We start from the raw sequence: 115343 nt of genomic DNA on the forward strand, positions 1-115343 counted from the left end.
ATGATATATTTGTCGATCACAGATGGAACAAAATCTATCAGACCTGCTGCCGGATAAACTGCTAAAGATGTGCCTATCAATACAAATATGTCGGCCTGTTTGCAGAGTTTAGCAGCCACTTCTATCATCGGAACAGCTTCGCCAAACCAAACTACATGCGGCCGCAATTGCGACCCCAGTTCGCACAATTCTCCCATTTTGATTTCGGAACCAACAATAGGATAGGTTAACTCGGCCTTTACATCTGATTGAGATCTGGTGATTACACCATGAAGATGCGTAACTTTGGTTGAACCTGCCCTTTCGTGCAGGTCGTCGATATTTTGGGTAATAATTTCGACATCGAAATCTTTTTCCAGTTCGGCCAATATTTGATGGGCTTTGTTGGGTTCTGCCGCTAAAACCTGACTTCTCCGCTCATTATAAAACTGCTGTACCAATTCTGGGTTGCTTTCCCAGGCTTCCGGGGTGGCAACATCATAAACATTATAGCCTTCCCATAGGCCATCAGCATCCCTAAAAGTTTTTAACCCACTTTCGGCACTGATCCCTGCTCCAGTTAAAACAACTACTTTCATATATGATTACACAGATTTAAATGATTACACTGATTTTAGTGATTTCACAGATTGGTAAAGGTTGATGAACTTTTTAGCTATGTTTTCATCCGCTTTAAATAGCTCAGGATAAAACATACAGGCTAAAGCTTCGATTCCTTCTACTAAAGTACCCACGCTTGGTTGGGTAAACATATCGAAATCGGCAATGTACACCTGATTGCTTTTTACGGCTTCCAGATTGTCCCAACCTGTTTTTGCGGTCAGCAATTGCATTTCTTCCAGACTTCTTTTTTGATCAAAGCCACATGGAGCGATGACTAAAACTTCAGGATTGTATCTCAGCACTTTGTCCCAAGGGGTAACAATGGAATCTCCTGCAGGATTAGAGAGCATATCTACCCCGCCAGCAGCTGCAATCTGGAATGGAATCCAATGGCCGCAGTTGTAAATCGGTTCGATCCATTCCATCACCATAATCCTTTTTAAGGGTGCACGGTTCGCCCTAAGCTGATCTAAAATATGATCTGTCCTCTTTTGTAAACCTGTCAGATATTTTAGTGCTACTTCTTCCTTCCCCAACGCCCTGGCAATGGTAATGGCACACTCAAAAACATCCTGCAGGTTATTTGGCGACAAAGCTACCAGTGTAGGTTGTTTACTTAGCTTCATCACGGCCGTTTCGGTGCAAACGGTATCAATATTACAAACCTCGCAGATGTCCTGGGTAAAAACCACATCGGGGGCGATACTTTCTAACAGTTCATCATCTACCCAGTACAAACTTTTTCCCTGTGCCTTAGAAGCGGAAAAAATCCGATCGATTTCGATACTCGAATAGTTTTTGCCTTCGAGTATACAACGGACAACCTTTGGCTGATCTGCAGCCTCTTTAGGGCATTCGAAGGTTACACCGTACAAGTATTCCTGCAGGCCCATATCGTAAATCATTTTGGTGGCGGCAGGTAAAAAGGAAACAACTTTCATGATGGAAAATGTAATAGGTAAAATGGAATTGATGTTCTAAGGTAAAAAAAATCCCCTTTTGAATTTAATCAAAAGAGGATTTCTGTAGTATTTTTGATATAAGTGGTGAGCTACTCACCATCAAAGGATCCTTATAACTCTTGCGTTTGCAGTTTTAAAACCGGGTATTTTGCTTTCAAAACTTCAAAAGCACCAAAAAGCAGAGCGCCATAAATAACTGTTCCTTCTAAGAATCTGATTTCGAAGGGAATTGCTTTTACTAAACATGCCCAAAAACCGGCCAAATCCTGTGTATATGCCGGATTTTGAAACCATACCCCAATATCGCTTACCACCCAATGGATGACAACAATAGTTAATGTTGATGCCAATAAGTTTACTACGTTTACTTTTTTAAGTAATAATCTGCCTGCCAAAACCATTAAAGCAAATGCGATATAAGTCCAGTACCAGCCTTCGTAAAGAAAACCACTGCTGTATTTACTAAAAATAGTGGCCGACAAAATGAAGTCACTTAAAAACAAACTCAATAATGGGAAAGCGAAGGCTTTAACATGATCTTTAAAATATGCACCTCCAAATAAAGCTACCGCTCCTATTGATGAGAAATTGGCAAACTTTAATTCATCTGAGTTAAATGTTACCAGCAAACGGAAAGCCGTTATGGCCAATATCATCAACAATAAAATTAATGTGCGTGGATTAAATTTTAAATGAGACATTTTATTTTGGTTAATATTTATACAGCAAAGTTAAATTTTATTAATGGATATTAAAACTTACACCTGCATTAAAGTTGAAACCAGGTGTATTATAACCAATTATTTCACTATATTTTTTGTTCAGGATATTTTTTGCATCAAAAAATACTTTCACACGTTTTTTAGCCAATGCATATTCGGCATATGCATTAAACAGGTAGTACGATGGCATCTCCTCGTTTAAATACGATATAAAATTGGTATCGAAACGCTTGCCAAAATAACGGAAGTTGGCGCTAACATATAAGTTGTTCGTTGCCTGGGCACCCGCATTAATACCAAACGTATGCTTTGGTCTGCGGATTAAATAATCCGTTGTTCCTGTATTTCCTTCAACATAGGCATAATAACCATTTACGTTAAAAACACTAAATTTTGCTGCTGGCTCAACTTCAAAACCCTTATATTTTTGATTTCCTTCATTAAAGTAACCTGTGGTATACACAATTGCATCAGTTAAATCACGTTTGTAACCCGCAAGGCGTAAACTAAACTGATCATCAGCAAAACTAAAGTTTACACCTGCTTCATAATTTTGAGATTTTTCCGGTTTCAGGTCCAGGTTTGCACCATACTGGCCAAATAACATGTTCAGAGTTGGAATTTTGAAAGCAGTAGATACCGTTCCAAAAAGTTTTACTTCTTTAATGATGTTAATACTCGGGGTAACAGAGTAAGTATAGTTTTCGCCATATTGATCATGTTTGTTATAACGTCCGCCTACCTCAAGGTTAAAAACACTTAAATTGTGTAAAAACAATGAGCCATAAGCGGCGAAGATATTGGTGGTAGGGTTTTTGGCATCAGTAATCAACTTCATTTTTCTATTGTCTATACCAACAAGTAAGTCTAGCTTACTGCCCAGTTTCTGATTGTAGAACAAATCAACCACATTAAGCTTTCCGAAGTTTAAGAATTTACTTTCAAAACCTCCATAACTCGAATTTACATCGTTCGAATTGCTTTCGTGACTATAATTTAGCGTTATTTTACCCGTATTGAATTTATATTCGGAGTTAAAACCCGCGCTAAATTGTTTCAAAATAGACTTGTTAGTGGGTAAACCATCAGTAAATGCATCTTCATCTATTTTATAATCGCCATAGAAATAACGCAAGAATGGATTAACGGAAAAATGTTTGTCCAGTCTGATCCCGAAATTGGCGTTTAAACCATCAGTTTTAAATCCGTCTTTATCAAAAATGGCAGTGCTTCCGAATGGTACCGCGGCTTCAGAAATTCCATCGGTTTTAAGATGGGTATAGTTAATGTTGTAAGAAAAACCTTCCACACCACCATTTAAACCAATCGTTCCTTTATAAGTTTCGAAACTTCCGGCACTGGCCACCCCATAAATGGTATTTCCTTTATTACCACCCTTTTTAGTTACAATATTGATTACACCCGCAACAGCATCAGATCCGTAAATGGTAGACTGACCGCCTTTCAAGATTTCGATATGATCGATTTGATCGATGGAGAATAAGCGTAAATCGAATGTTCCACTAACACTTGCAGGATCATTCTGTACAATACCATCAATAAGAACCAGGGTGTAGCCACCAAGCGCTCCCCTGGTAAATATACTTTTATCCTTGCCCTGATTGCTATTGCCGCCACTGATTACAATACCAGCCTGTTCGGTAAGTAAATCAGGTAATGATTTGCCATTACTGCGTTCCAATACCTCACGGCTGATAATGGTAACCACTTTACCCGTTTGCGATTGTTTCTGATCGTTTTTTGTTGCAGAAATAACAACATCTTTAAGCTGCAAACTGTCTGGAGTTTGCGCATCAGCCACCTGGCCAATCATTAACTGCGCAAGGCCTAAACCGGCTACAGTTAGCATTCTTTTTTTGTTCATTTGATTGTGAGTTTTGCCCACAGCCAACAGATGAGAAAAGGAAATGAAAATACGAACAACGTTAATATCTCAATCCTAGCTTCAATCCCCGAAAGCTATGAAATTAAATGCTAAAGGCAGGTCTTCTGACTTACTCCCGGTTTTCTGTCTTCCCGCCCCGTAGTGAATCGGACAGTGACTTATGGATTGAAAAACGTTATAGAGCTTACAGCTGCGGGACAGTTACAGATTTACACTGTATTCCCTTTTAATCCCGGTTGTAAAGCCGGAAACCAAAAGCAGTGCAAATGTAATAAAAAAAGGACTTTAATTTTGGCTGCATTCTTTGACATATACTAATCTGCTTTTTGACACCGTTAATCGATCAGACCCGCATTCTGTATTATTGCCTGTGCATTCCATTTTATCGCTTGTGCTTTTTATATAATTGCTTGATGAAAACCATGTAAAATGCATGATGGAAAATGATGGTTTTAATAGAAAAAGCTAAATTAGGAATCAAAATTTAAACCATGAGAAGGATTGCAACCCTTGCGTTTTCTATATTAAGCTTAGGCACTATGGCACAAAAAACGGATACTGTTTTTCTGAAGAGATTGATGGAAGCCAAACCAGAACTTTTTTCCGCGGTACTCAACCATCCGGATAAAAACCAGATCCAGATTCTTTACACGCAGGTTAACCGCGATGCGAAGAATAAGCCAACCTTTAAAACATTTAGTTACAATTTAGATCCCCATCAATATTTTTATCCGGCCAGTACAGTCAAACTCGCTGCAGTAATCTTTGCCTTAGAGAAAGTAAACCGATTGAAAAGTACTGGATTGACAGCTAAAAGTACGATGATTACGGATAGCGCTTATAAAGGCCAAACCAAGGTTTTAAAGGATAGCAGCGCTAAAAACGGCTTGCCATCTATTGAACATTATGTAAAAAAGATTTTGCTCACCAGCGATAACGACGCTTTTAACCGTTTGTTTGAATTTATAGGCCGTGCCGAGATTAACGAAAAACTAAAGACAAACGGATTAAACAATAGCAGGATTTTAAACCGCCTGGCCATTGGTGATGCCGGTGAACCGGCTAAACATAGCAATCCCATCAAATTTTATAATGGCGAACAATTGGTGTATAATCAGGTTGCTCAATACGATCCAAAAGACTACGAGCTCAAATTAAGCAATCTGGTAATGGGCACGGGATATATGGATAGTACCGATAAACTGGTTAATAAGCCTTTCAGCCTGGCAGGGAAAAATGCCTTCGCCATTAACGACCAACAACAACTGATGCGAAAACTGATTTTCCCTGAAGCTTTTCCAGCAAAAGAAAGGTTTAACCTTAGTCCGGAAGATTATAAGTTGATTTATACTTATATGAGTAAATACCCAACAGAAAGTGATTTCCCGAAATACGATCCTAAAGAATTTTGGGCTACCTATGCCAAAATGCTGTATTATGGAAGAGAACAGGTAATGCCCGATCCAAATATCAGGATCTTTAATAAATATGGCGACAGTTATGGCTACATTATCGACAATTCTTATTTCGTTGATTTTAAAAATAGAATCGAATATTTTCTCACAGCTGTGGTACAGAGCAATGAAGATGGCATCTTCAACGATAATAAATATGAGTACGATACGGTTTGTTTTCCCTTTATGAAAAACCTGGGCAGAACCATTCACGATCTTGAATTAAAAAGAGCCAAAAAAGCGAAACCAGACTTAAGTAAGTTTAAAATGGACTATAGAAATTAAAACCTTTTTCCCCTTTTAGGGTTTATAGCCAATAAATTGTATAAAAAACTATACATTAATTAAAAAATAATATATTCGCATCAGAAATAAAAGAATACATCTCTAATGGCTAAATTATTAATAATTGACGATGAACGTGCGATAAGGAGTACCTTACGTGAAATTCTGGAGTATGAGAATTACGATGTTGAAGATATCGATAATGGTATCGATGGCCTCGAAATGATCAAAAAAGGAAATTTCGATCTGGTGCTTTGCGATATCAAGATGAACAAGATGGACGGTATGGAAGTGCTCGAACAGGCACAGCTCATCAAGCCTGATCTTCCTTTTATTATGATATCTGGTCATGGAACAGTTGAAACGGCCATTGAAGCGAGTAAAAAAGGCGCTTTCGATTTTATTTCGAAACCACCTGATTTAAACCGTTTATTAATTACTGTTCGTAATGGTTTAGACCGTGGAAATCTGGTTACCGAAACCAAGGTTTTAAAGCGCAAAGCAAGTAAAACCCGTGAGATTTTAGGTGAATCGGAAAGCATTTCTAAAATTAAAGAAACGATAGAGCGTGTTGCCCCTACCGAAGCCCGTGTATTAATTACCGGGGCAAATGGTAGTGGTAAGGAGCTTGTAGCCCGTTGGTTACACGAAAAGTCAAATCGTGCTGATAGTCCTTTAATTGAGGTGAACTGTGCCGCTATTCCTTCTGAACTGATTGAGAGTGAACTGTTTGGTCACGAGAAAGGTTCATTTACCTCAGCTGTTAAGCAGCGTATCGGTAAATTTGAACTGGCCAACGGCGGAACTTTATTCCTGGATGAGATCGGTGATATGAGCCTTTCTGCCCAGGCAAAGGTTTTGCGTGCTTTACAGGAGCATAAAATTTCGCGTGTAGGCGGAGAAAAAGAAATTGAAGTGAATGTCCGTGTTTTAGCCGCAACCAATAAAGATTTATTGAAAGAAATCGAAGATGGCAATTTCCGTATGGATTTATACCACCGCTTAAACGTAATTAATATCCATGTTCCGCATTTAACAGAACGTACAGATGATATTCCGGTTATTGCACAGAACTTTTTGGAGAGCATCTGTAGTGATTATGGAATGCCCGTAAAAAAAATAAATGAAACGGGTATGGCGGCTTTAAAAGCTTTACCATGGACCGGTAACGTACGTGAACTGCACAACATGATTGAACGCCTGATCATATTAAGTGATAGGGTAATTACCGAAAATGATGTGCGTGCTTTTGCCAATCCGGGAGGAGGAACTAATATTGGTGCCGCAACCAGTGCGCAGATTGCCGGTGCCGGAGGTTCGGCCTTAGCCTCTTCTTTTGATTCGTTTAATAACTTCCAGGATTATAAAGATCACGCAGAGCGCGAGTTTATCAAATTCAAATTGGAGAAAAACAATTGGAACGTATCAAAAACAGCAGATGAAATTGATATTCAAAGGAGCCATTTATACAGTAAAATTGAAAAATTTGGCTTGAAAAGAGCGGAGTAACCCCAGCATCTGAAAGGGTGGTAGCCAAATGTACTTTTTTTATAAATTAAAGTTGAAATGAGCAGATTTATCTTAATCATTTCAGCTTTTTTTATAATATTTTGATGCAACTGATATCGGCACAGGAATTTAAAGTTCCTTTAGGAAATTTGGTTAGCCCATATAATCATTCTGCCTCATCAGCAATGCTCTGTATTTATTAAAAATCGCTGTTTTCGAAACAAAACCCAAATATTGGTTTTGTGCAGTTAATACTGGTAAAATCCAAACATTATCCCGTTCCATTTTCTCCAGAACCATTTTCAGGTCATCATTTTCAGTGATCACATTTGGTGCAGGCTGAACCAATTGGGCGGCAAGTAATGTACCCTTATCAGGATTGTTCATCATTTCGTTAAACAGCTCTTCCACATAAATGATTCCCTTAAAATCGCCCACTTCGTCGGTAACCGCACAGATGTTTTTGTGCGATTGCATGATTTCATTCATTTTTACCGAAATCACATCGTTCATATTTAACTGGGGATAAGATTTCTCAATCAGATATTTAAGTTTCATCTGGTTTAAAACGGTGGTATCCTTATCCTCATGCGATAATAATTCGCCCTTATCTGCCAGTGCTTTGGTATAAATAGAATGTTTTTGCGAACTGCGGTTTATGGCATAAGAAATCGCAGTTGTAATCATCAGCGGTACCATCAGAATGTAGCCACCGGTAATTTCGGCAATGAGGAAAATACCGGTTAACGGTGCGTGCATAATCGAGCCTAAGGCTGCGGCCATACCCGCAACAATAAAGTTCGAAACATTTAATTGTGCAATACCTGATAGGTTAACCATATAGGCAAAGATAAACCCGATTAAACCACCCATAATTAAACTGGGTGCAAAGGTTCCGCCATTACCACCTGCACCTAAAGTCACCAAAGTAGCAATCGATTTCATAAAAATGGTAACTGCAGTAAACAGTACAACCAAAGCGGGAATTGTATTGTAGTCGGCAAAAATACTATTGTTGATGACAGTTTGATAATCACCTTTTAACAAACCTTTTATGGTAATATATCCCTCGCCATAAAGGGTCGGAAATAGAAATACCAATGCGCCAAGCATTAAACCACCCACAATAACTTTGGTATAAGGATGTTTTATTTTATAGAACAATCCTTTTACGGCATAATTGGCTTTGGTAAAATAGATGGAGAACAGTCCGATAAAACAGGCCAAAATGACGTAGTAAAACAGAGCGTTGACCTTCCACCCTTCTGTAACCAAAAAGAAAAGCTGTTGGGTATAGAATAATCTGGCTACCACTGCGGCTGTTGCTGCAGAAAGTAATAGAGGAATAAATGCCGGAATGGTAAACTCTGGCAACAAAATTTCAATAGCGAATACAATACCAGCCACTGGACTATTAAATGCACCTGCTATACCTGCTGCTGCTCCACAGGCCACCAACATGGTAATTTCGCGATAAGACAAACCCAGCAAACGACCGAGATTAGAGCCTATTGCCGATCCACTGGTTACGATTGGTGCTTCCAATCCTGTAGATCCACCAAAACCAACCGTAACGGCGGCAGTGATAATCTGCGAATAAATATTATGTGCTTCAACTTTGCTCGATTTTTTTGAAATGGCATAAAGTAATGGCGTTAAGCCCGTTTCGAACTTTGTTTTGCGGATAAAGTATTTAATATACAATACCGTTAAAAAAATACCGATCATCGGAAAAATAAAATACAGGTAGTATTTATACTTCCAGTGCCAATCTGATTGAAGAAATTCTTCGATGTGGTGGGTTAAACTTTTTAAGGCGGCAGCCGCTAACCCGGCTAAAACACCAACCACCACGGCAAGGATAATTAAGAAATTACGGTTTGATATTTTAGATTTTCGGTACTGGTTAATCTGATCAAGGTAATTTACAAATCTGATGTACATTCTATTGTTTTTTAATAGAGGGCGAATGGCCCAAAAGTAACAAAAACAAAAGGAGAAGCCAATTTAAAGGCTTCTTTTATGCATCAAATTTGTCCAATAACTTAATTAAGGTAGCAAAATCTTTTGGATATGGTGCATCAATCACGATATCTTGATCATCCAGTCCTTTAAAAACAAGGTGTCTGGCATGTAAGGCAAAACGCTTCATGATGGGCTGCTCCTCTTCACCTTTGGTTAGTTTATAACCTCTCTTAATTGAAGAAAGAAAAACCGGCTTCCCTTTGTACATATCATCACCAACAATGGCTGCCCTTTGGGTAGCCAGGTGGATACGGATCTGGTGCATACGACCGGTTATTGGCTTGCACTCTACTAAAGTATAGTGTTTGTAATATTTTAACGAATCGAAAATGGTTTCGGCTCTTTTGCCATCGGTCCTATCAATGGTTACATTTTTATTGCCATCATTTAAGATCGGTAAATCAACTGTTAACTGATCGAAAATGACATGTCCGTCTACTACCGCGTGATAAGTTTTATTCACTTTTCTCCTTTCGAACTGCATAGAAGCATGACGGTACCCTTCCGGATTTTTAGCAATAATTAAAGCCCCTGAGGTTTCTTTATCTAAACGGTGACAAACCTGTGCATCATCGCTATATTGCTTCGCTAAGCGTAATACGTTGGTTTCTCCTGATCCGCCTCGTTCGTCGAGTGAGGCTAAAAATGGAGGTTTATTGATCACAATAAAATCGTTGTCTTCGAAAAGAATAAGGTCTTTAAAATTTGGAAACTTCAAGCTGTGCTGTAATTAATGAAGCGCAAAAATACGATTTTATTTTTTTAAGGCGGTCGTCGCCCTGAATTTATTTGAGAACCACATTCTGGAAAGATGCTGAAATGAATTCAGCATGACGAATTCTTTACGCATATCGTCCTTCTGAACCCGATCGCTGTCGGGTTGTTTAAGGATCTAATTGAAAATTTTAACTCCAAAAAAGCCGCTCTGTTATTGATCAGAGCGGCTTAATAACTTTAGCTTTTATAATTATCAATTTAAGATAACTCAAACTTATAACCCACACCTTTAACGGTAGATACATAAGTTTCGCCTAATTTTTCTCTTAATTTGCGGATGTGTACATCAATAGTCCTATTGGTTACCACAACAGAATCTTCCCAGATATTTTTAAGGATCGATTCCCGTGTATAAACTTTTCCAGGTTTTGAAGCCAATAAATATAAAAGTTCAAATTCCTTTTTAGCCAATACCACTTTGTTCCCACTCTGGAAAACCAAATACGCTTCACGATCGATTACTAAATCGCCGATTTCCAGTTTGTTTTCAGATACCTCTTCCGTTCCGGAATTTCTTCTTAAAATGGCATTGATCCGGCTAACCAAAGCACGTGGTTTAATCGGTTTTGCGATATAATCGTCGGCACCAACATTAAAACCTGCAATTTCAGAATATTCTTCACTTCTGGCGGTTAAGAAAACCATAAAAGTATTCTTGAATTCTGGGATTGCACGCATTAAACGGCAAGCTTCAATTCCATCCATTTTAGGCATCATAATATCCAGGATAATCAAATCTGGATGAACCTTTTTCGCAACAGTAATTCCTTCCTGGCCATTGGTCGCGGTGAAAACCTGATAACCCTCTTTTTTAAGGTTATATTCAATAAGCTCCAGAATATCTGGTTCATCATCAACAATTAATATTTTCTGACCTGCGTTATTCATAGTTAAATATTTGTTACGAAAGTAGTGTCTATGATGCAATATTTAGTTAAGCCTAAGTTAAGAAATTGTTAATTACTTAAATTAGTTTAACATGGAATTTGTTTTAACGTAACGTTTTAGCTAAAAAGGCTTCCAATTGATCCCCACGCAGGTTTTTAGCTACGATTTTTCCATTAGGATCAACCAGGTAAGAAGTTGGAATAGCTTGAACCTGATATTTTTTAACTGTTTCTCCGTTAAAATCTTTTAATTCCGAAACATGTGTCCATGTTAATCCGTCTGCTTTCACTGCGCCTAACCAGGCTGCTTTGTCTGTATCCAATGAAATACCAATGATATCGAAGTTTTTATCTTTATATGCATTGTACACTTTAACCACGTTTGGGTTCTCCTGACGGCAAGGCTGACACCATGATGCCCAGAAATCAATTAATACATATTTTCCTTTATAGTTTGATAAACTAACTGGTTTGTTATCTGCCGTATTGATCGTAAATGCAGGGGCAATCTGCCCTACCTGAACGGCTTTTAGCTGCGCCATCTGTTTTACAAAAGCATCTACCGTAGCATTGCCTTTAATTTCATCCTTAACTTCGTCGGCAAATTGCACCAGTTCGGCTTCAAATTCCTGTGGACTTAAAGTATTCATGGCATAGAAACTCGCAAGCGTACCTTTATTGTCTTTAGCAAATTTAATGATCTGCGTATTTAATTGGTTGATGTACGATTCATATTGAGGTTTCATCGATTCTAAAACAGCTGCCCTATTTTGGGGCTGGGTAGCTACCTTTGCTTCAAAATCGGCCTGTAATTTTTCAACCTGTTTTGCAAAATTGTTTCTGATGGTATTTAGTTCAGATAGTTTATCTACTTCGTTTGCGCCAGAAATTTTATAAGCCATTGTTTTATCGGCTAAATCAGCTTCTAATTTAATGTCGTCGCCATTTTTTGCAATCAGCATAAACTCGTGGTTGCCAACCGATACCCTGAAAAAATCAACTGATGGAGTTTTGCGGATGAATTTAAATTCGCCCTTTTCAGATAGGTTGGTCGAATCAACCGCTATCATGTTGCTGTTTTGCATGCCATATAAAAACACCTTCTTTTCCGTTCCTGGATTTTGGAAAGTTCCGTCGATTGTAAAGCTATCTTTGGGTTTACATGCAGTAAAGGCAATCGCGATCAGCATGATCAGGCTCAATTGTTTTAGTCTCATTATTTCAGTTTTTCAAGTATTAATTCATTTAATTTTTTAGCATCAGCTTTGCCTTTGGCCAGTTTCATCACATCACCAACAAACAACCCTAAAACGCCTTTTTTACCTTTTTTATACGCTTCCACCTGCTGAGGATATTTATTTAACACTTCATCAATAAAACTGCTCAGTTCATCTCCGTTTTCGGTAATGAGCAGGTTTAACGACTGTGCCAAATCAGTAACCTTCGCATTTTTCTGTAGTTCAACGGCAGGCAACAATTGTTGAACAGCGATTTGCTGTGTTATTTTTTTATCATCAACCAGGTTGATAGCTTCGGCCAGCTGTGTAGGATTAACTTTAAAATCGGCAATGGTAACACCCTTGTCATTTAAAACCGCTCTAATTGGGCCGATTAACCAATTGATCAAGCTTTTTTTATGATTAACACCTGGCAGTGCCGCGTTAAAGTAATTTAAGAGCTCTAAATCCTCTGCAAAAAGCGCGGCATCGGCTTTGCTAATCCCAAATTCCGAGATCATTTGTTGTGATATCTCATTTGGCAAGGCTGGCATTAAAGATTTGATCTCGGCTAACCAGGCGTCAGAAATACGGACTGGCTGAAGGTCGGGATCCGAAAAATAACGGTAATCATTTGCTTCTTCTTTTGTACGCATTGGTGAAGTAGTGCCTTTATCTGCATCAAAGTTTAAAGTACTCTGAATAATCCTTCCTCCATTGGTAATCACTTCCACCTGTCGGCCAAATTCGAAATCCATTGCTCTACGTACGTTACGCATAGAGTTTAGGTTTTTTACTTCACAGCGCGTTCCGAATTCAGTGGTACCAAACGGTCGGATGGAAATATTGGCATCGCAGCGCAAACTCCCCTCTTCCATATTGCCATCACTTACATTTAAGTGACGCACCAATTTTCTGATTTCACTAAGCAAAACAGAAGCCTCTTCCGAACTGCGGATATCAGGCTCAGTTACAATCTCGATTAAAGGTACTCCGGCACGGTTTAGGTCCACTAAAGAATAGTTTTCATCCTGATCGTGAATGCTTTTGCCTGCATCTTCTTCCAGGTGAATGCGGTTAATCCCGATTTTCTTCGTTGAGCCGTCAGCCAATTGAAGTTCTAAAAAACCATTTACACAGATCGGTTGATTGTCCTGTGTGATCTGATAGCCTTTTGGCAGATCGGCATAGAAATAGTTTTTTCTGTCGAAATGATTTACCTGATTAATAGTGCAGTTTAAGGCCAGTCCGATGCGGATTGCTTTTGCAACAACTTCTTTGTTCAATTTAGGCAGTGCACCAGGCAAGGCCAGCGAAACAGTAGATATATTTTGATTCGGCAAAGCCCCGAAAGATGCACTATCAGCAGAAAATATTTTTGTACTTGTATTTAACTGAACGTGGATTTCTAGTCCTGAAACGAGTTCGAAAGCAGTTTGGGGGCTTATTTCTTGTAAAGGCATTTAAAGCTTCGTGTTGTTATAAGTTTAATAACCACAGATTAAATCTGTGGTTAAATATTAATGTGTCAAATATAGTTATTATTTAGTCTTTCGTTAAAAAAGGCTTGATGGAGAAATTTTTAAAAATTCTTGCCAAGGCAATCCTCCGGTGCCAACTAAAAGTATTTTATCTGGTTTAAACATTTTGTTAAAAGCATCCATTCCAGAAGTGCCCGTTACGAAGCCAGTACTTTTGACTTCTATGCCGATTATTTTACCTCGTTTTTCTAAAATAAAATCTACCTCATCTTTTCTATGCCGCCAATAAAATACTTTGTAGCCTTCAACAAAAGAAGAATTTAACAGATGGGCGCCTATTGATGATTCGACCATCCTTCCCCATTCGGCGGGCTGTTTTTTTATTTCCCCAAAGAATTCATTTCTCTGGACACTTACCAGGGCATTATTATGCACCTGAAATTTTGGGCTCGATGAACGCTTCCGGATTACATCAGCTGCAAATTTCTCAATGCCCCCCAATAAACCGGCTGTATCCAGCAATTGTAAGTAATGAGACAAGGTGGTGGTATTACCAGCATCAGAAAGCTGTCCTAATATTTTAGTAAAAGATAAGATCTGGCCTGAATATACACAGCCGAGTTCGAATAAACGTTTCATTAAGGCTGGTTTATCAACACGGGTAAGCATTAAAATATCTTTCGAGATACTAGTTTCGATCAAGGCATTTGAAACATAATTTTTCCATCGTTCCTCATCGTTAATTAAACCTGCAGCCCCAGGATAACCTCCAAACCAAACGTATTGGTCTGCAGTGAAACCAAAAGCACTTTCCATTTCAGTAAAACTCCAGTGTCCTAAATAGGTTAACTCGAAACGGCCAGCCAAAGATTCAGTTAAACCCTGCTGAATTAACAATCTCGATGAACCTAGTAATATTACTTTAATGTTTACCCCGTTTCGCATATCTTCATCCCATAAACGCTTTATAACTTCACTCCAATTGTCAATTTTCTGAATCTCATCTATTACCAGAAGATATTCATTAATATTGGGTTCCTTTATGTTCTCTCTGGTATTATTCCATATCTGCTCAATCCAGGTCCGGTCTGATGCGGCAACGGCATCAGCAGATTCGAATATATAAGGTATAGCAATTTCCTGAACCAACTGACTAATCAGTGTGGTTTTACCAACCTGTCGTGGTCCAACAAGCACCTGAATAAACCTCTTTGGCTCATTCATCACCTTTGTAAGTTTCTCTAAATAAGACCTTTGAAACATATTTTACATTTTACTCAATAGACTGAGTAAAATTACTCATTGTATCTAGTAGTACAAAACTATTGTTATAAAATTTAATTAATCAATATAATAGAACAGGGATTTTGAACCCTTCATTTTAAAAAAATTATCAAACAAAATACTGTAAATCAGATAATTATAGTTATATATACAATTTACTCAATATAATGAGTAAAATTACTCAATAGGTTGGTAATCCGTTAAATAATGTTAAATGGTCAAACTGATATTAAACTAAATCGGAACTGCTTCGTCTATCTCAGTAAATACACACAAAAGAAACCTTTTAATTAAAAACGTTATGAAAAAGTTAGTTTTATTTGCTGCAGTTCTGATGGTTTCATTATTCAGCATCAACAGCGCCAAAGCACAGGTTAGCTTAAATATTAATATTGGATCTCAGCCCGTTTGGGGCCCTACTGGGTACGACCATGTAGATTATTATTATTTCCCTGATATTGATGCCTACTATTATGTGCCCTCTGGTCAGTACATTTATGCAAATGGCGGACGCTGGGTCTGGACAAATAGCTTGCCTTCCAAATACGGAAATTTTGATCTTTACCGCGCATATAAAGTGGTCATTAATGAGCCAAGACCATATCTGAGAAACAATGTTTATGTAACCAGATATAGTAAATACAAAAATTATAATGGTCATCAAACCGTGATTAGGGATAGCCGTGATAGTAAATACTATGTGGTAAAAGGACATCCAAACTACAATCAAAGACCTGTTAAAAACGTAACAGTAGTTCGTAATAATAACCGTCCAAGCCGTGTGATACCAAGAAGTGTGAACAGGCCTGTTCAAAATAATGGCCGCCCCCAATCTAATAATGGTCGTGATCATCGTCCGGAAAGAAATAATGGACAAAACCATGGTAACGATCGCCATTAAAGTTTAATATTTAGTTGTGATGGAAGGGAGTTTCGAAAGAAGCTCCTTTTTTTATATCTCTGTTACAATAGAAATTTTGGCACAGCGTTTGAATTACTGAAGTACACACAAATAAAATAGATTATTATGAAAAAGTTATTTATCATCTCCGCGATAGTAGGTATCGTGGCTTTAACATCTAATCAATCTAACGCTCAGGTAAGCATCAATGTAAATATCGGTGCTCAGCCTGCTTGGGTTCCTGCAGGTTATCAAAATGTTAATTATTACTATCTCCCAGAAGTTCAGTCTTATTATTATGTTCCACAAAGGCAGTTTGTTTATTTAAGTGGAAACAGGTGGACCAGATCAAGGTACTTGCCAGCAAGATACAGAGGCTATGACTTGCATAGGGGTAGAAAGATAGTAGTTTATGGAAACAGTCCTTACCGTAACTATAATTCGCACAGAGTAACTTATTCACACCATAATAATTATTACCGCTCATCTTATGGTGGTGGAGGCAACCGGGTGAGGTACAGTTCGCCAAGAAATAATTATAGATCTTACCATGTCGATAACAGGTATCACGACAGAAGAGTAAATTCGAGTTTATTCTCCAGAGGACACCGGGAAAAACATGGTAGACATTAAAATAAAAAAGAGGCTTTTGGCCTCTTTTTTATTGATAACTTTACCCTGATCCGATAATTATCGGGTTTATTTTCAGGGGCTATTACATCAAATTAATGATGCGGGATAAAACTTTCTGCTTTTTCCAGAACAACAGGTAAACCAGCAGGGTTTTTACCACCGGCTGTAGCGTAAAAAGGCTGTCCGCCACCGCCACCCTGGATTTCCTTACCCAATTCGCGCACAATGTTCGAGGCATTCAATCCCTTTTTAACCAGGTGATCAGAAAGCATTACGGTTATTCCCGGTTTACCGTAAATTTCTGTAGTGAACACTAAGAATAGGTTATCTATCATATCTTTCAAAGAGAAAGCCAGATTTTTGACGGCATCAGCGCTTTGCAGATCAATGTGTTTTGCAATGAGGTTAATACCGTGTACTCCCCTAACATGGTGTACAATTTCATGTTTTAAAGTATTAACGCGTTCTAAAGTGGATTTTTCGATTTCCTTTTTCAGTTTTGCATTTTCATCCAATAAAGCCTGAACAGATGCTGATAAATCCTTACTTCCATTCAATAAAGCTTTTAAATGCCCAAGCTCTTTTCTCTGATCTAAGAAATATTGCTCTGCTTTATCCGCGGTAATGGCCTCAATACGACGAACACCTGCGGCTACTGCGCTTTCAGAAATAATTTTGAATGAACCGATCTGTCCGGTAGCTTTTACATGTGTACCACCACAAAGTTCTTTAGAGAAATGATCGTCAAACGTGATCATCCGAACAAAATCACCATATTTTTCGCCAAATAATGCGGTTACACCACTTTCAATGGCATCCTGATAAGGGACGTTACGCTGCTCTTTTAATTTGATATTCTGGCGGATTTTTTGGTTCACGATCACTTCAATCTGCGCTAATTCTTCATCGGATACTTTAGCAAAGTGAGAAAAATCGAAACGTAAGTAATCTGCATTCACCAATGAACCTTTTTGGTTTACATGTTTACCTAAAACCTGTTTCAATGCTGCGTGCAGTAAGTGTGTTGCTGAGTGATTATCTTCTGTTAAAACACGTTTATCTTCATCTACAACAGCCCAAAATTTACCTTCTAAATTGTCTGGCAATATATCTGCAAAATGAACAGTTAAGCCATTTTCCTTTTTAGTATCGGTAATATCTACCCAAAACTGACGGCTATGGTCTTCTAAGCGTCCTGTATCTCCTACCTGACCACCACTTTCTGCGTAAAAAGGCGTTTGGCGTAAAACAATTTGATATTGCTCCTTACCTTTGGCTTTTACTTTACGGTATTTTAAAATTTCAGTTTCAATTTCTAATTCATCGTAACCTACAAATTCACTTTGATCTTCTGTATTTACTATAATCCAGTCTCCTGTATCAATGGCGGTGGCGGCGCGGCTATCATCTTTTTGTTTTTTCAAAGCCTGTTCATAGCCAGCTAAATCAACACTCCAGCCCTTTTCTCTCGCCATTAATTCGGTCAAATCGATAGGGAAACCAAAGGTGTCTGATAACTCAAAAGCAAAGTTACCTTCTACCACATCATTGGAAGTCTGGTATTTGTCGAAACGTTGTATACCTGTAGATAAAGTTCTTAAGAAAGAAACTTCTTCTTCCAAAACCACTTTCTGTACAAAATCCTGTTGTGAGATCAACTCATCAAAAACACCTTTAAACTGTTCAGCCAATAAAGGAACCAATTGATTTAAAAACGGTTCTTTAAAGTTCAGGAAAGTATAGGCATAACGTACCGCGCGACGTAAAATCCTTCGGATTACGTAACCAGCCTTATTATTTGATGGCAATTGTCCATCAGCAATCACAAATGAAATGGCACGGATGTGATCAGCCATTACACGCATTGCAATATCAGTTTTCTCCTCTGCACCATATTTAATCTCCGATTTGTCAGCAATAAACTGAATCATCGGCTGAAAAACGTCCGTATCATAGTTGGATGTTTTTTCTTGCAGAACACGCACCAAACGCTCAAAGCCCATTCCGGTATCCACATGTTTGGCAGGTAAGCTTTGCAGTGAACCATCTTTTAAACGGTTAAACTGCATAAATACATTATTCCAGATTTCGATTACCTGAGGATGGTCTGCGTTTACCAAGGTAGCACCATCAACCAATGCTTTTTCTTCATCGGTACGGCAATCAACATGGATTTCTGAGCATGGCCCACATGGACCGGTATCGCCCATTTCCCAAAAATTATCTTTTTTGTTCCCTGGTAAAATATGACTTTCGTCTACATACTGTTTCCAAAGGTCATAAGCTTCCTGATCTTTCTCTAAACCCTCTTTTTCGTCACCCTCGAAATAGGTAACATATAACTTTTCTTTTGGAATTTTATAAACTTCGGTCAATAACTCCCAACTCCAGGCAATGGCTTCTTTTTTGAAATAGTCGCCAAAACTCCAATTGCCCAGCATTTCGAACATAGTATGGTGATAGGTATCAATACCTACCTCTTCCAGATCGTTATGTTTGCCCGATACACGTAAACAACGTTGGGTATCAGCAACACGAGAATATTTTATGGCCGCCTCTCCTAAAAACAAATCTTTAAACTGGTTCATACCCGCATTGGTAAACATTAAAGTTGGGTCATTTTTAACCACAATCGGTGCGGATGGAACAACATGATGTTGTTTCGATTCAAAAAAACTAAGGAATGCCTGTCTAATCTCTTTTGCTGTCATTTCAATATTATTGGAGGGAACAAAATTAAAATTTTATTGCGTTATTAAGGAAAAATCGAGCTACATTTGAATACTTTAATTAATCGATATAAAACACTCATAATCAAGCACAAAATATGCCGTATAAAGAAAGAGACATTAATAAAATGTATTATACCATGGGCGAGGTGACTGAAATGTTTAATGTAAACGCATCACAGATCCGTTTTTACGAAAAAGAATTCGATATCCTTCAGCCTAAGAAAAACAAAAAAGGCAACCGTCTTTTCACTCCTGAAGACATTGAGAACTTAAAAATTATCTTTAATCTGGTAGATGAAAAAGGCTTTACCTTAAAAGGTGCAAAAGACTATCTCAAAAATAACAAAACCGGTGTACGTGAAAATCAGAAGATCATCGATTCGCTGGAAAAATTGAAAGGTTTTTTGGTAAATCTTGCAGACGAACTATAAACGATTTTTTAAGTACTACAATTCAGTATATTAACACCTACGCTATTTGTAGTTTTAATAATATTTTTCTATCTTTATAAGCGTAATACAATAATCACCCCCATTTTTCTTGAACTGGTTTAATTACTGCTTATGAAAATATGGTATTCGTTATTGCTTGTCTTTTTTTTCCTTGATTCATCTTCTCAAAGAACTTTATCATGGTATAATCTCAGGGTATTCTGGCCAGTAAGGTCTAGCTTTTACCGATCGATCTGTTTAAGATTACCCCGTTTAAACAGATCTTGCAAAATCTTAATGATTGCATTCGCAATGATTGGGTCTGTTGCAAATGCACAAACCAATGTGCAAGAAAATGACATTCGTGATATATTGGAAAGTATGGCGGAAAACCTGCCAGATGATTATGATATGAGCGAGCTGGTTGATGTATTCACAAGATATCGTAAACATCCGATCAATTTGAATCACACCTCGCCAGAAGAACTCAAAACATTTGTTTTCCTATCTCCACTACAGATTAGCAATTTCTTCTCTTATATAAAAGAAAACGGGCAGCTTGTTGATGTATTGGAGTTACAAAGTATAAATGGCTTTGATGTTAAGACCGTTCAGAGTTTACTCCCATTTGTAACATTAACCAATATAGGCGAATATGAACAACTTAATTTTAAAAATATTTTTAAGGACGGCGAAAATGATTTAATGATACGCTTTGCGCAAACCATACAAAAACAAAAGGGATTTACTGATTTACCGGGAAACCGGTATCTGGGGGATCGCCTGAGAAATTCCAAACCCGATACAGGTATAATTATAGCACGCTCCTATCTGCAGCCATCACTTTAGATAAAGATGCTGGTGAAAAATTTGGGGGCAAGCCTTTTGATTTTTACGCTGGCAATGTGGCATTATTCAAATTGGGTAAGTTAAAAAAACTGGTACTCGGTGATTATTCTTTGCAATTTGGACAGGGCTTAACACTGTGGTCAGGGTTTTCTTTTGGAAAAGGTCCTGATGTTACCAGTGTTGCTAAAAAAGATTTGGGATTAAGGCCTTATAACTCTACCAATGAATATTCTTTTTTCAGGGGAGCCTCAGCTACAATTACCTTACTCAAAAATATAGACATTACTCCTTTTGTTTCTTTTAGAAATCTTGATGCAAGCCAAAAATTGGATCCGAATGGAGATTTAGTTCAATCTACCATTAATCAAACCGGATTACATAGAACACCCTCTGAGATTAAAAATAAAAGGGTGCTTTCACAGCGATTATATGGTGCTGCCATACAGTACGCTCAAAACGAATTTACGCTGGGTGCAATTGCTTACCGGAGTCATTACGGGAATAGCTTTATTACACAGACTGCTGCTTATGATCAATATAGCTTTACGGGGAAATCATTAACAAATTTGGGCTTGTTTTATAACTATACCTATAAGAATATGTATCTGTATGGCGAAGGTGCAAAGGGTTTGGGTGGAGGTTTTGCATACATTAATGGAATACTGATCAGCTTATCAAGAACAGTTTCTGCAGCATTAACTTATCGTAATTATGCTAAAGACTACCATAGCTTCTTTAATCAGGCGGTATCCGAATCCAGTGAAGCCATAAATGAAAGAGGGTTGTATGCAGGTTTAAATATTAACCCGAATAAACATTGGGCCTTTTCTTTTTATGGTGATTATTTTCGGTTTCCATGGTTGAAGTACCGGGTTGACGAGCCGTCAAAAGGTTATGAGGTGTTAAGTCAGGCCGTTTATATGCCAAGCAAAGGTTTTAAGGCCTTGCTTAGATTTAAAACTGAAAGGAAGCAGCAAAATACCGATTTGGATGTACCTGTAAACTTTTTAGATGATGTTAATAAGACGGGTTATCGGGCCGAAATAAACTGGCAGCTGGATAAGCGCTGGGGTTTCCAGAACCGTGCGGAGATTTCGCAGTTTAAAAAAGGCAGTGCTGATCGGGAATTTGGTTACCTGGTTTATCAGGATGTAGATTACTCGCCCATGTTTTCTAAAATTACCGGCAACCTACGGCTTGCCTATTTCAATACACCAAGTTACAACAGTAGAATTTACGCCTATGAAGACGATGTTTTATACAGTTTTAGTTTTGGGATGTATAGTGGAAAAGGTTTTAGAACGTATTTAAATTTGAAATACAATTTAGTAAAGAAGTTAAATATCTGGTTGAGGTATGGCTTGTTTGTTTATAAAAACGTAGAAACAGTTGGTACCTACCTGGATGAAATTAAGGGCAATAAAAAATCGGAAGCTAAAATTCAGTTACGTTATCAGTTCTAAGCATGTTTAAGGCTGAATACGTTTTTGTAAGGGTTTTACTTCCATTTCTTATCGGGATCGGTATTTTTTATTTTTTTCCGACAAACACTGGTTTGCAGGTTTTAGAAATAACTATGGTATTGTGCTATTGAGCATAATAACCATAAATATTACCTATAAAAAGTTTAAGGCATACCGTTACAAAGGAGCAATCGGTGCTATAATTTTTATACTCTTCTTCAATTTGGGCGGCTTGCTTTGCGTGAGAAATAATGATATGCTGAGGGAAAATTACTTTGCAAACAAACAATATGACTATTTAAAAGTATGGGTAGAGGATGAGCCCGAAAAAAGTAACAATATATTAAGATTTAAGACAGTGGTAGTTGCCGGATATCATAACGGTCAGCAGATTAAATTATCCGGGCAACTGCTTTTAGCAGTGAGATTAGATAGCTTAAATCCTGTTACCATAAGGTATGGCGATGAAATCATGATCCCAGACAAATCCACAGAAGTTGCCCCCCCCATATAACCCTGCCGAATTTGATTTAAAGCCTGGTTAGCTAATCAGAATATTTATCATCAGGCTTTTATAGACCAGGATCATTTGATTAAAACGGGTCATGATAATGGTGATCAGGTTATTGGGCTGGCCTTAAGCTTAAGGGAAAAACAAATAGAGAAATACCGGAAACTGATTAAAAGCAAAGAAGCTTTTGCTGTGGCATCAACATTAATACTGGGTTACCGGGCAGATTTAAGTCAGGAAACCTTATCCGCATATTCCAAAACCGGTACGATACACGCACTATCTGTTTCAGGCGCGCACGTAGCTATTATTTATGTTATTTTAGATTTTCTCCTCCTTTTCATGAATAAGAAACCTGGATTAAAAATCATGAAACTTATATTAATCTGTACTTTGATTTGGGGATATGCTTTGCTTACGGGCTTATCTCCTTCGGTTGTACGCTCTGCAATCATGATCAGTATTTTAATAACCGCTAAAGTTTTATCCAAAAACACCAATAGTTATAACGTTTTAGCCTTTTCGGCTTTTTGTCAGTTGCTTTATAATCCATTTTTAATTTGGGACGTTGGATTTCAACTCTCCTATCTTGCGGTTTTTGGATTGATTTATCTCCAGCCCAAAATTTATAATCTGATGTATATTAAAAATAAATGGACAGACAGATTATGGAGTTTCACGGCAATGTCTTTAGCTGCCCAGATGGTTACATTTCCTTTAAGTGTTTATTACTTTCATCAATTCCCGCTTTATTTCCTTTTTGGCAACCTCTTTATCACCATTCCATTGGTATTAATGATGTATTTAGGAATTGCCATCCTGGTTCCGTGGTTGAGTTTGTTAGCGCGAATTTTCGAATGGATCATTACTTTTACAAATCAGGTACTCAGATGGATTGCAGATCTGCCCTTTGCTACCTTTTCATCCATATGGATTAATCTGCCTGAATTTATCTTATTGAGTTCTGCTTTAGGATTATTTATTTACGGAGTGGCAAACTTTAATAAACGTTTTATATTTTCATCTTTGGCAGTTTTTATTTCTTATCAACTATTGGTTGTACACGATGACCTTAACGCCTATCATCAACAAAGGATTATTTTTTTCTCACTAAGGAAAAATTATGCCGCTGCTTTTATTCGTGGAAAGGAAACTGTTCTGGTTACTGATTTAAAAGCTACGGATAAAAACTACGCTTTTTTTGTTAAACCTGCATTAGCCAAGCTGCAGATAGCTAAGATTTCTCATATCAGTTTAAAGAAGGATACTGTTATAGGAAGTTTCATTTTAAAAAACAATCAGATTGTATTCCTTAATTATAAAATATTGCTGATTGATGACCGGTCAAATTATAAAACGTTAAAAGGAAATGGCGCTTTTTCAAGCCTTTGGATCAGTGGAAATACTAAGTTTAATCTAGTGAAACTAGATTCAGATATTAAATACAATAATGTATTAATCGATGCCACTAACAAAGATTATAAGATTGAGATTTTTAAAAAAGTTGTGAAGAATAATCACTTAGATGCCCATGTTTTAAAGAAAAATAAAGCATATTTGGTGCAACTAACCCAATAACATGGAAAATCTGGTTTTGTATCAAGTTGCAGATAGAATTGCGACAATAACCATTAATAGACCTGAAAAAAGAAATGCCTTAAATCCTGAGCTCATAACTGCATTAACAGCAGCATTTATTACTGCGTCGGAAGATGATCTGGTTAAAGTTGTGGTTTTAAATGCAAATGGCGACTCTTTTAGCGCGGGTGCCGATTTGGGGTACCTGCAGCAGCTACAGCAGAATACCTTCGAGGAAAATGTCGCTGATTCTAATCGTTTAAAAAAACTCTTTACAACCATTTATTATTTACCCAAGGTAGTTATTGCACAGGTAGAAGGACATGCAATCGCTGGTGGTTGTGGTTTGGCAACGATATGCGATCTTGTTTTTGCTACCCCTGAAAGTAATTTTGGTTATACCGAAGTTAAAATTGGTTTTGTTCCGGCCATTGTTTCATGTTTCTTAAAACAGAAAGTAAGTGAATCTGTTGCCAAAGAAATATTGCTTACCGGAAAAACCTTTTCAGCAGAACAGGCATTAAAATATAATTTGATCAATTTTGTAACAAATTCATCCGAAATTCATCAAAAAGTAAGAGAATTTGCACTAAGTTTGTGTAATGGAAGTTCTGGCAATTCGTTAATGATTACTAAACAATTGATTACGCAAACCAACAATCCCCTATTGGAAAAATGCTTGGAAACTGCGGTACAGATAAATGCCCGCGTAAGGGAAAGTGAAGATTTTAAAAAAGGAATTTCTTCATTTTTAAACAAAGAAAAAATTAACTGGTAAAAAACTAAACTGAAATAAAAAACATGTTCAAATCAATCAAAACAAGCGTTGTCGCTTTAATCCTGGTAAGTAGCGCAATCATCGCTCATGCACAAAAGAAAATGACTGAAGGTACGATTACCTATAGCCTGGCATATAAATTAACAGAAGAACAAAAATCAGCTATGGGTGGACAAGAGCCGCCAGCAGAGCTTAAAGTTAAATTCAATAATGGTTTAACAAAAATTGAAATGGAACAAGGCCCGGCTTTAATTGGAATCGTTTCTGATAACAATGAAAGAACAGGTCTGCTTTTAATTGATGTGCCGGTTGCTCAAAAACAATTTGCTGTTAAACAATCTAAGGCAGATATCGAAAAAGCCATGGGTGCCATTCCTAAATATTCTGATTTCAAAGCTACTGGCGAGAAACAGACTATCGGTGGCTTTAGCGCAGAAAAATATACTTTTAAAGATGAAAAAGGTACTGCAATGGAACTTTGGGCTACAAAAGATATCGAATTGCCTAATGTAGGTTCTCAAAACTATTTTCCAGGTTTAGGTGCTTTTCCGGTAAAATATACTTTGGTTCAAAGAGGTGTCGAAACCACCACAACATTGAAATCTGTTGTTGAAGGTAAAATTGGTGCAATCTCTAAAGAAGTACCAACTGGTTACGAAGTAGTAACCATGGAAGATTTAGCAAAAATGCAGGGCGGTGGTGAATAATTAACCAATCTCTGCTAATTAATAGCTTTTTAACTGCCGGCTTTTTATTTAAATTAGCCCGAAAGTTGAAAAGCTTTTTTTATGTCCAAAACTTATATATGATTAAAAAATTATTACTCAGACTATCAGCCGCTTGCATAGTATTATGTGCATTAACCGAGGCAAATGCCCAAGGTATCAACTGGGCGAAGGATGGCAACTCCTACTATCAGATTGCAAGCGGAGAAATTATCTCGGTAACACTTCCTAAGAGTGACCGGAAAACCATTATATCAAGAGCGCTATTAACTCCTCCCGGTAAAAGTGATGCCATTGCGGTAAGAAGTTTCCAGTTATCTGATGATGGTACTAAAGCACTGATTTACACCAATAGCAAGAAAGTTTGGCGTTATGATACACGCGGTGACTATTGGCTAGCTGATTTAACAGCAAATAAAATTATCCAGATCGGAAAAGATAAACCAGCATCATCTTTGATGTTTGCCAAGTTATCACCTGATGGTAGTAAAGTGGCTTACGTAAGCAAGCATAATTTATATGTAGAAAATATTGATGGATCTGGCGCCAAAGCCTTAACAACTGATGGCACCGACCGCATGATCAATGGTACTTTTGATTGGGTTTATGAAGAAGAATTCGATTGTCGCGATGGTTTTAGATGGAGCCCTGATGGAAAATCGATTGCCTTTTGGCAAATTGATGCAACGAAGATCAAAAACTTTTTAATGATCAACAATACAGATTCTATCTATCCTTATACAATCCCGGTAGAGTATCCAAAAGTTGGCGAAAACCCTTCAGCCTGTAAGGTTGGTGTGGTTGATGTAACCACTGCTAAAACTAACTGGTTAGACGTTCCTGGCGATAATATCCAGCACTATATTCCACGCATGCAATGGGTACCGAACAGTAACAATATCATTTTGCAACAGCTTAACCGCGAGCAGAATGAAAGTATAGTATTCATCTGCAATGCCGCTACTGGAGCTGCGAAAGCAATTTATACCGAAAAAGCTAAGGCCTGGATCGATGCACAGGACGAATGGAAATGGTTAAATGATAATAAGGAATTTACAATTGTATCTGATAAGGATGGCTGGAACCACCTTTACAGAATCAGCCTTGATGGGAAAAAAGAAACACTGGTTACAAAAGGCAATTACGATGTGATTGATGTAAAACTGATTGATGTAAAAAACAATACAGTTTATTTCTTAGCCTCGCCTACAAACGCTACTCAGAAATATCTTTTTAAAACCAAGCTAGACGGAAAAGGAAAATTAGAACAGGTTACGCCTTCTATTTTACCAGGCACACACAGTTACGATATTTCTCCTAATGCGGCTTTTGCCCGTCATTCTTACAACAGTTCTATTGTTAGGCCGATTACCGAATGGATGAATTTTACCACTGGCAATCCATTTACCATGAACGGAAGCATTACCACGCAATTGTCTAAACAAGAAGCGGGTAAAAACAAAGTTGAGTTTTTTAAAGTAACTACCGAAGATGGTATTGAAATGGATGGATGGATGAAAAAACCTGATAATTTTAATCCTGACAAGAAATATCCGGTAGTATTTTATGTATATGGAGAACCTGCTTCGCCAACGGCATCAGATACTTATGGTGCAGGAAGAAATTTCTTATATGCTGGCGATATGGCTAAAGATGGCTATATCTATATCTCAATGGACAACAGAGGGGCGCCTGTTCCAAAAGGAAGCGTATGGCGTAAAAGTATTTACAAAAACATTGGGGTAATCAACATCCGTGATCAGGCCATGGCCGCTAAAAAACTTTTGGCTACCAACACTTTCATGGATAAAGACCGTGTAGCTGTTTGGGGCTGGAGCGGTGGTGGTTCATCAACTTTAAACCTGATGTTCCAGTATCCTGAAATTTATAAAACGGGTATTGCAATTGCAGCGGTTGGCAACCAGTTAACCTACGATAATATTTATCAGGAGCGTTATATGGGCACGCCTTTTCCAAGTAAAGAAGCGTATGTAAAGGGCTCTCCTGTTACTTATGCTAAAAACCTGAAAGGTAATTTATTGTACATCCATGGTACAGGAGATGATAACGTTCATTATCAAAATGCCGAAATGCTAATCAATGAGCTGATCAAAAACAGAAAGGTTTTTCAATTGATGAGTTATCCAAACCGTACCCACAGCATCTCTGAAGGCGAGGGAACAAGCGAACATTTATCGTTGACTTATACCAAGTTTTTAAAAGAAAATTGTCCTCCGGGAGCAAGATAGAAATTTTAAAAAGCAGCTTTAGGGCTGCTTTTTTTATGCGATAAACATTTGGGTAAGCATCGCGGTTGCAATGGCTATGCCGAAGCTCAGTAAGGTTCCAATTAATACATATTCGGTTAATTTAAGATCATGTGCTTCTTTTAAATCGCCAAACCGAAATATTGATTTAGCTGCCAGTAAAAAACCAACTGCCTCAAAATGGTTGGTGAGGATAAAGAGAAAAATTAATACCCGCTCCAATATCCCGATGTACTTTCCTGCATTTTGTAATGATTTTGGACTATCTGGCTGATTATCCGGGATCCATTTGTCGATAATTACCTTCATGATGATCGAGGTAGGCATCGTTAAAAACAAAACTCCCGAGAATAAAGCCCATGTTTTGGTTTCATTTAAAAAACTGATATCAATACTTCCCTTATAAAATATATGCCATACCGCCGCTATTGAGGCGAAATGTAAAACCTGATCAACAAAAAATAGTATGCGCGCATTTTTATTCGTCTGAAAAATAGATTTTAATGCATCGATAAACAGATGGAGAATGCCGATCAATAAGGCGGTTTTCCAAACATCAAAGCTTAAAAAAATAAGGAATATTAAAGCCACATGAACGGCTACATGTAGGTAAAGTTTTGTTGATTTTAACTTTCTCCTCTCCTTATCTTTTACCCAGGCGTTTGGTTGTAAAAAGAAGTCTCCAATTAAATGGGCGATAAGAAGCTTAATTAAATAGATATCCATTATTTTAAGATCATTTGGTTCAATTTTTTACGGTAGAGTTTGTCCATTTCCATTATTTCGGTATAATGTGCGCGTTTTAGCGCTTCACTTACAGACGATTGCGTTCTTCCCGAAATTGCAGCTAGCTCACTCTGTAACAGATTTTCATTTTCCAGGGCCAGTTTTACCATTTCGGCAGCTACTTCTCCCCAACTGTCCATTGATATTAAAGAAAGCTTGATCAACACATTTATTTCTTCGTCAAAATCAGGGTTATCGGTTTTAATGGCCAGATTAACTTTAGCCTGTTTTAAACTGTCGAAAGCAGCGCCTGAGTTTACAAAAGCGTCGCCACTTGATTCTGAAAGCTTTTTGCGTTTGTTTTTCAGATCTCCGATACCGATGCCCATCCTTACATCTGCCGGTTTATTTACCCTGATACAGGCTTTTAAATAGGCAGCTGCTCTCATTGCATTTTTTGGATCAACCTCTACCTGAAAGCTATCTCCACGATAGATCTCCCCCTTGCTATGCTGATTTGAAACTGTTTTTAAACCCGTTTTCAAACTTAATAACCAGCTATCTTTAATCTTTCTTGAGCCTACAATATCACCTGTTATAATACAAATCATAGTACAATATCAGGTTTATTATTCATATTTCAAAGGTTAGTATCGGGTATTTAGCCGATATTTCGTTTTATCGGTTAATTAGCCGATATTTTAAATTATCGGGTATTTAGCCGATATTGACTTAAAACTAATCAATAAATTTATTGTTTAATAGCTATGGCATTAATCGAATTTACCAAAAGAGGCATTTACTGTAAACAGGGCGATTTTTATGTAGACCCCTGGTGGCCTGTAGATTATGCCGTAACTACACACGGACATAGCGATCATGTGCGTTTTGGAAATAAATATTATCTCTGCCATACCCTGACGAAGCCCATCATAAAACGAAGGATCAGTGAAGATTTAAATGTGGAAACATTGGAATATGGCGAAAGCATCACCAGAAACGGTGTGAACATTTCATTTTTCCCTGCCGGACATATTATTGGATCGGCACAGGTACGTTTAGCATATAAAGGAGAAATTTGTGTCATCTCGGGTGATTATAAAATTGAAGATGATGGTATTACCATACCTTTTGAACCGGTTAAATGCCATTCTTTTGTATCTGAAAGTACTTTCGGCCTGCCTGTTTACAAATGGCAAAAACAGGAAACTGTTTTTAATGGCATCAAGAGTTGGGTAAACAATAACATCAACCAACAGAAAACGAGCGTATTGATTGCCTATAGTTTGGGCAAAGCACAGCGATTAATTAAAAACCTGGCTGGAGATATCCCCATTTATGTACATAACAGCATTGCCAATTTAAATGAAGTAATTATAGCTGCGGGTGTAAGCCTTCCGGAAACCATTAGGATTACACCCGAAACGACGAAAAATGAACTGCAGAAAGGTATTGTAATTGTACCGCCTGCCATGCGGGATAGCCGATGGATCAAAAATTTATCCCATCCGGTTACAGGGATCTGCTCGGGCTGGATGCAGGTTAGGGCACACCGCCGTTGGCAAAGTGCCGATGCTGGCTTTGCTTTAAGCGACCATGCCGATTGGCCGGGTTTAATAGAAGCCATTAAGGCAACCGGTGCCGAAAAAGTATATGTTACCCATGGTTTTACAGCGGCTTTTAGCCGGTTTTTAAATGATGAAGGCATAGAGGCATCTGAGGTTTTAACCAAGTTTGGACAAGAAGATGATGAAGAAAACAAGGTAGATTTGGCTGATCAAAACGAAAACAAATAAATATGAAACGTTTTGCCCAATTGATCCAGCAGCTCGAACTGAGCAATAAAACCAATGATAAAATCGCGGCTTTGGTTGATTATTTCAATTATGCGGATGATAAGGATAAAGTATGGGTGATTGCCTTATTTACAGGCAAAAAGCCTAAAAGACCCATCAAATCGGCACTGCTTAAACATTGGGCCATAGATATTACCGAAACCCCGGAATGGTTGTTTGCGGAGAGTTATTCGAATGTTGGCGATTTAAGTGAAACCATTGCGCTGTTGTTGCCACCTGCCGAAAATGCCTCCGATTTTCAGTTGCATCAATGGATAGAAGACCTACATGATCTGGAAGGTAAGGATGACGAAACCAAAAAGGAATTTATTTTAAATGCATGGAATAAACTTGAAACCCAGGAACGTTTTATTTTCAATAAATTAATCTCCGGAAATTTCAGGATCGGTGTTTCCAATAAAATGCTGGTAAATGCGCTGGCCAAGCAAAGCAGTTTAGATAGTGCCCAGATTATGCATAGCATTATGGGGAAATGGAATCCTTACGAAATCACCTTCCACGAACTGATTAATGGTATTCATGTTAATACGGATAACTCCTGGCCTTACCCCTTTTGCCTGGCCTATGCTTTAGAACAAGAGCCGGAGAAACTTGGGGAAATATCGGATTGGCAGGCAGAATGGAAATGGGATGGCATCCGTGGACAGATTGTAAAACGGAACGGAGAGTTATTTATCTGGAGCCGTGGCGAAGAACTGGTTACCGAACAGTTTCCCGAACTGCATTTTATAATTGATGTTTTACCTGATGGTGTGGTTTTGGACGGAGAAATATTGGCCGTGCAGGATAAGCAGGTTTTATCGTTTAGTACCCTGCAACAGCGTTTAAACCGTAAAACGATTAGCAAAAAGCAACTGGAGGATGCACCCATCGGATTTTTTGTTTACGATATTTTAGAATTTGAAGCAAAAGATTTTAGAGAAGAACCTTTAAGTACCAGAAGGAAGATACTTGAACAATTGATTGGTGGTCTGGAGGAAAGTCCTGTGATCATATCTCCCGTAATTAATTGTAATTCGTGGGAAGAACTGGCCGAATTAAGGCAAACTTCGAGATCGATCAATAGTGAGGGCATTATGCTTAAAAAACTGAGCTCTCATTATCATAGTGGCAGAAAACGTGGCGATTGGTGGAAATGGAAGATCAATCCATATACCGTTGATGCCGTAATGATTTATGCGCAAAAAGGAAGTGGCAGAAGGGCAAATTTCTTTACCGATTATACATTTGCTGTTCGTGATGGCGAAAATTTAGTAACAATTGCAAAAGCCTATTCAGGCTTAACTGATAAAGAAATTAAAGAAGTCAATTCTTTTGTAACCCGAAATGCAATCGAAAAATTCGGTCCGGTACGTACAGTGAAACCCGAACTGGTCTTCGAAATCGCATTTGAAGGAATTGCCGAAAGCAAACGCCATAAAGCAGGTTTAGCATTGCGTTTTCCACGTATATTGCGGTGGCGAAAAGACAAAAAAGCAGATGAAATTAATACTTTGGAAGATTTGAGGCAGTTGCTGCAATCTACTTTGTAAACGTAACACCAAGGCTTGGTCTTCACAGGCCTGGAGCGTTTGCTTAAACCCTGCAGATTTTGAAGGCCATACCGGGGAAATAAGGTGAGTGTGATAGGTTTGCCCCCAGGATTTTAAACCCGACAGTAGCGATACCCTTTTTTGCCGGAAATGATTACCGTGATCAAAAAATTACAAAAAAGGTAAAGCATATGGCGGGACTGCTGTAACCGAAGCACTCCTGTTTTTGCTTTTCAAAAAAAACTTATAAATATCAAAACCAATAAGGAAAGACATTAAGCATGGACCAAACCAAAACCAAAGGTTATAAAAAGATAAAATCCTGGTTAAAAACAAACAAACGCAAGCCTTTTCAGTTTCAGGAAGATGCCTGGCAGTATTATCTTAATGGCTATAGCGGTTTGGTTAATGCCCCTACAGGTTTCGGAAAAACCTTTTCCGTATTTTTAGCGGTGGTTATTGAAGCTTTAAATGGGTCGGAAGAGAACAACAAAAAAGCAAAAGACCGTTTACAATTAATCTGGATTACTCCACTCCGCTCGCTGGCGAAAGATATTGCAAGGGCCATGCGCGAAACCTTATTAGAAATCGAACTGGATTGGCATGTTGGCGTACGCAATGGCGATACTTCTCAGGCAGAAAAACTGCAGCAGAAAAAATCGTTGCCCGAAATTTTATTGATTACCCCTGAAAGTCTGCATTTGTTGCTGGCACAAAAGGGTTCTTCAACATTATTCAGAAATCTTAAATGTATTGTTGCTGATGAATGGCACGAACTTTTAGGAAGCAAACGTGGTGTACTGGTGGAGTTGGCCATATCCCGGATTAAGGGTTTGCAAAAGCTGGAAAAAAACCAATTTTTAAGGATTTGGGGAATTTCGGCTACGATAGGCAATATTGACGAGGCTTTAGATGTATTGGAACCCAATTTGGAAGCAAAACGGATTATTGTTAAAGCTGATTTAGAAAAGAAAATTATCATCAAGTCGATCTTGCCCGATGATATTGAAACGCTGCCCTGGGCAGGCCATTTGGGCTTAAAACTTGCCTACAAACTTTTGCCCATTATCGAAAAAAGTAAAACTACTTTAATCTTTATCAATACCCGCGGACAATCAGAAATGTGGTATCAGCACCTGCTTAATATTGAACCTGAACTGGCGGGTAGAATTGCCATACATCACGGATCGATCGATTTTGAACTCCGGAACTGGATTGAGGATGCACTACATACCGGACAGCTTAAGGCAGTGATTGCCACATCATCGTTAGATTTGGGTGTGGATTTTAAACCCGTTGACACGGTTGTTCAGGTGGGATCGCCGAAAGGTGTTGCCCGTTTCTTACAAAGGGCAGGGCGCTCAGGTCACTCCCCTCACGAAACTTCTAAAATATATTTCCTGCCAACGCATGCGCTGGAACTTGTTGAAGCTGCAGCAATCAAAGAAGCAGCCAAAACAAACAATATAGAGAGCCGTGAGCCCTTTATTATGGTATTTGATACCTTGGTTCAGTATTTGGTTACACTGGCTATAGGCGACGGATTTGATGATAAAATTATTTATGAGGAAATTAAAAATACCCATGCTTTCAAACTTATTCTACCTGAAGAATGGACCTGGGTAATGCAGTTTATTACCTCAGGTGGCGATAGTTTAAGCGCTTACACTGAATTTAAAAAGGTAGTGAAGGATGAAGATGGACTTTGGAAGGTAAAAAGCCGGCAACTGGCGATGAGGCACCGGTTACATATTGGAACGATTGTAAGTGATGCGATGCTTAAGGTTAAATTTATATCTGGTGGCTACATTGGCATGGTGGAAGAATATTTTGTTACACGTTTAAAAGCCGGAGATAATTTTCGTCTGGCAGGAAGAGTTTTAGAGTTTATCCAGGTAAAAGATATGACGGTTGTAGTGAGGGTAAGCAAACAGAAAAATGCAATTTCGCCAAGCTGGAATGGCGGACGTTTGCCCTTATCCTCTAATTTGGGTTCGGTATTGCGTAAAAAATACAACGAGGCGCTGGATAAAACCCATCAGGATGAAGAATTAGACGTTGTTTATCCTTTATTTCTATTGCAAGAAAAACGCTCACATGTACCCCGAAACGACGAATTATTAATCGAACTCATTAACAATAAGGAGGGGTTTCATTTATTTGCCTATCCCTTTGAAGGCCGTTTGGTACATGAGGTTTTAGCAGCACTGGTGGCTTATCGATTAAGTAAATTATTACCGATCAGTTTTTCTATTGCGATGAACGACTATGGTTTTGAGCTTTTAAGCGAAACGGAAATTCCAATGGATGAATCGATTGCTTATGAAGTTTTTTCGCCCAAAAACTTAACGGAAGATATTACGCTCAGTATTAATTCGACTGAGATGGCCAGACGGAAATTCAGGGATATCGCCTGTATATCAGGCCTAGTATTTCAGGGCTATCCCGGGAAATATGTAGCCAATAAACATCTCCAGTCATCTGCTGGTTTGTTTTTTAATGTTTTTAGTGATTACGACAAACATAATTTACTTTTGCGGCAAGCTTACGATGAGGTTTTTTATCAGCAGCTGGAAGAGCCAAGATTGGCAGCGGCCTTAGAGCGGATTCAGAATGCAGCGATTATCATCACCCATCCGAAAAGTTTTACGCCGTTGTCTTTTCCGATTAAAGTGGATAGCTTGCGTGAGAATATGAGTTCGGAAGAATTAGAGCAACGGATTGCCAGAATGAAGGCCGAATCAGAAAAAATTAAATAAATTACCTGTCACGTTGAGTCTGTTGAAACGTCTCGAAAGTCCTTCGACAAGCTCAGGATGACATAGCATAAAATAAATGACCATTACAAGCCAGGGTGAAGAACTGATTTTAGACAAAGAGAGAGCTTTATTTCTGCCGAAACATCAACTATTAGCCATAAGCGATCTGCATTTGGGCAAATCGGCGCATTTCCGGCAGGCAGGTTTACAGGTACCGGCTACTATCGCGGAAACGGATCTTCAGCGCTTAAGTTTTTTGATTAAGCAGTATAATCCCAAAACATTGCTGATCAACGGTGATATGTTTCACCATGGCTTAAATGTTGATATTGATGAGTTTGCGGCATGGAGAAAGCGGTATCAGGAACTTAATTTTTTATTGGTTAAGGGCAACCACGACAGGCTTTCTGATGCCAATTATGCTGCGATGCACATCGAAATACATGAACCGAGTTTTTGTTTAGGCCCTTTTTGTTTTATCCATGATGCGCCAAATTGTACAGAAGAGGAATTATATCCCATTAGCGGGCATATTCACCCCGGTGTGACCATTGTAGGAAAAGCAAAGCAAAGATTAAAATTTCCCTGTTTTTATTTCGGGAAGGATTATGCCGTCTTACCTGCTTTTAGCTTATTTACAGGACTTTATAATATTTACCCGAAGACAAGCGAGCGTATATTCGCGGTTACTCCAAAAAGTGTGGTAGAAGTTTAAGCGTGATTATCTATCACTTGTTTCAGCTGGGCAGTTTGTAAAACACCACTTTGCCTCCATACCTGTTTCCCGTTTTTGAAAAGAATTAAAGTTGGAACGCTTTGCACATGGAACGAAGAGGCGGCCTGTCGATTCTTATCGATGTCTACTTTGATAATCGAGACAGAATCGCCAACTTGTGACTTTAATTGTTCCAAAATCGGTTTCATCATTTTGCAGGGACTACACCATTCGGCAAAAAAATCGACCAGCACTGGTTTATCCCCGTTAATTAATTCTGAAAATTTGGCCATGATATTGTGTTTATTTAAAAACAGCGATGAATCAATTTGGTTTTTATTGAAATAAGTCAATTTTTTAAAAACTGACTTATTGATATGTTTTCGCAATGGCGATTAAAGAATTATTCAGGCACTTATGGGCAGTTCCCTACTTAATGCGCTAACCCAATCTTCGAATAAAGCTTTTTCGATTTTAATGACTTCAGCTGCGTGATTTTCCCAATCATCAGAAAAACTGACCAATTGGTTCATCATTTCTTCTAAATGACCTTCTTCTTCCAAAATAATGGATTTTACATTTACCTTGCTTTTTGCTTCATCTAAAACTGCCTGATAAATTGGATACAGCTCATCAGCACGCACTTCGATAGCATATGTGACAAATAAATAAGCAGCGAATTTTAAGTCGTAGCCCTTAAGATTGAACACCGCTTTCAAGTAACGGCAAACGGCAATATCTAAAGCATGTAAATAATACTTCGTATGGTTTGGAGAAAGCAATTCGGCATTTGTATAGGTTTTACAGAGTGCCCCATCAATTTTCGAAATCTGCTTTTTTAAATAGTAAGCATGGCGGTGTTCTTCGGCGGCGTGTTTAAGAATGATCAGGTTTACATTTTCTTTATGCTCAGAAGCTGAGATCTTCTTTGCACCTGCATTTTCCATATACGACAACGTATTTAACCATCTGGCATGCAATGCGTTATCTGAAACTATTGATTTTAAATTTGAAGCTAACATTCTTAATCGTTAAACTGGTAAATTGCTGGTATTAAGCCAGCTGTAACTGTTAATCGTAACTGGTTAAATTTCCCTATTCAGGTCCCAGCCCTCTAAATAATCTGCTACCCTGCGTACAAACATTCCACCTAGTGAACCATCAACCACCCTGTGATCGTATGATAAGGATAGGAACATCATATGTCTGATTGCGATGACATCTCCATGTTCGGTTTCTAAAACTGCTGGTTTCTTTTTAATAGCGCCAACAGCTAAAATGGCTACCTGTGGCTGGTTAATAATCGGTGTACCCATCACGTTTCCAAAACTACCCACATTAGTTAAGGTAAAAGTTCCACCCTGGGTTTCATCCGGTTTTAACTTGGAGTTTCTTGCCCTTGTAGCTAAATCATTAACTGCTTTCGTTAAGCCTACCAGGTTTAACTGATCAGCGTTTCTGATTACAGGAACGATTAAATTTCCACTTGGCAAGGCAGCAGCCATACCAATATTGATATTATTCTTTTTAATGATCTGTGTTCCGTTAACAGAAACATTGATCATTGGAAAATCCTTAATTGCTTTTGCAACGGCCTCTACAAAGATCGGCGTAAAGGTTATTTTCTCGTTTTCCCGTTTTTCGAAGCTATTTTTTACTTTATTACGCCATAAAACCATATTGGTTACATCGGCTTCTACAAATGAGGTTACGTGTGGAGATGTACTTTTACTCATTACCATATGATCGGCAATCAGTTTACGCATCCTATCCATTTCAATAATTTCATCACTTCCGCTGATACTGGTTGTTGATGTTTTATTTACAGGCACCTGAGCAATCGGAGCCACTTGAGGCGTTGCAGTTTCACTCACCGGCGGAGCAGGTGGCGTTAACACAACTGAGGTTGTTTGCTGAGCTCCACCATTTTTCTTAGCGATATAATCTAACAGGTCGTCCTTATTTAACCGGCCATCAGCCCCAGAGCCTTTAATCGAATCAAGTTCGGTTAACGGAATATTTTCCTGTGCAGCAATACTTTTAACCAAAGGAGAATAAAAGCGATCAGAAGCACTGAAATCGCTCTTTACGCCCGTGTTTTCTACAGGTAATTGAGCGATACCCGGAATGGTCTCTGTTTTTTCTTCTATTACCGGAGTTTCAACAGCAGGGCTTTCAACTGTTGGTGTTTCAGCGCCACCAGTTTCTATAATGGCAATTACATCACCTACCTGAGCAACTTCATTTTCCTTAAATAACTGTTTTACCAATTTACCTGCAACTGGAGAGGGAACTTCAGAATCTACCTTGTCAGTCGCGATTTCCAGAACGGTATCATCTAATTCGATAACGTCGCCTGGTTGTTTTACCCATTTAATCACCGTTGCTTCCGCAACACTTTCACCCATTTTTGGTAACAATAGTTCGTATTGAGCCATATTAAATTACAGTATTTTATATTGGTAACGCGACAAAAATACAGTTTTTATTCTTTCTAAACTGTTTCTTTAAGCAGATTTAATAGCATCGTTAATGCCGATGCTGCAGAACGTTCGATGTTTTGAATACGTTTGTTGCTGAAATTAAACACCTTAGCTACGGTTTTGTCTTTTGAAGAAATTGCTATCCATACCGTACCAACTGGTTTATCTTCGGTTCCTCCATCAGGACCAGCTATTCCGCTAACGGCTATGGCGTAATCTGTTTTAAAATGTTTTATCGCACCTTCGGCCATTTCGGTCACGGTTTGCTCGCTCACGGCACCAAACGTGCTTAACGTACTTTCTTTTACGCCAAGAATTGATTCTTTTAGCTCATATGCGTAGGCCACTGCTCCACCCCAGTACACCGAAGAACAACCCGGGTGTTGCGTAATTAAATGCGCAATGTACCCACCTGTGCAGCTTTCGGCAGTAGATAAAGTTAAACCTCTCTCTTTCATGCTATTCAGAATGGCTTTTTCCAATGGGATATCTTCATCAATTACTACAAACTTGTCCACTTTCAATATGATCTGTTTGGCGTAACCCTCCACTTCGGCTTTTAAGCTGGCTTCGTTATCTCCCTTGGCGGATAAACGAAGGCGAACCTGACCCAATTTTGGTAAATAAGCCAATTTGATATGTTCAGGCAAACTATCTTCAATTTCTTCGATCTCTTTCGCTAAAAAAGATTCTCCAATGTTTGCGGTAAGGATAGTTTTATGAACTATTGAGGTGAGCTTAAACCGACTGGTAATCCTTGGCAGAATTTCGTCATCCATCAGGTACATCATTTCGTAGGGTACACCGGGCATAGAAACAAAAATCTTGTCATTTTGCTCAAACCACATGCATGGTGCGGTACCGTTTTTGTTTATAATTACCTCACAGCCATCAGGAACATCGGCCTGTTGAATATTGATATCCAATAAGGGGCGTTTATATTTTTCGAAGATCTGACGGACCATTTCCAGTGCACCGGCATCATTCCGGAAGCCCATATTAAAATATTTAGCTAAAGTTTTTTTGGTGATATCATCTTTTGTTGGTCCTAAACCGCCAGTAATCAAAATAATATCCGCACGTTTTTCTGCCTGAGCTAAAGCTTCGATAATATGTTGTTCATCATCCGAAACGGAAGTGATCTGTTTAACAGAAACGCCAATTAGATTTAATTGGTTAGCCATCCAGGCTGAATTGGTATCAACGATCTGGCCGATAAGAATCTCATCGCCAATGGTAATAATTTCGGCTAGCATAAATTTATTGGTATGTGCTGTAAAAACCTTGTCTTTTGCTCAATTTCAAATCCTGTAATATTGATGCCTTAACCTTTATGGTTACTGAATAACTCTTATAAGCACCGTAGGGCACCCAGTTTACACTCATATCCCAGCAATGCAAATCGCGATAGATCGCCAGATTCATAGGAGTTAAACCATTATTCTTAAAATCGTAACCAGAGTTAAAAGTAACTTTCCACTTTGGTGTCAAGTTCACATCGCCATTAAAGTTTAAGGTATTTGAAGTGGTAGTGGTATTTCCATCATTGGTATACTGGAAACTATAAGAAAAGGAGAAATTCCAGGGAATATTAAAATCGACAAAAGCATTTGGATCGCGACTGATTGCTGCCAGTTGTTCTGATTGTATATCGGTTAAGCCTTTTTTATTGGCCGCTTCGCCCAATTTATCATTGGCCTCATTTTTACGTTTTAAAGCTTCTGGATTTAAGCTATAATCAAATGAGAAGCCAAAATTAGCTAAACGTGGTAAAAATTTACCACTCTGCCAGAAATAGCGGTCTTGCCTGATCCTTCGTGTAGAACCCGGTATAGTATCGGCACCTAGCGAATAAGGATCTAAAGTTCCGTTATAATTGATGCCCAGTTTGTCGGTAAACTGAGAACGCCCACTAAAACCAATGGTTGATAGTTTATAGGATGTAGCCAGAAAATTATAAGACCCGCTAAAACTCAAACCCTGAATAATCGGGATCTTCTTTGAACCAGTTCCCGTCGTATCGTTTTTATTCCGCACCTTTAATTCGACGGTATTATCCAATCCAAAGCCTATTGAAGCATTTGGTCCTCCAAAAGAACCAGGTTGTGCCATCCCATCAAAAATGGAATATTTTAAGGGTACTCCGTTTACTAAAATATCCTTGTCACCATATTTTGCATTCCTGTAAGGCCCTGAACCAGCTTTGGTAAAATCTGGCGAGTATGAGAATGAAACATTCGGCGTCATCACATGCCTTAATGCCTGGATTTTTCCCTGCGGATTAAAATCTCTTCTTCCGTATATCTTCGTCGATAAACTGGTAGATAAACTATAACTTCCAGCTCTTTTAAAGCCACTTACAGTATCCTCTCTAAAGCTAAAGGTGTTATCTGCATATTCGGTATATCTCCTGTTTACACTCTGGAAATTCCAAACTTCGTTATATGTTCCGCCAACACTAAAGTTTAAGTATTTTAAGGCTGTAAAAGACATATTAATAGGTATGCTGTGCGAAAAACCACTTCTCAATCTTTTCAAGCCATCATTTTGGAATAGTAAACTATCAAAAGTATCAATTCTGTTGGTTCCTTGTAAACTGTAACCCACCGTTATTTTTTGATACCATTTCTCGTCACCGACAGCATCCTTTGCCTTGAACGGATTAAAAGTCGGCACGTTAAAGGTCACTTCCGGCAACCTCAGCGATATTGCCCTGGTGCTTAAAGTCTGATCACTCGATGCGGCCAAAGAGAAATTCATCCCATTAGCGTACGATTTAGCATAACTTATACTACTACTTGTGGAGTTGGTTGCTATGGTATTAATATCATAAGTAGTACCTGCAGCTGTGTTTTTATAGTAACCCGACCTACCTGTTGATACCAAACGAACACTGGCGCTGAATGTCGTCCCCGGGTTTGCATTGGCATTTTGGCTATGGCTCCAGTTAATGCTAAAGTTTTTGGTTGGGTTGGCAAAGGCTTCTGTACCTTCCAGTCCATCTTTAAAGCTGGAGTAAGCTAAATTAATATTGCCATTATATTTATACCTCTTGGTGTAATTGCTTAGCACACTGGTTTCGTAAGAACCATTGGTGTAAATCGATCCCATTAATTTGGCATCCCAATAATCGTTTAATCCAAGGTAGTAACCTCCATTTTGAAGGAAAAAGCCCCGGGTAGCATCTTCTCCAGGCGTTGGTAAAATTACGCCTGACGTTCGTTTGTTCGGTTTTGGGAAAAATGCAAATGGTAAACCTAAAAAAGTAGGTACATCTTCAATAATCATATAAACAGGCCCGGTAATGATCTGTTTTTCGGTTACCACGCCTTTAGAAATCATGAGTCCAAAGTGTGGGTGCGGAAGATTACAGGTACTGTACATTACATTTTTAATATGCAGTTCATCATCTATTTGTTTTTTACTCTGCCCACCGGAAAAGAATCCCCCCTCCTGTTCAGAAAAAACACCGTATACTTTGGCACGTGTTGTTTCTGAATTGTAAAAAATAGAATCGGCAATGGCGGTTCCATCAGCACCAGATTTAAAAATCGGTCTACCGGTGTACCTACCTGTTTTTGGATCCTTAACACCACTTGCAAAAATGGTATTTTGTTTTTTGTCATACTTAATGTAACTCGCATCCAACTCGAAATCACCATAGATAACCCTTGCGTTACCATATAAATAGACGATGTTCTTGTCAGCACTCATTTTAACAGAGTCTTCCGCTTTATACTCAACTTTTTGGTCGATACTGCTATTATTTTTACCGGTTTTTTTAGTCGTATCCTTTTTGGTTGTGTCTTGCTGAATGATTTGTTGCAATGAAAAATGAGAAAATGCGTTAGCTTTACCAACAACAAGTGTTAATAAAATGACAGAAATTAGTAAAATAGAGCTCTTAAGAAGTTTCAAATTCGTATTTGAATGTTATTTTTGCACAGATGTTTAATCAAAAACGTTCAAAATTAGTGAAAAATATACCATTGATGTATCTTAAATCCATTTTAACATTTATTATTTGTTTGGTATTGTCAAATTCGTTTGATAATCAGGTGTTTGCGCAAGAATATAAAATTAAAACAATTGTGATCGATGCTGGTCATGGTGGTAAAGATGGCGCAACCCACGGGGTCTATTCCAAAGAAAAAGATGTCGCGTTAAAAACAGCACTAAATCTTGGCCGTGCCCTTCAGGATAGCTTAAAGGATATAAAAGTAATCTATACAAGAGAGTCGGATGTTTTTATTCCTTTGTATGAACGCATTAATATCGCCAATAACGCAAAAGCGGATTTGTTTATCTCCATCCACTTAAATGATATGCCTGTGCGTGTTTCGAGAGTGGTTGATTATTACAAAAAAGTGCGGGGCCGGAAAGTTCCGGTTTATAGAACGATTACTTCAAAAAGTACCTCAACAAGGGGAACCGAAACTTTTGTATCCGGAACCGGTCGTTTAGGTGAGCAAGATGAGGTAATTAAAAGAGAGAATGCTTCGATGTTTTTGGAAGAAAACTATCAAAAAAACTATGAAGGTTTTATAGCGAATACACCCGAAAGCGACATTATGTTATCGTTAATGAAACAAACCAATAGGGATAGGAGTTTAAAGTTTGCTTCTATGTTGCAGCAGGAATATGTTAATGCCGGTCGTACAAACCGTGGGGTACAAGAAAAAAGCCTTGCAGTATTGGCCCGTGCGGCCATGCCAGCAGTGTTAACTGAAATTGGTTTTGTGAGTAATCCCGAAGACGAAGATTATATGAATTCGCAGGAAGGACAAAACGAAATCGTAAATGGTATTATTAGGGCAATTAAAAATTATAGACGCATAGCCGAAACCTCATTCTAATTCATTATAAATGAAGATTAAACTTCTGATCACATTAATTTTCTTTTCATTAGTTGTTGCTCAACGAACATCTGCTCAGGGATATAGAATTAAAACAATCGTAATCGACCCGGGGCATGGTGGCAGAAAACCCGGTGCTTCAGGCAGTTTTTCAAAAGAAAAGGATATTTCGTTAAAGGTTGCGTTAAAGCTGGGTGAAATTATAAAGGAAGAATTGCCAGATATTAAAGTAATCTTTACCCGTAAAACGGATGTTGATGTTGATTTATACCGACGGGCAGAAATCGCAAATGAAGCCGATGCAGATCTCTTTATATCTGTACATTGCAATTCGATGCCACCAGGAAATAAACATATCAAAGGGGTAGAAACCCTGGTGGCCGGCTCCCATCGGTTAAAAGAACAAGATGCTGCCATCCGTGAAAATGCGGATATTAAACTGGAAAAGAATTACAAAAGCAAATACGACGGCTACGATCCCAGTAACCCCAGTAGTTTTATTCTTTTATCGTTATTAAAAAATACCTTTCGGGATAAAAGCATTAAATTCGCGAAATTAATTCAGAACAGCTATATCAGCAGGGATGAAAGATTTAGCCGCGGTGTTAAAGAACAAGGCGTTTTGGTGCTGCAACGCTGTGGCATGCCCGCTGTGCTAACAGAAGTAGGTTTTATATCAAATACAGAAGAAGAAAAATATATTAATTCGCAAAAAGGGCAAAGTGAGATTGCGAATTCTATTTTTGAAGCAATAAAAACATATAAAAAAAATATTGAGGTTAAATAAGTGGCATTATAAATGATAGTTATTTTACCTTTACAGAAAATATAAAACAGACACAAAACAAATGATCTAAGCTTTGTGTATTTATAAAGCTTAACATTAAAAAAAGATATTACGCTCTAGCAGGTTATAACGCGTTAAAACCTGCAACCATAAAATAAAAACACTCATGAAGATTAAGAACGAAACCAAAGTAGGTATTTTAGCTGCATTTGCCATTGCTTTATTAATAATTGGATATAATTTTTTAAAAGGTAATTCCATTTTCTCAAGCGAAACAACTTTATATGCCAAATACACGCGAGTTGATGGTTTAACTGTATCTAAACCTATTCTTATTAATGGTTATCAGATTGGCCGTGTTGCTAAATTGGAGTTACAGCAAGATGGTACTGTTATTGCAACCTTAAGTGTAAACAGTAAATACGAAATTCCTGAAAACAGTATAGCACGTTTGGAAGGCACCGATCTTTTGGGTAGCAAAGCGATTGTAATGTCGTTGGGAAACTCTAAGAAAATGGCAGAAGATGGTTTTACTTTAAATGCCAATGTAGAAAAAGGATTGATGGAACAAGTTCAACCAGTTCAAAAGAAAGCTGAATTGATTATTGGCAAAATGGATTCTATCTTAAGCAGCGTAAATTCTATCCTGAATCCAAACTTCCAGAAAAACGTTGATAAAAGCTTTAACAGCATTGCCGGAACACTTGCATCATTAGAAACCACTTCTAAAAAAGTGGATGGCTTAGTCGGTTCCGAAAGTGCCCGCATAGAGGCAATCTTTAAAAATGTTGAAGGCATTACAGCTAATTTAAATAACAACAATCAAAAAATCAGTGACATCTTAACTAACATTAACACGGTTACTGATAAATTTGCTGCCGCTAACTTTAAACAGACCCTAGACAATGCAAACAATGCTATAGCTGATTTGCAAAGTGTAATTTCAGGAATTAAAGATGGAAAAGGAAGTTTAGGTTTATTGCTAAATGATGATAAAATGTATCAGAATTTAAATAATGCTTCAAAAAACCTTGATGAGCTGATGATCGATTTAAAAGCTAATCCTAAGCGTTACGTTCACTTTTCCGTATTTGGTGGCGGGAACAAAAAAGATAAGTAATCAAGAAATATATTGATTCAAAAGCCTTGCAGTTTTAAATTGCAAGGCTTTTTTTTTAGAATTTTATAATACAGTAAAATAAACAGTCGATTTTTTCAAGGACTAAACAATCAAAATTTACGGTATTTAATTAAAGAGGAACAAAACATATCATGATTTTTATTGTCTTCAAAATAAAAAAAAACGCATCATGAAAGTAAAAGGCACATTTATTTATACCTTAAATACAGGTGAAAATGCTTTGATCCTGTTAACCGAAAGCAAAATAGAACAAGATAAACTTTACCATCATTTAACGATAGACGCTTACCGGTTTAAAAAGGAAATTGTAGAAGAAGAGCCGCGTATCGAACTGATCTCCGCTGGTTATAAAAATGAAAAGGATGAAATTATATGGAATTCCGAATATATTCCGGTACCTAAATGGTACGATCTGAATTAAATCAGGTTAAACATATTAAGGGTAATAGATGTTAAAAGGTTTATGAAGTTTTTTGTGCCACTACTTTTACTCTGCTTGTATTCTGCTGAATCCTTTGCACAATATACCGAAAGCACCAATTACCATGTATTGCTTACTTCAACCGGATCGATTAACCGAACAAATGAAGATCGTGCTTATTTATTAAACAATGCGCTTAATTTTGGCATGAAAAAGAAAAGCTTTGTTTTAAATTCTAGCACAGCATGGCTTTATGGTAAGCAAAACAGCGATTTAACCAATAACGATTTTTCCACTACGCTAAACTTTAATCTATATAAAACCTTTCCTCATTTTTATTATTGGGGTTTGGTGAATTACAATACCAGTTATTCGTTAAAATTGAAAAACCAGCTGCTTGCCGGTGGTGGTATCGCTTATAGTGTATTGGATAAACCCAATGCATACATTAACTTTAGCGATGGGGTATTATTTGATCAGAGTAGCTTAATTGCAGACGACAGCTATCACACTTATCGCAATTCGCTAAGGTTACAATATCATTTCGCCATAAAAGAGTTGATTACCATTGACGGAAACCATTTTTTGCAGAATTCTTTCAATAGAAAGGGCGATCACATTATCCGTTCGACCACTACATTGGGATTAAAGCTCCGCAAATGGATCAGTTTAACAACCGCGCTAAACTATAATAAATTGAATATCACCCGCAGCGAAAACCTCAATCTTACCTATGGCTTAACGCTTGATAAGTATTTTTAGAAGTTAGTTTGAACGGTGGCGCTAACAGTCAACATGAGCGGATTAGAAGGCCTATTTTAGTTTGGAGTTTAGGTTAGTGGTTTGGAGCAATTAACCAATTAAAACCACTAATGTTAGCTAATCATTTAATATAATAAGTTTAGCAAACGTTGAGGCAAGATAGCGATAAACCATCACTAACGAACCAATGACTAACCTTTTAAGCTGATAACAACTCGCCTTGATTTAAATTTGCATAGGCCTTAGCCTGCACCACATTACCTATAATAATTATAGCCGGATAGGTTAAGCTAGCTTTTTCAGCTGATGCCTGCAAACTTTTAACGGAACAGACTACCTGTTTTTGGTTTGGTAAAGTAGCATGCTGAATAATTGCAGCAGGTATATCACCTAAGCCCGCATCGCAATAAGCTTTAGAAATTTCGCCTACTTTTTTCATCCCCATATAAATAACAACTGTAGCTGAACTTTTCATGGCACATTTCAGATCGTCGGTTAAACTTCCGTCCTTTTTGGTTCCGGTAAGTATCCAGACACTTTCACTAATTCCACGGTGTGTTAAAGGTACATCGATAAAACCAGCCCCCTGCATACTACTGATACCAGGAATATAATGACATTTAATCCCTCTGGCCTCTGCATAAATCAATTCTTCGAATCCCCTGCCAAAAATAAAGGGATCTCCACCTTTTAAACGCACCACGACCCGATAATTCTGGGCATTTTCGACAATTAATTCATTTATTTTCTCTTGTGGAGTATATTTTCCATAAGGTTGCTTGCCAACATAGATCATGTTGCATGTTTTCGGGGCAATTTCCAGTAATTCTTCATTACTTAAGTTATCATAAAGAATAACTTCTGCTCTTTTTAACACATTAAAAGCTTTCATCGTGATTAATTCTGGGTCACCAGGCCCTCCACCCATTATAAAAAGCCCAAAATCAGCAGTTTTTTGATCCATAATTTTAATGATTTAATTATTTAAGTATAAAAGTGATGAAAATTTATAAAAAAATTAAATATTTTATGATAAAAATCACATAACAACAACTTTTAATACAATTAAAACATATATTTGAATATCAAAAATCATATAAATACAAAATTCAATGATTTAAAAAGGATTATTTAATAAAAATTCCATAAAAACAAATAATTCAAAACAAAAAGCAACCAAAAACTAAAAAAAAACTAAACACCCTTAATATTTATGAAAGAGCCACAAATAATCGTAATAGGAAATGGAATGGTGGGGTATAAATTCTGTGAAAAGCTTAGATCCAAAACTTCTTCTTTTAATCTTATTGTTTTTGGAGAAGAACCTCATAGAGCTTACGATCGTGTTCATCTAAGTGAATATTTTAATGGCAAAACAGCCGACGACCTCTCTCTTTCTACAGAAAACTGGTACCAGAAACAAAATATTACCCTATTTCTCAATAACCCGGTTACCAAAATAGACCGTGAATTTCAAAAAGTTTATACCGCCAATGGTTTAGATTATAGTTACGACATTCTTGTTTTTGCCACAGGATCAGGTGCTTTTGTCCCTAATATTTCTGGAATTGAAAAAGAAGGTGTTTTTGTTTACCGTACAATAGAAGATCTTGACCTGATTAGCAGCTATGCTAAAAAAGCAAAAACAGCTTCGGTTATCGGCGGAGGTTTACTGGGACTGGAAGCCGCGAAAGCATTAATTGATCTGGGAATCGAAAAAACCAGTATTATCGAATTTGCACAGCGCCTAATGCCAAGGCAAATTGATGCTGCAGGCAGCGATATGCTTAAATCTAAACTCGCAGATCTGGGTTTACAGATCCATTTAAATAAAAACACCACGAGTATCGAAGGCGATGGTCGTATTACGGCATTAAAGTTTAGTGATGATACCGCTTTGGATGTTGATATGTTAGTGATTTCTGCCGGCATAAAACCCCGCGATGAATTGGCGAAAGCCTGTGGCATTGAGGTTGGTCCACGTGGAGGAATTGTAGTTGACGAGAAAATGCAGACCAGTGATCCCGCTGTATTTGCCATTGGTGAATGCGCTTTATATGACGGAATGATTTATGGTTTGATTGCTCCAGGTTATGAAATGGCCGAAGTGCTGGCCGCAAACCTTTGTGAAGGTGATAAAACTTTCACCGGATTTGATATGAGCACCAAACTCAAACTTATTGGCATTGATGTAGCCAGTTTCGGCGATAATTTTATTACTGAGCCAGATTGCCGCACCATCATTTTCGAAAACAAACACAAAAGCGTTTATAAAAGAATAAATGTTAGTAATGACGGGCAATACCTTTTAGGAGGTATATTAATTGGAGATGCAACAGCGTATAACCTGCTGTTGCAGACCTCTAATAACCGGATTGTATTACCAGAAAACCCTGAAGAACTGATACTGGGCGCACGCGGAGGAAGCGAAGCTGCTGGTGGAGCCGGAATTACAGGTTTACCAGACAGCGCATTAATCTGTAGTTGTGAAGGCGTTAGTAAAGGGGATATCTGCTCGGCAGTCGCTGACGGCACTTGCGAAAATATTGATGACCTGAAAAAATGCACCAAAGCAGGTACAGGTTGTGGTGGTTGTTTGCCGATGGTAAAAGATTTAATGACCTATACCTTAAAATCGCAAGGTAAATATATCAAAAATGTAATTTGTGAACACTTTAACTATAGCAGACAAGAACTTTTTGACCTTATCCATATCCACGAATTAAAAAGTTATAATGAGGTACTGGATGCATTAGGCAAAAACGATGGTTGCGAAGTATGCAAACCATTGGTATCCTCACTCCTTGCAAGTCTTTGGAACGAAATGATCCTTAAAAAAGGAAACGATGTAGCGCAGGATAGTAACGACCGTTTTCTGGCGAACATTCAAAAGGGTGGATCCTATTCCGTAGTACCAAGGGTTCCGGGTGGAGAAATTACACCTGACAAGCTAATTGTAATTGGCGAAGTAGCTAAAAAATATAATCTGTACACCAAAATTACAGGTGGTCAGCGGATTGATTTGTTTGGTGCACACCTTAACGACCTGCCCATTATCTGGGAAGAGTTAATTGCAGCAGGTTTCGAAAGCGGACATGCCTATGGAAAAGGCTTAAGAACAGTAAAAAGCTGTGTTGGCAGTACCTGGTGCAGATTTGGTTTACATGATAGCGTGAGTTTCGCCATAAGAATTGAAGAAAGATACAGAGGCATCCGTGCGCCACACAAATTCAAATCAGCGGTAAGTGGCTGCATCAGAGAATGCGCAGAAGCCCAAAGCAAAGATTTTGGCATTATTGCTACTGAAAAAGGCTGGAACTTATATGTATGCGGAAATGGCGGAAGCAAACCGCAACACGCCCTTTTATTGGCAACAGATCTCGACAGCGAAACCTGCATTCAGTACATCGATAGATTTTTGATGTTTTACATCCGCACTGCCGATCCACTTACCCGAACAGCAACCTGGCTGAACAAAATGGAAGGCGGAATAGATTACCTGCGGAATGTAATTGTTAACGACAGTTTAGGAATGGCCGCACAGTGGGAAAGCGAAATTGAAAATTTAATCGCCACCTATAAATGCGAATGGAAAGAAGCGGTAGAAAATCCGGCCATCAGAAAAAGATTCTCTCATTTTGTAAATGCGCCCAAAGAAAATGACCCAACTATAGAATTTGTAGAAATGCGCGGGCAGAAAAGAACCGCCGAATGGAAAACATTTTAATCAATAATCTTTAACAAACCTTATAAAACCCAAAATTATGAATGAACAATCAAATTGGCTAGCAGCCTGCCGAGTCGAGGATGCCATTGAGAACGGTGGCGTTTGTGTAAAACATGGTGAAGATCAGATTGCACTTTTCTATTTCACCAGAAGAAACGAGTGGTATGCCACTCAAAACGAATGCCCGCATAAAAAGCAGATGGCATTAAGCCGTGGAATGATTGGCTCCACTACCGATGAACCTAAGGTAGCCTGTCCTTTTCACAAAAAAACATTCTCATTGAGCACTGGCGAATGTTTAAGTGGCGACGAATGCGCCATAAAAACCTATCCTGTAAAGATAGAAAACGGAACTGTTTACATTGGCACAACGCCAAAATCTTAACCTGACCCAGTAAGATTTAAACTTTTCTTGATAAAAATTTAACCCAAACCAAACCGACATGAAGATTTCTAATTATGTAGCCATAACAGGCTGCCTTGCACTTACCTTGTTCTTTTTTTCTGCTAAATCGCAAACTAAAGCCGTTTTATTCGATGGTACTATCGCTGCCGGCTACGTTGATCACGGTGCTTTTATAAACTGTACCGGACCGAGCATAAAATTCAGCAAAAAACCCTATACTGTTTTATTGGGGCTACTTCCAAGTTTACGGATCAAAGAAGATAAAGTTGCCGCAGATGCTCCTAAAAATGCAGCCCTTACCCCTAACCTCGGCTTTGGCTTAACGACAGCCTTTCGCCATATAGCCTTACAGGTACCCCTATACTACAACCCCAAAACTGCAGTCAAAAATGGCGAATGGAACGTTGGCGTAGGCTTAGGCTATAAATTTTAACAAGACCACATTGATCACGCTTAAACCAATCATTATGACACAGCATACTACTCAACCACTAGATAAACTTAATATATTTTCGCTTAAAGGTGTTCAGATGAAGACCTTTCATATTACCTGGTTAACTTTCTTCTTCTGTTTCTTCGCCTGGTTCGGGATGGCGCCCCTGATGAAGATAGCGAGAGAGCAGCTTCACCTGACCAAAGATCAGGTGGGCAATATTCAAATTGCATCAGTATCGGCCACCATTATTGCCCGTTTACTGATCGGAAGATTGATTGACAAATTTGGCCCTAAACTGATCTATACCTGGCTTTTGGTACTTTGCGCCATTCCGGTACTGTTAATCGGAACCAGCCATTCTTATACTTCCTTTTTACTATTCCGCCTGGCCATTGGCGTAATTGGTGCATCATTCGTAATCACCCAATTCCACACCTCGATTATGTTTGCTTCCAAAATTAAAGGAACAGCAAATGCAACAGCGGGTGGTTTTGGAAATGCCGGTGGTGGTGCGGCCAATTTATTTATGCCGTTAATTGCCTCGGGCTTTACTGCCCTCGGTTTCTGCAGCACGGAAGATAGCTGGCGTTATGCCATGATTTTCCCAGGTATCATGCTTTTGATCTGTGCCTTTTTATATCACCGCTATACTTTAGATACCCCAAAAGGTGATTTTAAAGACCTTAAGGATGAAAGCATCAAAAGCACTAAAAACACCTTCTTAATTGCCGCGAAGGATTACCGCACCTGGATTTTAACCATCGCTTATGCCGCATGCTTTGGCGTAGAAATTACGGTAGACAACTTTGCACCAATCTTTTTTACAGATTCATTTGGCGCAACCATAGCAGTTGCCGGAATGGTTGCAGGCATTTTTGGCTGGATTAATATTTTTGCCAGGCCACTGGGTGGCATTATTGCCGATAAAATTGGTAAAACCTGGGGATTTGATGGCAAAACACTTTTGCTAGCCTTACTGCTTTTGGTAGAGGGGATCGGTTTAATCTGGTTCGCAAAATCGGGGAATATCGGTATGGCTATTTTCATGATGTTTGTTTTCGGCCTGAGTTTAAAAATGGCCAACGGCGCAACTTACAGCCTTGTTCCTTTCATTAATCCGCTTGCAGTTGGTAGTGTAGCCGGTATTGTAGGCGCCGGTGGAAATATCGGTGCCATGCTCATTGCCTTTATGTTTAAAGCTAAAGCCAGTCACGCGGCCAAAAATGTAATCGAAAATGGCCATAACGTTCAAAAAGACCTGATTGATTATACCAACGCTTTTACTTTACTTGGTTTTATTATCCTCGGAATTGGTGTTGCAGTATTCATCTTCAGAACCATAATGGCACAAAAAACAGCTGAAATAGAAGACCTGGTACTAACGCCCAGCAAATAAACAGCGCGAACAACACCTATTATACAAGCCGATCATTTGAAAGAAGAAAAAAACATATCGCCGAAAAATACTACTACCTGCTGTTATTGCGGGGTGGGTTGTGGCATTGTAGTGAATAAAGATATCCATGAGCGCATCACTGTTGAGGGAGACAAAAACCATCCTGTAAACAAAGGTATGTTGTGCAGTAAAGGCATGAATCTTCACTATACAGCGAACGATAAAACCGATAGGCTGCTTTACCCCGAAATGCGCTACAACAAAAATATGCCCCTCCAAAGGGTAAGCTGGGATACCGCACTGGAAAGAACAGCAGCAGTTTTTAAAGCATTAATTAAAAAATATGGTCCCGATAGTGTGGCTTTCTATGCCAGCGGACAGTGTTTAACAGAAGAATACTACGTAGTAAATAAATTAATTAAAGGATTTATCGGTAGTAATAACATCGATACCAACAGCCGCTTATGTATGAGCAGTGCGGTTGTTGGTTATAAAATGAGTCTTGGTGAAGATACCGTGCCCATTAGTTATGATGATATTGAAATTGCCGATTGTATTTTTGTTGCAGGCGCAAACCCGGCATGGTGCCATCCTATCCTATGGCGCCGTGTTGAAGCCGCAAAGGAGAAAAATCCTGCTTTAAAAATCATTGTTAGCGATCCCCGGAAGACACAAACCTGTTCGCTTGCCAATATCCATTTACAGCTTAATCCGGGCACCGATATTACCCTTCACCATGCCATTGGCAGGTGTTTAATTGAAGATGGAAAAATTGATCCTGATTTTATGATCAACAGCACCAATGGTTATGAAAAATACCACGCTACTGTTTTCGAAACATCAGTAGCCGAAGCAGCAGCTATTTGTGGCATCAAAGAAAGTGATATCCGTTTAGCCGCATCTTACATCGGTTATGCAAAAGGTTTTATCAGCATGTGGACGATGGGACTTAACCAAAGTGTGGTGGGTACAAATAAAAACCTTTCATTAATCAACCTAAACCTGATTACAGGCCATATTGGCAAACCTGGAAGCGGGCCATTTTCCCTTACCGGACAGCCGAACGCCATGGGTGGCCGCGAAGTTGGCGGTTTAAGTAATTTATTACCTGCACACCGTGTTTTAGCAAACGAAAGTCACCGTAATGAGGTTGAAAAATTTTGGCAGATTCCATTGGGCACCATACAAGCTAAGCCGGGCTTAACTGCCACCGAGATGTTCGATGAACTGAATACCGGAAAACTCAAAGCAATATGGATTTTATGCACGAATCCTTTAATCAGCCTGCCCGATGTTCGTGTAGCCGAAGAAGGATTAAAAAAAGCAAAGTTTGTAGTCGTTCAGGACATTAGCAATAAAGTTGAAACATTAAAATATGCCGATGTAGTTTTACCTGCAGCGGCCTGGGTAGAAAAAGAGGGTACCATGACCAATGCAGGTCGTTATATCTCTTACCTCAGTAAAGTAACCGAAGCACCCGGAGAAGCTTTAGCAGATTCGGAAATTATCTGCCGGTTTGCAAAAAAAATGGGTTATCATGGTTTCGGTTTTAAAAACACTTCCGAAATATACGATGAGCATGCGGCTTTAACCGAAGGAACCAACATTGATATCAGCGGTCTTAATTATCAGATTTTAAAAGAAAAAAGAGCTGTTCAATGGCCATACCCAAAAGAAGAAAGAGCATTTGGAACGGCCAGGTTATTTACCGACCACCAGTTTTATACTCCTGACAAAAAAGCCAATATCCTATCATTTGATGATCAGAACCAATCAGAAGCTTTAACCCCTGAACATCCGCTGATTTTAACCACCGGAAGGATCAGGGATCAATGGCATACACGGAGCAAAACAGGTAAGGTAAATAAACTGAACCAGCACATTACTGAGTCATTTTTAGAAATTAACCCCATTGATGCCGAGATTCGAGACATAAAGGACAGCGACATCATTGAAATTTCGAGTTTACGGGGAAATGTTCGCGTAAAAGCAAAGTTTTCGGAAGATATTAAACCCGGAGTAGTTTTTATGCCTATGCACTGGGGCAAAATCCTGGAAAGTGATTTGAACCGCGTGAATAACCTCACTAATAACCTGGTCGATCCGCAAAGCAAAGAACCTGATTTCAAGTTTAGTGCGGTAGATGTAAAACTCTACAAAAAAGCGCGGCAAAAGATCATTGTGATTGGGGCAGGTGCAGGCGCCTGTGGTTTTGTTAAAAGCTACAGGGCTTTAAATACCGAAGATGATATCGAGATTTTTAGCAAAGAGAATTTCCCCTTTTACAACCGGGTGCTTCTCCCCGATTATATTATTGGCACTTTGCCCTGGCATAACCTCATAAAAATGAGCGACAGTGAAGAAACCGATTATAGGATTAAACTGCACCGGGGATTGGGTATCGAAAAAATCAACAAAGAAGATAAAACCGTTATCGATAGCAATGGCGAAATCCACTCTTACGACGTTCTGCTTCTGGCCACCGGAAGCAGGGCTTTTGTGCTTAAAGATATCCCTAAACTAAATGGTATATTTACGATGCGCAGTCGTAACGATGCCGACAGCTTTAAAAAACATATTGATACCACAAATGGAAAAGTTGTCATTGTTGGTGGTGGACTATTGGGGATTGAGCTGGCCACTTCACTGGCTGAAACCGGATCAAAAGTAACCATCATCCAGAGGATTTCCAGATTAATGGGGCGTCAGTTAGATGCGCTGGGCAGTCAATTACTGCACGAAGAATTGATCAGCAAGGGCATCGAAATTTTCTATAACGATGAGGTAGGCCGTATTATCGGCGAAAAAAGCATTTCGGGCATGCGTTTAAAAAGCGGTTTATTGATCGATTGCGAATCTCTGGTAATCGCCATCGGTACCGTTCCGAATACCGAACTGATTAAAGAAGCCGGTATAGAATGTAAAAGAGGTGTTGTGGTTGATGAATACCTCAGGACCAATGAAAAGGATATTTACGCCATTGGCGAAATTGCTGAATTTAAAGGCCAGATGTACGGCATTACCGCAGCAGCAGAACAACAGGCCGAAATCGTGGCACGTTTTCTTTGCGGAGATATTGCGAAATTTTATCAGGGCAGCTTACTCATGAATATCCTCAAAATGCACAGTTTAGAACTCTGCTCTTTAGGCCTGGCCGAGATACCCAACAACGACCCTACCTATGAAGAAATTGTTTTTATCGATAAAGCAAAACGGTACTATAAAAAGTGTATCGTACACAACGATAAACTGGTTGGAGCGATATTAATTGGTGATAAAAGTGAATTCCTGGAGTTTAGAAACCTGATCGAAAATAAAATGGAGCTGAGTGAAAAACGGCTTCAACTATTAAGGAGTGGTAAAACTACCGAGCCCATTATTGGCAAAACCGTTTGCAGCTGTAATAATGTTGGCGAGGGCAATCTGATCAATAAAATAAAAGATGGCTGTAAAGATCATTTGCAGCTTTGCCAGTTAACAGGCGCCGGAATGGGCTGTGGCAGCTGCAGACCAGAAGTAAAGGCAATTTTGGATTCGTTTGTAAACGTTTTAAAAACAGACCCTAAGCCGGTTTTAGAAGATAAATTATAAGTTTTGGCGGTCCGTCATCCTTTACCGAAAGTTCAGGATCAAGATCTATCCGGTAAAAAAGATGCTGAAACGCGTTCAGCATGATGTAACGCATTGAAACATTAAAAAGATGATTAAAATAAAAAAATAATGAAAGTTAAAACGGGTCCTTCAGAATTTAAAAACCTTAAAGGAATTGAATATTTTAAATTCGAAGAAGATTTTATTGAACAAAATATGCGTTGCATTCCTATGGTTGTCCGTTTTAAGATGGATATAGCAGGAATAAAGTTAAAATTGGCAGAATGGAGCAAATTTCACGCATCAGAAAGAATCCAACTCGCGCTATTACCGGTTTCAACTCAGGACCAAACCGATAAGTACCATCAATTTCTGATTGGCCTGATTACGAAATATACCGGAAACCAGGCCACAACAATGGCTATCGATCCCTTACCCGATTGGGAAAATCTACATCAGATCCCTTCAATGCTGAGCGAAAAATCGGCTGAACTGCAGCTTCAACTTTCCATAGATCAGTGGCGTAAACTCACCAAAATCCAAAGATTTGCACTTTTAAAATTGTGTAGGCCAGGGCACGAAAACAAGAATTTCCCTAAAGCAATAACAGAATTTGGACTTCTAAACAGTTAAGCCATGTATCAAACCATCTCCATTAACTTTCCAGGTGGCATCATATCACCAGGAAACCTGTACAACATTCTGGTAGCAGCAACAAAAGCAGGGATGCAATATGTTCGTTTTGGACTCCGCCAGCAGTTATTGATTGATACGACAACCTACAATATTGACATATTTACGGGTGAAATGAATAAACTTGGAATCGATTATGAAGTAGATAGCAATAATTTCCCGAACATTATCAGCTCTTACCCAGCCGAAGAAATTTTTATCCGTAAAACCTGGCTTACCGAAGGGGTGTATAAAGATATTTTGGATGACATCGATTTTAAACCTTCAATAAAAGTAAATATCTGCGATAGCAACCAGAGTTTAACGCCCATGCTAACAGGCAACATCAATTGGATTGCTTCTTCACAATCAGAACATTACTGGCACTTGATTATCCGCTTTCCGAAAACCAATGTGATATATGAGTGGAACCAACTTTGTTACACCAACCATATTGCTCTGGTAACCAAGGAACTGGATAGCATCATCAAAAATAACCAGTCTCAATTTATAGATCACGAACAAGCAAACGGCGAAGATCTTTTTGCACTTTTAGATCAGGAAAACTTTATTCTTAAACCGGCAGACAACACCGTATCGCTATCATCGTTTAATCTACCTTACTACGAGGGCTTAAACCGTTACAACAACAAATATTGGCTGGGCATATACAGGCGTGATGAACTATTCAGCATTGCATTTTTAAAGAAACTGTGTCAACTTTGTTTAGATACCAAACTCGGTCAGTTATGTTGTACTTCCTGGAAAACCATCATTGTGAAAGGAATTGACGATAAAGATAAAAACCTTTGGAATGCGCTGCTTGAAGAATTTGAGATTAATATGAGACATGCAGCCAACGAGCTAAATTTCCAGGTAGAAGATAACTGCAGCGAAGGTTTGGCACTAAAAAGCTTTCTTGTTAAACATTTAAGCATTGATGATACCAGAACATTTGGGATTTGCTTTGGTATTAAAACACGTAAAAAAAGTGAGGTTTTTAGTAGTATCCTGATCCAAAAACGCCACTTGATTGATGTATTGGGATTGAAACTATTCCCCGTTTATGATATCCTTTGTGCTAAAGATTTTAATCCCAACGAACGTACCGGCGAAATTTTTAGCCGAAGTAACCCCAGCTTTCTGTTGCCAGAACAAATAAGACGTTCGATATTCAGGTTCTATAAATATCGTTTAAATGCCATTAAAACAGACAAACAAAGCTGTCAAACAGAAGAAACCGTAATAAAAGATGGCGATTTTCTATATCAATGTAATAACTGTTTAACTGTTTATAATGAGCGGATCGGAGAAACTCAAAACAATATTAATCCGGGTACTGCATTTAAAGATTTACCAGATGATTATTGCTGCACGCTTTGCGAGGCAGAGAAAAATAAATTCAGTAAAATTAATCAATCTGCTTTGCAATTATTATAAGCCGTTAATTTCGGCATGAGAATTAAAGTTCCCGAAGTAACAATAATCAGCCTCATCAACCATAATTTCGCAGACCCGTAATTTGCCCAGAACATATTTCATGCTATGATTAACCAGCGCACTTCTCTCCAACATAAAAAGTTTTTTTTTCATCGCCTGCGATTTATAAATTCCACACAGGGGTTCTTGTTGGTCATTTTTGGTAAAAATATAAGCATCGAAAGTATCGTCTGTTTTAAACGAATGCAGGACTCCCTGCAGTAGCCTGGTTTCCATTAATAACATGTCGCAGGCCAATAAGAATAAATCTTCTGTTGGGTGTGATAAGTGTGCAGAAAGCACACCTAATAATGGTCCTCTGATATCAAGCGAAGGATGATCCGTAATTAACTTTTCTTTTTCAAAATAATCAGTATAGGTTTTTTGCTGTGATAAGTTAATCGAAAATTTCACCAATAGATCAAGCGAACTCAATTTATCATACGCCACTTGTGCCCAAAGCTTATCATGGTGGTTAAGCAACCCTTTATCGGTGCCCATACGCAAACTCTGACCGCCACATAAAACTATTCCCAACATATAAATCCGATTATCTGCTAATTAACTCAGTAAGCCCCGCATCGTTTAAAATACCGATCTGTTTTCCATTAACAATAACTAATTTTTCGGCAAGTAGTTCGTTCATGGTCCTAAAAACGGTTTCGTAGGTTGCTCCGGTAAACGCAGCAAGATCCTGACGGCTTAAAGCCACATTTAAAAAGCCTTCACTATCTAAGCCAAATTGATCTCTCAAACCCAAAATAGCAACTGCCAAGCGCCCTTTAACCGACATTAATGCCAAATTACGCATCTTCTTCTCCGAAGCGTGAAGTTCATCGGCATAAAACATTAATAAACCATAGGCAAATTCATGGTTTACTTTTAGCGTGGTTTTAAAAAAATCGATATCAACAAAACAAAGTTTAGTGGTTTCTAAAGCCGTTGCAGAGATAGGATAAGAGGAAATGCTGCTGCTGATTCCCCGATGACCGAATATTGCCCCTTCGTTCGCAAAGCGCAAAATAAGTTCTTTATCTCCCCATTGTTTATGCACCTTTACGTTCCCTGAAGTTACAAAGTAAACACCGCTAACAGGATCACCTTCTTTGATAATCACCTCCCCCTTTTTTGCAATAAAATTTCGTTTATGACCTTCAATAGCAGGATGCCATTCTTTTAAAGTAAGTCGGCACATAAAGCAGGTTTTAAGATCGCAACTGCTATTTTTCTTCATATATCTCGGGCATGTTGGGTAAAAATAACAAATGATTGCACAATTTTATCTTATCAAGTACAAATTCTCGGTTTCTTCACTATTGTTGAAAATTTTATGAGAATAAAACTCGCTGAATTAGAACACTTAGCAATTTTTATACACACGCTTGCAACAAAGAAGTTTAAAGATATGCCACCAAATCATAATTTTGTGTTATGGCAAATACAAACGTTAGAAAATCAATCCAGAATAAGATCGAATCATTAGGTAAGGAAATCGAAACCTTACAGGCAGAACTAAAAAGATGGGAAAAAATTGCAGCCGATTATGAAACCAACTCGGAAAGCATTGATTTGATTTTATCGATACAATTACCTGAGAAACCTGAACCAAAAGCTAAAAAGGTAAAATTGTAAAAAGATTAAAAAAAGAAAACCCGGACAATGTCCGGGAATTCAACTAACCATACCTTAATATTTTAGTCCTGTTCTATAATTTCTTCAGTTTTTTTAACAGGAATTTTTGCTCCCGGCTTATAAGCGGTTGGCTTACTTACACCTTCAGTTGAAACAGGTTCTTTTTTGGGCGCTTTTTTCTTGAATTTTCGTCCATACCAGATCAGGAAACCAGTAATAGGTAAACTTGCTCCAATAAGTGAAGCTAAAAAAGCCATTACCTTACCGGGAAAACCTAAAATACTTCCTACATGGATATCGTAATTCATTTTTCTGAGCTTCCCGCCAAAACCCGCTTCTTCGTAAGAAATTGAATAAACACCTTCGCGTTTAAATTCTTTTAAGGTGTGTTGATCGAAAGTATAACCCTGATTATTGTAAAACTGCCCGGTATTGGGATAAACAGTAATGCTAATTGTAGCTTTTGCTTTGGAGGTATCCGGAAAATTATAATAAAAGCCCTGAGATTTAGGATGACGGCTGATGACCTTTTGCCAGGCCAGATCCATCGCTTTCTGTGGGGTGTAGAATTTTCCTGCGGCTAAGGAATCTGATTCTAATCGCTGGAAATCACTTAATTTATCGCCTCCGGAAGTTACCCAATATAAACCCTCACTGTACCATTTAATGCCATATACCATTCCGGTTAAAGCGATAAAAAGTAGAAAAATCAAAGAATAAAAACCCAGTACATTGTGCAGATCGAGATTTACCCTTTTAAAAGAAGCGCCCCATTTGATTTTGAAACTCTTATCGCGTGTGGATTTATTCCATTTTTTAGGGTACCACCAAATTAGGCCGGTAATTAACAGCACCACAAATATCATCGTACCATAGTTTACAATTGGCCTTCCAATGGCATAAGGCAACCACAAGAAGCGGTGACCATTGAGAATAAACCTAAAAAAATCGACTTCCCCTTTTTTATGTACAACTTTACTGATGACCTCACCCGTGTAAGGATTAATCTTTAAGCTTGTTCCACCGCCCCGTCTGCCTTCATCCTTTTTTCCTCTCAGATTTAAGCTGATGGCTCTTCCCTGTTGGTATTGGGCATATGAAGGAATCTTCTCCGGATAAATCTTAAAAGCAATGGCACTGAGCTGTGATGGCGTAATAACGGGCTTATCCTGTTTTTCAATTTTGGTTTCAGGTTCTAATAAACCGGTGATTTCTTCATTAAAAACCCAGATACAGCCAGTGATGCAAACAATCAGAACAATGATTCCCGATATTAGGCCAAGCCAAAGGTGAAGCCATTTATTGATCCTGTTAAATGAGGAATCTTTATTTTTTTTCTTTATCGGATTAGTTTTGTTTACCGTTGCCATTGTTCTGTTTGTTTAGTTTTTTTGATAATTGTGTGCTTATTTTAAATATTGAACGGCAGTAATCACCCCGCCTTCTACTTTCAAGCCCCTTGTAGCCGTTGCGGTAGCCGCATCAATTTTATACACGTAACTTGTACCATCGGTTAAATTGAAGCCCAGGTAAGCCAGCTTTCCATCTTTAGGGGTATAATTGTTTGTAGTGATACTGGAAATGGCTGTTTCAGCAGGCAGTCCGGAAACTTTTTTAAAGGTTTTATCAACCACATTTAAAACACCGATTGTTTTACCTACTACATAAGCACCCTTATTTGCTTTTAGTACTGCATTTACGATGAAGTTATTGCCTCCGATATAAATCCAGTTGGTAATTACATAACCACCGGAAACGGATTCGAAATCAAGAAAATAGGTTAAATCGAACTCTGTTGTACCTGCTTTAATTTTGGTAATGGCAGATGGTTTGGTGGAGGTGATTTTAGAATCAGTGAGCACATCAGTAGTTTCGGTATTGTCATCAACAGCAACCGAACTCGAAAATGCATATACATCTCCGTTTTCTACTACGCCCAATCCATCGGTAAAATATCTTCCGATGAAACTGGTACGGTCATCTTTAATAACTTTCTCCAGTTTCATCTCTGGATAAGAATAAACCGCTATCCAGGCGGTATTTGGATATTTAGTCCAGAATCTACTGCCATTGATCGAGAAAAATGGCGCATACACTTTGTTTCCAACTTGTTTAATCCAGCTAAAATGTGCGATTTCGCCATTATTTCCTGGTGCTGTAGCATCTAGTGTGCCTTCGCCAGAAATCAAAAGATTGTTGGTATTTACGCGGTAAAAGTTTGCTGTAGGTGCTGCTAAATTCCTTGGAATTTTAACCAATAACAAATCGTCATTAACCGGTGCAAAAGCCTGAACAGTTTCGGTTTGAAAATTTGAAACCTTATTTAGTTTGCCTGCTAAAATATTGTAGGTAGTCACTGCTCCCGGATTTCCCTGTCCATAAAGCATACTAAAAAACTTATTGTTGTGGGTAACATAATAGCGGTAAGTCCCATCCTGCTCTACTCCGTTTCCAGCCGTAGAGATTGTTCCCTTGTCTAAATCACTTGCAGTAAGCAGATAATCAGCTACACCCGTAGAAGCCACCGGCGTTACGGCCAAAATAAAGTTCCCCGGGTTTTCCGGAACACTTTCGCCTTCTTCTTTTTTTGAACACGAGGTAAGTACGGCAGCGAAAGCTAATGCTATAAACGCTTTGGTAAAGTTTGTTTTCATATTACTTTTTTTTATGTATTAATTATTGATTGAATTGATGAAATATCTCAGGTTTAAGTAGAAAGCCCTACCCGGTTTTTGCAGACTAAAATTGTCGAAGAGGTCGGCATTGGTAATATTCTTGGCCTCTAGTCCAATATTGTACCGGCCTCTTTTTAAGCTGTAAACCAAGTTTAAATCATGGTTAAACTGCTGTGGGATCACTTTTTTATCGCCAACGGCTCCCTGGCTTGGCCAGTACAGCCAAAAAGCATGCACATACAATAAGTTATAACCAATAGATAGATTATTGCCTTTACGACCTACATCTTTTAAAGAAACCGATACGTCACTATTACCATATAAATAAGGGATATTGGGCATCTGATCCAGGTACACGACACTTACATTGGTAAACTTTTCGCCGGTACTTGGATTAATTTCGTATTTCTGAAGGTTTTTAAGATTCTGGTAAGTTACGGTAGTCCCAACGCTTAACCAGTTTTTATACGAATACCTGATTTCGGCGTCGCCCCCTACCGTTCTCACCCCATCGCGGTTATCGGCAACAAGTTTTGATTGGTTCTGGTTTAACCGGTTGTAAATAAAATTCGTCGCATTGCGGTATATTGCATTGGCCGTAAAAGAGAAATTATGTTCCTTATTTACAGAAAACCCATAGCTAAGCCCTAAATTAAAATTGTCGCTTTTTTCAGGTTTCAAGCCTGGGTTGGCATCCTGGTTTTCCACGTCCCCAAAAATCTCCTGCGCCTCGGGCATACGGTTGGTTAGCTCATAAGAAGCCTTTAATTGCATATTCCGGTTAACAAAATAGGTAACTGCAGATCCATAGCCCAATCTGTCAATACTATTTTTACCGGCATTGCCTCCACTTCCGTTAACGTTGCCCTGATTGATGTATTTCCCAAATACGGTTGCACTCCAACGGTCTTTTACATCGAAACTATAGCCAAGCCCCAGCACGTTTTTATTGGTTTTCTTCGGTCGTTCGTAATCTGCATTACTTGGGTTTAACTCGTCACTACCTTTTCGGTTAAAAGTGGTAAATACATTACTTAAGGCAACCGATTGTTTTTCGTCTATCTTATAGTTCAACATGGTGGTGGCCAAACCATTGTTGTTTTTGTATTTGTACAAACTTCTGGCGCGTTCGCCATTCGTTCCGTTTGGTTTGCTGTTTCCGTACCAATCGTAGCGGACATTTAAGGTATCTATATTCTGCTCATTCCCTAAATTGTAGTTGGCATTGATGGTTACATCTAAACCTTTGATCAGATTTTCTTTTTTATATTTTAAGGTGGGCATCACGATATTCCCCCTACGGTGCCAGCCTCCAAAAACAGAAACCATTCTGGCTCCGGTTTGGATTTCTTTATAATTCTGTCCTACAGTTATACCAAACAAAAGTTTATCTGCATAACTTTTGCCTACCACACCTACATTTGCAATTAAAGTTTCATTGTGGTACGTATCATTAAATCTTCTTAGGGATGCAATGGGTGCATATGCCCCGGTATAGATATCTGAAGCTTCTACATTTACCTTATAATCGTTATCTGAATAATTCTGGAAGGCATTTAATTGAAAAGTTAAACCACTTCTTGAAGTCACTGCGGCATTAATTACGCTTCTATGCGTATTAAATGATCCGAGTGAATAAGAAACATCAATATAATTGCGGTAACGGTCGCCGGTTACAATGTTGATCGCACCGCCTAAGGCATCAGATCCCAGCCACATCGGCACGACACCTTTATACACTTCAATCCTATCGGCAATATTGATGGGGATATTATTGATCTGAAATGAGGATCCAAAATTGTCCATTGGGATACCATCAATAAAATACCGTACATGATTCCCCGAAAAACCATTTAAAGAAAGGTTAAAATTTGACCCAACACCTCCCGATTCCCTTACCCGAATACCCGCTACACGGTCTAAAGCACCAGAAATATCAAGGGTGGTATTGTACAGTTTTTTCGCATCAACAGCGGTTACATTAAAAGCCTGCCTGTTCACTTCCTGACTAGCCGTTCTGCCGATTACGTTTACGGTTTCCATCTGTTCTGACGATTCTGACAGGCTCAAATTGAAATACCCGCTCTGCCCATCGGCAATATTGATTTCCTTTTTCTGTGTTTTAAAACCGATTGCAGATACTTGTAGTGTATAATTGCCGGCAGGAATATTTAAGATTTTAAAATTTCCATTCGGATCTGTTGAGGTAGCCCAATTGCTTTTGTGGATTTTAATGGTTGCCCCTGGAAGTGGCTTTCCATCACTGGCTTTGATTTGTCCAGAGATGCCCGAGAGTCGATTTTGGGCGGAAGTAAAAATTACACAGGCACATAGTATGCCCAATAGCAAAATTTTCTTAATTTGCATGGCTTTTAATGGAGATTAAAGGTGAGCCGGATTTCCGGTTTAGCCACACGGGTCCGAACCGTGTGGCATTTTTATTTCGGGCAAATATAACCTCTATTTAGATCAAGTCCAAATAACAATTACTAATTATTGTGTTTCTTTAACCGCCGCTGCTTTAAAAAACAGCCTACACTTCTGAGCCTCTGTTCGTTACTCTACCATTTAATTATTCAAAAAGCCCAAAACCCTTTTGCATTAAAACATGTTATCTACATACAACAAAACCAATAAATATGAAAAAGTTAATGTATGTAATGGCGATTTCCGCCTTAGCCTTTCAGGCTTGTAGTGGTGGTAATAAAGACGCCAAAGAAAGTGCCGACAGTTTAAATATGGCGAAAGATACCACCACAAATGCTGCCGCTACCGGAGGGATTGCAGTTGATGAAGCGGATTCGAAATTTACCACCCAGGCAGCGGTTGGCGGCATGGCCGAAGTAGAGTTGGGAAAACTGGCGCTCGAAAAAAGCAGTAATGCACAGGTTAAAGAATTTGCAACCATGATGGTGAAAGACCATGGCATGGCCAATGCCGAATTAATGACTATTGCTCAACAGAAAAATATCACCTTGCCAAGTACGGTGGATGATGAGCACAAGAAAAAGATGGAAGACCTGAGCAAAAAAACGGGGGCTGATTTTGATAAAGCCTATGTTGATGCAATGGTTGACGGACATAAATCTACCTTAAAATTAATGGAAGATGAATCAAGGGACGGAAAAGATGCAGACCTTAAAGCGTTTGCCACTAAAACAGCTCCGATAGTTCAGAGCCATTTGGTGATGATCAACAAGATTCATGATGGCATGAAATAATTTATGCTTAACCTCATTAAATCCCTTACTTTAACGTGAGGGATTTATTTTTTCATTAGCTCTCCCCATCAAGTCTCCAATTATCGAATTTATCTCTTCAAAGCTCATCGTTTTATTAAAACTCTGGTGGAGTATGCCAATCGATGAAAGTTTTTCTGCTAAGTATTTTTAAATACGGATAATTTCCGTTTAACTGCTTGCGTTGCTTCAGCTCATACAAAAAATGCCCGCCTAAGTCTACAATAATTTTTGCGGTAGCTAAGTACCATACACTATGTGGTTGCTTCCAGCAAAAAGAATACAAATTAGATGTGAATTTAATATCTTTAAGTTCTGGATGGTAAAAGTTGAGTATTTTAGGGCTGGGGTTACCTTGCATCACTTCTGACCTCCTTACCATTGATAGATGATCGGAATGGCAAAACTCGTAATCAGCAAGTTTCGGATCATCCACATTGGGTAAGTGTTTCAAAATTTTAAAGCCCTTAAACTTTTTGCCGTTCAATACCCAGATCAGGTTTGGATAAAAAGCTTCCCTACTATTCAATTCAGCAACTGTAATCGGCGAATTCTGGAATTCGATGGTATAACCCGATGGAGTAAATACATCAGCCCTGTGGATATCCGTATTGGCTGCATCAAAAAATGCAACTTCTCTAAAAGATGGTGGAAAAGCCAATTTCCAATCGCGGTGCCAGGCAGTTTCTTTTCGGTAATATTCTTTTTTAAGCAATGAAGTATCCTGTATGATCTCATGAGGAGGGATATTCTGCTTCATTTCACGATTGTCCATTCTCTTTAAAGGGATTAGAAGGCCAAATACAATTAATTAGGACAACAAATTTAAACTAAAATTTTTAGCACTAAAAATACATCCGGTTAAAAAGGGATATATTTTGAAGTATTATCTAATAATTTTGCCAACCGTGCAACTTATGTCACTAATTCTGTATCTTTTGTATAAACAATTTAAGAATGAAAAATATCAGCCGCTTCTTTTTTATAACCCTATTATTATTTGCGAACTACGTTTATGCGCAAACTTCAAAAAACATTTTCAGCGAAGATTTAAAGTTTTATAAAGACAGTCTGCCTGTTAAACATAAAAATCTTTTTGCAAAACTCCCTAAATCAGCATTCAATGCCATGGTTGCTCAACTTGAAAGGCAGACTCCCAGCATATCTGCTGAAAAATTTTATGTGGAATTGATGAAAATCCAAGCGGCCCTTGGTGATGAGCATAGCACCATTATTCCTCCCTACACCACGAAGTATCCGATCAGATTTGAGCGTTTTGATGATGGGCTGGTGATTACTGCTACGGATGAAGCAAACAAGAAACTTCTGCTTACTAAGGTGATCCGGATTGGTGATAAAACTTTAGCAGAAGCCGAAAAGATTGTTTCATCAGTAATTATCTCAGGCAATACCCCTTATTTTAATATCGCTGAAGCCAGTTATCTCGCAAACCCAAGCCTGCTGTATGCCTTAAATATAAGTGCCGATCCAAATGAAGTAAACCTCGAACTTTTAAGTCCTGATGGCAAAACATTACAGGTAAAGTTAGATGCCATACCCAAAACCAAACAGTTAAATATGGTATACGATCCCTTATACGGAAACCTGCTTGCAAATACCAAAAAAGACAATTATTGGTATGCCATGGAACAAGGGAATTTATATTTTAATTACAATAAATGCGAGGATGACACTAAAAAGCCTTTTGAAGCTTTTAATGATAGTTTATTTACAGAAATTGAAAAGCAGAAACCGAAACATATCATTATCGACTTACGTATGAACGGTGGTGGCAACAGTGCCGTATTAGAACCCTTTATCGAAAAGATTAAAAACAATCAGTTAAATAAAAAGGGGAAGATTTTCGTGCTGATTGGTCGGGCAACCTTTTCTTCCGCCATCATGAATGCAATTAAACTCAAAAAGGAAACAAAAGCCATCTTAGTTGGCGAAAATACGGCGGGTACCATTAACCATTACGGTGAAGTGCGTGCATTTAATTTACCAAATACCAGATTACAGGTAAACTACTCAACACAATATTGGGAAAACTGGAAAGGGCATGACGGACCGCTTGTACCGGAAGTGAAAATTTCAAGGAATTTATCAGATTTATTAAAAGGAAATGATAAAGTATTGACCTATGTGATGGAACAGTAATCTGATGAAAACTTTATCATATCAATTATCAGGATAAATCTATTTAGATTGAGCATGAGACAGATACTTGTTCATGCTTCATTTTATTGTCCGCTACTCGTTACAGAATGATAACTTTGCAGTATGACCATCCAAGAAGTACAGCAGTTAGAAGATTTTTTTGCCCAGGCCGGAAAACAGCAGGTGCCTATTTATCTTAATCAAGCTACCGTAATTACGGATTATGCTCATTTTCTGGAAAGCCATTTTATGCCGCTAAGACTCAATCCTGATGCAAAAGTGAACCTGCCACTTATCCATAGGTTAAAAATGTTAAAGTTGCTGATCGAATCGAATGCCTAAAAAAAGCCTGGCATAAATCAGTTTGATAGAATGCTTTTAACGTGATGGCCATTTCCTTAAAGTCATTTTAACGGCTTTTCCTTATTGCCTTTAAAACTTAACACACTTTAGTTTTTAAAATAAATATTTCCAACTATATTGGGCGGAAATGGTTATTCCTATATAATTGATCCCTATTTATGACTAAAAATATATTTATTGCTTCGGCCGAACCCTACACCGGAAAATCAGTAATTGCCTTCGGAATGATCAATATGTTGTTGGCGAAAACCCAAAAAGTGGGTTATTTTAAACCCATTATTGCACAAGATGATCCCAATCAAAAGGACGAACATGTAGAAGCCATGCTGGATTATTTTTCGCTTCCTGTTAAATATGAGGATGCTTTTGCCTTTACCCGGCAGGAAATGCTGCACCAATCGGAAGATAGCGGAGCAATTATCAATACCATCATCAGTAAATATAAAAAACTCGAGGATAATTATGATTTTACGGTAATAGAGGGCAGCGATTTTTTAGGCGAAGGCATGGCCTTCGAATTCGAATCAAATGCACTCATGGCCAAAAACCTGGGCGCACCTGTTTTAATTGTGGTATCTGGAAAAAATAAAACAGCCAGTCAGCTTTTCAAATCTGCCATTAACATTTACCGGAACTTTTTGCTGCGTGATGTCCAGGTGTTGGGTGTTGTGGCCAATATGGTAAATCCTGAAGAGGCCGACCGTATTAAACAAGCCTTAACAAATCAGTTGCCGGCCGAACTGCTTATCGCGGTTATTCCGACTGAAACAGGTTTGCAAAGCCCAACCATGAAAGAAATCACCTTGGCGCTGGGTGGTGAAGTGCTTTTCGGGTCTGAATTACTGGACAATCAGGTTGACAATTTTGTAACCGGAGCCATGATGCTGCCCAATTTTTTAAGGCACATTAAAGATAACCTGCTGATTGTAACGCCGGGCGACCGGGGTGATATTATTATCGGTGCGCTACAGGCCAATTTATCAGCCAATTACCCTAAAATTGCAGGTATTGTTTTAACCGCTGGCAGCTTACCCGATGAGCCGATTATTAAACTGATTGAAGGTTTACAGACCATCATCCCGATTATTGCGGTACAAAAAGGAACTTTCGAAACCACCACCACCATTGGTGGTATCCACTCTAAAATCACGATCGAAAACAAGAAAAAAATCGCCATAGCGATAGAGCTTTTCGAAAAATATGTAGATATCAAAGCTTTGGATGATAAGATTATCACCTTCAGTTATCAGGGTATTACACCACACATGTTCCAATACCAATTGGTTAAATGGGCCAAACGTGATAAAAAACATATCGTTTTACCAGAAGGAAACGACGAACGTATTTTAAAGGCAGTAGAAAAACTGATTACCCAGGATATTGTAGACATCACTCTTTTAGGAGATCCGGTTGAGATTACCAATAGCATAAAACGTTTGGGATTAAACTTAGATACCAATACCATAAAAATCCACAATCCAGGACATTCGGCTCATTACAACGATTATGTAGATACCCTGCACGAATTGCGTAAAGCTAAAAACGTGAACCTGGAAATGGCCAGGGATATGATGACCGATGTTTCTTACTTTGGTACCATGATGGTTTACAAGGGCGATGCCGACGGAATGGTTTCGGGAGCGGTACATACTACCCAGCACACCATCAGGCCCGCGTTGCAGTTTGTTAAAACCAAACCGGGTGTATCGGTGGTTTCTTCGATCTTTTTTATGTGCTTACCAGAACGTGTGGCCATATTTGGCGATTGTGCGGTTAACCCCAATCCTACTGCCCAGCAACTGGCAGAAATTGCCATTTCATCGGCAGAAAGCAGTGCGAAATTTGGAATTGAGCCCCGCATCGCGATGCTTTCCTATTCATCCGGAACATCTGGCGAGGGTGAAGATGTAGAACGTGTAAGGGAAGCTACCGCAATCGTTAAGGCAAGGCATCCCGAACTCAAAATAGAAGGGCCGATACAATATGACGCAGCGGTAGACCCACTTGTAGGTAGACAAAAACTACCAGGATCTGATGTAGCAGGAAGGGCAAGCGTACTCATCTTCCCTGATTTGAATACCGGGAACAACACCTACAAAGCCGTACAGCGTGAAACGGGCGCACTGGCCATTGGTCCAATGTTGCAGGGCCTGAATAAACCCATTAACGACTTAAGCCGTGGTTGTACCGTGGATGATATTTTTAATACCGTTGTGATTACAGCAATCCAATGCCAAGACAATTAATATGAACATTTTAGTAATCAACTCAGGAAGCAGTTCCTTAAAATACCAGCTTTTTAAAATGCCGGAAAAAGCACCTGTTTGCAGTGGCCTGGTAGAACGTATTGGTATTGAAGGCTCTTTTATAAAACATACCGTTTACAACAAAGGTGAAAAACACAATATTGAAGAATCTGGCTTTATCTCTAACCACGGAGAAGGTTTAAAACAGGTTTTGACTTTATTAACACAGGGCGAATACGCTGTAATTAACAGTCCGGATGATATTGAAGCTGTTGGTCACCGCGTAGTACATGGTGGTGAACACTTTTCAGGTCCGGCAATGATTACCGATGAGGTAAAACAACAGATCAGAAAGCTTTTTTCACTGGCACCCTTGCACAATCCGGTTAATTATAAATGCATTGAAGTTGCTGAACAAACTTTTGTAAACGCCAAACAGATTGCAGTTTTCGATACGGCATTTCACCAAACCTTACCTGCACAAGCCTATCGCTATGCTATCCCAGAGTGGTATTACAAGGAGCACGGCATCAGGGTTTATGGATTTCATGGCACAAGCCATAAATATGTAAGTGAACAGGCAATTGCCTGGTTAAACCAAGAAGACACCAAAATAATCAGCATACATCTAGGTAACGGATGTAGCATGGCGGCCATTAAAAATGGAAAATCGATCGATACCAGCATGGGTTTTGGTCCTTTAAGCGGATTAATGATGGGCACACGCTCAGGAGATATCGATCCATCGGTTATTTTTCATTTAATGGAACATGCTGGATATACGCTCGAACAATTGAGCACTTTGGTGAATAAACAATCGGGGCTGTTGGGCGTAGGTGGATCTAGTGATATGCGTGACATCAGAAAACTGGTAAGTGAAGGAAATGCAGCTGCAGTTTTAGCGCTTAAGCTTTATGCATACCGGATCAGGAAATTTATTGGGGCTTATGCAGCTATTTTAAATGGCATTGATGCCATTATATTTACTGCTGGTGTTGGCGAAAACGACAGCAACATGCGTGAGGCGGTATGCACCGAACTCGGCTACCTGGGCATTGAATTGGATCCAGCGCAAAACATAGCCTACAAAGGCGAACTGAAAGAAATTAACAGCTCTGATTCAAAGGTTAAGATATTGGTGATACCAACCAACGAAGAATACGAAATTGCACACCAGTGCTTTGGGCTTTTGGGCTAACTTTAAGACTTCCGAAGTTAGCAGGGTTTAAGACCACAGCGCAACTTCGGAGGTTTGATCAGCTAGGCCTCTTCCAAAATAGATAAAATATTGCCTGCAGGATCTCTAAACCAGGCAATGTTTGGTCCGCCGTTTCCTCTGGAAATCCCTTTCTCATCCGTTCTGATCGACTCCTGATTGTAAATCTCGAACTTTACTCCTTTCGCTATGAGTTCGTCGGCTGCCTGATCGATATTTCCGACAGGAAAATTGAGTACCGTAAAGGTTGCCGGAACATGATTTGGTTTTGGATATAATAATATGTTTGTTGAACCAGCAATAGCCACTTCAATTACACCCATTGGATTATCTTTTACTTCAAGGCCTAATACCCCATTATAAAAGTCTTTTGCTTTCTGTATATCGTCTACAGAAAATGAGCTGAATGCTTTTGAGTTTTCTAACATGATTTCTTTTATTTATTCAAATGTCCAAGAGAACGCATAGTTAAATTTAGCGGATTTAAATCATCGGATCAGGTTGCATAAGCGGCAAAGTACAGGCCTAAACGAGACAATTTTCTTTAGCTTTTCCAGGCGCCCAATAAACGTCTGATCACTACAATTTCCGCAATATGGTAAGCATTATGATCGGCAATCTGCAGGGCTTCGCGCAATACACTTTGTCCATCGCCATGCGGGATGGGCGCATATAAATCTACCGAATCCAATAAAGTAATAAATTCTTTCAGATCACTATCAATCTGTTTTAGTGTCTTGTTCCAGGCCTGTTCATCTTTAGGCGCCGGTTCTTCAGGCCAGTATTCATCCGGCCATTTTGGCGATTGGTGCGAACCATCCTTACTAAATTCGAGCATATCCCACTGGGCAATTTTAATGTGTTCTGCCAGTTGCCAAATGCTGTAAGGCAATCCGTGCGGTTTTTCACCTAAAAGATGAAAGGACAGATTGGCAACTGCGTCTTTAAATCCTACGTGTGCACCGCCTCCATTTAATAATTTTTTCAGTTCCGTAACCAGTATCGAAGTTTGATTTTCCATAATAAATGTAGATTCTATTAACCTAACAAATGTGATTCTCATAGGTTTGTATAAAATTCACTTTCCCAGGGAGGTTTGTTTTTTTTCCATGTAATTCTGCTAATTTTGGGCATGAACCTATCTTTTCCGATCCTAAAAGCATACACTTACCTCAATACCGCGAATTCGGGCATTTTATCAACCAATATAGCCGAATGGAGAAGCAAACATGATGAAGCCTTTATCTCCGGCGGAAGTATTTTCAGAATGGAAAGCCTGCCGATGATAAGCGACCTTAGAAATAACATTTCCAGGCTTTTCGGATCAAAACCAAATAATACCTATCTCGTTCAGAATTTCTCAGTTGGCTTTAATACTTTATTGGCCGGATTGGATAAAAATCACCGTTTTTTATTGCTGGAAGAGGAATATCCTTCGGTGAGTTACCCGGTAACCAGCATGGGTTTCGATTACCACAGTATAGGTATCGATAAAAACCTAGAAGAAAACATCATCCAGGCGATTGATACATTTAAGCCAACCATATTGGCATTTAGCATGGTGCAATACATCAGCGGGTTAAGAATGGATGATGACTTTATTCAGAAAATAAAAAGCACTTATCCCGATCTTTTACTGGTCGGTGATGGCACCCAGTTTCTGGGCACTTTAAACTTTAACTTTGAAAAATCAGGATTGGATGCCTTGATCGGCAGTGGCTATAAATGGCTCTTGGGTGGTTACGGAAACGGATATGCATTGCTTTCTGATCAGATGAAAGATGCCATCTACCAAAAAAATAAACTGGCAGAACTGCCTACTGCACCATTTTTAAAGGGTAAAGACCATTTATCGATGTGTTTCGAACCCGGACATTTAGATACCTTAAATTTTGGCACTTTAAACGAAAGCTTAAATTACCTCGGTGCAATTGGTTTCGAAGCGATTGAAAAAACAATCCAGGCACTGAGCAACAAAGCACGATTGGAATTAAATTCAAGAGGATTAATCCCAGACTGGACAATGGAACGAAAATACCAGTCGACTATTATGAGTATGCCTTTGGATCAAAAAACAGTAAGTCAACTGGCTGAGGCAAAAATACTCTGCTCGCCAAGAGGAACGGGCACACGCATTTCATTCCACTTTTATAATACAGAAGAAGATTTGAATCAGCTGTTACAGATTTTGGATAATAGAAGTTAATCTACCTTCCATATGGCATCTACAAAATACTGATGTTGATCGAAAAAACGTTGAAGCGGTTTAAATCCTGTTTTCTCTGCCAATTGATCGATATCAGCAAGTGAATATTTTTGTGAGATTTCCATAAAAATATGTTCGTTTTCTGCAAAGTGAATGGCATTTTGACCAATGTTCACAATCTGCTTTTTTAAACTGATCAGATAACTTTTACAGGCCCCAGATCCAGGATCATAACTGGCATAGTGTTCAAAATTGTTTAAGTCGAAATTACCATCAAGCTCTTTATTGATGCGTTGTAGCAAATTGAGATTAAATGACCTGGTAATTCCGCCCTTATCGTTATAGGCAGAAAGGATCTGCTGAGGATTTTTTTTCAGGTCAAAACCGATAATGAGCAAATCGTCAGGAGAAAGCAGCGTTTTGAGTGAAATACAGAATTTCTCCGCATCGGGAATATTCATATTGCCGATATTCGCGCCCATAAATAACACGACCTTTCTACGGCTGGATAATTCGGTAGCTCTTTTCAGCATATCAAAATAATCACCATTTAAGCCCTTCATATCCAGTCCCTGAAGCTTTTGAGGGAGGTTTTCCTCGAGATCTGCAATTACATGCGCTGAAATATCAATCGGAAAATAACTGAATTCGACTTGCTTGTCCAGAAGTGATTTTAAAAGATGGATGGATTTTGTGGCATCGCCGGCACCCAGTTCAATCAGATCAAAAGCAGTTCCATCGGCAGCAATTGACTGCGAAAGCTGACTGGCCTGATATTGGAGAATTTCCATCTCGGCATTGGTTAAATAATATTCATCCATTTCCATAATCTGCTGGAAAATACGGTCTCCGGTAGCATCATAGAAATACTTGGAAAGCATAAATTTCGGTTCAGATTGCAAGCCTGTTAGGGTTTCTTGAAGGAACTGTGTTTTGTGATCTGTTGTCGTTTCGATAGTGGTGGTGCTCATATCTATACTATTTTGCTAATCGGATGCCTGTATATTGCCACCTTAAATGCGGGTGGAAGAAATTTCTGTACGTAATACGCGAATGATTTTCGGGTGTGGCTATAGATGCACCGCGCAGGACCTTTTGGTTAACCATAAATTTGCCATTGTATTCGCCTATTGCTCCTGGTGCCTTACTGAAACCAGGGTAAGGTAGATAAGCGCTTTCTGTCCACTCCCACCGTTCGCCCCAACCGAAGTTTTGAGCGGCTATTTCCCACTCAAACTCTGTGGGCAAACGCATGCCTTTCCAGCTTGCAAAAGCATAAGCTTCGTAATAACTAACGTGGCTTACCGGAGCACTTAAATCAACTGGTAAAAGTCCATTTAAAGTGTAATGATGCCATTCGCCATCAATCAGATGCCAGTACATTGGCGAGGTGATATGGTTGTTCTTAACCCAATCCCAACCCTCAGCATGCCAGAAATTAAAGTTCTCATAACCACCTGCACTGATGAATTCAATAAATGCGGCATTGCTCACCAATGTTTTACTGATTGCAAAATCCTGCAGATATACCTTATGCCTGTTTAATTCATTATCAAAACTGAAATCCTTTCCTTCATAGCCAATTTCATAAATCCCTTCAGTGACATTCAGAAATTCAGATGCTGTTTCACTTATAGAATGAACCTCTTTCCTATCTTTCGAATAAACCGGAAAAAGCGGATTATTCCCTAAAATGTATTTGATATCGGTAAGCAACAATTCCTGATGCTGCTGCTCATGGTTAAAACCCAAAATCAACAGTTCCTTTACGTCATCCGTTAACACCATGTCTAAAAATTTTACCATGGCCGCATCAACATAAGTCCTGTATTGGTAAATTTCATTTACACTGGGCCGGCTCAAATTCCCCCGGTCGGTACGGATTACCCGGTTGCCAACAGTTTCATAATAACTATTGAAAACGAAGTTGTAATCATCGTTATATACCTGATAATTAACCGAAAAAGGCTTTAATATAAAGGTTTCAAAGAACCAGGTAGTATGACCCAAATGCCATTTGGGCGGACTTACATCCGCAATGGGCTGTACTACATAATCTTCGGTTTGCAGGGGTTCGCAAATTTGTTCGGAGCATTTCCTGATCCTCAAGTATTCTTCTACCAGTGTCATTAATTTTTATCTAGATAGTTTTTAAGGTCTGTGATGGTATTAACATTCAGATCTTTTGATTGTTTTTGCCGCATCATTAAAGCATACGAATTGTTAAAACCTATTGGTTTAAGCCATTTGATCTGATATTTCTTTTCAAATTCTGCCGACACATAATTGTAGGTTTTTTCTTTGTCGTGCGCCATTTGCTTTGCAACTTTTGGGTCGGGCTGTAACAAAACAAGTAGTCCTGTGCCAGTATATTCAGGATAAAAATCAATCTGATCATTGGTTAGCGCATCAAAGCAGATTTTTGTCCCGCCCAATCCGGTTTTTGTGGATACTTCATAATCCGTATTGCCTTTAATCAGCATACTGTACATTTCGGCCAGGATATATTGCTCACCAAAAATCTTCGACCCTATTCTAACCGTACCACTATGTCCATTTTTCGGTGCTTTATACAGGCCTGCGCTAATCAAAAAATCCTTAGCCACCCGCTCAGGAGCCTGGTGCAGGTAATCTGTTCTATAGTTCAGGTCAGTCATAACAGCATCCGTGATTTTATCCGCCAGTAGATTAAGTGTTTCTTCCAATTGGGGAAATCGCTTTAGCGCTTCATTCCGAACAATTGGCGCTGCATAATAGGGCGGGAAAATGTTTTTATCATCTTTTAAGATCTTCAGATCGAAAGCTTTTAAACGGCCATCTGTTGAATAACCGCTAATCACATCCAGTTCTTTCGAGAAAGCAGCTTTATACATCACCGCATCACTGATCACAATGGTATGGATCTTTAAACCATATACAGACCTGAGTCCGAGATCACCATCCTGTCTGCCCATAAATTCGGGGGTAAATCCAGCCGTTAGCGTAGAACCATAAGCCGAAGGAAGTGCATAAAAGCCACCTAACACCAATATGACAACAGGAAAAACATATAACGCTTTCCTTAGCTTCTTGAAATCCATTTTTTGAACCAGCGAAAGCAAGGCATCAAGGATAATGGCAAGCAGTGCCGCGGGGATTGCCCCTGCCAGAATCATATTGGTATTATTGAGGGAGATGCCTCCAAAAATAAATTCACCTAATCCGCCGGCGGCAATAAAAGAGGCCAATGTAGCCACGCCAACATTAATCACTGTGGCCGTACGGATACCCGCTAAAATAACGGGCATAGCCAGGGGCAATTCTACTTTTAACAATATCTGGCTTTTGCTCATTCCCATGGCCCTGGCAGCCTCTTTAACGTGCTGATCAATGCCAATAATACCCGTATACGTATTGCGGATAATTGGTAAGAGGGCATAAATGAGCAATGCGACTATGGCCGGTTTGGCACCGATACCCAAAACAGGAATCATAAAACCCAGTAAGGCAATGCTTGGAATGGTTTGTAATACTCCTGCAATACCCAAAACCGTACCCGAAAGTTTTCTTTTTCTGGCGATCAAAATACCCAAAGGCAAACCAATGGCAATGGCCAGTAACAGGGAAATAAAGGTTAAACCTACATGTTGCAGGGTTTGCGTGAGCAATTTATCAGATTGCCCCTGCATAAACTGCCATAAGCTTTGCTGTTGCTCATTCATGTGCCTGCGCGTTTTGAAACTGGTTAAATCCTTTGGTTAACTGTTCGAAATTAAACATTCTGCTTTCTTTATTTTGTCCCGAGATGAGCAATTCAGACCGATCATTGCTCCTTAACAACTCCATGGCTTCCCAAACGTTCAGATCAGCAGACAAACCTTTACCATCCTGTAGTGTTTCTTTAGGTAAATACGCCCAAATGTCCTGTATATTAACCACTTTAAATTCCAACGCAAGTTTCTGACCGGCCAAAAATTTCCTGGCAAAATCGTTAACCGGTTGAAAAAGCAATTCCTTTGGTGTTCCCATCTGGATGATTTGCCCTTTATCCATTAAACATATGCGATCGGCGAGTTCGAAAGCTTCCTGAACATCATGCGTAACCATCACAATGGTTTTCCTTTTTAACTCTTCCAGTGCTTTAAATTCCTTTTGGATGCTGCTACGGGTAACATTGTCTAACGCGCCAAAGGGCTCGTCCATTAACAATACTGCCGGATCTGTAACCAGAGCACGTGCAAGGCCAACGCGTTGTTGCTGCCCACCACTCAGCTCGTGCGGAAACATATTAAGCGCACTTTCGGGAAGATGCAGTTTAACAATTAGTTCCCGGGTCCGGTCTTCGGTTTTTCTCTTTTCCCATTTTAAAAGCTTTGGCACAACAGCAATATTTTCAGCAATGGTATAATGCGGAAAAAGCCCGATATTCTGCATCACATACCCAATGCCTTTCCGTAGTTCATCAGGATCCTTCCTGGTGATATCTTCACCATTGATAAAAATCTGCCCTGCATCCGGATCAATCAAACGGTTAATCATCTTCAAAGTAGTCGTTTTACCACATCCACTGGTACCCAATAACACCAGTGTTTCCTTTTCAGCCACTTTAAAAGAGACATGATTTACGGCATGGGTGTCGCCAAATTTCTTGCTTATCGCCTTTAATTCGATCATTTACTTATCGAGTTTCATAAATAGATTATTCAACGATTCTGAGTAGGTAGGATGTGCGAACACACAATATCTGATCCTATCGTAGGTAATACCACCTTCCATTGCCATCTGCAATACCGACATAATCTCTCCGCCTTCCGAGGCCAAAATAGCAGCTCCCAATATTTTTTTAGTATCGGCATCTACCACAGCTTTCATCAGACCTAAGGTTTCGCCAGTTTCTATGCCCCTTGCAACGTTAGTCATCGGAAGAACAGCAACCTTATAATTCAATTTCTGTTCTTTTGCTTCCTTTTCAGAAATCCCGATCCTTCCGAGCTGTGGATCGGTAAACATGCAGTAGGGTACCGGCCGATCGTGAATGGAATAATTGGTGCCCTCAATCAGGTTGCGGTAAACAATTGTATAATCGTTATAGGCAATATGGGTAAATGCCGGACCGCCCTTTACATCACCTAAGGCGTAGATACCTTTAATATTGGTTTCCAATTTTTCATTAACCAGGATATGTCCGCGGTCATCGAGTTTAACACCACAGTTTTCGAGCCCCAGATCGGCTGTTTGTGGTGTGCGGCCTGCGGCCACCAAAATATGGCTGGCGCTTATATTCTTCTTGCCTTTACCCGAATGGAGTTCAATATGAACCTGCTTTTTATCTTTGGTGATCTTATTGATTTCGACATTGGTAATGAGTTCGATCTTTTCATCCGTTAAAATTTCGGTCAGTGCTGATGAGATATCCTGATCTTCTTTGGCTATTATGCCACCTGATTTTTCCAGAATGGTTATTTTACTGCCAAACCGATTAAACATTTGTCCAAACTCCAATCCAATGTAATTCCCGCCAATAACCACCAGGTGTTCAGGAACAGCTTCAATATCTAAAATTGTTGTGGATGTAAGGTAATCCACTTCAGTTAATCCTTCAATTTCCGGTATGGTTGTTTTAGCACCGGTATTGATAAAAATCCAATCGGCACTTACCTCTTCTTCACCGCCCTGGTTAAGCGATATGGTAAGTTCCTTCCTTCCGCTAAACCTGGCCGTTCCAAAGATAAGCTCCAGTCCTTTGGTATTTTTGATTCCTTTTTCGGACGACGATCTGAATTGCATGACAATATCATCCTTCCGTTGTTTTATCTTTTTAAAATCGATTTTTACCGATCCGATTTCTACGCCTAATTCGTTTGCTTTCCTAGCCTGATAAACAGCCCTTGCCGATGCTACCATTGCTTTAGTAGGTGTACAGCCATCGTTGATACAAGTGCCACCAACCAATCTCTTTTCTATGATCAGTGTCTTTTTTCCTGCTTCAGCGAGTTTCTTGGCCAATGGCGTACCCGCCTGCCCTGCTCCTATAATTATTGCATCGTAGTGTTTCATTGATCGGATTTGTTTTGTTCTGACAGATATAACTTAAATATTAGATCAATGTTTGACCTATATCATTTATTCTATGCTCAATCCTAAGTTCGAATAAAAAAGTTACAAACTATATTTAAAAATCTACGTTAGATCATTATAGACATTTAATTGACAAACATAAATCCTTAATCCAATGCACACTCAAACCACAGAAAACACAAACCTTACTGTTTATATCCAGGATGATACTTCGATTGAAGATAAAAGAGAAATTTTATTGACTGGTTTATTGGATACCCTGAACAGCGAAACGGAATCTTTTAATTAGAGGTGAGTATAACATTATTTTATAACCAGATCAGACATTTAAGTGGCATATAAACTAGAGTGTTAGCACTAATTGAGCATATTGGAGCTTTAAGTCGTTAGCTTCTCAAAAAACTTAGGTTATCTTACCTTAATGTTTGAAGACAAGACGAGATACAAATACATATTATAACATTAATTACTCATACCGTTACCCTGATCCGAGAGCTATCGGATTTATTTCAGGGTCTTTATAACAAAAAAGATGCTGAAATAAATTCAGCATGACGATGCGTGGTAAATAAACACTCGTTGAAAAAAAGAAAAAGGCCTGTCCCTTTCTATCTAAATTAATGTAGCAAATTATTTAAGAAACCTTAATGCATGATGAACTGCGCCCTTCGCAGGTTATCAGTGGTCTGCAAAATTTTATCCCTGAGTTTTGAATTGTAGTTCGGGTGCGATTTCAGAAAATCCTGAACCACAGCATTTGCATTCTCACTATTATAACCAGAGAATATAGCAGCCAGCCACGATTGTGGGAAAAAGATATCCCCTGTTTTCTGGATCTCTTCCAATAAACCCAAACTTTCGCCAAGGTATTGAACAGAAGCGGATTGCCTTAAAGGGTGATGAAGATAAGATAAGGCCGTTGTTACCCAGGCTTCTTTCTGGCGGTTCTTTCGCTCCTTTAAACTTTTGAAAAAGCCATCCCGCTCTTTAACATCCAGTGATAGCGCTGGCATTAAATAAATTAACCGGTTTTTGCGGTCCTCATTCTTAGTCCGCGCCAACTGCTCCTTTAAAATAGTATTCACAGTATCGGTTTTAAGGGCTAAAGTAAAAGCTAAGGCGCTATAATCATCTTCCAACAGTTTGATCCCTTCAGGAGCCGACTGGTTTAACCAGATATTGTACATCCTTTTACCTGCCTCTGTGCTCAGATACACATTCTGATAAGCATTAAACAGAATTTTCTTGTTGTTTGCTTGTTGCTGTTCATTTAGAGCCCCCCAAATCGTTTTCTCTAGTGTACCATGCACCGCTGCTCTTTTTTCTGAAGTCAGAAATGTCCAGTAAATATTGGTCATGTAACCAGAAAGCAACCTCAGGTTCATTTCGTTTTTCTCGGCACTTAGCCCTTTAAGCAAAATATTTAAAAGCACATCAGGTTTACTGCCCCTGCCCGAAAGCATATTCTCATAGGCATTGATATAAGCAGAAGCCCTTTCTAAAGGATCAACCAGAGCGTAAAGGTTTTCCATTAAGGGCTGATCTATAGGAAAAAGTCCATAACCAGTACCATTGGCATTAAATAAGACATATTGAGGTTTTGAAAGCCCTTTCGCTTCATTTAAAACCGTTTCAGCATTCATCGCGTTAACCGTTAAGATCCTGGTGCTACCTGGATAAACCAGTTTAACCGTAAAAGACTGCGGCCATATCCTTGGTGCACCTGTTTCACTTTTCTGGCTGATGCTAAAATCGCTTATTTTATCACCATTGTATTTAATAGCATAACTAAATACCGGTCGGCCGGGCTCATTTACCCAAACCTTATTCCAGCCGTATAGATCACTTTTGCTGTATTTACTTAAAATGGCAATCAGATCATTCCAGGTAGCATTACTGTAACTGTATTTTTTCAGGTATTCCCGGATTCCTTTTTGAAAATTTTCCTTCCCCATCAACAGCTCGAGTTGACGCATCATGATCGGGGCTTTATGATAGATGATGTTACCATACATCGAACCGGCTTCCTGCAGATTATCCAATTGCTGGCGGATGGGATTGGCCCCTAAGGTGCGGTCTACGCCATAGGCCGCCGGATAATGATCTTGCAGAAACTTAAGGTCGAAGGTACTTTTGCCCATTAACTTTTCGGTTACCTTATCCGCCATAAAATTGGCAAATACCTCTTTCATCCAAACATCATTAAACCATTTCATCGTAACCAGATCGCCAAACCACATGTGTGCCGTTTCGTGAGAAATCAGATTAGCGCGCGAAATAAACTGATCTTTGGTAGCCCCCTGATCCAGAAACAAAGCTGATGCCTTATACTGCACCTCACCAGGGTGTTCCATACCGCCGAACTGAAAATCGGGAATCCCGACGAAACCTATTTTCTGAAAAGGAAATTTGATGGCCGTCCAATCTTCTAAAAAATTGATCGCATCGCGATGTGCCACAAAAACAGAATCTACACTGAATTTGATCTTAGCTGAATCGGTTTCCCGGTACAGAAATTCCATATCGCGCTGATCCATTTTCTTATTGATGAACGCATATTTTCCTGCTGTAAACGAGAACAGATAGGTAGGCAGTTTATCCGAATTGTTAAAGTGGTAAGTAACTGAACTACCCTGCTCCAATGAATCTTTTCTAATTGCATTAGTCATTACCTTCCAATCAGTTGGCACCGTTAACGAAAGTAAAAAACTAGCTTTCAGATCTGGCTGGTCAAAACAAGGAAATACCGTTCGGGCATGATCCGGAACAAAAAGTGCATACAGGAAATCTTTGTTTCTATTAAGTGATTCGTTACCTGCAATGAATTCAATTCCGATGTGGTTATTCCCGAGCTTTAAATACATCTGATCTACCAGAATATGTTCATCTTTAAAATCAACAGGTATTGCTTTCCCATTCACTGAAACCTTCTTTAAATGATCTGCATTTTGCTTAAAGTCTATTTGTAACTGAGCTAATTTACTTAACTTGAAATCAATGCTTTCAGTTGAATAAATTGAATCCGTTTGTTGTGCAGGAACAGTAAAGTGAAGCTGGTACCGGATACGACTTATTGATGCGCTTCTGGAATTTGCCAGCGCCAGAGAAACGCCTGGTTCTACTGCAACCTGCTGCGCAGTCTTTTGTGCAAAACAGGAAGTACCCAATAGTAAGAAAAAGCCGAAATATTTCGTAATCGTATTCATCATGTAAAAATTATTCTCCCTTAATCATTTGTAAAATGGTACCGTAACTCATCCAAACCATGGTGAGTACCACAGCCAAACCAGTGAGTGTTAGCCAAAGCGGCTGTTTATAATTCGCAATAATTTTGGTTTTATAAGCAGCAACAAGCATAATCCCCAATGCAATGGGCAAAATAAAACCGTTAATGGCACCTACGGTAAGCAATATTTTGACGGGTTTACCTATCAGGATAAAAATAACGCAGGAGATGGATATAAAAGCAATAATGATTTCTCTATTGTATTTTAATATGGTGGGGTGAAAACTTTTGATAAAAGAAATGGAGGTATAGGCCGAACCTACTACTGAAGAAATACCCGCAGCCCAGATCACCACACCAAAAATTTTATATCCTATTTCACCGCTCGCCAGTTTAAAAACTGAAGCCGCCGGGTTAGCAGGATCTAAAGTTAAGCCTTTACTCACCACACCTAAAGCCGCAATAAACAACAACAAACGCATAATCGAGGCGAGCCCGATCGCACTTAATGCCCCCTTGTTTACCGCGCCTAAATTCTGGATTCCGGTTTGCCGGGCATCCAATAAACGATGGGCACCCGAAAAGGTAATATAACCACCCACCGTACCACCAACAATGGTTAAAACGGCTGTAAAACTAAATTGTGTTGGGTTAACCGCCCTTAAGGCAGCTTCTGCCAGTGGTGGAGAACTGGTATAAGCGATAATCAAAGCCAATACGATTTTGATCAGCCCCATGGTTTTGGCAAAAACATCCATGGCTTTACCAGCCTCCTTGTAAATGAAGATCCCGATGGCCATAATGGCGCTGATTACCGCGCCCTGACCAACACTAATACCAAATAACACGTTTAAACCCAGGCCTGCACCTGCGATGTTACCGATATTAAAAGCCAGGCCACCTAAGAAAACCAGAAAAGAAATGAAGTAACCTAAACCAGGAAATACTTTATTGGCAATATCCTGTGCAGGTTTATCGGCAACGGCGATAATCCGCCAGATATTAAGCTGCGCAATGGCATCCAATATAATGGACAATAAGATCACAAAGGCAAAACTGGCCCCCAATTGCTGGGTGAAAACGGCAGTCTGTGTTAAAAAACCGGGACCAATAGCTGATGAAGCCATTAAAAAAGCGGCACCTAAGAGTACACTCCAGTTGTATTTTGGCTTCATATTGTGGGTGCTTTAATAGAAATCCCTTCCTTGGTTAACCTTTCGGAGATTAATCTGGCAAAAGCCACGGCGTGTTCACCATCACCGTGCAAACAAAGGGTTTCAGCCCTAAGGGAGATGTGATTTCCATTTACACTCTTTACTTCCTGTTTTAGTGCAAAATCTATTACCTGTTTAATGGCTTCTTCTTCACTGTTAATCAATGCATTTTCTGCAGTGCGTGGGGTTAGCAAACCATCATCCTGATACGTTCGGTCGGCAAATACTTCCGATGCCGTTATAATCCCTTTATCTGCTGCCTCACTGATCATCTTGCTTCCTGCAAGCGCATATAAAATCAAACCCGGATCAAAATCGTAAACCGCCTGAACTATGGCTTTAGCTAAATCTGCATCTTTCGCCGCCATATTATACAGCGCGCCATGTGCTTTAACATGGTGTAACTTGCTACCAGCCGCTTTCACAAAGCCGCTTAAGGAACCAATTTGGTACAGCGTAAGCTGGTAGGCCTCGCTTGGTGTAATTTTCATTTCCCTTCTGCCAAAGCCCTGCAAATCGGCCAATCCCGGATGTGCACCAATGGCCACTCCTTTTTTTAGCGCCAAAGCTACCGTTTGCTGCATTACCGCTGCATCTCCGGCATGGAAACCACAGGCAATGTTTGCCGACGAAATATAATCCATCAGTTTTTCATCGTTGGGCATGGCATAGTTTCCAAATGCTTCCCCCATGTCGCAATTCAGATCGATGATCTTCATATATTCATATATTTGAGGCTTATCGCCGTAGTAATCAATGATAAATCATGTTCACGTTCAAGATAAAGTTCTTCTGCCTCATCTCTCGAAATTTCCGAAAAGCGGATCTCACTGCCAGGTTTTAACTGAGCGCATAAAGGCAGGTCGACAGCTGCTACATGCGCTATGCGCGGATAACCGCCGGTTGTCTGGCAATCGGCCATCAATATCACGAGTTCCCCGCTTCCGGTTACCTGGATAATGCCAGGCGTTACCCCAGTGCTGAGCAATTCTTTTTTAACTTTCCTAAGCAAGGCTTTGCCGTTTAAATGATAGCCCATCCGGTTGCTTCTTCTATCAATGGTATAGGTATGGGTTAAAAATGAAATGATGGACGTGGCATCAAACCAATTGATCTCATTTGCCAGCACCACCCTAACGGTGTCTCTTTTTTGAGGGAGTAAACTCTCGCGTGAAATGCGCCAGTTTGGGTAGGTTAATGCGCGTCTTTGCAATTGGTCCAATATCCCCTTCGAAACCTCATTAATATCGTCACTACTGGTTAAAACATCTCCTTTCTGTAAGGCCCTTCCTTCAAAACCGCCAAAACCAGCTATTATATAAGTGCTTTTACTTTCCATTATATCAGGTACTTCCCAACCTCCCGCAACGGAGAGATAAATCCGTACCCCAATGGGATTACTGATCAATTTTATAATGGCACCTGCGGGAAAAAACAAGGGCTTTTCTGCAGGCATCAACTGATCGTGATATAGCAAAAATGCGCCATCGCCAGAATAAGCAAGCAAAACATCTGTTTCAGCTTTAAATGAGGCATTATCATAGGTAAACTCAATGGTAGCCATATGATCTTCATTACCAACAGCTTTATTGGCTAACCGATGGGCCAGCTGATCCATCGCACCCGAAATGGGTACCGCCTGCGACAGATAGCGATACCTGCCCATATCCTGAACGGTAGTTAACAAACCAGGTTTGATAATGCTGATCTTCATGCTCATCGTCCTGAATACGCATTAAATTCTTCAATCCCAATGGCTTTGAAGGAAACAATATCTCCTCCTTTTAATAATGACGGCTGTTTACGGTTTACATCAAACATTTTCAATGGTGTTCTCCCTATAATCTGCCAGCCACCGGGTGTTTCCATTGGGTAAATACCAGTTTGCATGCCCGCTATACCTACCGATCCTGCGGGTATTTTCGCATCGGGAATTTCCTTCCGGGGTGTTGCCAGACTGGGGTCCATCCCACCCATATAAGCGAAACCAGGAACGAAACCGATCATATAAACCGTATATAAAACCGAACTATGCCTTTCAACCACTTCAGTTTCGCTAAGGTTATTCGCCTCTGCCACAGCAAACATATCGGCCCCCATACCACCACCGTAACATACCGGTATCACAAAACGGTTAGATAATGTGTCAGATTGCATTCTTCTGGTTTCTCCTAGCTTTTTGAGGTAAGCAGATACTTTATCAAAACTATAGATGCCGGGAAGATCAGATGCCAGCACCATAAGCGGGTCAAAATATACAGTTAAGGTACAGTAAGCAGGTATGGTGGTAATTAATCCGGAAAAAGGATTTTGTAATAAAAATTGATTAAATGCGGTAATTAAACTCAACAATTCTTCATTGATTACGGCTCCAAATTCAATGGTAACGGATTGTTCACTTAATCCATACATATGTACCGGATAACCCGATGAAAAATACGTCTCATCCTCAGTCATATCAGCAATCTGATCATATTTTAACATAAATTACCTTCATCATTGGAATAGAAACTGTTGTTTAGCTATAAAAATGATTATATAATATCGAATTCGCAAAGGTTTATTAAAATTCATCAACAATTTGATTTAAACGCCTTAAATACCCCCCCTTAGTAGTCAACAGTAAAAATTTAAGATTTCGGCTCATTACCATATATGTAATGCGTTAATCACTGATCATAGGCTCCGAACCAACTCCGTCTCAACCCTTAAGTTCCCGCTACCAACCAATATGAACATTTTTTTTAAAATGCTAACCCGAGATGGTTTTTGAAAATTGAAAAAAACAGCGTTTAATTATCTGATTCAATATTCAACCAAAAGACTTACCGGATTTTTAGTTGCTCACAAACAACAAGTTACCGATTATTGATTAATGCTTTCATTAAGCACTAATGCCGATAGTTCTTCCTGTTCTTCTACCTCCAGTTCGATCATTCCACTGAACATTTCAACTAACTGTGCCTGCTGTCCTGAGCGCAATAACAGATCAATTAACCGCACCAAAGTTTTTTTCTGATCGGTATTTAAGCTGCTGAATAATTTAGGTTCCAGCTCGTACAATGCTTTGATTAAATTAATCAGGGGAGTTTTACGCTGTTGCTGCTCTGTTTCGTTAGCATAGCCAGGAAAGATTCCGTCCTGTTCATAACCTTCAATCAAACGGCTAGCATATTCCTTTAAAAAAGGCTTGCGTTTGCCTTTAAGGTATTCGGTAAGTCCTTTGATCAAAAAACGATACTCGCCAGAAGATTTAGCCGCACCAAATATGGCCACCTGGCCTTCGTTTTCGAAACTTTTAAAATCGAAATCGCGAAAGAAATCACTGTCAATATAAACGCTATGGAAATAATCGTCGCTCTTTTTATTAAGTGTGGTATAATCCTTATAAATCTCTTCCCCACCTGCCAAAAAATAGTATTTGGATAGTTCCTTATGCAGGTTTTCTTTCCAGTGGACGTATTTAATTTTGAACGTAACAGCTGTATCAGGATAGAAAAGTGTAAATTCTTCTATCGTTTTAACATTGCTGCTAAAGTCCAAGGCTTCACCGTTTACAATGATTGAATAGTTTTTGTGTTTATTTAGTTCTATAAACCAGCAAAATTCGTTGATTAAAAATGGAAGCACGGTATCTTCCATCTCTTGCTGGCCGATACGAAGGTTTGCAAAAGAAACCGTTGTGCCTGTTATGCCATCTGCACCCGGTGTTGCCGTAAAATCGTGGGTATAACTGTTTAAACCACCGGTACTGATGTGTATTTCGCCATACTGAAAACCCTGCTCTGCCTGGTAAGTGGTGCGCCAAACGGCATTGTGCGCAAAAGTAAAAAAGGTAAGCCGCCCCACCCCGTTACGTCCGTGCATTTTAGAAGTATGTTTTGGGGCCATAATCTGAAGCGATTTTTCTGACTCAAAAAAGGGATCGAATTTCTGTTGCAAACGGTCGAAATTAATGCCGTAACCATTATCTGCAATATCCAGATTTTCTAAAAGCCCAAGTGCATTGGCGACATAATCAATCCTGATGGTATCGGCATTCGCATCGAAACCATTCCAGATATACTCTGCAATGGCCTGTTTTTCATTGTAGTTTTTCAGGACCTTCTGAATTCCTTTGGAAGTGATGTTAACCTTTACCGACATGTTACTAAATTAATTAGCAAATATATCAATATATTCAACCATCAAAATAATTTCCTGCCGCAAAGTTTTAAACACCCACCGCTTTCCTATTATTCATCCCGCTGACTAAAATGCCGGCGTAGCTTTTCCTCTTCCAGATCGAGCAACTCCAATTGTTCCCTAATCAGCTCATCGTTAATCTGTTCCTTTTTATTCAAGCCTTTAAGTAAGGTCCGCTGTTCTGCCATGATATCTTCGAGCGCGATGCGGTAATCGTGGTAAAAACCTTCGGCCCTTAAAGGATTGTCTTCCTTCTCCCAATCCCTCAGCAACTCCATTTCGGCCTCCACACGGATTTTGATCGACCTGATCATATCGTTATGTGCTAAGGCATCACGGTATTTTTCGTCGAGGATTTTAAGCGATAACATGGAAAGTTTTTTCCGCACCATCTGCTTCTGCTGTTCAAAGGAAACCGTATAATCAGGGTCGGGCATATCTACCCATTTAATGAGTGCAGGTAAGGTTAAGCCCTGTAAAACCAGCGTTACCAATATCACACTGAAGGTAATAAACAAGATGAGGTTGCGCTGAGGGAAGGCTTCGCCCGATTTTAAAGCTACAGGAATAGAAAGGGCTGCCGCAAGTGAAACCACTCCCCGCATACCTGCCCAGCCAAAGAGCAATGGTGCTTTCCAGCCCGGATTCGGATCGGCTGTTGTAATGTACCGGCTAATAAAACGCGTAAAATACAAGGCACCATAAGTACTGGCCAGGCGCCCTAAAATTAACACTAAACAAATAATGGCACTATAACGGATGGCAGGCAAAAGGCCATCTTGCCCCAAACCATTGATGATCACCGGAAACTCCAGGCCAATTAACAGGAAAACAAAACCATTGAGCACAAAAGCCACGGCCTCCCATACATTAATCCCCTGCAAACGGCTTCGATGCGTAAGAATCTGATCCCGGCGGGCAGAGAGAAACAAACCGCCGCTCACCACGGCCAATACGCCAGAAAAATGAAACTCTTCTGCCGTCATGTACATCACATAGGGCGTTAAAAAAGTTAGGATAATATCAATATTAGTGGTGGTAGGCAGCCATCGGTGTAAGGCATAAAAAACCAAAGCAACCGCAATACCGATCAAAATGCCCATGACAATAACCACAACAAAATTCCCTGCAGCTTTACCGAATACAAAACTTCCCGTCATTACCGCAGCCAATGCGAACCTAAATACCACCAAACTGGACGCATCATTTAATAAACTTTCGCCCTCCAGAATAGTGGTAAGTCTTTTAGGCACCTTCACATTTTTAAGTATGGCTGTAGCCGATACTGCATCGGGTGGAGAAATGATTCCGCCCAACAAAAAGCCCAGTGCCAGGGTAAAACCAGGGATTAAACTTCTGGAAACAAAAGCCACAACGGTTGAGGTAAAAATAACGATGGGAAAAGCAAAACTGCTGATTACCCTGCGCCATTTCCAAAAATCCTTCCATGAGGTATTCCAGGCGGCTTCGTAAAGCAATGGCGGTAAAAAAATTACGAATATAAGTTCAGGCTCAATCTCAATATCCTGAAGAATAGGTAAAAAACTTAAGGCTAAGCCTGCAATAACCAACAATATGGGATAAGCTACACGGATTTTTTGTGCCAGCATCACCACAAAAAGGATAACAGCAAGCAAAAAAGCGTATTGTATGATGAGTTGATGCATAGAAATTTCAGAGTCGCTTCTAAAATACAAATTTTAAGCGAATGTCAAATCACAATGAATATGCCATATATGTCGCTTTTGAAATCAGAATACATCATTCTCCCCATTCTTTTCGTGCAAGAAAAAAACTAGGGTTGATCACTAACCAAAAAGATCGCTGCTTAGGTAGCGGTCTCCCCGATCGCAGGCAATAAACACAATAGTTCCACTATCTAGTTCACCCGCCAGTTTTAAAGCGGCAGCACAGGCACCGCCAGAGCTCATCCCCGCAAATAATCCTTCTTCCTTAGCCATCCTCCGCGACATGCTTGTTGCTTCTTCCTGTGCAATATCCATTACGCGATCTACACGTTCCGGCTCGAATATTTTAGGCAAATACGCTACCGGCCAACGCCTTATTCCTGGTATTGACGAACCCTCTGTTGGCTGACAGCCAACAATCTGAATATCATTGTTTTTTTCTTTAAAAAACCTTGAACAGCCCATAATGGTTCCTGTTGTACCCATTGAGCTTACAAAATGCGTAATTTCTCCATCGGTATCTTTCCATATTTCCGGTCCTGTGGTTTTATAATGTGCCAGGTAATTATCCGGATTGGCAAATTGGTTCAGGAGGAAATGTCCCGTGGTAGCGCCCTTTTCTTCTGCGTAATCCCTGCAGTCTTCAATGCTTTCCAATAAGGTTACCTTGGCACCAAAGGCTTCCATAGTTACCTTGCGTTCGCGTGTAGAATTGGCTGGCATCACCAGTTCAATATCAAGGCTGTATAAACTTGCAATCATCGCCAGTGCAATACCAGTGTTACCGCTAGTGGCTTCAATCAGTTTCGTACCGGGAGTGATTTCGCCGCGCTCTATCGCAGTTCTGATCATATTGAGTGATGCCCTGTCTTTAACGCTTCCTCCCGGGTTATTGCCTTCTAATTTTGCAAATATCCTTACCCCTGGATTGGAATTCAGCTTTTGTAGCTCGGCCATTGGCGTATTTCCGATCAGATCGATTATTCCTGCCATATTATAATATATTAAATGGTTTCTTTATGGTTTCTTATGGTAATGATTGGCGAATGGTAAGCTGTTGAAAAAGCGGGGATACTCTCGGTAAGCCATACATTCCCTCCGATAATGCTGTCGTGCCCGATAATGGTTTCACCGCCCAATATGGTTGCACCTGAGTAAATCACTACCCGATCTTCTACCGTGGGATGGCGTTTACTGCCGGCGTGTGTCTTTTTAACACTCAAAGCGCCCAATGTTACGCCTTGATATAACTTTACGTAACGGCCGATTGTACTCGTTTCGCCGATTACGATCCCGGTACCATGGTCGATATGAAAATATTCGCCAATACTGGCTGCCGGGTGGATATCAATACCTGTTTTAGAGTGCGCATACTCGGTAAGGATCCTCGGAACCAGTGGAATCCCGAAGTTGTAAAGCATGTGGGCAATCCGATAAAAACAGATGGCATAAAAACCCGGATAAGTCCGGATAACCTCGAACCTGCTCTGTGCTGCCGGATCACCCTCGTAAATGGCCACGATATCGGTATTTAAAACCCGGTAAAGTTCTGGCAAGGCCGCAAAAAACTGACCTGCTGCATCTTTACATTCACTGTTTTTTAGCTTGCAACTTCCTGATATAATATCATAAAGCTCCAGCTCCAAAACGGAGACATACTCCTTTATTTCCTGAACATCCGAAAATACCTTAGCTGCATTTTCAGGAAAAAGCACCTGAATTAATCTTTCAGCCCAAAGGGATATCACTTCATTCGGTGGAATATTTGGTTGTTGTTGGGGGTTTTTAAAAATCTGTTCAAAAAAATGGTCTTCCATAACTGGTGGTCATACCTGTTCGATCTGCTCATCTACCAGGTATATAGATTTAATCGCTAAATGTAAGTTTTGTTTTTTTAAACCAAAACAAATCCCACAGTTTTTATGATAAAAATTGCCCGCTGACAACAATAAGAACAGAATGGTTTTTGAATTATCCACCAATATGCTGCACAGAAACAGCAATGTGTTTACGGAGTATTTTATAGAGAATATGTAAATCAAATGGTTTTCTGATATAATCGTCGAATCCATGAAGGTCGTAAGCCAAATGAATGTTTGAATTACAGCTCAGTGCCAATACGGGAAGACATGGATATTTATTCTTGATCTCCTGGCAAACGCGTGCCGATTCCGCATCATCAAGCCTGTAATCTAAAATAATTACGTGTGGTCTGAAATCATCGATCATTTTCATAAAACCGGGATCGAAGCCCAGGGTGCCCAGTGCAATAAAGCCATCCTCTTCCAATGCAATTTTAAGGACTTCTAAAATCTCCTTATCGGTTTCCTCAATCAAGATCCTCTCCATCATGGTGGTTTTAAGCGTTATGTACAAGATACCTTTTTAAAGTCCAAAAGCGGCAACAATTCCAGCTATTAAACTCATATTGCGTACTAATACGCAATATGAACGGGTAGTGTAGCATATTACCAACGCTTTCCACTCCTATTAGGAATAAGAATTAATTGTTTTCTAAAACCCTGATGCAAAACACAATGTTACCTCTACATGTTGATTACGGGAGAAACAAGCACAAAGGATTTGGATAGTATCTATATCGGTGAAAGAATCACCTTTGAAGAAAGATCTGGTTTAGTGTATCGCATTGCGATCTTCAAATCAGTAAGTGTTTTTAGCTATGTATTTCAGCTGGATAACGGGAAGTTGATTATCATCCGCAGGAATTGGTACAAATAAAAAATTGGTATTTCCGGTTTGATTAGCCAACCGGAAATACCATGTTATTTATTTTTTCTGTTCGGATAAGAAAGTAACCAATGAGGCCAATTCTTCATACGACAATGAATTCGCTAATCCCTCTGGCATCATTGAGTTTTCCATTTCTTTTCTTGTCAGGATATCACCTGCTTTAATCGTAAAAACCTCTCCGGCAATATTGCGTAATACCACCTTTGCAGCTGTTTCTTCTGTAATAAAACCCATATAGGTACGGTCGCCTTTGGCGGTAATCAATACCGAAGCAAAACCCTGTGAAATAGAGGCACTCGGTTTCAATATCGATTCGGCAATCTGCTCACGGTTCATGATCGAACCAATCTGCCCCATAAACGGGCCTTTCATTTTTTCACCCCTGCTTAAGCTGTGGCAGGTAATACAACCCTGGTTATTAAAGATATTTCTGCCTTTTAACGGGTTGCCTTGTAATTTATTAATCGCCAACAGCACATCTTCGATGGATGATTTACCCACCTGGCCTTTTTGGTTTTTAATTTTCTCTAAGTCAATTTTAGGCTCCTCTGTTGCAGCCACTCTTTCTTCTTCTGCAAATTCAGGGATATCCATCCGTTGGCGTGCATTGAGGTCAACATAAAACTGTTTTCCCTGTGCACCTGCTTTTACAGCTTCTTCTTTTAAAAATTTCTCGATGACAGGAGATCCTTCCCACGAAACTGCTTTAAAATACGGACCATGAGAATCAGGACGTGTACCCCACCACCAGGAAGCATCATAAGCGATTTCTTTCTTATATAAACGGCCTAAAGTAACCAGGATCTGTTCCTTTAATTTTGCGTCTTTCGATTGGTTATAACTTTCTATTAAGCCATTAACCGCTTTTTCGCTGTGGATATAACGTAATGCCCAAAGTGCAAGGGTAGCATTTTCAGTTTTAACAGCGGCAAGCAAAGCGTCTACAGCGTTAAGGTCTACCAAAGCACGTACAGCAAGATGCGGCAAAATAATGGCCGCATTTGGTGTTGCATGTGGGCCTTCTGTACCTTTTGCAGGTGCGGTGAAAGAAGCCGGCACTTTAGTTTGCAAAAGTACATTGGCCACTTCAGCCCTGCCCAATCGGTTTAAACCGATGATCGAAGCAGCCTGCACACGTAGTGATGAATCTTTAAGACCTGTCAAAAATGGCTCAACAGGAACTTTATCAATGTAAGTTTTACGATCGGCAAGTGCTTTTAGTGCAAATTCTCTCAAGGTTTTATCTTTCGTAAAGTCGACCAATGTAGCGATACCATTTTCTTTGGTCAGTTGTGCGTAAGTATACATCCCGGCCACACGCACATCAAGGGCTAAACTTTGGTCGGAAGTAATTTTTAAAGCCGCTGCAATAGCCTGTTTATTGTTGCGCAAAACCAATTCCTGCGAAGCAGTGAGACGGGCTACAGCACTATTTGATTTAATCAGTTCCGTTAATTTTTTAATCGAAGCTTTTTTAACATCTGGAAAAGCCCTGTAAGTCCAGTTGTTTGGTACTGCACGAACAATATATCCTTTATCCGGACTTCCTGAATATCCGGCGCCATCCCATGCAGAAAGATACAATCTTCCTGAGCCATCAACGTCCAAATCGGTAATCTGAGGCAGTTTGATAAACTCTTCGTCTTTTTGGGTGAAAGTTGGTCCATCAGGGCTAACGCGATGGATGTAAAGCATGCTTCTTCCCCAATCGGCCATCATTGGCACATGGTTAAATTGTTCAGGCCAGTTCGGCTCATCCATAAATAATGCGCCTGTACCCGATCCCCCACCTAAATCGGCCAGTGCAGGGATAATTTCATCTGTAAAATTCTGAAATAATACCGGATAACCATATTCACCGGATTGTATGTGGTGCGAGAAACGAACGTTCCAACCGCCACCATCATTGGTATTTTCGCGGGTAAAAACATTCATATACGGATCGATGGCCACATCATACACATTACGTGTACCGTGTGTAAATACTTCCATCTCAGTTCCATCAGGACGTACACGCAAAATACCTCCGCCAAGCATCGTTAGTTTTTTGCCTGAGCGGTCTACTGCATCATGGAAACCGAAGTCTCCAACAGAAATGTAAATCCATCCATCAATCCCCATTCTGATCCCATTAGTGGCATGGTCGGTACCACGCTCACGGATATATTTGGCGTTACTGATGTGCTCGATCAATGGTTTTTCTGGGCCATCGGCTCTTCCATCGCCGTCTTTGTCTTCAAAAACGACTAAGTTCATGCCTGTAGCCTGTTTCGTTTCTTTCGAAAAGGTGGTGTGTAGAACAAATACTTGATTTCCCTGTACAATAATGCCCCTGGGATTATCCACTTCAGCAAAATCTACATGTTGATCCATTTTACCATCATTATCCTTATCAATTAATTTAAGGATATGGCCTTTACCAGGATCTTTACCTAAAGAGCCGATCATATCAACCCCAACATAAACCTCTCCTGTTGGGGCAACGGCCAAACACGCCGGACTAGGCGTAACATCGGGCCCTGCAAAATTGGTAATGGTTAATTCGGGAGGAGATACGTGTGGTACTTTCGGTTCGCTAAAAAGGCCTTTTAGTCCAAAAAAAACGAGTGTAAAAGAAATTAAGCTTAAAGAAAATTTAATCATTTGTGTGTGTTATTATTTTCTGGTTAGTTGTCGGGTAAACTTACAAAAAAATATAAATTCTCCTATGCCACAATTTTGTGCTGTTTTATGCGCTTCTTAACCGATTATAACTATTTATTGGTTTCTTAACTGTTTAACTACAATAATTTGGGCCCATTTTAAAGTAAAGTCACTTAACATACGTCTTCCAGAACAAAGATGCCTTGAATTAATACGATTGTTTACCGAACATATAATCTGCATCTAAATAGAATATAAAACCCCTGTTATTATTCATATAACTCAGTAAAACACATATAAATGAACAAAAAACACCTTACAAATAAATTAATTATCCGTTTTCATCATATTCTGGTCAATTATTTTCTAAAACAATTGGTTAGAAGGAGATATTTTATTATATTTACTAAATCCAACATTCATTAAATCAGTACGTTATGAAAAATATTCTTTATTTCTTCCTGACTGCCCTGATCTCCTCCATTGCGCTATTGGTTACACAGGATGCATTTGATCCTGAACTGGTTTATAGCACCGTAATATTAATATGGATTCTGTACATCTGGTACCATATTTATGCTGCTGATAAGAGGAACTACAGTGAGTAGTCTTTTTTAAAAATTATAACGTTTCCGGTGGCGTAACCACCTGGGCTGTAATATAATGCCATAAGCTTTCAACTCCACACCACTTCCCCCCTGTGAAGCCTAGTTGAAATATTTTTCAAACCAGGCTTGCCATCTATCATTTTTTTTTCTTGAACACAAGCTATTAAACTGTTAAAAATGGTTATTATAATTTAACATTTACCATAGGTGCATCAGCAATTAAAGTTGTTATCTTCGTCAAAAACTAAACCGGTTGGATTTACGTTTATATTACAAACCGGGCAATAGCCCTGATAAACAAAAAGCTTAATGAACTTGGAGTATCGCCCTTGTACATAGGGTAGATAAGAGCACAAGATCATGAAATTAAAAGCAAAATTCCCCTGTTTGCCGGGGAACACCTTTTACGCTGAGGTTCGCCGCAGGGTAAACAACGACTTTAAAGAAAACAATAGAAGTACCAATGCTAATGTACTGATGTGGTTCAAAGCCTGTCTTTTCCTGACCATATTTCTGACACTTTACCTTAGCATATTGCTTTTACCCATCCAACCCGCCATACTTTTAGGCTTAACCATTTTACTGGGCACCACCTGTGCATTTATTGGTTTTAATATCTGCCACGATGCCATTCATGGTTCTTTTTCGAGTTCTAAACGCATCAATTCATTTTTCAGTTTTCTATTCCATATGGTGGGTGCCAATCCTTATGTTTGGAACATTACCCATAATGTGGTACACCATACCTATACCAATATTCCGGGGCACGATGAAGATATTGAAGTGGCTCCAGGACTGATCCGCATCTGTACAGAAGATGAGTTAAAGCCACACCAGCGCTTTCAGCAATGGTATGCCTTCCCATTATATAGCCTGGCATCCCTTTCGTGGGTGTTCCGTAAAGATTATAAAAAATTCTTTCAGAAAAGCGTTGGTGCCTGTCAGAATAAACATCCAAAAATCGAATACTTTAACCTGTTTTTTTATAAGTTCCTGTATTATTTCATTTTTATTGGTTTGCCTATATTGATCATGCCGCTTGCCTGGTGGCAGATCGCGATTGGTTTTGTGATATTACACATGGCCCAGGGTTTAACCATGGGCCTGGTTTTCCAACTGGCTCACGTGGTAGAAGGTACTACTTTCCCATTAACCAACGAAGAGGGTAATATGGAAGAGGCCTGGGCAGAACATCAGATGCGTACCACGGCTAACTTCGCTACCCAATCTCCAATTTCAGCCTTCTTTTTAGGTGGATTAAACCGACAGATTGAACACCATCTTTTCCCAAAAATCTGCCATGTGCATTATGGAAGAATTTCGGCTATTGTAAAACAAACTGCTTTGGAATTTGGCCTGCCTTATCACGAAAACAGTACTTTCCTATCGGCGCTCCGCTCCCATTATCGCATTCTGAAGCGGATGGGAAAACCTGAAGTATTAAGTCGTTAACTTTTTCTTTGGCGTAACAAACTTACTCTGGCACAGTCATATAGAAAAAAAAATGCCATGAGAAAGTTATTTCAATACCTTATCCTAAAAAAGCCTGGTCTTGCTATCCAGCTTTTTTCTATTTTACTCGTGATGTTGGGCTGTTCATCGTCTGTTATGGCACAACAGGTAAAAAGAATTGATGGTACCATGATCAGCACCGATTCGCTGAACCATTACCTGCCTAAATTAATGGAGAAAGCCAAAGTTACGGGTTTAGGCATCGCCATATTCAATCAGAACAAAGTGGTATATCAACATACTTTTGGATATGCTGACGGCGTAAAGAAAACCGCATTAAAAGCAACCGCTAATTTCTACGGAGCATCTTTAAGTAAGTGCATATTTACCATGATGGTAATGAAATTGGTGGAGGAGGGAAAATTGGATCTGGACAAACCGCTACAGCAATATTTACCAAAACCCATTTACGAATACAACAAACAAACCAGGTGGCATGACGATTATAGCAGCCTGAAAAATGATTCGCTATATCAAAAAATAACTGCCCGGATGTGTCTCGATCATACTACAGGCTTCCCTAACTGGCGATGGGATGTTGCCGATCAGAAACTCAAGGTACTGAGAGAACCAGGTTCTCGCTACAGCTATTCGGGCGAAGGCATGGTATATCTGCAGGTGGTACTCGAAAAAATGACTGGGAAATCTTTGGAGCAAATGGCTGATGAAATGATTTTCGGCCCATTACACATGAAGAACTCCGCTTATACTTTTCTTCCTGCTTTTGAGAAAGATTATATCCTTGGACACGATGCTAAAGGTAAACCCTACGAAAAGGACAAGGATAACGAAGCCCGTTCGCCCAGTACACTCGAAACCACTTTTGATGATATGACACTTTTTGTAGCAGGCCTGATGCAGAAGAAAGTAATCAATAGCCGCTCCACAGATGAAATCTTTAGCCCACAGATCCGGATACGTTCGGTTGAACAGATGGGACCCCTATCGCGGAAAGATACCAGTGCATATGATCACCTCTCATTGAGTTATGGTCTGGGATTCGGTTTATTAAAATCTCCTTATGGCTGGGGCGCCTTTAAAGAAGGTCATGGCGATGGCTTTCAACATTATATGATCCTCTTTCCCAAACAAAAAACTGGTGTATTGATCATGACAAATAGTGATAACGGAGAAAGTATTTTTAAAGAATTATTGGCACTCAGCATCGCGGATCAATATACACCCTGGAAATGGCAAAGATATTATCCATACGATACTACCTCAACAAAATAACCGATTCCAGATACGGATGAATATAACGGAGTTTAATTTATATTTGTGCAGACCCCGTTCAGTATGACCAAAGAAAAGCTGATTAAGTTTATCAATCAGAACGATTCCGTTTCACCAATCATCTATCAGCAGATTGCTGAACACTTTGTTTATAAAAAATTAGCGAAAGGTGAATTTCAGCTTTCAGCTGGGCAAGTATGCGACGAGTATTTATTCCTGGAGCATGGCTACCTCCGCGCGTTTGTGCATGATACTGAAGGCAACGAAGTGACCACAAATTTTTATGAGCCCGGCCAGATGGTGTTTGAGGTCTCCTCTTTTTTTAAAAGGGCTAAATCTAAAGAGCATATACATGCCTTGAGCGAATGCGAAGGCTGGTATATTACTTTCGCACAGCTCAATGCTCTTTTCCATAGCATCCCCGAGTTCAGGGATTTTGGAAGATTGATACTCGTACAAGGTTTTGCCGGACTTAAGAGCAGAATGTTATCCATGATTACCGAAACCGCTGAACAGCGGTATGCTGAATTACTGAAATCCAGTCCTGATATTTTTCAGCAGGCGCCATTAAAAAACATTGCCTCCTTTCTGGGTATCACCGACACATCATTAAGCAGGATTAGAAAAGAATTCGCTAAAAAGAATTAAAGCGTATTTCTTGCCAAATGCCAAGTTGAACGAAGGCTTTATGCAGTTTCTTTGTGTAAACAATTAACACATGGAACACTTACCTGCATTACTCTACCTGTTATTCGCGGTTACCGCGATACTCAGCCTGGCTTTATTCTTAAGGGCCGTCGGCTTTTCAAAAATCCTGATCGCCTTGCTCTCTTTCTGGATAATTTTACAATCTGTATTGGGTATTTCGGCTTTTTACCAGGTTACAGCTGTTATACCCCCACGGTTTATGTTACTGGTACTGCCTCCTGTTATACTTATCGTGATCACATTTTTAACTAAAAGAGGGAAAGCATTTATAGATGGCCTTGATCCAGGTAAACTAACTATACTTCACATCATCAGAATCCCAGTAGAAATTACACTTTACTGGTTATTCCTCCATAAAGCGGTACCCGGAATTATGACTTTTGAAGGAAGGAACTTTGATATTTTATGCGGCATTACGGCTCCTGTTGTATATTATTTCGGATATATCAAAAATGTACTCCATAAAAAAGTATTGTTGGCCTGGAATATCATCTGCTTATTGCTATTGGCGAATATTGTGAGTACAGCTGTACTATCGGCACCCTTTCCGATACAGCAATTCGCTTTTTCTCAACCGAATATTGCGCTGTTATATTTCCCATTTGTTTTACTTCCGGGCGTTATTGTTCCGATTGTTTTGTTTGCGCATTTGGTTGCGATCAGGAAGTTGATCCGGTAAGTTTGGAGTTGAGCGTTCGGCGACAGTTAACCCAATGACCATTGAACTAAACCCTTCACACAAACTTAACATGCAATCCATTTCTTCGAAAGGCAGATATTTTTATCTTAGCCCTTATGTATTGGTACGAAGAAGAGGTTAAACAATTGGAGAAAAGACATCGGTTAGACCGGGAGCATCCGGGTATTATCTTCTACGGAAGTTCATCAATACGTCTGTGGAATAATTTAGAAGATGATTTTGATTATACCAAGGTAAGCAATCTGGGTTTTGGTGGCTCTACATTGGCAGCATGTGTGTGGTTTTTCGAGCGGATTATGACCGATTATAAACCGAAGGCACTGGTAGTGTATGCGGGTGATAACGATCTTGGCGACGGGAGAAACCCAGAAGAGATATTTATATTTTTTCAGCAATTAATGGTAAAAGCCAGCTTGAGATTTGGAACATTGCCCTGTTATTTTATTTCGTTAAAACCCAGCCTTACCCGTTGGCACATGGCTGATCAGTTTCGGTATACCAACAATCTAATCGAAAGCGAAATTATTAAGCTTCATAATAACTGGAAATTTATTGATGTATTCAAGAAAATGCTCAATAAGGATGGTCAACCAAATCCCGCATTTTACGATCGAGATGGTTTGCATCTCAGTGCGGAGGGATATCGTTTATGGGCCGAAATTGTTAAAGAAAAAATTGGTTAATCATTACCGTAAATTAATATCCTGATAACATCGAAGCCCTATTTTTCCCTAAACATTTTAAGCAAATGAACAGGGAATACCACAAGTGGTTCAGCCATAACTTACAACGTGACATGGAGCTGCTGGTTTTTGGTCATGGCGGAAGAGCGGTACTCTTTTTCCCCACCCGGATGGCCAGGTTTTATGATTATGAAAATTGGGGAATTATTGCTTCGTTAAGCAAACAGATTGAAAATGGAGAACTCCAGATTTTCTGTGTGGACAGTATCGACGGAGAGAGTTTTTATAATGATAACGTATTCCCTTCCGTGCGTATTGATCGGCATTTACAATACGAAAAATATCTTTTAGAAGAAGTAATGCCGCTTATCTATCAAAAAAACGGTGGCGCTTACATAGAAACAGCGGGTTGCAGCATGGGTGCTTACCATGCCATAAACCTGGCCATGAAATATCCGTGGTTATTTAAAAAAGCTGTAGGCATTAGTGGCAGATATGACCTTACCGATAATATAGGCGATTTTCGGGATCTCCTGAACGGTTTCCATGATGAAAAAGTGTACTATAATATGCCAGCCCAATATATTGCCAATCTTAACGATGATAAATTACTTTCGGAAGTTAGGAATATGGAAATTATTTTAGCGGTAGGCGAAACAGACCCATTTTTAAGCGGGAACCAGCACCTCAGCAGCCTGTTATGGGAAAAAGGGATACCCAACCAGTTTCATACCTGGGAAAGTAATGCACACCGGCCTCATTATTGGCGAAAGATGGCTCCGATGTACATTTAATGCTGGCCAAATTAATCATTACTGCACAGCAGGATAATAATATTGCTTAAAGTATATGGTATCTAAAGGTGTTGTACCTCCTTCCGTAGCCAATACAATATTTGATTCTAACAACCACTTTTCGGACTCAGTACTGGCTTGAACTACTTTGACACCTTTAACCGTACCGCTTAAAGCTTTCATCGGTATTGAAAAACATGTAGGGCAATTGGATACATATTTTACCCTGCCCTCAGCCACATCCTTATCGTTCAGCATGAATTTATCCCCGATCATAGGCGCCAGAAAATAAAATGCCCTCGAACCAAAAGTTTCGTTTCTTACCCAAAAAACACGGTACTGACCCGTGGTTAAGGTGAGCTGGTGATCTGAAATTGAAGCATTGTTTACGTATTGAAAATAACAGGTTACACCCACCGGGCAACCGGATAAGTTTTTATCGTCAACCACAATATCAATTGGCTTATCGGTTTTCTTTTTACAGGCGAACAAAGTGCTTAATAGCACTAAAAAGATAGCTGTTGGTTTTAAAGCGTTTTTCATCATTTAGTTTTTTCATATAGATACGTTTATAAATAATTGAACGCTACAGCCCGTATATTAAGTTTATGTTAAATAAATTAACCATAGAGTCCGTCAAAATTATTTAAACCTCAGCGCTCAAAAGACTTTATATTAACATGGATTGAACAAGAAAATATTAAGTTTGTATACAAACAGATTAAATATACAAAAACATGAAACAAGGATTATTAATAGATATGGACGGGGTGATTTATAGCGGGGAAGAACTGATATTTGGTGCCGATAAATTCATTAAAAAATTAATTGACGAAGAGATTCCGTTTGCCTTTATGACCAATAATAGCCAGAGAACAGCTCTGGAAGTTGTGCGTAAACTTAAGGGTCTTGGTATAAAGGTTGAAGAAAGCCATGTATATACCAGCGCAATGGCTACGGGTAAATTCCTTTCTGATCAAAGTCCGAATGGTACGGCATACGTACTCGGCGAAGGCGGTTTATTAAGCAGTTTGCACGATCACGGTATCACACTGGTAAACACCGACCCCGAATTTGTGGTATTGGGCGAAGGCAGAAATTTCACCCTCGAAATGGTGCAACGGGCGGTAGATATGATACTTGCAGGGGCAAAATTCATCACCACAAACAGAGATCCTTCGCCCAAAAAACCGGGTTGGAACAATTTGGGTATTGCCGCAACTACCGCAATGATTGAGGAGGCCACAGGCAGAAAAGCATTTGTTACCGGCAAACCCAGTCCGGTGATGATGCGCTCGGCACGTAAATTCCTCGGACTCGAAACCAGCGAAACCACCGTTATTGGCGATACCATGGAAACCGATATTCAAGGCGGTGTACAAATGGGCTACAAAACCATTCTGGTGCTTTCGGGTATATCGAGCAAAGATACTTTAGGCCACTATGCCTTTAAACCTGATATGATTGCCAGCTCGGTGGATGAGATTAAGTTTCCTTTAACCTGGTGGGAAGGTAAGTAGTTTGGAGCTTGGACTCCTTAGTCTGGAGTCCTTAGTCCAAAGTCTATAGTAGAGTGCTGTCAGGTGTTACCACCTGACAGATTCAAACCAGTGTCAGATAAAAATATCTGACACCAGGAGAAATCAGTTTACAGTTGGCAGTTTACAGTTAACAGATTAATCATTTTTCAGTTTCCAATTAACAGTTTACACTTAACCAATTTCAACAGTTAAACGATTAACCATTTTTAGCAATTAAACTTTAACCAAGAAATGTTCCGGCATTTCTGCTGCTTTTAACATGAAGTTATGCAGTTCATAGTTTTTAACAAAAGGGTTTAACTGCTCCGATCCCGGGCCAAACATGGTCAGCTCAACATAATCCCCAGTATGGTTCATACCTGCCCATTGCACATCCGTATATTTGCTTAAAATCTTTCCGTATTCGTAAAATGGAAGATTGGCCTCATTATACAACTGTCCGGGAGCAATATCTTTAAAGTGCGCTAATAACGATTTCACATCCTCGGCTTTCATTTCGATACCTTGGTTCTCCTTAATCATTTCCATGATTTTCTGCTCGCTAAAAGATTGGTTCAGCTGCGCGAGAAGCCAGGTATTGCTGTGTTTAAATCGTTGTAAACTATCAAACTTTTTATTGGCCTCGTCGGCGTAAAACAAGCCTGGATTGGCATTACCATGATCGGTAGTGATAATCACCAATGTTTCGCCATCTTTTTCTGCAAATTCAATTACTTTACCTACGGCTTCATCAAAAGCCAGTTGATCAAAAATCAACCCGCTCAAATCATTCGAATGGGCAGCCCAATCTACCTTACCACCCTCTACCTGTAGGGCGAAACCATCTTTATGGTCTTTCATTAACTCAATGGCCTTCATAGTCATTTCGGCTAGTGTCGGTACCGTTTTTTGCAATCCGGCATCGTGCATCCGGTCTACTTCGTACGGAAGTCCATCTTCAGCAAACAGTCCTAAAACTGGCTTCGATTGATCTAAAGCTAACATTTCATTTCTGTTTTCGACAACTTTATATCCCTGGGTCAAAAACTTTGGCAATAAATTTCCTCCTGCTCTTTTCGCTCCGAAGTATTTGCTTCCGCCCCCCATCATCACATCGAATTTCAGGCCCAGGTAAATTTCTGCAATAATATCCTGTCCGCCACGGTTATCTATATTTACGCAAAAACCAGCTGGTGTAGCATGGGTAATCGGCACAGTGGTTACACATCCTACCTTTTTGCCTTTTTCCTTAAATTTCTGAAGGATTGGTTGAGGTTTCTCCCCTTTCATGCCTACATTGAGCGAACCGTTTTTCACCCGCATTCCACCACCCCACGAAGAACTTGCTGCAGCAGAATCGGTAACCATCGAATTGGCTGATGCTGTATCCATCAGCGCCCGAACGGCTTTATTGTCGCGGTACAGGCCTAACCATTTACTGCTTTTGCCATAGGCACGGTTAGCATATAAATCGGCCATATTTAAGGTTCCGGTACTCATTCCGTCGCTCACCATCATAATGATGTTTTTTGCTTTTTTTGTTCCGCCGATTGGCGTAGCAAGCACATCTTTTAACCCAACCAGAGGTACACTTAAACCGGCCAATAAGCCGCCTTTCAATAAAGATCTTCTATTCATATTTTTGGTAAGGGCTTTAAAGCCCTTTTATTATTTGGCAAATAATGGATTGGCTTTGGCATTGCTGCTACCAGAGCCCGGGTAAACTGAAGTTGCCAGATCCACATGCTCCACCGCGGTGTGTTGTGCAGAATCGGCATAACCAATGGATTTAACATTAGTTTGATGATGTAGCTTATCGCGGTGATGAGTATCAACAGCTGGTATTTTTTTAACCTGCGGATCATTTTTAATGGTAAGCAGGCCAACTGCCGGTATAACCATTAACATGCCAATACACGAAATCAGTCTCATATCAAATCGCTTAAATTATTTACATCATGGATTATTTCAATCAGGAATTGTATGATTCCGAATGATTTACAAAGATGAACCGATGTTATTAGGAAGATGGTTAAATAGCGTTATGAAATTGTTAAAGTTATAGCGCAGTTTTAATTGAATATTAAGTAACGGGTTAATGATCTCACCGCTTATTGCCCGGAAAATCTAGTAATGACCTAGTTTATTGAACAGCCCCTTGCCATGCAATCCCCAAAGTAAATATCGCTTCCATATAGGTTGAGAAACCAATTCCGTCACATTTTCTGGCCACTCCATCCCATTTATTATAACCTATATTCCTTCCGGGCTATATTGCCAAACATTTAAATCATAAAATAATCCCGGAATAAAATCCATTAAATTAACAACCATGAAACCCTATCTATTTCTTCTATTCTGTTGCTTCAGTTTTAACCTGTTCGGACAAAAGTTACCTGATTCTACTGATTTACAAACGTTCAGCATGGAAAACATTACCTTTAACAGTGCTGGGGTTACTTTGGCAGGCACCCTATTTAAACCCATGCATCCCTACGCAGCGCTGGTTCTTGTACATGGGTCTGGCCAGGAAAAAAGAATGACCCAGATGGCGTCTCTTTTGGCTAAAAATGGTATTGCAGTATTCACCTACGATAAACGCGGGGTTGGGGAATCGGGTGGCGTTTATGCCGGGCCAGAAGTTGGAACCAACAACATTGATTCTGCCAACCTTGATTTACTCGCCTTGGATGCAAGTGCCGCAATTGATGTACTTACGGCAAACTTGCCAGGCAAACATGGCTCCGTGGGTTTAATGGGTTTTAGTCAGGCGGGATGGATCATCCCTATTGCAGCAAAAAAGAACCCCAGGGTAAATTTCATGGTTATCTTTAGCGGACCGGTGGTTTCTACTCTTGAGCAGCTCCGGTTCCAGTTTTATACGCAGGGGAATACAAAATTTTGGGACACACATACTGAAGCTGAGGCGCGTGAGCATGTAAAAAGCGATCCTGATCGGTATCAATTTGTTGCCACTGATCCACGTGATGTGCTTGGCAAGATCAAAATTAATGGACTTTGGCTGTTTGGAGGTAGAGATATCCAGATTCCGGTAAGCTTATCCATAGAGCGCCTCAATGCGCTTAAAGCACAGGGCAAATCTTACGAATATCAGTTGTTTCCAACATTTGATCATAATACTTCCTTTGCTAAATCGCAGGAACCCGTTAACGCTGCTATTCAGTGGATTAAAGACCTTGGTGGACCTAAGAAGCGGAAATAATTTATATTATAAGACACCTTGCTCCATCCCATCGGTTAATTCCGTCATCCGTTTCACATCTTCCATTTTACATCCACCTCTTCCTCATTTCGGCTACAAAACTCCTCGATTCGGATACAAATCAACTGCTTGATAAGCCCACCTTTGGTCTATCATTCATTCAGATACAAAAATTATGGAACATCAACATGAAAATCAGAGTGCTGCAAACAGCACCAATAAAGTTTGGTTTATTACCGGCGCATCACGTGGATTTGGCCGCATCTGGGCAACTGCCGCACTCGAACGTGGCGATAAAGTAGCGGTTACCGCACGTAACCTTGCCAGTATAGCCGATCTGCAGGAAAAATACGCAGCAAATATACTTACGATAGAATTAGACGTTACCAAAACCGATCAGGTAGAGAAAGCTGTAAAGCAAGCCCATGAGCATTTTGGAAGACTCGATATCGTATTCAACAACGCGGGTTATTCGCTCGTTGGCACCATCGAAGAAGCCTCAATCGACGAGATTAAGGCTATGTACGATACCAATGTTTACGGACCGGTTGCGGTAATTCAGGCTGCATTGCCCATCTTAAGAGAACAGGGTTACGGACACATTTTAGGAACTTCGAGCAATCTCGGCCATGTTGTTTTACCCGTTATCGGTTATTACTGCTCTTCAAAATGGGCATTCGAAGCCATTCACGAAAGCCTTGCCGCAGAGGTGAAACCTTTCGGTATCAATGTAACCATTATAGAACCAGGTGCCTATGCCACCGAATTCGGGAGCCAGGAATCCTTAAAATTTTCAGCTGAGCTTGATATCTATAAAGACTTTAAAGCTGAATTTTTCGAAAGTCTCCGTAACCTAGAAAGGGGCAACCCCAATGCAACACCCGATGCCATTTTTGCAATCGTTGATGCAGAAAACCCACCACTGCGTTTCTTCGTAGGTAGCCATAACCTGCCATGGGTACGTACTGCATATGCTGAGCGTTTGGCAAGCTGGGAAGAATGGGCACCCATTTCTGATGCTGCCCAGGGATAAATCATTCAGAAAACAAACATATAACCGATAACATCAAACCTTATCGGTTATATTTGTATACATCAAGATGAAAAAGGAAGAAAATACCCCATATAAATTTAGCTCCTTATCAGAAGCGCACCGGATGCTGGGCCTGCCCCAACCAAAACATCCGCTCATCAGTCTGATCAATAATGCAGAAAATCCGGTTGCCATGAGCGGACAGCCGAATGCGCATATCCTCAACTTTTATAAAATATCGTATAAGCCGAAATTGGGTGGAAGATTAAAATATGGCCAGAGTTATTATGATTTTGACGAAGGTGGTTTACTGTTTGCTTCACCAAACCAGGTTATTGGGCATGTTGAGGATTTAAATGCCAGCGTTTGTTCCCTCTATACCTTATTGATCCATCCTGATTTTTTATTGTCTTACCCGATCGCAAAAAAAATCAAAAACTATGGTTTCTTTTCTTATTCGGCCAACGAAACACTGCATCTTTCAGAGAAGGAAAAAGAAACCATTATTTCGGTATTTAAAATTATCGAAGAGGAATTAAATAACAGAATTGATGATTTTAGTCAGGATGTAATTGTTTCCCAGATCGAACTGTTATTAAATTACAGCAACCGTTTTTACAAACGACAGTTTATTACTCGCAAGGTGTTAAACAGCGATCTGTTACAAAAGCTGGATGAATTGTTAGAAGGATATTTTAATGGGGAAAATGCAGTAATGAAAGGTCTGCCCACAGTACAGTACCTTTCCGATCACTTAAATGTATCACCGAGTTACCTGAGCGACCTGCTCCGTTCGCTTACCGGACAAAATGCACAACAGCACATCCATCAGAAACTGATTGAAAAGGCAAAGGAAAAATTATCGGGCACCAACCTATCCGTAAGCGAAGTGGCTTATGAGCTGGGCTTTGAACATCCACAGTCTTTTAACAAACTCTTTAAGGCCAAAACCAAGGTTTCACCCCTGGCATTTAGGAAAATGTTCAATTAGTAATATTTTTCTTTCGATAAGTAGCGTTTTCACCATCCCTACCGTATAAGCTGTAAATTAAAGCTTTATGAAAAAGATAGTATTGATCCTCCTGGCTGCTGCAAGCATTATTTATGTATCCTGCAAGAAAACCGACAATAACGACGGTCCCGGCGAAGTGTATGGCAAATGGAAACTGACCGAAACCATGCAGGACCCTGGCGATGGAAGTGGCAAATACAGGAAAGTAAGCGGTGATGCAAAATATCTCACACTCGATAAATCAGGAAAATTTCACGGGGATGCTATTCCAGATTTATATTCGTTTAGGATTTTGGATAGTGTTAAAATGGAAGTTTATAGCAATACCTATAAAATGCCGCTCACTTATTATTATAAAGTTTCAGCGAAATCGCTGCAACTTAATCCGCCTTGCATTGAAGGGTGTGGCTACAGGTTTGTGCGGGAATAGCGCAAAGCGCTAACCTCTTGAATTACAAACCCCTTGCTGAAACTTCAGATATTTCGATGGGCTAAGATTGAGATAATGTTTAAAATCGTGGATGAGTTGACTTTGGTCGTAAAAACCACAGGTTTCAATGACTTCAAACCAATTGACCTGTTTATTATCAATTGCCAATTGCTGAACCAGCTCAACCGCTTTTAAAAAGCGTATATAACGGCCAATCTCTCTGGAAGAGTAACCCAGATGTTTTTTCAGGTTCATCTGTACCGACCTTTCTGATAACTTTTGCCTGTCAGAAATTTCTTTCACCGGGCTAATCGCACTATTGCCTAAAGCAACAATCTGTTCAGTTAAAGGGTGACGGCTTTGTATATAGGGTCTGCTAAAATCAAGCAAATGTGTTACCTTATCTCTTATGGAATGAAGCTCACTGAGCTTAGTCCAGAGCATCGTGAAACAATTATCGTTCAACAAATCGTCAGGGTGTTGGTATTCCATCACTGATGCTGTACCAAAAAACCTGAAAAAAGCATCATCCTTAAAATTAACCACCAACATTTCACCACCTGCCGGAAGTACATAAGTAAAGGCTTGTTTAATGGGGCCTAAAACCAGGCATTTATCCATAGATATTTCTTCCTTTTCCTTTGTAATTAAAGAAAGTGGTGCACCAAAGCTAAACACCATCATCGACTGGAAAGTGGGCAATAAGGTTTGGATGATGGGGCTTTTAGATGTGTTCTCCGCAAAATAGAAATGCGAAAATAGTTCCCCAAATTCAGCAGGTACTGCAATCCGATAACCATTATATGCCGCATCACTTGTCATGATCAAATATGACCATTTTTTTAAGATTTTTTTCACAACATAACACAGTTTTTGCCGCAGAAACACTAAAGGCACTGAACACAACTGAATTCACGCTGTCATTCCGAACGCAAAAAGTGGGACACTGATAGGTGAAAGATCTGTCATCCTGAACAAATGTTATCCGTTCAGGATGACAAACTAAGCCGTTAAACTATCCCAAATCACCTGATACACATCAGGTGCCTGTATGGTTTTATTCAACGCTTTTGAAGTCACCAAAACAGGTTTAAAGGTGTCGGCAACATGGGTACGCCCGTGCGATCCTTTAACCAGTGTGGCGTCAAGCGGGATTACATCCATTACATAACGGAAGCCTGCTTTTTTTCTCAACAGTTTATAACCCGCCCTGAGTTTGGATGTCATAAACATTTCAACAGGATCGTAACCCGGCTTTTTGTGGATATCAACTACCCTGGCGTAATCAGGTGCCTTGGCATCATCCAACCAAAAATAATAGGTAAACCAACTATTTTCTTTGGCAACCAATACCAGGTCGCCCGAACGTTCGTGGTTAATGTGATGTGCTTTCTGTTCTTCTTTATCGAGGACGGATTCGATTTCGGATACATTTTTCAATAAGGACTTCACCTGTTCGGTTACACTTTTATCGTTGATATACACATGTGCAATCTGATGATCAGCTACTACAAATGCTTTTGAAGCACCAGGATCAAGCAACTCCAGCCCTCTCTCTTCGCGAATCTGGATCAGGCCATTTTCCCTAAACAAACGGTTAAGGTGAATCGGATTATTGACAGGTGAAATGCCATATTCAGAAAGTAATATTATGCGTGCCCCTCTGCTTTCGTAAAAACGGACTAACTCTTCTACCACCTGATCTATTTCCTTCAATTCTGTACTGATTTGATCTAAATCCGGCCCGAACTTTTGCAAACAATAATCCAGATGTGGCAGATAAATCAATGTCAATGTAGGATTGTAAAGCTTTTCGGTCTCCATTGCCGCATCGGCGATCCATTTGGTCGATTTAATATTGGCACCCGGTCCCCAGAACTGGAACAATGGAAACTGCCCCAGCTTGCTTTGTAAATGATCACGAAGTTCAGCAGGTTGCGAATAACAATCTGGCAATTTTCGGCCGTCGGCAAGGTAATTTGGCCGTGGCGTTACCGAATAATCGGCAGTAGAATACATGTTGTACCACCAGAACATATTGGCACAGGTAAAATCAGGGTCTTCTTTTTTAGCCTGATCCCAGATTTTTCCGGCATCAACCAGCTTGTTGGACTGTTTCCAGAATTTGATCTCAGCATCTGCATGATCATACCAGCCATTGCCTACAATACCGTTTTCTGAAGGGAATTTACCCGTTAAATAACTCGATTGTACAGCCGTTGTAACTGCGGGCAACAAAGGTTCTATGGTTGTTAAATGGTTTTCTGAAATATATTTCTGAAGAAATGGCGTGTGTAAGCCAATTACAGAATTAGACAAGGCTACGATATCGATAACTACTGTTTTGTGCATAATCTTAAAATCCTAATAAATTTTTAACCCAGGACAGCTCTCTGATAATCGAATCGTTTAAAGGCGCTTTTAAAGCAGCTGGTAAAACCTCCCAGGTATAGGTCTCTACCTCTAAATGGTTAGTGAAAGGATTGTTTTTTTGCAAATTTAATACTTCTGTAATATCTGATTGTGTGGATTGGATCAAACCCATATCTTCCACAAAAATAGGTACGTGGAAATGTGCCCTCCATTCGGTTACTGCCAGGTCATGGCCTTCTGCTAAAGCATTAGAAAGGTCTGGATAACGGACTAAACTTTCATCATTCTTTCTGGCAATTACCTGATGCAGATAGGTTTGTTCATCAAAGCGCCCCAATTGATCCAATACGGCTGTTCTTTCAGAAACCGATTCAGGTAACTTCGCTTTGAGTGCGGCGCTGATCTGGATTTTTCCAATCCTGATACCTTTCTCATTTAACTCATTAATGATCGCCGTATGCGGTTCGTAACCGATTGCAAAGTGGCAAACATCATAACACAAACGGATATGTGTTTTGATCAGATTTTCTGCGTCAATGGTATTTAGGCCTGTTTTTCCGGCAGGCAATAGATCGTTCTCAAACCAGTTGATAAATTCGGGACCAGATTCGAGGAAACCGTCAGGTTCTGGCTCAATATCAAGGTGAATGATTTTTCCGGTTTTTCCGGAGATTTCACTCAAGCCCTGGGCAACTTCCAAAATATGTGCGGTTGCAATTGTCGTGGCATTTTTTCTTGCCGTGGCATCTGCAAACCATGGTTTATAGCTCAATGGTGAAGTCGAAATACCACCATCCATATCTTCGGGCAGCAACTGAGAAAGGATTTCAGCCAAACGAAGGGTATAATCTACCCGTGCCCTGGTGGTCCAATCGGGTGCGTGTACCTGATCTTTAACTCTGGTATTGTGAAAACCGCCATAAGGAAATCCGTTCATGGTAAATACATATCCACCCTCACTTTCAAGCCATTGTTTAAATATGGCCAGATGATCGTTCTGCAATAATTCTAAACTGGCCAGATTAGAAAGGCGCAAACCAATGCCCATTGGTGCATCTGGAGACAACTGGGCTTTTAATATCGGGAAGCTATCTTTCAACACCGCAAAATGGGCCATCCAGTTTTCGCCTGCATAAATATTGGTACAGAAGGTTAAATGTCCGGAAGTTAATTTCATTGCATTTAATCTTGAATAAATAGTGCTTGATTATTTAAGATTTCGGCAGCCTTTTTCAAAATATTAGTATCGATTTCGTGTACTTCTTCTCCGCTGCCTAAGCCTGTGAGCAAAGTAATGGTTAATTCACCACCAAGATGTTCCCTAAATTCTTCCAGTCCCTGTAAAATGGGGCTATTGCCTTCAGTAACCTGCAATAAGGGATGTGTTAATTCGAAACCCAATTCCTGAATTAGGGTAATTACCCTTTGGACATCATCAGTACTGATCCTTCCAGATAAATTTGAATATACGGTATCTAATGCAATGCCCATGGCAACCGCTTCACCATGCCTGATTTCGAAATTGGTAAGGTATTCTAGTTTATGGGCACTCCAATGACCGAAATCCAGTGGTCTGGCCGAACCGCTTTCGAAAGGATCAGCACTGCGGATATGCTCCATATGGAGTTTGGCACATTTCCAGATCTGGTAATTCATAGCCGCCATATCGCGGGCCGCAAGTGCCGTAGCATTGGCTTCCAGCCATTCGAAAAATTCGCGGTCTTTAATCAGCGCTACCTTAATGGCCTCGGCAATGCCCGAACGCCAATCGCGGTCGGATAATGTACTTAAAAACAGTTCGTCATTAAAAACAGCCACAGGCGGTGAAAATGTACCGAGGAAATTTTTTTTATTAAAGTAATTGATGCCGTTTTTTACCCCAACACCTGAGTCGTTCTGCGAAAGTACCGTACTCGGAATCCGGATGTGTTTAATCCCCCTATGGGCAACAGTAGCTGCATAACCGACCATATCGAGTACCGCACCGCCACCAATTGCCGCAACAAAAGAATGCCTGTCGATGCCATGAACATTAATGGCTTCCAATACCCGGTCGAAATAGCGCGTATCGTTTTTCACCTGCTCGCCTCCGGGAATAACCAAAATATCCTGAATGAGCCGTGTTTGACTATGTTTTGAGAAATATGTTTTAATCTGATCGTTAAGATTTTGGTGCGATTCTGCTACGCCCTCATCTATAACAAAGAGGATTTTTTTTACGGTAACAGCTGGATTCAGGTTCATTAAAAAACTGTTCAACAATTCATTTTCAGGCGAAAAAAGTGCTGAAGTAAAGAAAACATTATAATGATACTGTACAGTAAAAGATTGATGTAAATGTTCCATTTTAATTGGATAATGTGTTGTTCGGATTAAGTAACGGCGAATAATTTAGATAGCCACATCGATAATGGCAAGAGGGCTGCAATTACAAATGCAAGAATCAGGGCATCAAAAGTTACTGCCCAGGCAGCATCCATCAAAATCAGTGATATCACCCCGGCCTTTACTGCAGCGCCTATATTTTTGCCAACGGGCTGTTTTACTGCTTTTAAAAGTGGCTTAAAAATCATAAAGGTAAAAGGAACCAAAAACAGTAATGACCACAACAGCCTATCGTTTACAAAAGCAAAACAGGTAATGGCACAGATTACTATCGCATATAGAAAAGCAGCAATATATAAGTTTTTGGTCTGTCCACCATGTACTTCACCACGACTGGTCATGGTAATTGAGAAAATATAAACTACAGGAATAATGGCTAAATAATAGTGACTATAAAGCATTTCTGGTACAATGCTCAAACCCAACAGCAGATTAAATCCTCTGCATAAACCCATATTTAACGGACCGAAAAAAGAATGGTGTTTGCCAAACTTATTATAAAGCAAAGCAAAAATAGCGACTAAAAGCGCCAGTATACCAGACGTTAAACTATTCAATGCAGCTAAAGCGATACCAGCAATCAGTAAAAGGCTTCCTAAAATGGTTGCATTTTGCAAACTGATCTGTCCGCTTGGTATGGCCCGCTCCGGACGTTCAATTTTATCAAGTTCGGCATCAAATACATCATTAAAAACAATCCCACCACCATATAAACAGGCCGTTGATATTGCTAAAAACAGGATCGGGACCAACGGGATGGAAAATCCGTTGCATAAAACACCGGAAATAGCAATACCAGCTAAAATATCGGCTATCGAAGTTACGATATTGGCCGGGCGCATCATGCGCAGATAGACAATTATTTTTTTCAATACTTTAGCTGATGATGATTGAAGATTTATCGGTTCTTGGTTGTTGTCCGCCACGTAAAATAGTATTGCCTTCAAACTTTTCGGTAAGGTCTACACTTTTTTGTGCATTAAAATCGGCTTCATCAATCTGCCCACTCTGTGCAAATGCGGTAATCGCATTGCGGTAGGTAACCAGTTCGATATCCTGGTCGCTCAGACCACGCATTTTCATTAAAGCCGCCGTTTTAGGTACCGCTAAGGGATCACTGATTCCCCAATCGGCTGCAGAATTTACCATAATGCGTTCAGCACCATATTGTTTTACAATTTCGACCATGCGCTCATTACCCATTTTGGTAAAAGGATAAATGGTAAAAGCCGCGAAAAACCCCCTATCCAATACTTCTTTTACCGTTTCTTCATTATTGTGGTCGATAATTACACTATACGGATCAAGACCATGTTCCAAAGCAATATCCATACTGCGCTGTGTACCTTTTTTCTTGTCGCGGTGAGGAGTATGTACCTGTACCGGCAAACCTGCCTCTTTGGCAAGCTCAAGCTGTAAACGGTAATATTTTTCTTCGGCAGCAGTCTGATCGTCGAAACCGATCTCTCCAATACCGACTACACCTTCTTTATAAATAAAAAGTGGCAGTATCTCCATTACCTGCGCTGCCAGACTTTCATTATTGGCTTCTCGGGAATTAAGGCCAATGGTGCAATAATGTTTAATGCCAAACTGTGAAGAACGAAACCGTTCCCAACCGATTAAACTACTATAATAATCTCTGAAACTATCCAATCCTGTACGTGGCTGGCCTAACCAAAATGCCGGTTCGATCAGGGCAACAACACCTGCATCGGCCATTGCCTGATAATCATCTGTTGTTCTAGAAGTCATGTGCACATGCGGATCGAAGAACTTCATTCCCTTTACCGCACTGATATCGAAAGCCTCAGGTTCACCCATTAATGCTTTATCTCTTTCAATTGAACTGCTGCAACACATATAATGTCTGTTTTAATTTTTAAAATGAATCCCAGTTTAA

General features: G+C 39.6%; 101 protein-coding genes and 1 riboswitch (2 of these 102 running past the window's edge). Of the genes, 48 read left to right on the forward strand and 53 right to left on the reverse strand.

The window, feature by feature from the left end; all coding sequences use genetic code 11:
• The 4 genes from AC04Q1_RS02420 to AC04Q1_RS02435 all read right to left on the reverse strand — a co-directional run.
• Nucleotides 1-578: the 5' portion of an SIR2 family NAD-dependent protein deacylase gene (locus AC04Q1_RS02420; protein WP_478361466.1), read on the reverse strand. It extends 109 nt beyond the left edge of the window; the window shows 578 of its 687 coding nt (coding positions 1-578); its start codon is at nt 576-578; its stop codon lies off the left edge, out of view.
• 24 nt (nt 579-602) lie between these two features.
• The gene (locus AC04Q1_RS02425; RefSeq protein WP_478361468.1) at nt 603-1544 is read right to left on the reverse strand and encodes an ABC transporter substrate-binding protein; all 942 of its coding nucleotides are present in this window, start codon (nt 1542-1544) and stop codon (nt 603-605) included.
• A 131-nt stretch (nt 1545-1675) separates the two neighbouring features.
• Nucleotides 1676-2266 (reverse strand): DUF6580 family putative transport protein, encoded by a 591-nt coding sequence (locus AC04Q1_RS02430; protein ID WP_478361470.1) that lies wholly within the window; start codon nt 2264-2266, stop codon nt 1676-1678.
• Nucleotides 2267-2306: 40 nt separating this feature from the next.
• The gene (locus tag AC04Q1_RS02435; RefSeq protein WP_478361472.1) at nt 2307-4172 is read right to left on the reverse strand and encodes a TonB-dependent receptor plug domain-containing protein; all 1866 of its coding nucleotides are present in this window, start codon (nt 4170-4172) and stop codon (nt 2307-2309) included.
• 98 nt (nt 4173-4270) lie between these two features.
• Nucleotides 4271-4464, reverse strand: a riboswitch (cobalamin riboswitch).
• Nucleotides 4465-4684: 220 nt separating this feature from the next.
• On the opposite strand from AC04Q1_RS02435, the gene AC04Q1_RS02440 reads away from it, so the two are divergent.
• Both AC04Q1_RS02440 and AC04Q1_RS02445 read left to right on the forward strand, forming a co-directional pair.
• On the forward strand, nt 4685-5932 hold the full coding sequence (locus AC04Q1_RS02440) for a serine hydrolase (protein WP_478361474.1): 1248 nt from the start codon (nt 4685-4687) through the stop codon (nt 5930-5932).
• A 105-nt stretch (nt 5933-6037) separates the two neighbouring features.
• Nucleotides 6038-7441, forward strand: coding sequence for a sigma-54-dependent transcriptional regulator (locus AC04Q1_RS02445; protein ID WP_478361476.1), 1404 nt, complete (start codon nt 6038-6040; stop codon nt 7439-7441).
• A gap of 153 nt (nt 7442-7594) precedes the next feature.
• Here AC04Q1_RS02445 and AC04Q1_RS02450 read toward each other — a convergent pair whose 3' ends face one another.
• The 6 genes from AC04Q1_RS02450 to AC04Q1_RS02475 form a co-directional block, all read right to left on the reverse strand.
• Nucleotides 7595-9385 carry a chloride channel protein gene (locus tag AC04Q1_RS02450; RefSeq protein ID WP_478361478.1) on the reverse strand — a complete coding sequence of 597 codons (1791 nt, stop codon included), beginning with the start codon at nt 9383-9385 and terminating at the stop codon, nt 7595-7597.
• A 76-nt stretch (nt 9386-9461) separates the two neighbouring features.
• Entirely contained in the window at nt 9462-10184 is a 723-nt protein-coding gene (locus AC04Q1_RS02455; RefSeq protein WP_478361480.1) for an RluA family pseudouridine synthase, read from the reverse strand.
• A 257-nt stretch (nt 10185-10441) separates the two neighbouring features.
• Nucleotides 10442-11131, reverse strand: coding sequence for a response regulator transcription factor (locus tag AC04Q1_RS02460; protein ID WP_478361482.1), 690 nt, complete (start codon nt 11129-11131; stop codon nt 10442-10444).
• A gap of 103 nt (nt 11132-11234) precedes the next feature.
• Nucleotides 11235-12347 (reverse strand): redoxin domain-containing protein, encoded by a 1113-nt coding sequence (locus AC04Q1_RS02465; RefSeq protein ID WP_478361484.1) that lies wholly within the window; start codon nt 12345-12347, stop codon nt 11235-11237.
• A complete protein-coding gene (gene gatB, locus AC04Q1_RS02470) occupies nt 12347-13810 on the reverse strand; it encodes an Asp-tRNA(Asn)/Glu-tRNA(Gln) amidotransferase subunit GatB (RefSeq protein WP_478361486.1) in 1464 nt (487 codons plus the stop codon). The genes AC04Q1_RS02465 and gatB overlap by 1 nt, the downstream gene beginning before the upstream one ends.
• A gap of 93 nt (nt 13811-13903) precedes the next feature.
• Entirely contained in the window at nt 13904-15091 is a 1188-nt protein-coding gene (locus AC04Q1_RS02475; protein WP_478361489.1) for an ATP-binding protein, read from the reverse strand.
• Nucleotides 15092-15413: 322 nt separating this feature from the next.
• Here AC04Q1_RS02475 and AC04Q1_RS02480 point away from each other — a divergent pair, with 322 nt between their 5' ends.
• Complete coding sequence (locus AC04Q1_RS02480; RefSeq protein WP_478361491.1) at nt 15414-16013, forward strand: hypothetical protein; 600 nt, start codon at nt 15414-15416, stop codon at nt 16011-16013.
• A 126-nt stretch (nt 16014-16139) separates the two neighbouring features.
• A complete protein-coding gene (locus AC04Q1_RS02485) occupies nt 16140-16646 on the forward strand; it encodes a hypothetical protein (protein ID WP_478361493.1) in 507 nt (168 codons plus the stop codon).
• 92 nt (nt 16647-16738) lie between these two features.
• Here the strand turns inward: AC04Q1_RS02485 and alaS are convergent, their stop codons facing one another.
• On the reverse strand, nt 16739-19357 hold the full coding sequence (gene alaS / locus AC04Q1_RS02490) for an alanine--tRNA ligase (RefSeq protein ID WP_478361495.1): 2619 nt from the start codon (nt 19355-19357) through the stop codon (nt 16739-16741).
• Nucleotides 19358-19473: 116 nt separating this feature from the next.
• Here alaS and AC04Q1_RS02495 point away from each other — a divergent pair, with 116 nt between their 5' ends.
• The 8 genes from AC04Q1_RS02495 to AC04Q1_RS02530 all read left to right on the forward strand — a co-directional run bounded on the left by AC04Q1_RS02495 (nt 19474) and on the right by AC04Q1_RS02530 (nt 27962).
• Nucleotides 19474-19809: a MerR family transcriptional regulator gene (locus AC04Q1_RS02495; protein ID WP_463494919.1), complete on the forward strand. Its 336-nt coding sequence runs from the start codon at nt 19474-19476 to the stop codon at nt 19807-19809.
• 297 nt (nt 19810-20106) lie between these two features.
• Entirely contained in the window at nt 20107-20658 is a 552-nt protein-coding gene (locus tag AC04Q1_RS02500; RefSeq protein ID WP_478361497.1) for a hypothetical protein, read from the forward strand.
• Between the two features lie 56 nt (nt 20659-20714).
• Nucleotides 20715-22121 (forward strand): hypothetical protein, encoded by a 1407-nt coding sequence (locus tag AC04Q1_RS02505; protein ID WP_478361499.1) that lies wholly within the window; start codon nt 20715-20717, stop codon nt 22119-22121.
• A gap of 127 nt (nt 22122-22248) precedes the next feature.
• Nucleotides 22249-22635, forward strand: coding sequence for a hypothetical protein (locus tag AC04Q1_RS02510; RefSeq protein WP_478361501.1), 387 nt, complete (start codon nt 22249-22251; stop codon nt 22633-22635).
• Nucleotides 22636-22710: 75 nt separating this feature from the next.
• Entirely contained in the window at nt 22711-24210 is a 1500-nt protein-coding gene (locus AC04Q1_RS02515) for a ComEC/Rec2 family competence protein (RefSeq protein ID WP_478361503.1), read from the forward strand.
• Nucleotide 24211: 1 nt separating this feature from the next.
• Nucleotides 24212-24988, forward strand: a complete 777-nt coding sequence (locus tag AC04Q1_RS02520; RefSeq protein WP_478361505.1) for an enoyl-CoA hydratase/isomerase family protein — start codon at nt 24212-24214, stop codon at nt 24986-24988.
• Between the two features lie 23 nt (nt 24989-25011).
• Entirely contained in the window at nt 25012-25695 is a 684-nt protein-coding gene (locus tag AC04Q1_RS02525) for a hypothetical protein (protein WP_478361507.1), read from the forward strand.
• A gap of 98 nt (nt 25696-25793) precedes the next feature.
• Nucleotides 25794-27962, forward strand: a complete 2169-nt coding sequence (locus AC04Q1_RS02530) for a S9 family peptidase (RefSeq protein WP_478361509.1) — start codon at nt 25794-25796, stop codon at nt 27960-27962.
• Nucleotides 27963-27995: 33 nt separating this feature from the next.
• Here the strand turns inward: AC04Q1_RS02530 and AC04Q1_RS02535 are convergent, their stop codons facing one another.
• Both AC04Q1_RS02535 and AC04Q1_RS02540 read right to left on the reverse strand, forming a co-directional pair.
• Nucleotides 27996-28706 (reverse strand): DUF3307 domain-containing protein, encoded by a 711-nt coding sequence (locus AC04Q1_RS02535; RefSeq protein WP_478361511.1) that lies wholly within the window; start codon nt 28704-28706, stop codon nt 27996-27998.
• Nucleotides 28706-29317 (reverse strand): SatD family protein, encoded by a 612-nt coding sequence (locus AC04Q1_RS02540; RefSeq protein ID WP_478361513.1) that lies wholly within the window; start codon nt 29315-29317, stop codon nt 28706-28708. The genes AC04Q1_RS02535 and AC04Q1_RS02540 overlap by 1 nt, the downstream gene beginning before the upstream one ends.
• A gap of 156 nt (nt 29318-29473) precedes the next feature.
• Here AC04Q1_RS02540 and AC04Q1_RS02545 point away from each other — a divergent pair, with 156 nt between their 5' ends.
• From AC04Q1_RS02545 to pdeM, 4 genes are all read left to right on the forward strand, one after another.
• Complete coding sequence (locus tag AC04Q1_RS02545; RefSeq protein ID WP_478361514.1) at nt 29474-30502, forward strand: ligase-associated DNA damage response exonuclease; 1029 nt, start codon at nt 29474-29476, stop codon at nt 30500-30502.
• 2 nt (nt 30503-30504) lie between these two features.
• Nucleotides 30505-32094 carry an ATP-dependent DNA ligase gene (locus tag AC04Q1_RS02550; RefSeq protein ID WP_478361516.1) on the forward strand — a complete coding sequence of 530 codons (1590 nt, stop codon included), beginning with the start codon at nt 30505-30507 and terminating at the stop codon, nt 32092-32094.
• Nucleotides 32095-32375: 281 nt separating this feature from the next.
• Nucleotides 32376-34853, forward strand: a complete 2478-nt coding sequence (locus tag AC04Q1_RS02555) for a ligase-associated DNA damage response DEXH box helicase (RefSeq protein WP_478361518.1) — start codon at nt 32376-32378, stop codon at nt 34851-34853.
• Between the two features lie 76 nt (nt 34854-34929).
• The gene (pdeM, locus tag AC04Q1_RS02560; protein ID WP_478361520.1) at nt 34930-35568 is read left to right on the forward strand and encodes a ligase-associated DNA damage response endonuclease PdeM; all 639 of its coding nucleotides are present in this window, start codon (nt 34930-34932) and stop codon (nt 35566-35568) included.
• Here pdeM and trxA read toward each other — a convergent pair.
• The 5 genes from trxA to AC04Q1_RS02585 all read right to left on the reverse strand — a co-directional run bounded on the left by trxA (nt 35565) and on the right by AC04Q1_RS02585 (nt 41879).
• Nucleotides 35565-35861, reverse strand: coding sequence for a thioredoxin (gene trxA, locus AC04Q1_RS02565; protein ID WP_478361522.1), 297 nt, complete (start codon nt 35859-35861; stop codon nt 35565-35567). The genes pdeM and trxA overlap by 4 nt on opposite strands.
• Nucleotides 35862-35975: 114 nt before the next feature.
• The gene (locus tag AC04Q1_RS02570) at nt 35976-36590 is read right to left on the reverse strand and encodes a hypothetical protein (protein ID WP_478361524.1); all 615 of its coding nucleotides are present in this window, start codon (nt 36588-36590) and stop codon (nt 35976-35978) included.
• Between the two features lie 63 nt (nt 36591-36653).
• The gene (locus AC04Q1_RS02575; protein WP_478361525.1) at nt 36654-38006 is read right to left on the reverse strand and encodes a dihydrolipoamide acetyltransferase family protein; all 1353 of its coding nucleotides are present in this window, start codon (nt 38004-38006) and stop codon (nt 36654-36656) included.
• A gap of 56 nt (nt 38007-38062) precedes the next feature.
• On the reverse strand, nt 38063-39307 hold the full coding sequence (locus AC04Q1_RS02580; protein WP_478361527.1) for a competence/damage-inducible protein A: 1245 nt from the start codon (nt 39305-39307) through the stop codon (nt 38063-38065).
• Nucleotides 39308-39311: 4 nt separating this feature from the next.
• Complete coding sequence (locus AC04Q1_RS02585; RefSeq protein WP_478361529.1) at nt 39312-41879, reverse strand: putative LPS assembly protein LptD; 2568 nt, start codon at nt 41877-41879, stop codon at nt 39312-39314.
• 164 nt (nt 41880-42043) lie between these two features.
• On the opposite strand from AC04Q1_RS02585, the gene AC04Q1_RS02590 reads away from it, so the two are divergent.
• The 5 genes from AC04Q1_RS02590 (at nt 42044) to AC04Q1_RS02610 (ending at nt 46018) form a co-directional block, all read left to right on the forward strand.
• The gene (locus AC04Q1_RS02590) at nt 42044-42907 is read left to right on the forward strand and encodes an N-acetylmuramoyl-L-alanine amidase family protein (RefSeq protein ID WP_478361881.1); all 864 of its coding nucleotides are present in this window, start codon (nt 42044-42046) and stop codon (nt 42905-42907) included.
• 10 nt (nt 42908-42917) lie between these two features.
• Nucleotides 42918-43694: an N-acetylmuramoyl-L-alanine amidase family protein gene (locus AC04Q1_RS02595; RefSeq protein WP_478361531.1), complete on the forward strand. Its 777-nt coding sequence runs from the start codon at nt 42918-42920 to the stop codon at nt 43692-43694.
• A 166-nt stretch (nt 43695-43860) separates the two neighbouring features.
• Nucleotides 43861-44814 (forward strand): MlaD family protein, encoded by a 954-nt coding sequence (locus AC04Q1_RS02600; protein WP_478361533.1) that lies wholly within the window; start codon nt 43861-43863, stop codon nt 44812-44814.
• A 190-nt stretch (nt 44815-45004) separates the two neighbouring features.
• Nucleotides 45005-45256, forward strand: a complete 252-nt coding sequence (locus AC04Q1_RS02605) for a hypothetical protein (RefSeq protein ID WP_478361535.1) — start codon at nt 45005-45007, stop codon at nt 45254-45256.
• 42 nt (nt 45257-45298) lie between these two features.
• Nucleotides 45299-46018 (forward strand): DUF481 domain-containing protein, encoded by a 720-nt coding sequence (locus tag AC04Q1_RS02610; RefSeq protein WP_478361537.1) that lies wholly within the window; start codon nt 45299-45301, stop codon nt 46016-46018.
• Between the two features lie 199 nt (nt 46019-46217).
• On the opposite strand, the gene cobA is transcribed toward AC04Q1_RS02610, so the two are convergent.
• Nucleotides 46218-46982, reverse strand: coding sequence for a uroporphyrinogen-III C-methyltransferase (cobA, locus tag AC04Q1_RS02615; RefSeq protein ID WP_478361539.1), 765 nt, complete (start codon nt 46980-46982; stop codon nt 46218-46220).
• A 249-nt stretch (nt 46983-47231) separates the two neighbouring features.
• Here cobA and nirB point away from each other — a divergent pair, with 249 nt between their 5' ends.
• The 7 genes from nirB (at nt 47232) to AC04Q1_RS02650 (ending at nt 57686) form a co-directional block, all read left to right on the forward strand.
• The gene (nirB, locus tag AC04Q1_RS02620) at nt 47232-49745 is read left to right on the forward strand and encodes a nitrite reductase large subunit NirB (protein ID WP_478361541.1); all 2514 of its coding nucleotides are present in this window, start codon (nt 47232-47234) and stop codon (nt 49743-49745) included.
• Between the two features lie 37 nt (nt 49746-49782).
• Nucleotides 49783-50130, forward strand: coding sequence for a nitrite reductase small subunit NirD (gene nirD, locus AC04Q1_RS02625; protein WP_029276048.1), 348 nt, complete (start codon nt 49783-49785; stop codon nt 50128-50130).
• 58 nt (nt 50131-50188) lie between these two features.
• Nucleotides 50189-50584: a hypothetical protein gene (locus AC04Q1_RS02630; RefSeq protein ID WP_478361544.1), complete on the forward strand. Its 396-nt coding sequence runs from the start codon at nt 50189-50191 to the stop codon at nt 50582-50584.
• 34 nt (nt 50585-50618) lie between these two features.
• Nucleotides 50619-51983: an MFS transporter gene (locus tag AC04Q1_RS02635; RefSeq protein WP_478361546.1), complete on the forward strand. Its 1365-nt coding sequence runs from the start codon at nt 50619-50621 to the stop codon at nt 51981-51983.
• Nucleotides 51984-52019: 36 nt separating this feature from the next.
• Nucleotides 52020-55574 (forward strand): molybdopterin-dependent oxidoreductase, encoded by a 3555-nt coding sequence (locus tag AC04Q1_RS02640; protein WP_478361548.1) that lies wholly within the window; start codon nt 52020-52022, stop codon nt 55572-55574.
• A gap of 129 nt (nt 55575-55703) precedes the next feature.
• The gene (locus AC04Q1_RS02645; RefSeq protein ID WP_478361550.1) at nt 55704-56207 is read left to right on the forward strand and encodes a nitrate reductase associated protein; all 504 of its coding nucleotides are present in this window, start codon (nt 55704-55706) and stop codon (nt 56205-56207) included.
• Between the two features lie 3 nt (nt 56208-56210).
• Nucleotides 56211-57686, forward strand: a complete 1476-nt coding sequence (locus AC04Q1_RS02650; protein ID WP_478361552.1) for a rubredoxin — start codon at nt 56211-56213, stop codon at nt 57684-57686.
• Here AC04Q1_RS02650 and AC04Q1_RS02655 read toward each other — a convergent pair.
• The gene (locus AC04Q1_RS02655) at nt 57681-58265 is read right to left on the reverse strand and encodes a molybdenum cofactor guanylyltransferase (RefSeq protein WP_478361554.1); all 585 of its coding nucleotides are present in this window, start codon (nt 58263-58265) and stop codon (nt 57681-57683) included. The two genes, AC04Q1_RS02650 and AC04Q1_RS02655, sit on opposite strands and share 6 nt — an antisense overlap.
• A 10-nt stretch (nt 58266-58275) precedes the next feature.
• On the reverse strand, nt 58276-58920 hold the full coding sequence (locus AC04Q1_RS02660; protein WP_478361556.1) for a Crp/Fnr family transcriptional regulator: 645 nt from the start codon (nt 58918-58920) through the stop codon (nt 58276-58278).
• A 236-nt stretch (nt 58921-59156) separates the two neighbouring features.
• On the opposite strand from AC04Q1_RS02660, the gene AC04Q1_RS02665 reads away from it, so the two are divergent.
• Complete coding sequence (locus tag AC04Q1_RS02665) at nt 59157-59357, forward strand: hypothetical protein (RefSeq protein WP_055910391.1); 201 nt, start codon at nt 59157-59159, stop codon at nt 59355-59357.
• 62 nt (nt 59358-59419) lie between these two features.
• Here the strand turns inward: AC04Q1_RS02665 and AC04Q1_RS02670 are convergent, their stop codons facing one another.
• From AC04Q1_RS02670 to AC04Q1_RS02680, 3 genes are read right to left on the reverse strand one after another with little or no spacing between them, the layout of a single operon-like run.
• A complete protein-coding gene (locus AC04Q1_RS02670) occupies nt 59420-60727 on the reverse strand; it encodes a PepSY-associated TM helix domain-containing protein (protein WP_478361558.1) in 1308 nt (435 codons plus the stop codon).
• 36 nt (nt 60728-60763) lie between these two features.
• Nucleotides 60764-62011 carry a DUF4374 domain-containing protein gene (locus tag AC04Q1_RS02675; protein ID WP_478361560.1) on the reverse strand — a complete coding sequence of 416 codons (1248 nt, stop codon included), beginning with the start codon at nt 62009-62011 and terminating at the stop codon, nt 60764-60766.
• An 18-nt stretch (nt 62012-62029) separates the two neighbouring features.
• A complete protein-coding gene (locus AC04Q1_RS02680) occupies nt 62030-64399 on the reverse strand; it encodes a TonB-dependent receptor (protein ID WP_478361562.1) in 2370 nt (789 codons plus the stop codon).
• A 272-nt stretch (nt 64400-64671) separates the two neighbouring features.
• Between AC04Q1_RS02680 and AC04Q1_RS02685 the strand changes: the two genes are divergently transcribed.
• A complete protein-coding gene (locus AC04Q1_RS02685; RefSeq protein WP_478361563.1) occupies nt 64672-65253 on the forward strand; it encodes a DUF4142 domain-containing protein in 582 nt (193 codons plus the stop codon).
• A 115-nt stretch (nt 65254-65368) separates the two neighbouring features.
• Here AC04Q1_RS02685 and AC04Q1_RS02690 read toward each other — a convergent pair whose 3' ends face one another.
• Nucleotides 65369-66046: a competence protein CoiA family protein gene (locus tag AC04Q1_RS02690; RefSeq protein WP_478361565.1), complete on the reverse strand. Its 678-nt coding sequence runs from the start codon at nt 66044-66046 to the stop codon at nt 65369-65371.
• A 182-nt stretch (nt 66047-66228) separates the two neighbouring features.
• Here AC04Q1_RS02690 and AC04Q1_RS02695 point away from each other — a divergent pair, with 182 nt between their 5' ends.
• The 4 genes from AC04Q1_RS02695 to AC04Q1_RS02710 all read left to right on the forward strand — a co-directional run bounded on the left by AC04Q1_RS02695 (nt 66229) and on the right by AC04Q1_RS02710 (nt 71238).
• The gene (locus AC04Q1_RS02695) at nt 66229-67431 is read left to right on the forward strand and encodes a S41 family peptidase (protein ID WP_478361567.1); all 1203 of its coding nucleotides are present in this window, start codon (nt 66229-66231) and stop codon (nt 67429-67431) included.
• A gap of 123 nt (nt 67432-67554) precedes the next feature.
• Nucleotides 67555-67773, forward strand: a complete 219-nt coding sequence (locus AC04Q1_RS02700) for a DUF6965 family protein (RefSeq protein ID WP_478361569.1) — start codon at nt 67555-67557, stop codon at nt 67771-67773.
• 179 nt (nt 67774-67952) lie between these two features.
• Nucleotides 67953-70040, forward strand: a complete 2088-nt coding sequence (gene pta / locus AC04Q1_RS02705) for a phosphate acetyltransferase (protein ID WP_478361571.1) — start codon at nt 67953-67955, stop codon at nt 70038-70040.
• A gap of 1 nt (nt 70041) precedes the next feature.
• Entirely contained in the window at nt 70042-71238 is a 1197-nt protein-coding gene (locus AC04Q1_RS02710; RefSeq protein WP_478361573.1) for an acetate/propionate family kinase, read from the forward strand.
• Between the two features lie 62 nt (nt 71239-71300).
• Here the strand turns inward: AC04Q1_RS02710 and AC04Q1_RS02715 are convergent, their stop codons facing one another.
• Nucleotides 71301-71684, reverse strand: a complete 384-nt coding sequence (locus AC04Q1_RS02715) for a VOC family protein (RefSeq protein ID WP_478361575.1) — start codon at nt 71682-71684, stop codon at nt 71301-71303.
• 116 nt (nt 71685-71800) lie between these two features.
• Nucleotides 71801-72319 carry a DinB family protein gene (locus AC04Q1_RS02720; RefSeq protein WP_478361577.1) on the reverse strand — a complete coding sequence of 173 codons (519 nt, stop codon included), beginning with the start codon at nt 72317-72319 and terminating at the stop codon, nt 71801-71803.
• Nucleotides 72320-72388: 69 nt separating this feature from the next.
• On the opposite strand from AC04Q1_RS02720, the gene AC04Q1_RS02725 reads away from it, so the two are divergent.
• On the forward strand, nt 72389-73462 hold the full coding sequence (locus tag AC04Q1_RS02725; protein ID WP_478361579.1) for an aminotransferase class V-fold PLP-dependent enzyme: 1074 nt from the start codon (nt 72389-72391) through the stop codon (nt 73460-73462).
• Here the strand turns inward: AC04Q1_RS02725 and AC04Q1_RS02730 are convergent.
• Genes AC04Q1_RS02730 through AC04Q1_RS02750 form a run of 5 tightly spaced genes read right to left on the reverse strand, consistent with a single transcriptional unit; the run spans nt 73459 to nt 79498 of the window.
• Complete coding sequence (locus AC04Q1_RS02730; protein WP_478361581.1) at nt 73459-74433, reverse strand: L-histidine N(alpha)-methyltransferase; 975 nt, start codon at nt 74431-74433, stop codon at nt 73459-73461. The genes AC04Q1_RS02725 and AC04Q1_RS02730 overlap by 4 nt on opposite strands.
• 7 nt (nt 74434-74440) lie before the next feature.
• Complete coding sequence (gene egtB, locus AC04Q1_RS02735) at nt 74441-75592, reverse strand: ergothioneine biosynthesis protein EgtB (RefSeq protein WP_478361582.1); 1152 nt, start codon at nt 75590-75592, stop codon at nt 74441-74443.
• Nucleotides 75592-77163 carry an ABC transporter permease/substrate-binding protein gene (locus AC04Q1_RS02740; protein ID WP_478361583.1) on the reverse strand — a complete coding sequence of 524 codons (1572 nt, stop codon included), beginning with the start codon at nt 77161-77163 and terminating at the stop codon, nt 75592-75594. The genes egtB and AC04Q1_RS02740 overlap by 1 nt, the downstream gene beginning before the upstream one ends.
• Nucleotides 77156-78115 carry an ABC transporter ATP-binding protein gene (locus tag AC04Q1_RS02745; protein WP_478361585.1) on the reverse strand — a complete coding sequence of 320 codons (960 nt, stop codon included), beginning with the start codon at nt 78113-78115 and terminating at the stop codon, nt 77156-77158. The genes AC04Q1_RS02740 and AC04Q1_RS02745 overlap by 8 nt, the downstream gene beginning before the upstream one ends.
• Nucleotides 78116-79498, reverse strand: coding sequence for a mercuric reductase (locus AC04Q1_RS02750; RefSeq protein WP_478361587.1), 1383 nt, complete (start codon nt 79496-79498; stop codon nt 78116-78118).
• A gap of 175 nt (nt 79499-79673) precedes the next feature.
• Here AC04Q1_RS02750 and AC04Q1_RS02755 point away from each other — a divergent pair, with 175 nt between their 5' ends.
• A complete protein-coding gene (locus AC04Q1_RS02755) occupies nt 79674-79808 on the forward strand; it encodes a hypothetical protein (protein WP_478361589.1) in 135 nt (44 codons plus the stop codon).
• A 355-nt stretch (nt 79809-80163) separates the two neighbouring features.
• Here the strand turns inward: AC04Q1_RS02755 and AC04Q1_RS02760 are convergent, their stop codons facing one another.
• The 11 genes from AC04Q1_RS02760 to AC04Q1_RS02810 all read right to left on the reverse strand — a co-directional run bounded on the left by AC04Q1_RS02760 (nt 80164) and on the right by AC04Q1_RS02810 (nt 95226).
• Nucleotides 80164-82728: a M1 family aminopeptidase gene (locus AC04Q1_RS02760; RefSeq protein WP_478361590.1), complete on the reverse strand. Its 2565-nt coding sequence runs from the start codon at nt 82726-82728 to the stop codon at nt 80164-80166.
• A 7-nt stretch (nt 82729-82735) separates the two neighbouring features.
• Nucleotides 82736-83920 carry an NRAMP family divalent metal transporter gene (locus AC04Q1_RS02765; RefSeq protein WP_478361592.1) on the reverse strand — a complete coding sequence of 395 codons (1185 nt, stop codon included), beginning with the start codon at nt 83918-83920 and terminating at the stop codon, nt 82736-82738.
• A complete protein-coding gene (locus AC04Q1_RS02770; RefSeq protein ID WP_478361594.1) occupies nt 83917-84678 on the reverse strand; it encodes a 5-oxoprolinase subunit PxpA in 762 nt (253 codons plus the stop codon). The genes AC04Q1_RS02765 and AC04Q1_RS02770 overlap by 4 nt, the downstream gene beginning before the upstream one ends.
• A complete protein-coding gene (locus tag AC04Q1_RS02775) occupies nt 84675-85679 on the reverse strand; it encodes a 5-oxoprolinase subunit C family protein (RefSeq protein ID WP_478361596.1) in 1005 nt (334 codons plus the stop codon). The genes AC04Q1_RS02770 and AC04Q1_RS02775 overlap by 4 nt, the downstream gene beginning before the upstream one ends.
• The gene (gene pxpB / locus AC04Q1_RS02780; RefSeq protein WP_478361598.1) at nt 85676-86443 is read right to left on the reverse strand and encodes a 5-oxoprolinase subunit PxpB; all 768 of its coding nucleotides are present in this window, start codon (nt 86441-86443) and stop codon (nt 85676-85678) included. Before pxpB ends, AC04Q1_RS02775 begins: the two co-directional genes overlap by 4 nt.
• Before the next feature lie 381 nt (nt 86444-86824).
• Nucleotides 86825-88105 carry an ATP-binding protein gene (locus AC04Q1_RS02785; protein ID WP_478361600.1) on the reverse strand — a complete coding sequence of 427 codons (1281 nt, stop codon included), beginning with the start codon at nt 88103-88105 and terminating at the stop codon, nt 86825-86827.
• Nucleotides 88106-88194: 89 nt separating this feature from the next.
• Nucleotides 88195-89811, reverse strand: coding sequence for a Na+/H+ antiporter (locus tag AC04Q1_RS02790; RefSeq protein WP_478361602.1), 1617 nt, complete (start codon nt 89809-89811; stop codon nt 88195-88197).
• Between the two features lie 141 nt (nt 89812-89952).
• Nucleotides 89953-90825 (reverse strand): cysteine synthase CysM, encoded by an 873-nt coding sequence (cysM, locus tag AC04Q1_RS02795; RefSeq protein ID WP_478361604.1) that lies wholly within the window; start codon nt 90823-90825, stop codon nt 89953-89955.
• 11 nt (nt 90826-90836) lie between these two features.
• Nucleotides 90837-91649, reverse strand: a complete 813-nt coding sequence (gene epsC, locus AC04Q1_RS02800) for a serine O-acetyltransferase EpsC (protein WP_478361606.1) — start codon at nt 91647-91649, stop codon at nt 90837-90839.
• Between the two features lie 154 nt (nt 91650-91803).
• Nucleotides 91804-92184, reverse strand: a complete 381-nt coding sequence (locus AC04Q1_RS02805; protein WP_478361608.1) for a response regulator — start codon at nt 92182-92184, stop codon at nt 91804-91806.
• A 435-nt stretch (nt 92185-92619) separates the two neighbouring features.
• On the reverse strand, nt 92620-95226 hold the full coding sequence (locus AC04Q1_RS02810; RefSeq protein ID WP_478361610.1) for a DUF7133 domain-containing protein: 2607 nt from the start codon (nt 95224-95226) through the stop codon (nt 92620-92622).
• A 437-nt stretch (nt 95227-95663) separates the two neighbouring features.
• On the opposite strand from AC04Q1_RS02810, the gene AC04Q1_RS02815 reads away from it, so the two are divergent.
• The 7 genes from AC04Q1_RS02815 (at nt 95664) to AC04Q1_RS02845 (ending at nt 101464) form a co-directional block, all read left to right on the forward strand.
• Nucleotides 95664-95834 (forward strand): hypothetical protein, encoded by a 171-nt coding sequence (locus AC04Q1_RS02815; RefSeq protein ID WP_478361611.1) that lies wholly within the window; start codon nt 95664-95666, stop codon nt 95832-95834.
• Between the two features lie 360 nt (nt 95835-96194).
• Nucleotides 96195-97286 carry a fatty acid desaturase family protein gene (locus AC04Q1_RS02820; RefSeq protein WP_478361613.1) on the forward strand — a complete coding sequence of 364 codons (1092 nt, stop codon included), beginning with the start codon at nt 96195-96197 and terminating at the stop codon, nt 97284-97286.
• 57 nt (nt 97287-97343) lie between these two features.
• The gene (locus tag AC04Q1_RS02825) at nt 97344-98579 is read left to right on the forward strand and encodes a serine hydrolase domain-containing protein (protein ID WP_478361614.1); all 1236 of its coding nucleotides are present in this window, start codon (nt 97344-97346) and stop codon (nt 98577-98579) included.
• A gap of 63 nt (nt 98580-98642) precedes the next feature.
• On the forward strand, nt 98643-99227 hold the full coding sequence (locus AC04Q1_RS02830; RefSeq protein ID WP_478361615.1) for a Crp/Fnr family transcriptional regulator: 585 nt from the start codon (nt 98643-98645) through the stop codon (nt 99225-99227).
• Between the two features lie 70 nt (nt 99228-99297).
• A complete protein-coding gene (locus tag AC04Q1_RS02835) occupies nt 99298-99966 on the forward strand; it encodes a hypothetical protein (RefSeq protein ID WP_478361617.1) in 669 nt (222 codons plus the stop codon).
• 116 nt (nt 99967-100082) lie between these two features.
• Nucleotides 100083-100670, forward strand: coding sequence for a GDSL-type esterase/lipase family protein (locus AC04Q1_RS02840; protein ID WP_478361619.1), 588 nt, complete (start codon nt 100083-100085; stop codon nt 100668-100670).
• A 65-nt stretch (nt 100671-100735) separates the two neighbouring features.
• Nucleotides 100736-101464 carry an esterase family protein gene (locus tag AC04Q1_RS02845; protein WP_478361621.1) on the forward strand — a complete coding sequence of 243 codons (729 nt, stop codon included), beginning with the start codon at nt 100736-100738 and terminating at the stop codon, nt 101462-101464.
• 18 nt (nt 101465-101482) lie between these two features.
• Here the strand turns inward: AC04Q1_RS02845 and AC04Q1_RS02850 are convergent, their stop codons facing one another.
• Nucleotides 101483-102010 (reverse strand): hypothetical protein, encoded by a 528-nt coding sequence (locus AC04Q1_RS02850; RefSeq protein ID WP_478361623.1) that lies wholly within the window; start codon nt 102008-102010, stop codon nt 101483-101485.
• 191 nt (nt 102011-102201) lie between these two features.
• On the opposite strand from AC04Q1_RS02850, the gene AC04Q1_RS02855 reads away from it, so the two are divergent.
• Nucleotides 102202-102984: an HAD-IIA family hydrolase gene (locus AC04Q1_RS02855; protein ID WP_478361625.1), complete on the forward strand. Its 783-nt coding sequence runs from the start codon at nt 102202-102204 to the stop codon at nt 102982-102984.
• Between the two features lie 234 nt (nt 102985-103218).
• Here AC04Q1_RS02855 and AC04Q1_RS02860 read toward each other — a convergent pair whose 3' ends face one another.
• Both AC04Q1_RS02860 and AC04Q1_RS02865 read right to left on the reverse strand, forming a co-directional pair.
• Nucleotides 103219-104622 carry an alkaline phosphatase gene (locus tag AC04Q1_RS02860; RefSeq protein ID WP_478361627.1) on the reverse strand — a complete coding sequence of 468 codons (1404 nt, stop codon included), beginning with the start codon at nt 104620-104622 and terminating at the stop codon, nt 103219-103221.
• Nucleotides 104623-104652: 30 nt separating this feature from the next.
• Complete coding sequence (locus AC04Q1_RS02865; protein WP_478361629.1) at nt 104653-104916, reverse strand: hypothetical protein; 264 nt, start codon at nt 104914-104916, stop codon at nt 104653-104655.
• Nucleotides 104917-105316: 400 nt separating this feature from the next.
• On the opposite strand from AC04Q1_RS02865, the gene AC04Q1_RS02870 reads away from it, so the two are divergent.
• From AC04Q1_RS02870 to AC04Q1_RS02885, 4 genes are all read left to right on the forward strand, one after another.
• A complete protein-coding gene (locus tag AC04Q1_RS02870) occupies nt 105317-106207 on the forward strand; it encodes an alpha/beta hydrolase family protein (RefSeq protein WP_478361631.1) in 891 nt (296 codons plus the stop codon).
• Nucleotides 106208-106382: 175 nt separating this feature from the next.
• Nucleotides 106383-107240, forward strand: a complete 858-nt coding sequence (locus AC04Q1_RS02875; RefSeq protein ID WP_478361633.1) for an SDR family NAD(P)-dependent oxidoreductase — start codon at nt 106383-106385, stop codon at nt 107238-107240.
• 67 nt (nt 107241-107307) lie between these two features.
• Nucleotides 107308-108231 carry a helix-turn-helix domain-containing protein gene (locus tag AC04Q1_RS02880; protein ID WP_478361635.1) on the forward strand — a complete coding sequence of 308 codons (924 nt, stop codon included), beginning with the start codon at nt 107308-107310 and terminating at the stop codon, nt 108229-108231.
• 67 nt (nt 108232-108298) lie between these two features.
• Nucleotides 108299-108682, forward strand: coding sequence for a hypothetical protein (locus AC04Q1_RS02885; protein ID WP_478361637.1), 384 nt, complete (start codon nt 108299-108301; stop codon nt 108680-108682).
• A 9-nt stretch (nt 108683-108691) separates the two neighbouring features.
• On the opposite strand, the gene AC04Q1_RS02890 is transcribed toward AC04Q1_RS02885, so the two are convergent.
• The 7 genes from AC04Q1_RS02890 to AC04Q1_RS02920 all read right to left on the reverse strand — a co-directional run.
• Complete coding sequence (locus AC04Q1_RS02890) at nt 108692-109540, reverse strand: helix-turn-helix domain-containing protein (RefSeq protein ID WP_478361639.1); 849 nt, start codon at nt 109538-109540, stop codon at nt 108692-108694.
• Nucleotides 109541-109684: 144 nt separating this feature from the next.
• A complete protein-coding gene (locus AC04Q1_RS02895) occupies nt 109685-111034 on the reverse strand; it encodes an alkaline phosphatase family protein (protein ID WP_478361640.1) in 1350 nt (449 codons plus the stop codon).
• A gap of 4 nt (nt 111035-111038) precedes the next feature.
• The gene (eboE, locus tag AC04Q1_RS02900; RefSeq protein ID WP_478361642.1) at nt 111039-112232 is read right to left on the reverse strand and encodes a metabolite traffic protein EboE; all 1194 of its coding nucleotides are present in this window, start codon (nt 112230-112232) and stop codon (nt 111039-111041) included.
• Nucleotides 112233-112237: 5 nt separating this feature from the next.
• Nucleotides 112238-113446: a 3-dehydroquinate synthase gene (locus tag AC04Q1_RS02905; RefSeq protein ID WP_478361883.1), complete on the reverse strand. Its 1209-nt coding sequence runs from the start codon at nt 113444-113446 to the stop codon at nt 112238-112240.
• Entirely contained in the window at nt 113428-114312 is an 885-nt protein-coding gene (eboC, locus tag AC04Q1_RS02910; protein ID WP_478361644.1) for a UbiA-like protein EboC, read from the reverse strand. Before eboC ends, AC04Q1_RS02905 begins: the two co-directional genes overlap by 19 nt.
• A 4-nt stretch (nt 114313-114316) precedes the next feature.
• Nucleotides 114317-115303, reverse strand: a complete 987-nt coding sequence (locus AC04Q1_RS02915) for a TatD family hydrolase (RefSeq protein WP_478361646.1) — start codon at nt 115301-115303, stop codon at nt 114317-114319.
• Between the two features lie 19 nt (nt 115304-115322).
• Nucleotides 115323-115343: the end of an EboA domain-containing protein gene (locus tag AC04Q1_RS02920; protein WP_478361647.1), read on the reverse strand. 834 nt of this gene lie beyond the right edge of the window; the window shows 21 of its 855 coding nt (coding positions 835-855); the start codon falls outside the window, past its right edge; it ends in the stop codon at nt 115323-115325.

Source organism: Pedobacter humicola (assembly GCF_056490705.1).

Bases quoted from the DNA above. Each gene is read 5' to 3' on its own strand.
- AC04Q1_RS02850 (WP_478361623.1), bottom strand. From the start codon at position 102,010: ATGATGAAAAACGCTTTAAAACCAACAGCTATCTTTTTAGTGCTATTA.
- AC04Q1_RS02805 (WP_478361608.1), bottom strand. From the start codon at position 92,184: ATGATGGAGAGGATCTTGATTGAGGAAACCGATAAGGAGATTTTAGAA.
- AC04Q1_RS02790 (WP_478361602.1), bottom strand. From the start codon at position 89,811: ATGCATCAACTCATCATACAATACGCTTTTTTGCTTGCTGTTATCCTT.
- AC04Q1_RS02525 (WP_478361507.1), top strand. From the start codon at position 25,012: ATGTTCAAATCAATCAAAACAAGCGTTGTCGCTTTAATCCTGGTAAGT.
- epsC (WP_478361606.1), bottom strand. From the start codon at position 91,649: ATGGAAGACCATTTTTTTGAACAGATTTTTAAAAACCCCCAACAACAA.
- alaS (WP_478361495.1), bottom strand. From the start codon at position 19,357: ATGACAGCAAAAGAGATTAGACAGGCATTCCTTAGTTTTTTTGAATCG.
- AC04Q1_RS02465 (WP_478361484.1), bottom strand. From the start codon at position 12,347: ATGAGACTAAAACAATTGAGCCTGATCATGCTGATCGCGATTGCCTTT.
- pxpB (WP_478361598.1), bottom strand. From the start codon at position 86,443: ATGTTAAAATATGATCAGATTGCTGATATGACTGAGGATGAGACGTAT.
- AC04Q1_RS02450 (WP_478361478.1), bottom strand. From the start codon at position 9,385: ATGTACATCAGATTTGTAAATTACCTTGATCAGATTAACCAGTACCGA.
- AC04Q1_RS02715 (WP_478361575.1), bottom strand. From the start codon at position 71,684: ATGTTAGAAAACTCAAAAGCATTCAGCTCATTTTCTGTAGACGATATA.
- AC04Q1_RS02630 (WP_478361544.1), top strand. From the start codon at position 50,189: ATGAAGATTTCTAATTATGTAGCCATAACAGGCTGCCTTGCACTTACC.
- AC04Q1_RS02660 (WP_478361556.1), bottom strand. From the start codon at position 58,920: ATGTGCCGACTTACTTTAAAAGAATGGCATCCTGCTATTGAAGGTCAT.
- AC04Q1_RS02700 (WP_478361569.1), top strand. From the start codon at position 67,555: ATGACCATCCAAGAAGTACAGCAGTTAGAAGATTTTTTTGCCCAGGCC.
- AC04Q1_RS02580 (WP_478361527.1), bottom strand. From the start codon at position 39,307: ATGCTAGCCGAAATTATTACCATTGGCGATGAGATTCTTATCGGCCAG.
- nirD (WP_029276048.1), top strand. From the start codon at position 49,783: ATGAATGAACAATCAAATTGGCTAGCAGCCTGCCGAGTCGAGGATGCC.
- cobA (WP_478361539.1), bottom strand. From the start codon at position 46,982: ATGGATCAAAAAACTGCTGATTTTGGGCTTTTTATAATGGGTGGAGGG.
- AC04Q1_RS02750 (WP_478361587.1), bottom strand. From the start codon at position 79,498: ATGAAACACTACGATGCAATAATTATAGGAGCAGGGCAGGCGGGTACG.
- AC04Q1_RS02885 (WP_478361637.1), top strand. From the start codon at position 108,299: ATGAAAAAGATAGTATTGATCCTCCTGGCTGCTGCAAGCATTATTTAT.
- eboE (WP_478361642.1), bottom strand. From the start codon at position 112,232: ATGAAATTAACTTCCGGACATTTAACCTTCTGTACCAATATTTATGCA.
- pdeM (WP_478361520.1), top strand. From the start codon at position 34,930: ATGACCATTACAAGCCAGGGTGAAGAACTGATTTTAGACAAAGAGAGA.
- AC04Q1_RS02830 (WP_478361615.1), top strand. From the start codon at position 98,643: ATGACCAAAGAAAAGCTGATTAAGTTTATCAATCAGAACGATTCCGTT.
- AC04Q1_RS02555 (WP_478361518.1), top strand. From the start codon at position 32,376: ATGGACCAAACCAAAACCAAAGGTTATAAAAAGATAAAATCCTGGTTA.
- AC04Q1_RS02595 (WP_478361531.1), top strand. From the start codon at position 42,918: ATGAAGATTAAACTTCTGATCACATTAATTTTCTTTTCATTAGTTGTT.
- AC04Q1_RS02710 (WP_478361573.1), top strand. From the start codon at position 70,042: ATGAACATTTTAGTAATCAACTCAGGAAGCAGTTCCTTAAAATACCAG.
- AC04Q1_RS02475 (WP_478361489.1), bottom strand. From the start codon at position 15,091: ATGTTTCAAAGGTCTTATTTAGAGAAACTTACAAAGGTGATGAATGAG.
- AC04Q1_RS02650 (WP_478361552.1), top strand. From the start codon at position 56,211: ATGTATCAAACCATCTCCATTAACTTTCCAGGTGGCATCATATCACCA.
- egtB (WP_478361582.1), bottom strand. From the start codon at position 75,592: ATGACACTGGTAGAAGAATACTTGAGGATCAGGAAATGCTCCGAACAA.
- AC04Q1_RS02740 (WP_478361583.1), bottom strand. From the start codon at position 77,163: ATGAATGAGCAACAGCAAAGCTTATGGCAGTTTATGCAGGGGCAATCT.
- AC04Q1_RS02775 (WP_478361596.1), bottom strand. From the start codon at position 85,679: ATGAGCATGAAGATCAGCATTATCAAACCTGGTTTGTTAACTACCGTT.
- gatB (WP_478361486.1), bottom strand. From the start codon at position 13,810: ATGCCTTTACAAGAAATAAGCCCCCAAACTGCTTTCGAACTCGTTTCA.
- nirB (WP_478361541.1), top strand. From the start codon at position 47,232: ATGAAAGAGCCACAAATAATCGTAATAGGAAATGGAATGGTGGGGTAT.
- AC04Q1_RS02725 (WP_478361579.1), top strand. From the start codon at position 72,389: ATGAACCTATCTTTTCCGATCCTAAAAGCATACACTTACCTCAATACC.
- trxA (WP_478361522.1), bottom strand. From the start codon at position 35,861: ATGGCCAAATTTTCAGAATTAATTAACGGGGATAAACCAGTGCTGGTC.
- AC04Q1_RS02485 (WP_478361493.1), top strand. From the start codon at position 16,140: ATGAAAAAGTTATTTATCATCTCCGCGATAGTAGGTATCGTGGCTTTA.
- AC04Q1_RS02440 (WP_478361474.1), top strand. From the start codon at position 4,685: ATGAGAAGGATTGCAACCCTTGCGTTTTCTATATTAAGCTTAGGCACT.
- AC04Q1_RS02535 (WP_478361511.1), bottom strand. From the start codon at position 28,706: ATGGATATCTATTTAATTAAGCTTCTTATCGCCCATTTAATTGGAGAC.
- pta (WP_478361571.1), top strand. From the start codon at position 67,953: ATGACTAAAAATATATTTATTGCTTCGGCCGAACCCTACACCGGAAAA.
- AC04Q1_RS02860 (WP_478361627.1), bottom strand. From the start codon at position 104,622: ATGAATAGAAGATCTTTATTGAAAGGCGGCTTATTGGCCGGTTTAAGT.
- AC04Q1_RS02570 (WP_478361524.1), bottom strand. From the start codon at position 36,590: ATGTTAGCTTCAAATTTAAAATCAATAGTTTCAGATAACGCATTGCAT.
- AC04Q1_RS02865 (WP_478361629.1), bottom strand. From the start codon at position 104,916: ATGAGACTGATTTCGTGTATTGGCATGTTAATGGTTATACCGGCAGTT.
- AC04Q1_RS02835 (WP_478361617.1), top strand. From the start codon at position 99,298: ATGGAACACTTACCTGCATTACTCTACCTGTTATTCGCGGTTACCGCG.
- AC04Q1_RS02870 (WP_478361631.1), top strand. From the start codon at position 105,317: ATGAAACCCTATCTATTTCTTCTATTCTGTTGCTTCAGTTTTAACCTG.
- AC04Q1_RS02430 (WP_478361470.1), bottom strand. From the start codon at position 2,266: ATGTCTCATTTAAAATTTAATCCACGCACATTAATTTTATTGTTGATG.
- AC04Q1_RS02845 (WP_478361621.1), top strand. From the start codon at position 100,736: ATGAACAGGGAATACCACAAGTGGTTCAGCCATAACTTACAACGTGAC.
- AC04Q1_RS02690 (WP_478361565.1), bottom strand. From the start codon at position 66,046: ATGGACAATCGTGAAATGAAGCAGAATATCCCTCCTCATGAGATCATA.
- AC04Q1_RS02820 (WP_478361613.1), top strand. From the start codon at position 96,195: ATGAAATTAAAAGCAAAATTCCCCTGTTTGCCGGGGAACACCTTTTAC.
- AC04Q1_RS02755 (WP_478361589.1), top strand. From the start codon at position 79,674: ATGCACACTCAAACCACAGAAAACACAAACCTTACTGTTTATATCCAG.
- AC04Q1_RS02765 (WP_478361592.1), bottom strand. From the start codon at position 83,920: ATGAAGCCAAAATACAACTGGAGTGTACTCTTAGGTGCCGCTTTTTTA.
- AC04Q1_RS02895 (WP_478361640.1), bottom strand. From the start codon at position 111,034: ATGCACAAAACAGTAGTTATCGATATCGTAGCCTTGTCTAATTCTGTA.
- AC04Q1_RS02745 (WP_478361585.1), bottom strand. From the start codon at position 78,115: ATGATCGAATTAAAGGCGATAAGCAAGAAATTTGGCGACACCCATGCC.
- AC04Q1_RS02685 (WP_478361563.1), top strand. From the start codon at position 64,672: ATGAAAAAGTTAATGTATGTAATGGCGATTTCCGCCTTAGCCTTTCAG.
- AC04Q1_RS02670 (WP_478361558.1), bottom strand. From the start codon at position 60,727: ATGGCAACGGTAAACAAAACTAATCCGATAAAGAAAAAAAATAAAGAT.
- AC04Q1_RS02610 (WP_478361537.1), top strand. From the start codon at position 45,299: ATGAAGTTTTTTGTGCCACTACTTTTACTCTGCTTGTATTCTGCTGAA.
- AC04Q1_RS02540 (WP_478361513.1), bottom strand. From the start codon at position 29,317: ATGATTTGTATTATAACAGGTGATATTGTAGGCTCAAGAAAGATTAAA.
- AC04Q1_RS02675 (WP_478361560.1), bottom strand. From the start codon at position 62,011: ATGAAAACAAACTTTACCAAAGCGTTTATAGCATTAGCTTTCGCTGCC.
- AC04Q1_RS02575 (WP_478361525.1), bottom strand. From the start codon at position 38,006: ATGGCTCAATACGAACTATTGTTACCAAAAATGGGTGAAAGTGTTGCG.
- AC04Q1_RS02550 (WP_478361516.1), top strand. From the start codon at position 30,505: ATGAAACGTTTTGCCCAATTGATCCAGCAGCTCGAACTGAGCAATAAA.
- AC04Q1_RS02495 (WP_463494919.1), top strand. From the start codon at position 19,474: ATGCCGTATAAAGAAAGAGACATTAATAAAATGTATTATACCATGGGC.
- AC04Q1_RS02825 (WP_478361614.1), top strand. From the start codon at position 97,344: ATGAGAAAGTTATTTCAATACCTTATCCTAAAAAAGCCTGGTCTTGCT.
- AC04Q1_RS02600 (WP_478361533.1), top strand. From the start codon at position 43,861: ATGAAGATTAAGAACGAAACCAAAGTAGGTATTTTAGCTGCATTTGCC.
- AC04Q1_RS02655 (WP_478361554.1), bottom strand. From the start codon at position 58,265: ATGTTGGGAATAGTTTTATGTGGCGGTCAGAGTTTGCGTATGGGCACC.
- AC04Q1_RS02605 (WP_478361535.1), top strand. From the start codon at position 45,005: ATGAAAGTAAAAGGCACATTTATTTATACCTTAAATACAGGTGAAAAT.
- AC04Q1_RS02435 (WP_478361472.1), bottom strand. From the start codon at position 4,172: ATGAACAAAAAAAGAATGCTAACTGTAGCCGGTTTAGGCCTTGCGCAG.
- AC04Q1_RS02665 (WP_055910391.1), top strand. From the start codon at position 59,157: ATGGCAAATACAAACGTTAGAAAATCAATCCAGAATAAGATCGAATCA.
- AC04Q1_RS02915 (WP_478361646.1), bottom strand. From the start codon at position 115,303: ATGTGTTGCAGCAGTTCAATTGAAAGAGATAAAGCATTAATGGGTGAA.
- AC04Q1_RS02730 (WP_478361581.1), bottom strand. From the start codon at position 74,433: ATGAGCACCACCACTATCGAAACGACAACAGATCACAAAACACAGTTC.
- cysM (WP_478361604.1), bottom strand. From the start codon at position 90,825: ATGGCAGGAATAATCGATCTGATCGGAAATACGCCAATGGCCGAGCTA.
- AC04Q1_RS02840 (WP_478361619.1), top strand. From the start codon at position 100,083: ATGTATTGGTACGAAGAAGAGGTTAAACAATTGGAGAAAAGACATCGG.
- AC04Q1_RS02635 (WP_478361546.1), top strand. From the start codon at position 50,619: ATGACACAGCATACTACTCAACCACTAGATAAACTTAATATATTTTCG.
- AC04Q1_RS02445 (WP_478361476.1), top strand. From the start codon at position 6,038: ATGGCTAAATTATTAATAATTGACGATGAACGTGCGATAAGGAGTACC.
- AC04Q1_RS02810 (WP_478361610.1), bottom strand. From the start codon at position 95,226: ATGATTAAATTTTCTTTAAGCTTAATTTCTTTTACACTCGTTTTTTTT.
- AC04Q1_RS02645 (WP_478361550.1), top strand. From the start codon at position 55,704: ATGAAAGTTAAAACGGGTCCTTCAGAATTTAAAAACCTTAAAGGAATT.
- AC04Q1_RS02855 (WP_478361625.1), top strand. From the start codon at position 102,202: ATGAAACAAGGATTATTAATAGATATGGACGGGGTGATTTATAGCGGG.
- AC04Q1_RS02785 (WP_478361600.1), bottom strand. From the start codon at position 88,105: ATGTCGGTAAAGGTTAACATCACTTCCAAAGGAATTCAGAAGGTCCTG.
- AC04Q1_RS02530 (WP_478361509.1), top strand. From the start codon at position 25,794: ATGATTAAAAAATTATTACTCAGACTATCAGCCGCTTGCATAGTATTA.
- AC04Q1_RS02760 (WP_478361590.1), bottom strand. From the start codon at position 82,728: ATGATGAATACGATTACGAAATATTTCGGCTTTTTCTTACTATTGGGT.
- AC04Q1_RS02815 (WP_478361611.1), top strand. From the start codon at position 95,664: ATGAAAAATATTCTTTATTTCTTCCTGACTGCCCTGATCTCCTCCATT.
- AC04Q1_RS02480 (WP_478361491.1), top strand. From the start codon at position 15,414: ATGAAAAAGTTAGTTTTATTTGCTGCAGTTCTGATGGTTTCATTATTC.
- AC04Q1_RS02460 (WP_478361482.1), bottom strand. From the start codon at position 11,131: ATGAATAACGCAGGTCAGAAAATATTAATTGTTGATGATGAACCAGAT.
- AC04Q1_RS02590 (WP_478361881.1), top strand. From the start codon at position 42,044: ATGTATCTTAAATCCATTTTAACATTTATTATTTGTTTGGTATTGTCA.
- AC04Q1_RS02695 (WP_478361567.1), top strand. From the start codon at position 66,229: ATGAAAAATATCAGCCGCTTCTTTTTTATAACCCTATTATTATTTGCG.
- AC04Q1_RS02875 (WP_478361633.1), top strand. From the start codon at position 106,383: ATGGAACATCAACATGAAAATCAGAGTGCTGCAAACAGCACCAATAAA.
- AC04Q1_RS02770 (WP_478361594.1), bottom strand. From the start codon at position 84,678: ATGAAGATCATCGATCTGAATTGCGACATGGGGGAAGCATTTGGAAAC.
- AC04Q1_RS02520 (WP_478361505.1), top strand. From the start codon at position 24,212: ATGGAAAATCTGGTTTTGTATCAAGTTGCAGATAGAATTGCGACAATA.
- AC04Q1_RS02720 (WP_478361577.1), bottom strand. From the start codon at position 72,319: ATGAGAATCACATTTGTTAGGTTAATAGAATCTACATTTATTATGGAA.
- AC04Q1_RS02545 (WP_478361514.1), top strand. From the start codon at position 29,474: ATGGCATTAATCGAATTTACCAAAAGAGGCATTTACTGTAAACAGGGC.
- AC04Q1_RS02680 (WP_478361562.1), bottom strand. From the start codon at position 64,399: ATGCAAATTAAGAAAATTTTGCTATTGGGCATACTATGTGCCTGTGTA.
- AC04Q1_RS02880 (WP_478361635.1), top strand. From the start codon at position 107,308: ATGAAAAAGGAAGAAAATACCCCATATAAATTTAGCTCCTTATCAGAA.
- AC04Q1_RS02425 (WP_478361468.1), bottom strand. From the start codon at position 1,544: ATGAAAGTTGTTTCCTTTTTACCTGCCGCCACCAAAATGATTTACGAT.
- AC04Q1_RS02500 (WP_478361497.1), top strand. From the start codon at position 20,107: ATGATTGCATTCGCAATGATTGGGTCTGTTGCAAATGCACAAACCAAT.